At 68.0% G+C, this 110,395-nt stretch carries 109 protein-coding genes (1 of these 109 cut by a window edge); 57 read left to right on the top strand and 52 right to left on the bottom strand.

The window, feature by feature from the left end:
• The 3 genes from thiC to ACZ3HV_RS25955 form a co-directional block, all read left to right on the top strand.
• Positions 1–1,195, top strand: partial view of a phosphomethylpyrimidine synthase ThiC gene (gene thiC, locus ACZ3HV_RS25965; RefSeq protein WP_465687561.1) — the 3' portion only. The gene continues 353 nt to the left of window position 1, outside the view; only the last 1,195 of its 1,548 coding nucleotides appear in the window; the start codon falls outside the window, past its left edge; it ends in the stop codon at positions 1,193–1,195.
• 274 nt (positions 1,196–1,469) lie between these two features.
• A complete protein-coding gene (locus ACZ3HV_RS25960) occupies positions 1,470–2,027 on the top strand; it encodes a transposase (RefSeq protein ID WP_465687560.1) in 558 nt (185 codons plus the stop codon).
• Positions 2,024–2,578, top strand: a complete 555-nt coding sequence (locus ACZ3HV_RS25955) for a hypothetical protein (protein ID WP_465687559.1) — start codon at positions 2,024–2,026, stop codon at positions 2,576–2,578. The genes ACZ3HV_RS25960 and ACZ3HV_RS25955 overlap by 4 nt, the downstream gene beginning before the upstream one ends.
• Before the next feature lie 3 nt (positions 2,579–2,581).
• Here ACZ3HV_RS25955 and ACZ3HV_RS25950 read toward each other — a convergent pair whose 3' ends face one another.
• Together ACZ3HV_RS25950 and ACZ3HV_RS25945 are read right to left on the bottom strand one after the other, a co-directional pair.
• Positions 2,582–3,163 (bottom strand): RDD family protein, encoded by a 582-nt coding sequence (locus ACZ3HV_RS25950; protein ID WP_465687558.1) that lies wholly within the window; start codon positions 3,161–3,163, stop codon positions 2,582–2,584.
• A gap of 73 nt (positions 3,164–3,236) precedes the next feature.
• Positions 3,237–3,953 carry an RDD family protein gene (locus tag ACZ3HV_RS25945; RefSeq protein ID WP_465687557.1) on the bottom strand — a complete coding sequence of 239 codons (717 nt, stop codon included), beginning with the start codon at positions 3,951–3,953 and terminating at the stop codon, positions 3,237–3,239.
• 104 nt (positions 3,954–4,057) lie between these two features.
• Here ACZ3HV_RS25945 and ACZ3HV_RS25940 point away from each other — a divergent pair, with 104 nt between their 5' ends.
• Positions 4,058–4,498, top strand: coding sequence for a DUF2752 domain-containing protein (locus ACZ3HV_RS25940; protein ID WP_360381275.1), 441 nt, complete (start codon positions 4,058–4,060; stop codon positions 4,496–4,498).
• 53 nt (positions 4,499–4,551) lie between these two features.
• On the opposite strand, the gene ACZ3HV_RS25935 is transcribed toward ACZ3HV_RS25940, so the two are convergent.
• Positions 4,552–5,274 carry a hypothetical protein gene (locus ACZ3HV_RS25935; protein ID WP_465687556.1) on the bottom strand — a complete coding sequence of 241 codons (723 nt, stop codon included), beginning with the start codon at positions 5,272–5,274 and terminating at the stop codon, positions 4,552–4,554.
• A 103-nt stretch (positions 5,275–5,377) separates the two neighbouring features.
• Between ACZ3HV_RS25935 and ACZ3HV_RS25930 the strand changes: the two genes are divergently transcribed.
• Positions 5,378–5,953 carry a hypothetical protein gene (locus ACZ3HV_RS25930; protein WP_465687555.1) on the top strand — a complete coding sequence of 192 codons (576 nt, stop codon included), beginning with the start codon at positions 5,378–5,380 and terminating at the stop codon, positions 5,951–5,953.
• Between the two features lie 74 nt (positions 5,954–6,027).
• Here the strand turns inward: ACZ3HV_RS25930 and pstB are convergent, their stop codons facing one another.
• The 7 genes from pstB to ACZ3HV_RS25895 all read right to left on the bottom strand — a co-directional run bounded on the left by pstB (position 6,028) and on the right by ACZ3HV_RS25895 (position 14,197).
• On the bottom strand, positions 6,028–6,804 hold the full coding sequence (gene pstB / locus ACZ3HV_RS25925) for a phosphate ABC transporter ATP-binding protein PstB (protein ID WP_465687554.1): 777 nt from the start codon (positions 6,802–6,804) through the stop codon (positions 6,028–6,030).
• A 22-nt stretch (positions 6,805–6,826) separates the two neighbouring features.
• Positions 6,827–7,747, bottom strand: coding sequence for a phosphate ABC transporter permease PstA (gene pstA, locus ACZ3HV_RS25920; RefSeq protein WP_465687553.1), 921 nt, complete (start codon positions 7,745–7,747; stop codon positions 6,827–6,829).
• On the bottom strand, positions 7,744–8,808 hold the full coding sequence (gene pstC, locus ACZ3HV_RS25915) for a phosphate ABC transporter permease subunit PstC (RefSeq protein ID WP_465687853.1): 1,065 nt from the start codon (positions 8,806–8,808) through the stop codon (positions 7,744–7,746). Before pstC ends, pstA begins: the two co-directional genes overlap by 4 nt.
• Positions 8,809–9,135: 327 nt before the next feature.
• Complete coding sequence (gene pstS / locus ACZ3HV_RS25910; protein ID WP_465687552.1) at positions 9,136–10,272, bottom strand: phosphate ABC transporter substrate-binding protein PstS; 1,137 nt, start codon at positions 10,270–10,272, stop codon at positions 9,136–9,138.
• Positions 10,273–10,546: 274 nt separating this feature from the next.
• Entirely contained in the window at positions 10,547–11,020 is a 474-nt protein-coding gene (locus ACZ3HV_RS25905; protein ID WP_465687551.1) for a bifunctional nuclease family protein, read from the bottom strand.
• Between the two features lie 129 nt (positions 11,021–11,149).
• Positions 11,150–12,028: an NUDIX hydrolase gene (locus ACZ3HV_RS25900; RefSeq protein ID WP_465687550.1), complete on the bottom strand. Its 879-nt coding sequence runs from the start codon at positions 12,026–12,028 to the stop codon at positions 11,150–11,152.
• A 9-nt stretch (positions 12,029–12,037) separates the two neighbouring features.
• Positions 12,038–14,197 carry an RNA degradosome polyphosphate kinase gene (locus tag ACZ3HV_RS25895; RefSeq protein ID WP_465687549.1) on the bottom strand — a complete coding sequence of 720 codons (2,160 nt, stop codon included), beginning with the start codon at positions 14,195–14,197 and terminating at the stop codon, positions 12,038–12,040.
• Positions 14,198–14,303: 106 nt separating this feature from the next.
• On the opposite strand from ACZ3HV_RS25895, the gene ACZ3HV_RS25890 reads away from it, so the two are divergent.
• Positions 14,304–15,359: an alpha/beta hydrolase gene (locus ACZ3HV_RS25890; protein WP_465687548.1), complete on the top strand. Its 1,056-nt coding sequence runs from the start codon at positions 14,304–14,306 to the stop codon at positions 15,357–15,359.
• On the opposite strand, the gene ACZ3HV_RS25885 is transcribed toward ACZ3HV_RS25890, so the two are convergent.
• The 3 genes from ACZ3HV_RS25885 to mshD form a co-directional block, all read right to left on the bottom strand.
• Positions 15,356–15,862 carry a PKD domain-containing protein gene (locus tag ACZ3HV_RS25885; RefSeq protein WP_465687547.1) on the bottom strand — a complete coding sequence of 169 codons (507 nt, stop codon included), beginning with the start codon at positions 15,860–15,862 and terminating at the stop codon, positions 15,356–15,358. The two genes, ACZ3HV_RS25890 and ACZ3HV_RS25885, sit on opposite strands and share 4 nt — an antisense overlap.
• 401 nt (positions 15,863–16,263) lie before the next feature.
• Complete coding sequence (locus ACZ3HV_RS25880; protein WP_465687546.1) at positions 16,264–16,887, bottom strand: DUF6318 family protein; 624 nt, start codon at positions 16,885–16,887, stop codon at positions 16,264–16,266.
• A gap of 205 nt (positions 16,888–17,092) precedes the next feature.
• A complete protein-coding gene (gene mshD / locus ACZ3HV_RS25875) occupies positions 17,093–18,007 on the bottom strand; it encodes a mycothiol synthase (RefSeq protein ID WP_465687545.1) in 915 nt (304 codons plus the stop codon).
• A 138-nt stretch (positions 18,008–18,145) separates the two neighbouring features.
• Here mshD and ACZ3HV_RS25870 point away from each other — a divergent pair, with 138 nt between their 5' ends.
• Positions 18,146–19,924 carry a bifunctional metallophosphatase/5'-nucleotidase gene (locus ACZ3HV_RS25870; protein ID WP_465687544.1) on the top strand — a complete coding sequence of 593 codons (1,779 nt, stop codon included), beginning with the start codon at positions 18,146–18,148 and terminating at the stop codon, positions 19,922–19,924.
• A gap of 118 nt (positions 19,925–20,042) precedes the next feature.
• Positions 20,043–20,351, top strand: a complete 309-nt coding sequence (locus tag ACZ3HV_RS25865) for a hypothetical protein (RefSeq protein ID WP_465687543.1) — start codon at positions 20,043–20,045, stop codon at positions 20,349–20,351.
• A 7-nt stretch (positions 20,352–20,358) separates the two neighbouring features.
• On the opposite strand, the gene ACZ3HV_RS25860 is transcribed toward ACZ3HV_RS25865, so the two are convergent.
• On the bottom strand, positions 20,359–20,598 hold the full coding sequence (locus ACZ3HV_RS25860; protein WP_465687542.1) for a MoaD/ThiS family protein: 240 nt from the start codon (positions 20,596–20,598) through the stop codon (positions 20,359–20,361).
• A 163-nt stretch (positions 20,599–20,761) separates the two neighbouring features.
• On the opposite strand from ACZ3HV_RS25860, the gene ACZ3HV_RS25855 reads away from it, so the two are divergent.
• On the top strand, positions 20,762–21,472 hold the full coding sequence (locus ACZ3HV_RS25855; protein ID WP_465687541.1) for a winged helix-turn-helix domain-containing protein: 711 nt from the start codon (positions 20,762–20,764) through the stop codon (positions 21,470–21,472).
• Positions 21,473–21,572: 100 nt separating this feature from the next.
• Here the strand turns inward: ACZ3HV_RS25855 and arfB are convergent, their stop codons facing one another.
• Positions 21,573–22,007 carry an alternative ribosome rescue aminoacyl-tRNA hydrolase ArfB gene (gene arfB / locus ACZ3HV_RS25850; RefSeq protein ID WP_360367860.1) on the bottom strand — a complete coding sequence of 145 codons (435 nt, stop codon included), beginning with the start codon at positions 22,005–22,007 and terminating at the stop codon, positions 21,573–21,575.
• 64 nt (positions 22,008–22,071) lie between these two features.
• Here arfB and ACZ3HV_RS25845 point away from each other — a divergent pair, with 64 nt between their 5' ends.
• The 6 genes from ACZ3HV_RS25845 to ACZ3HV_RS25820 all read left to right on the top strand — a co-directional run bounded on the left by ACZ3HV_RS25845 (position 22,072) and on the right by ACZ3HV_RS25820 (position 26,850).
• The gene (locus tag ACZ3HV_RS25845) at positions 22,072–22,500 is read left to right on the top strand and encodes a TlpA family protein disulfide reductase (protein WP_465687540.1); all 429 of its coding nucleotides are present in this window, start codon (positions 22,072–22,074) and stop codon (positions 22,498–22,500) included.
• Between the two features lie 47 nt (positions 22,501–22,547).
• The gene (locus ACZ3HV_RS25840; protein ID WP_465687539.1) at positions 22,548–23,423 is read left to right on the top strand and encodes an RDD family protein; all 876 of its coding nucleotides are present in this window, start codon (positions 22,548–22,550) and stop codon (positions 23,421–23,423) included.
• Positions 23,424–23,696: 273 nt separating this feature from the next.
• Positions 23,697–24,161 (top strand): DUF4395 domain-containing protein, encoded by a 465-nt coding sequence (locus ACZ3HV_RS25835; protein ID WP_465687538.1) that lies wholly within the window; start codon positions 23,697–23,699, stop codon positions 24,159–24,161.
• A 12-nt stretch (positions 24,162–24,173) separates the two neighbouring features.
• Positions 24,174–25,022: a sulfurtransferase gene (locus tag ACZ3HV_RS25830; protein ID WP_465687537.1), complete on the top strand. Its 849-nt coding sequence runs from the start codon at positions 24,174–24,176 to the stop codon at positions 25,020–25,022.
• Between the two features lie 2 nt (positions 25,023–25,024).
• Positions 25,025–25,321: a DUF1416 domain-containing protein gene (locus tag ACZ3HV_RS25825; protein ID WP_130446290.1), complete on the top strand. Its 297-nt coding sequence runs from the start codon at positions 25,025–25,027 to the stop codon at positions 25,319–25,321.
• Between the two features lie 302 nt (positions 25,322–25,623).
• Positions 25,624–26,850: a choice-of-anchor P family protein gene (locus tag ACZ3HV_RS25820; RefSeq protein WP_465687536.1), complete on the top strand. Its 1,227-nt coding sequence runs from the start codon at positions 25,624–25,626 to the stop codon at positions 26,848–26,850.
• Positions 26,851–27,153: 303 nt separating this feature from the next.
• Here ACZ3HV_RS25820 and ACZ3HV_RS25815 read toward each other — a convergent pair whose 3' ends face one another.
• Positions 27,154–27,363, bottom strand: a complete 210-nt coding sequence (locus ACZ3HV_RS25815) for a hypothetical protein (RefSeq protein ID WP_465687535.1) — start codon at positions 27,361–27,363, stop codon at positions 27,154–27,156.
• On the opposite strand from ACZ3HV_RS25815, the gene ACZ3HV_RS25810 reads away from it, so the two are divergent.
• Positions 27,362–27,721, top strand: a complete 360-nt coding sequence (locus tag ACZ3HV_RS25810; protein WP_465687534.1) for a hypothetical protein — start codon at positions 27,362–27,364, stop codon at positions 27,719–27,721. The two genes, ACZ3HV_RS25815 and ACZ3HV_RS25810, sit on opposite strands and share 2 nt — an antisense overlap.
• Before the next feature lie 53 nt (positions 27,722–27,774).
• Here the strand turns inward: ACZ3HV_RS25810 and dtd are convergent, their stop codons facing one another.
• Entirely contained in the window at positions 27,775–28,200 is a 426-nt protein-coding gene (gene dtd / locus ACZ3HV_RS25805; RefSeq protein ID WP_465687533.1) for a D-aminoacyl-tRNA deacylase, read from the bottom strand.
• Between the two features lie 93 nt (positions 28,201–28,293).
• Here dtd and ACZ3HV_RS25800 point away from each other — a divergent pair, with 93 nt between their 5' ends.
• Positions 28,294–29,124 carry a beta-keto acid cleavage family enzyme gene (locus ACZ3HV_RS25800; RefSeq protein WP_465687532.1) on the top strand — a complete coding sequence of 277 codons (831 nt, stop codon included), beginning with the start codon at positions 28,294–28,296 and terminating at the stop codon, positions 29,122–29,124.
• On the opposite strand, the gene ACZ3HV_RS25795 is transcribed toward ACZ3HV_RS25800, so the two are convergent.
• Together ACZ3HV_RS25795 and ACZ3HV_RS25790 are read right to left on the bottom strand one after the other, a co-directional pair.
• Positions 29,061–29,519 carry a hypothetical protein gene (locus ACZ3HV_RS25795; RefSeq protein WP_465687531.1) on the bottom strand — a complete coding sequence of 153 codons (459 nt, stop codon included), beginning with the start codon at positions 29,517–29,519 and terminating at the stop codon, positions 29,061–29,063. The genes ACZ3HV_RS25800 and ACZ3HV_RS25795 overlap by 64 nt on opposite strands.
• Complete coding sequence (locus ACZ3HV_RS25790; RefSeq protein WP_465687530.1) at positions 29,516–30,676, bottom strand: molybdopterin-dependent oxidoreductase; 1,161 nt, start codon at positions 30,674–30,676, stop codon at positions 29,516–29,518. The genes ACZ3HV_RS25795 and ACZ3HV_RS25790 overlap by 4 nt, the downstream gene beginning before the upstream one ends.
• 260 nt (positions 30,677–30,936) lie before the next feature.
• Here ACZ3HV_RS25790 and ACZ3HV_RS25785 point away from each other — a divergent pair, with 260 nt between their 5' ends.
• Complete coding sequence (locus ACZ3HV_RS25785) at positions 30,937–31,494, top strand: hypothetical protein (RefSeq protein WP_465687529.1); 558 nt, start codon at positions 30,937–30,939, stop codon at positions 31,492–31,494.
• Entirely contained in the window at positions 31,494–33,215 is a 1,722-nt protein-coding gene (locus ACZ3HV_RS25780; protein ID WP_465687528.1) for a hypothetical protein, read from the top strand. Before ACZ3HV_RS25785 ends, ACZ3HV_RS25780 begins: the two co-directional genes overlap by 1 nt.
• 207 nt (positions 33,216–33,422) lie before the next feature.
• Here ACZ3HV_RS25780 and ACZ3HV_RS25775 read toward each other — a convergent pair whose 3' ends face one another.
• A complete protein-coding gene (locus tag ACZ3HV_RS25775; RefSeq protein WP_465687527.1) occupies positions 33,423–33,785 on the bottom strand; it encodes a DsrE family protein in 363 nt (120 codons plus the stop codon).
• A gap of 166 nt (positions 33,786–33,951) precedes the next feature.
• Here ACZ3HV_RS25775 and ACZ3HV_RS25770 point away from each other — a divergent pair, with 166 nt between their 5' ends.
• On the top strand, positions 33,952–34,446 hold the full coding sequence (locus tag ACZ3HV_RS25770; RefSeq protein ID WP_360367901.1) for a heme-binding beta-barrel domain-containing protein: 495 nt from the start codon (positions 33,952–33,954) through the stop codon (positions 34,444–34,446).
• Here ACZ3HV_RS25770 and ACZ3HV_RS25765 read toward each other — a convergent pair.
• A complete protein-coding gene (locus tag ACZ3HV_RS25765) occupies positions 34,443–35,120 on the bottom strand; it encodes a response regulator (RefSeq protein ID WP_465687526.1) in 678 nt (225 codons plus the stop codon). The genes ACZ3HV_RS25770 and ACZ3HV_RS25765 overlap by 4 nt on opposite strands.
• Complete coding sequence (locus tag ACZ3HV_RS25760; protein ID WP_465687525.1) at positions 35,113–36,369, bottom strand: sensor histidine kinase; 1,257 nt, start codon at positions 36,367–36,369, stop codon at positions 35,113–35,115. The genes ACZ3HV_RS25765 and ACZ3HV_RS25760 overlap by 8 nt, the downstream gene beginning before the upstream one ends.
• Before the next feature lie 108 nt (positions 36,370–36,477).
• Between ACZ3HV_RS25760 and ACZ3HV_RS25755 the strand changes: the two genes are divergently transcribed.
• Entirely contained in the window at positions 36,478–37,851 is a 1,374-nt protein-coding gene (locus ACZ3HV_RS25755) for a cation:dicarboxylate symporter family transporter (RefSeq protein WP_465687524.1), read from the top strand.
• A gap of 59 nt (positions 37,852–37,910) precedes the next feature.
• Here the strand turns inward: ACZ3HV_RS25755 and ACZ3HV_RS25750 are convergent, their stop codons facing one another.
• Positions 37,911–38,732, bottom strand: coding sequence for an LLM class flavin-dependent oxidoreductase (locus tag ACZ3HV_RS25750; RefSeq protein WP_465687523.1), 822 nt, complete (start codon positions 38,730–38,732; stop codon positions 37,911–37,913).
• 110 nt (positions 38,733–38,842) lie between these two features.
• Here ACZ3HV_RS25750 and ygfZ point away from each other — a divergent pair, with 110 nt between their 5' ends.
• Together ygfZ and ACZ3HV_RS25740 are read left to right on the top strand one after the other, a co-directional pair.
• Positions 38,843–39,835, top strand: coding sequence for a CAF17-like 4Fe-4S cluster assembly/insertion protein YgfZ (gene ygfZ, locus ACZ3HV_RS25745; protein WP_465687522.1), 993 nt, complete (start codon positions 38,843–38,845; stop codon positions 39,833–39,835).
• 46 nt (positions 39,836–39,881) lie between these two features.
• Positions 39,882–40,838, top strand: coding sequence for an asparaginase (locus tag ACZ3HV_RS25740; protein WP_465687521.1), 957 nt, complete (start codon positions 39,882–39,884; stop codon positions 40,836–40,838).
• Positions 40,839–40,859: 21 nt separating this feature from the next.
• Here ACZ3HV_RS25740 and ACZ3HV_RS25735 read toward each other — a convergent pair whose 3' ends face one another.
• Complete coding sequence (locus tag ACZ3HV_RS25735; RefSeq protein WP_465687520.1) at positions 40,860–41,495, bottom strand: TetR/AcrR family transcriptional regulator; 636 nt, start codon at positions 41,493–41,495, stop codon at positions 40,860–40,862.
• Between the two features lie 289 nt (positions 41,496–41,784).
• Between ACZ3HV_RS25735 and typA the strand changes: the two genes are divergently transcribed.
• Entirely contained in the window at positions 41,785–43,647 is a 1,863-nt protein-coding gene (gene typA, locus ACZ3HV_RS25730) for a translational GTPase TypA (protein ID WP_465687519.1), read from the top strand.
• A gap of 189 nt (positions 43,648–43,836) precedes the next feature.
• Positions 43,837–44,397, top strand: coding sequence for a L,D-transpeptidase (locus tag ACZ3HV_RS25725; protein ID WP_465687518.1), 561 nt, complete (start codon positions 43,837–43,839; stop codon positions 44,395–44,397).
• Here the strand turns inward: ACZ3HV_RS25725 and ACZ3HV_RS25720 are convergent.
• Positions 44,385–44,888, bottom strand: coding sequence for an O-acetyl-ADP-ribose deacetylase (locus ACZ3HV_RS25720; RefSeq protein ID WP_360367932.1), 504 nt, complete (start codon positions 44,886–44,888; stop codon positions 44,385–44,387). The two genes, ACZ3HV_RS25725 and ACZ3HV_RS25720, sit on opposite strands and share 13 nt — an antisense overlap.
• An 88-nt stretch (positions 44,889–44,976) precedes the next feature.
• Here ACZ3HV_RS25720 and ACZ3HV_RS25715 point away from each other — a divergent pair, with 88 nt between their 5' ends.
• Complete coding sequence (locus ACZ3HV_RS25715) at positions 44,977–45,777, top strand: L,D-transpeptidase family protein (protein WP_465687517.1); 801 nt, start codon at positions 44,977–44,979, stop codon at positions 45,775–45,777.
• Between the two features lie 2 nt (positions 45,778–45,779).
• Here ACZ3HV_RS25715 and ACZ3HV_RS25710 read toward each other — a convergent pair whose 3' ends face one another.
• The 3 genes from ACZ3HV_RS25710 to ACZ3HV_RS25700 all read right to left on the bottom strand — a co-directional run bounded on the left by ACZ3HV_RS25710 (position 45,780) and on the right by ACZ3HV_RS25700 (position 47,176).
• Positions 45,780–46,130, bottom strand: coding sequence for a DUF2516 family protein (locus ACZ3HV_RS25710; RefSeq protein WP_465687516.1), 351 nt, complete (start codon positions 46,128–46,130; stop codon positions 45,780–45,782).
• Positions 46,131–46,222: 92 nt separating this feature from the next.
• On the bottom strand, positions 46,223–46,744 hold the full coding sequence (locus ACZ3HV_RS25705) for a hypothetical protein (protein ID WP_465687515.1): 522 nt from the start codon (positions 46,742–46,744) through the stop codon (positions 46,223–46,225).
• Positions 46,745–46,777: 33 nt separating this feature from the next.
• Positions 46,778–47,176: a helix-turn-helix domain-containing protein gene (locus ACZ3HV_RS25700; RefSeq protein ID WP_465687514.1), complete on the bottom strand. Its 399-nt coding sequence runs from the start codon at positions 47,174–47,176 to the stop codon at positions 46,778–46,780.
• A gap of 159 nt (positions 47,177–47,335) precedes the next feature.
• Here ACZ3HV_RS25700 and ACZ3HV_RS25695 point away from each other — a divergent pair, with 159 nt between their 5' ends.
• Positions 47,336–50,584 carry a type I restriction-modification system subunit M gene (locus ACZ3HV_RS25695; protein ID WP_465687513.1) on the top strand — a complete coding sequence of 1,083 codons (3,249 nt, stop codon included), beginning with the start codon at positions 47,336–47,338 and terminating at the stop codon, positions 50,582–50,584.
• Here the strand turns inward: ACZ3HV_RS25695 and ACZ3HV_RS25690 are convergent.
• Together ACZ3HV_RS25690 and ACZ3HV_RS25685 are read right to left on the bottom strand one after the other, a co-directional pair.
• Positions 50,528–51,274, bottom strand: coding sequence for an SDR family oxidoreductase (locus tag ACZ3HV_RS25690; RefSeq protein WP_465687512.1), 747 nt, complete (start codon positions 51,272–51,274; stop codon positions 50,528–50,530). The two genes, ACZ3HV_RS25695 and ACZ3HV_RS25690, sit on opposite strands and share 57 nt — an antisense overlap.
• Entirely contained in the window at positions 51,271–51,780 is a 510-nt protein-coding gene (locus ACZ3HV_RS25685) for a hypothetical protein (protein WP_465687511.1), read from the bottom strand. The genes ACZ3HV_RS25690 and ACZ3HV_RS25685 overlap by 4 nt, the downstream gene beginning before the upstream one ends.
• Before the next feature lie 153 nt (positions 51,781–51,933).
• Here ACZ3HV_RS25685 and ACZ3HV_RS25680 point away from each other — a divergent pair, with 153 nt between their 5' ends.
• Genes ACZ3HV_RS25680 through ACZ3HV_RS25665 form a run of 4 tightly spaced genes read left to right on the top strand, consistent with a single transcriptional unit; the run spans position 51,934 to position 55,492 of the window.
• Positions 51,934–52,890 carry an amidohydrolase family protein gene (locus ACZ3HV_RS25680; RefSeq protein WP_465687510.1) on the top strand — a complete coding sequence of 319 codons (957 nt, stop codon included), beginning with the start codon at positions 51,934–51,936 and terminating at the stop codon, positions 52,888–52,890.
• A 56-nt stretch (positions 52,891–52,946) separates the two neighbouring features.
• Positions 52,947–54,239: a D-inositol-3-phosphate glycosyltransferase gene (gene mshA / locus ACZ3HV_RS25675; RefSeq protein ID WP_465687509.1), complete on the top strand. Its 1,293-nt coding sequence runs from the start codon at positions 52,947–52,949 to the stop codon at positions 54,237–54,239.
• 7 nt (positions 54,240–54,246) lie between these two features.
• Positions 54,247–54,735, top strand: coding sequence for a type III secretion system chaperone family protein (locus ACZ3HV_RS25670; protein ID WP_465687508.1), 489 nt, complete (start codon positions 54,247–54,249; stop codon positions 54,733–54,735).
• A 10-nt stretch (positions 54,736–54,745) separates the two neighbouring features.
• Entirely contained in the window at positions 54,746–55,492 is a 747-nt protein-coding gene (locus tag ACZ3HV_RS25665) for a phosphoglyceromutase (RefSeq protein WP_465687507.1), read from the top strand.
• Positions 55,493–55,682: 190 nt separating this feature from the next.
• On the opposite strand, the gene phoU is transcribed toward ACZ3HV_RS25665, so the two are convergent.
• On the bottom strand, positions 55,683–56,393 hold the full coding sequence (gene phoU / locus ACZ3HV_RS25660; RefSeq protein WP_465687506.1) for a phosphate signaling complex protein PhoU: 711 nt from the start codon (positions 56,391–56,393) through the stop codon (positions 55,683–55,685).
• Positions 56,394–56,600: 207 nt separating this feature from the next.
• On the opposite strand from phoU, the gene ACZ3HV_RS25655 reads away from it, so the two are divergent.
• The 3 genes from ACZ3HV_RS25655 to ACZ3HV_RS25645 all read left to right on the top strand — a co-directional run bounded on the left by ACZ3HV_RS25655 (position 56,601) and on the right by ACZ3HV_RS25645 (position 59,592).
• A complete protein-coding gene (locus tag ACZ3HV_RS25655) occupies positions 56,601–57,818 on the top strand; it encodes a sensor histidine kinase (RefSeq protein WP_465687505.1) in 1,218 nt (405 codons plus the stop codon).
• Positions 57,815–58,492, top strand: a complete 678-nt coding sequence (locus ACZ3HV_RS25650) for a response regulator transcription factor (protein ID WP_130383318.1) — start codon at positions 57,815–57,817, stop codon at positions 58,490–58,492. The genes ACZ3HV_RS25655 and ACZ3HV_RS25650 overlap by 4 nt, the downstream gene beginning before the upstream one ends.
• A gap of 83 nt (positions 58,493–58,575) precedes the next feature.
• Positions 58,576–59,592 (top strand): iron-siderophore ABC transporter substrate-binding protein, encoded by a 1,017-nt coding sequence (locus ACZ3HV_RS25645; protein WP_465687504.1) that lies wholly within the window; start codon positions 58,576–58,578, stop codon positions 59,590–59,592.
• A 10-nt stretch (positions 59,593–59,602) separates the two neighbouring features.
• Here the strand turns inward: ACZ3HV_RS25645 and ACZ3HV_RS25640 are convergent, their stop codons facing one another.
• On the bottom strand, positions 59,603–60,163 hold the full coding sequence (locus tag ACZ3HV_RS25640) for a hypothetical protein (protein ID WP_465687503.1): 561 nt from the start codon (positions 60,161–60,163) through the stop codon (positions 59,603–59,605).
• Positions 60,164–60,447: 284 nt separating this feature from the next.
• Between ACZ3HV_RS25640 and ACZ3HV_RS25635 the strand changes: the two genes are divergently transcribed.
• From ACZ3HV_RS25635 to ispF, 3 genes are read left to right on the top strand one after another with little or no spacing between them, the layout of a single operon-like run.
• Positions 60,448–60,933, top strand: a complete 486-nt coding sequence (locus tag ACZ3HV_RS25635) for a CarD family transcriptional regulator (protein ID WP_012918679.1) — start codon at positions 60,448–60,450, stop codon at positions 60,931–60,933.
• A 12-nt stretch (positions 60,934–60,945) separates the two neighbouring features.
• Entirely contained in the window at positions 60,946–61,641 is a 696-nt protein-coding gene (gene ispD / locus ACZ3HV_RS25630) for a 2-C-methyl-D-erythritol 4-phosphate cytidylyltransferase (RefSeq protein WP_465687502.1), read from the top strand.
• 56 nt (positions 61,642–61,697) lie between these two features.
• Positions 61,698–62,108, top strand: a complete 411-nt coding sequence (gene ispF / locus ACZ3HV_RS25625; protein WP_465687851.1) for a 2-C-methyl-D-erythritol 2,4-cyclodiphosphate synthase — start codon at positions 61,698–61,700, stop codon at positions 62,106–62,108.
• On the opposite strand, the gene ACZ3HV_RS25620 is transcribed toward ispF, so the two are convergent.
• Positions 62,098–63,063, bottom strand: a complete 966-nt coding sequence (locus tag ACZ3HV_RS25620; protein WP_465687501.1) for a nitrilase family protein — start codon at positions 63,061–63,063, stop codon at positions 62,098–62,100. The genes ispF and ACZ3HV_RS25620 overlap by 11 nt on opposite strands.
• A 70-nt stretch (positions 63,064–63,133) precedes the next feature.
• Here ACZ3HV_RS25620 and ACZ3HV_RS25615 point away from each other — a divergent pair, with 70 nt between their 5' ends.
• On the top strand, positions 63,134–64,000 hold the full coding sequence (locus ACZ3HV_RS25615; RefSeq protein ID WP_465687500.1) for a LysR family transcriptional regulator: 867 nt from the start codon (positions 63,134–63,136) through the stop codon (positions 63,998–64,000).
• On the opposite strand, the gene ACZ3HV_RS25610 is transcribed toward ACZ3HV_RS25615, so the two are convergent.
• From ACZ3HV_RS25610 to ACZ3HV_RS25595, 4 genes are all read right to left on the bottom strand, one after another.
• Entirely contained in the window at positions 63,997–65,358 is a 1,362-nt protein-coding gene (locus tag ACZ3HV_RS25610) for a M1 family metallopeptidase (protein ID WP_465687499.1), read from the bottom strand. The two genes, ACZ3HV_RS25615 and ACZ3HV_RS25610, sit on opposite strands and share 4 nt — an antisense overlap.
• The gene (locus ACZ3HV_RS25605; RefSeq protein WP_465687498.1) at positions 65,358–69,290 is read right to left on the bottom strand and encodes a Pls/PosA family non-ribosomal peptide synthetase; all 3,933 of its coding nucleotides are present in this window, start codon (positions 69,288–69,290) and stop codon (positions 65,358–65,360) included. Before ACZ3HV_RS25605 ends, ACZ3HV_RS25610 begins: the two co-directional genes overlap by 1 nt.
• A gap of 214 nt (positions 69,291–69,504) precedes the next feature.
• Positions 69,505–71,139 (bottom strand): DUF222 domain-containing protein, encoded by a 1,635-nt coding sequence (locus ACZ3HV_RS25600; RefSeq protein WP_465687497.1) that lies wholly within the window; start codon positions 71,137–71,139, stop codon positions 69,505–69,507.
• Positions 71,140–71,250: 111 nt separating this feature from the next.
• On the bottom strand, positions 71,251–71,847 hold the full coding sequence (locus ACZ3HV_RS25595) for a nucleoside/nucleotide kinase family protein (RefSeq protein WP_465687496.1): 597 nt from the start codon (positions 71,845–71,847) through the stop codon (positions 71,251–71,253).
• 190 nt (positions 71,848–72,037) lie between these two features.
• On the opposite strand from ACZ3HV_RS25595, the gene ACZ3HV_RS25590 reads away from it, so the two are divergent.
• The gene (locus tag ACZ3HV_RS25590) at positions 72,038–73,546 is read left to right on the top strand and encodes an FAD-dependent monooxygenase (RefSeq protein ID WP_465687849.1); all 1,509 of its coding nucleotides are present in this window, start codon (positions 72,038–72,040) and stop codon (positions 73,544–73,546) included.
• Here ACZ3HV_RS25590 and ACZ3HV_RS25585 read toward each other — a convergent pair.
• Positions 73,535–74,635, bottom strand: coding sequence for a neutral zinc metallopeptidase (locus tag ACZ3HV_RS25585; RefSeq protein ID WP_465687495.1), 1,101 nt, complete (start codon positions 74,633–74,635; stop codon positions 73,535–73,537). The two genes, ACZ3HV_RS25590 and ACZ3HV_RS25585, sit on opposite strands and share 12 nt — an antisense overlap.
• A 69-nt stretch (positions 74,636–74,704) precedes the next feature.
• Between ACZ3HV_RS25585 and ACZ3HV_RS25580 the strand changes: the two genes are divergently transcribed.
• Positions 74,705–76,390 (top strand): DUF2207 domain-containing protein, encoded by a 1,686-nt coding sequence (locus ACZ3HV_RS25580; protein WP_465687494.1) that lies wholly within the window; start codon positions 74,705–74,707, stop codon positions 76,388–76,390.
• 6 nt (positions 76,391–76,396) lie between these two features.
• Here ACZ3HV_RS25580 and ACZ3HV_RS25575 read toward each other — a convergent pair whose 3' ends face one another.
• Positions 76,397–78,037, bottom strand: coding sequence for a neutral zinc metallopeptidase (locus tag ACZ3HV_RS25575; RefSeq protein ID WP_465687493.1), 1,641 nt, complete (start codon positions 78,035–78,037; stop codon positions 76,397–76,399).
• Between the two features lie 315 nt (positions 78,038–78,352).
• On the opposite strand from ACZ3HV_RS25575, the gene ACZ3HV_RS25570 reads away from it, so the two are divergent.
• A complete protein-coding gene (locus ACZ3HV_RS25570) occupies positions 78,353–80,035 on the top strand; it encodes a DUF2207 domain-containing protein (protein WP_465687492.1) in 1,683 nt (560 codons plus the stop codon).
• A 6-nt stretch (positions 80,036–80,041) separates the two neighbouring features.
• Here ACZ3HV_RS25570 and ACZ3HV_RS25565 read toward each other — a convergent pair whose 3' ends face one another.
• From ACZ3HV_RS25565 to ACZ3HV_RS25550, 4 genes are all read right to left on the bottom strand, one after another.
• Positions 80,042–81,334: a peptidase C39 family protein gene (locus tag ACZ3HV_RS25565; protein ID WP_465687491.1), complete on the bottom strand. Its 1,293-nt coding sequence runs from the start codon at positions 81,332–81,334 to the stop codon at positions 80,042–80,044.
• A gap of 89 nt (positions 81,335–81,423) precedes the next feature.
• On the bottom strand, positions 81,424–81,984 hold the full coding sequence (locus ACZ3HV_RS25560; protein ID WP_465687490.1) for a GNAT family N-acetyltransferase: 561 nt from the start codon (positions 81,982–81,984) through the stop codon (positions 81,424–81,426).
• Between the two features lie 43 nt (positions 81,985–82,027).
• Positions 82,028–82,861: a lysozyme gene (locus tag ACZ3HV_RS25555; protein WP_465687489.1), complete on the bottom strand. Its 834-nt coding sequence runs from the start codon at positions 82,859–82,861 to the stop codon at positions 82,028–82,030.
• Positions 82,862–82,965: 104 nt separating this feature from the next.
• Positions 82,966–84,123, bottom strand: a complete 1,158-nt coding sequence (locus ACZ3HV_RS25550) for a neutral zinc metallopeptidase (protein WP_465687488.1) — start codon at positions 84,121–84,123, stop codon at positions 82,966–82,968.
• A 73-nt stretch (positions 84,124–84,196) separates the two neighbouring features.
• Between ACZ3HV_RS25550 and cysS the strand changes: the two genes are divergently transcribed.
• Both cysS and rlmB read left to right on the top strand, forming a co-directional pair.
• Complete coding sequence (cysS, locus tag ACZ3HV_RS25545) at positions 84,197–85,645, top strand: cysteine--tRNA ligase (RefSeq protein WP_465687487.1); 1,449 nt, start codon at positions 84,197–84,199, stop codon at positions 85,643–85,645.
• Position 85,646: 1 nt separating this feature from the next.
• Positions 85,647–86,606, top strand: coding sequence for a 23S rRNA (guanosine(2251)-2'-O)-methyltransferase RlmB (rlmB, locus tag ACZ3HV_RS25540; protein WP_465687486.1), 960 nt, complete (start codon positions 85,647–85,649; stop codon positions 86,604–86,606).
• A gap of 58 nt (positions 86,607–86,664) precedes the next feature.
• On the opposite strand, the gene ACZ3HV_RS25535 is transcribed toward rlmB, so the two are convergent.
• The 3 genes from ACZ3HV_RS25535 to ACZ3HV_RS25525 all read right to left on the bottom strand — a co-directional run bounded on the left by ACZ3HV_RS25535 (position 86,665) and on the right by ACZ3HV_RS25525 (position 89,223).
• Positions 86,665–87,549: a S1 family peptidase gene (locus ACZ3HV_RS25535; RefSeq protein ID WP_360368021.1), complete on the bottom strand. Its 885-nt coding sequence runs from the start codon at positions 87,547–87,549 to the stop codon at positions 86,665–86,667.
• A 126-nt stretch (positions 87,550–87,675) separates the two neighbouring features.
• Positions 87,676–88,554, bottom strand: a complete 879-nt coding sequence (locus ACZ3HV_RS25530; protein WP_465687485.1) for a S1 family peptidase — start codon at positions 88,552–88,554, stop codon at positions 87,676–87,678.
• An 84-nt stretch (positions 88,555–88,638) separates the two neighbouring features.
• A complete protein-coding gene (locus tag ACZ3HV_RS25525; protein ID WP_360368027.1) occupies positions 88,639–89,223 on the bottom strand; it encodes a TetR/AcrR family transcriptional regulator in 585 nt (194 codons plus the stop codon).
• A gap of 85 nt (positions 89,224–89,308) precedes the next feature.
• Here ACZ3HV_RS25525 and ACZ3HV_RS25520 point away from each other — a divergent pair, with 85 nt between their 5' ends.
• Together ACZ3HV_RS25520 and ACZ3HV_RS25515 are read left to right on the top strand one after the other, a co-directional pair.
• Positions 89,309–90,460: an acyl-CoA dehydrogenase family protein gene (locus tag ACZ3HV_RS25520; protein WP_465687484.1), complete on the top strand. Its 1,152-nt coding sequence runs from the start codon at positions 89,309–89,311 to the stop codon at positions 90,458–90,460.
• Complete coding sequence (locus tag ACZ3HV_RS25515; RefSeq protein ID WP_465687483.1) at positions 90,457–91,224, top strand: SDR family NAD(P)-dependent oxidoreductase; 768 nt, start codon at positions 90,457–90,459, stop codon at positions 91,222–91,224. The genes ACZ3HV_RS25520 and ACZ3HV_RS25515 overlap by 4 nt, the downstream gene beginning before the upstream one ends.
• 45 nt (positions 91,225–91,269) lie before the next feature.
• Here the strand turns inward: ACZ3HV_RS25515 and dgoD are convergent, their stop codons facing one another.
• The gene (dgoD, locus tag ACZ3HV_RS25510) at positions 91,270–92,415 is read right to left on the bottom strand and encodes a galactonate dehydratase (protein WP_465687482.1); all 1,146 of its coding nucleotides are present in this window, start codon (positions 92,413–92,415) and stop codon (positions 91,270–91,272) included.
• Positions 92,412–93,659: an ROK family protein gene (locus ACZ3HV_RS25505; protein ID WP_465687481.1), complete on the bottom strand. Its 1,248-nt coding sequence runs from the start codon at positions 93,657–93,659 to the stop codon at positions 92,412–92,414. Before ACZ3HV_RS25505 ends, dgoD begins: the two co-directional genes overlap by 4 nt.
• 143 nt (positions 93,660–93,802) lie before the next feature.
• Between ACZ3HV_RS25505 and ACZ3HV_RS25500 the strand changes: the two genes are divergently transcribed.
• The 7 genes from ACZ3HV_RS25500 (at position 93,803) to ACZ3HV_RS25470 (ending at position 99,404) form a co-directional block, all read left to right on the top strand.
• Complete coding sequence (locus tag ACZ3HV_RS25500) at positions 93,803–94,585, top strand: NAD-dependent epimerase/dehydratase family protein (RefSeq protein WP_465687480.1); 783 nt, start codon at positions 93,803–93,805, stop codon at positions 94,583–94,585.
• 10 nt (positions 94,586–94,595) lie between these two features.
• Positions 94,596–95,957, top strand: a complete 1,362-nt coding sequence (locus tag ACZ3HV_RS25495; RefSeq protein ID WP_465687479.1) for an ABC transporter substrate-binding protein — start codon at positions 94,596–94,598, stop codon at positions 95,955–95,957.
• Positions 95,954–96,937, top strand: coding sequence for a carbohydrate ABC transporter permease (locus ACZ3HV_RS25490; protein ID WP_465687478.1), 984 nt, complete (start codon positions 95,954–95,956; stop codon positions 96,935–96,937). Before ACZ3HV_RS25495 ends, ACZ3HV_RS25490 begins: the two co-directional genes overlap by 4 nt.
• Positions 96,934–97,755, top strand: coding sequence for a carbohydrate ABC transporter permease (locus ACZ3HV_RS25485; RefSeq protein WP_465687477.1), 822 nt, complete (start codon positions 96,934–96,936; stop codon positions 97,753–97,755). Before ACZ3HV_RS25490 ends, ACZ3HV_RS25485 begins: the two co-directional genes overlap by 4 nt.
• Positions 97,756–97,767: 12 nt before the next feature.
• A complete protein-coding gene (locus ACZ3HV_RS25480) occupies positions 97,768–98,631 on the top strand; it encodes a glycoside hydrolase family 16 protein (RefSeq protein WP_465687476.1) in 864 nt (287 codons plus the stop codon).
• A 99-nt stretch (positions 98,632–98,730) separates the two neighbouring features.
• Entirely contained in the window at positions 98,731–99,003 is a 273-nt protein-coding gene (locus ACZ3HV_RS25475) for a type II toxin-antitoxin system Phd/YefM family antitoxin (RefSeq protein WP_465687475.1), read from the top strand.
• Positions 99,003–99,404 (top strand): type II toxin-antitoxin system VapC family toxin, encoded by a 402-nt coding sequence (locus ACZ3HV_RS25470; protein ID WP_465687474.1) that lies wholly within the window; start codon positions 99,003–99,005, stop codon positions 99,402–99,404. The genes ACZ3HV_RS25475 and ACZ3HV_RS25470 overlap by 1 nt, the downstream gene beginning before the upstream one ends.
• Positions 99,405–99,407: 3 nt before the next feature.
• Here the strand turns inward: ACZ3HV_RS25470 and ACZ3HV_RS25465 are convergent, their stop codons facing one another.
• From ACZ3HV_RS25465 to ACZ3HV_RS25455, 3 genes are read right to left on the bottom strand one after another with little or no spacing between them, the layout of a single operon-like run.
• Positions 99,408–100,448 (bottom strand): hypothetical protein, encoded by a 1,041-nt coding sequence (locus tag ACZ3HV_RS25465; RefSeq protein ID WP_465687473.1) that lies wholly within the window; start codon positions 100,446–100,448, stop codon positions 99,408–99,410.
• 1 nt (position 100,449) lies between these two features.
• Positions 100,450–100,662, bottom strand: a complete 213-nt coding sequence (locus tag ACZ3HV_RS25460) for a sigma factor-like helix-turn-helix DNA-binding protein (protein WP_465687472.1) — start codon at positions 100,660–100,662, stop codon at positions 100,450–100,452.
• Between the two features lie 52 nt (positions 100,663–100,714).
• Entirely contained in the window at positions 100,715–101,941 is a 1,227-nt protein-coding gene (locus ACZ3HV_RS25455; protein WP_465687471.1) for a DUF4032 domain-containing protein, read from the bottom strand.
• A 109-nt stretch (positions 101,942–102,050) separates the two neighbouring features.
• Between ACZ3HV_RS25455 and ACZ3HV_RS25450 the strand changes: the two genes are divergently transcribed.
• The 5 genes from ACZ3HV_RS25450 to ACZ3HV_RS25430 all read left to right on the top strand — a co-directional run bounded on the left by ACZ3HV_RS25450 (position 102,051) and on the right by ACZ3HV_RS25430 (position 108,083).
• Positions 102,051–103,043 carry a LacI family DNA-binding transcriptional regulator gene (locus ACZ3HV_RS25450; protein ID WP_465687470.1) on the top strand — a complete coding sequence of 331 codons (993 nt, stop codon included), beginning with the start codon at positions 102,051–102,053 and terminating at the stop codon, positions 103,041–103,043.
• A gap of 173 nt (positions 103,044–103,216) precedes the next feature.
• Positions 103,217–104,587 carry an ABC transporter substrate-binding protein gene (locus tag ACZ3HV_RS25445; protein WP_465687469.1) on the top strand — a complete coding sequence of 457 codons (1,371 nt, stop codon included), beginning with the start codon at positions 103,217–103,219 and terminating at the stop codon, positions 104,585–104,587.
• A 287-nt stretch (positions 104,588–104,874) separates the two neighbouring features.
• A complete protein-coding gene (locus ACZ3HV_RS25440) occupies positions 104,875–105,660 on the top strand; it encodes a carbohydrate ABC transporter permease (protein ID WP_465687468.1) in 786 nt (261 codons plus the stop codon).
• The gene (locus tag ACZ3HV_RS25435; protein ID WP_465687467.1) at positions 105,657–106,526 is read left to right on the top strand and encodes a carbohydrate ABC transporter permease; all 870 of its coding nucleotides are present in this window, start codon (positions 105,657–105,659) and stop codon (positions 106,524–106,526) included. Before ACZ3HV_RS25440 ends, ACZ3HV_RS25435 begins: the two co-directional genes overlap by 4 nt.
• A gap of 9 nt (positions 106,527–106,535) precedes the next feature.
• Positions 106,536–108,083, top strand: coding sequence for a glycoside hydrolase family 13 protein (locus ACZ3HV_RS25430; RefSeq protein ID WP_465687466.1), 1,548 nt, complete (start codon positions 106,536–106,538; stop codon positions 108,081–108,083).
• Here the strand turns inward: ACZ3HV_RS25430 and ACZ3HV_RS25425 are convergent.
• Positions 108,076–110,259: a heavy metal translocating P-type ATPase gene (locus tag ACZ3HV_RS25425; protein WP_465687847.1), complete on the bottom strand. Its 2,184-nt coding sequence runs from the start codon at positions 110,257–110,259 to the stop codon at positions 108,076–108,078. The genes ACZ3HV_RS25430 and ACZ3HV_RS25425 overlap by 8 nt on opposite strands.
• Positions 110,260–110,395: the final 136 nt, after the last annotated feature.

The following is a 110,395-nucleotide window of genomic DNA, read 5'->3' as shown; positions in this document are numbered from 1 at the left end:
GGCGAACCGGCGGCACCCGGAGAGCGAGCCGATGATCATCGGCAAGAAGTTCCTGGTGAAGGTGAACGCGAACATCGGCAACTCGGCTGTCACCAGCTCGGTCGAGGAGGAGGTCGAGAAGCTCGTCTGGGCGACCCGGTGGGGTGCGGACACGGTGATGGACCTGTCCACCGGCAAGAACATCCACGAGACCCGGGAGTGGATCCTGCGGAACTCGCCGGTGCCGATCGGGACGGTGCCGCTGTACCAGGCGCTCGAGAAGGTGAACGGCGATCCGGCCGCGCTGTCGTGGGAGGTGTATCGCGACACGGTGATCGAGCAGTGCGAGCAGGGTGTCGACTACATGACCGTGCATGCCGGCGTACTGCTGCGGTACGTGCCGCTCACCGCGCAGCGGATCACCGGGATCGTGTCGCGGGGCGGTTCGATCATGGCCGCGTGGTGCCTGGCGCATCACCAGGAGTCCTTCCTGTACACGCATTTCGCCGAGCTGTGCGAGATCCTGCGGGAGTACGACGTGACGTTCTCACTGGGCGACGGGTTGCGGCCGGGATGTATCGCGGATGCCAATGACGCTGCCCAGTTCGCGGAACTGCGGACGTTGGGGGAGCTCACTCGCGTTGCGTGGGAACACGATGTGCAGGTGATGATCGAAGGCCCGGGACATGTACCGATGCACAAGATCGCCGAGAACGTGCGGCTCGAGGAGGAGCTCTGCTGCGAGGCGCCGTTCTACACTTTGGGGCCGTTGGCAACTGATGTGGCGCCGGCCTACGACCACATCACGTCGGCGATCGGTGCGGCCCAGATCGGCTGGCTGGGTACGGCGATGCTGTGTTACGTCACGCCCAAGGAACACCTCGGCCTGCCGGATCGTGACGACGTGAAGACCGGCGTGATCACGTACAAGATCGCCGCCCACGCGGCCGACCTGGCCAAGGGACATCCGGGCGCGCAGGACTGGGACGACACGTTGTCCAAGGCAAGGTTCGAGTTCCGCTGGGAGGACCAGTTCAACCTCTCACTGGACCCGGACACGGCGCGCTCGTTCCACGACGAGACCCTGCCCGCCGAGCCGGCCAAGACGGCTCACTTCTGCTCGATGTGCGGTCCGAAGTTCTGCTCGATGCGGATCACCGCGGACATCCGCGCGTACGCCGAGGATCACAAGCGCATGCTGCCGCTGGTCGACTGAACGCTGTCCGGCCCGGAGTACGCCGTACTCCGGGCCGGAAGTGTGCTGACTCCACGTGAGACCGGTGGGGTGAGTCGGGATGCCGAACAGGCCGAATCCAGCGGAGAATGGGGGAATCGGTGTCCTCCAGAGCGATCACTGGGAGTGATCGGGTGAACTGATTCAGGTTTTTTCCTTCACTCTACGTGAATAAGACTGTAGCCTTAAGACGTTCGGAAGGAGGTGCAGGGCGATGGTCTTCGTTCTCACGGTAGATCAGCGCGGTAGCCGAAGCATGAGCGATCTCGTACCCGAGCTACTGAACTCCCTGAACCGCCGGCCGCGACGGACAGGGTTGCTCCGCAAGTTCGAGCGGACCGCCGGCGACGAGGTGCAGGGCGTGCTCTCGGAGGCTCGCGCCACCGTCGACGTGATCGTCGAGCTGCTCCGCTCCGACATCTGGTACGTCGGACTCGGCGTCGGCGAGGTCGTCCAGCCACTGCCCCGGAGTACCAGGGCGGGCAGCGGTGACGCGTTCGTGTTCGCGCGGGAGGCGGTGACCCGGGCCAAGTCGAGCCCCCATCACGTCAACGTGGTCGGCTCCGACTCGCGAGCCGCGGAGCGGGTGGAGACAGTGCTCTGGCTGATGGCGTCAGTACTGCGGCGTCGTAGCGACCGTGGCTGGGCTGTGGCCGACTTACTGGGCGAAGGACTCACCAGGCGGGAGATCGGTGTGAAGCTGGGGATCAGTCAGTCGGCGGTGACGCAGCGGGCGCAGGCCGCCGGGTTCGCCGAGGAACAGCGTGGACGGGTGCTGGCGGCCGAGTTGCTCGACGCTGGGGCCGCTGCGTGACGGCACTGATCCTGTCGTTGACCGCAGCCGGCCTGATCCTCGCCGTACTGGCGTGGGTGCCGAAGGCAGGCTCTACCGTCGGAATCGTGCTCAGTGCGGCCATGCTGGCCTGTCTGGTCACGGTTGGCCTCCTACTGCTGGCAGGCCACGGCGTGGAGGGCTGGCGCGAGCGCTGGTGGAACGTCTTGCTCCTGTTGTCCGGTGGCCTCGCAGTCACCGGCGGCGGGCCCCTCACGACGTCTGTGCTGGCGCTGGTCGACCGGGGGAACACCAGAGCCCAGTCGACGCAGAAGGCCGGTGAGGTACTGCGTGGCGGCGCGCTGATCGGTTCGCTCGAGCGGACCGCCATCTTCGCCTCCCTGGTGACCGGGTGGCCGGAGGGCATCGCCGTCGTACTGGCGATCAAGGGGCTGGCCCGCTACCCCGAGCTGCGCAGCCCGGACCAGCCGGCCTCGGTCACGCCACAGGCGGTCGCCGAGCGCTTCATCATCGGCACGTTCACCAGTGTGCTGTGGTCCGTGACCTGCGCCGGGTTCCTCCTGTCCCACTGAAGGTCAGAGCCGGATGACGATGTCATTGACGACCTTGTCGTGCCAGGTCTGCTGCTTGTCGTCCCACAGCGGCCAGAGCACGTTGAGGATGCAGAGCTGGTTGAAGATCTGGGCGCAGACCTCACGGCCGAGGTTCGAGCCTAGGCCGATCAGCTGACCGCTCTGCGCGTGCACGACCCGCAGGCCGGTCAGCTTCTTCCCGAAGGACTGGCCGGTCCGGCCCTGCTGGATCAGCCGGTTCCAGACCCACACCACGAACCCGATGGCGAAGCCGGTAACCATCGCGATCCCACCGCCGGGCCCGAGCTCGTCCTGGTCGCCGTCGATGACCAGGGCCACGATCACGCCGACGATCGGGGGAATCGAGATGATCAGCGAGTCCAGGATCGAGGCGCCGACGCGGATCGGCCAGCCGGCCAGTTGTCCCGGTGGCGCGTAGCCATAGCCGTATCCGCCCTGCCCTTGGCCGGCCTGTCCGTACGGGTTGTAGCCCTGGGGCTGGAACTGCCCCGGCTGACCAGGCGGGTACTGCCCTGGCTGTCCCGGTGGGAACTGCGGCTGGCCGCCGTACGGAGGGGTGGTCACCTGCCGGTCCTTTCTACGGCCCGGACGCCGCGGCCTCACCAGGCCACGGCGTCCGGGAGATCGCGGTACGACGTCAGAGCTTGATGACGTAGGTGTTGTTGATCTTGTCCGCGAACGTCTGGCGCTTCTCGTCCCACAGCGGCCACAGCCAGCCGACGTAGCAAGCGAGGCTGTCGAGGATGTGGGTGATCTGGCGCAGGAAGGTCTTGCCCGCGCCGATCGGCTGGCCGGTGTCGGCGCCGACCAGCTTCAGGCCGAGGACCTGCTTGCCGACGGTCTGGCCGGTGCTGCCCTGGCGGATCACGATGTTCCAGATCGCCAGACCGATGCCGGCCAGGTAGAAGAGCAAGGCGAGGATGCCCAGCGCGGAGCTGTTGCCGCTGCCCAGCGCGCTGGCGATGCCGTACGGCACACCGACGATCAGGGCGTCGATGAGATAGCCGCCGACCCGGTTCGGCCACGCGGCCAGGTTGCCGGGGATCCCGCCGAAGCCGGCCGGCTGGCCGTAGCCCTGGGGGTAACCCGGCTGGCCGTACTGCTGGCCGTAGCCCGGCTGCTGACCGTACTGACTCGGCTGCTGAGGCTGACCGTACTGGCCTGGCTGGCCCGGCTGCTGGCCGTACCCGGGCTGCTGCCCGTAGGCAGGCTGCGGCTGGGCGCCATAGCCGGGCTGCTGCTGCCCGTACTGACCCGGCTGCTGGGGCTGCCCGTACTGGCCTGGCTGGCCGTACTGACCCGGCTGCTGAGGGTCCTGCGGGCCGTAACCCGGCGGTGGCGTCGGAGTGCTCACGACGGTCCTTTCTACTGATGACTGTTGAGGGGAACTTGCAGGCTAGTGGTCGGACGGCTCAGACCAGGCCACGGATCCCACGGGATGAGAGTTACCGTTGTCCGGTGAGCCTTTCGCTGAGCGTCGTACTCCGGCCGACCGGGCCGGTCCAGCCACTGGACCGGCGTGTGTGGGGCCTGACCGCTGTCGGAGTGGGTGGCTTCGGGCTGGCGGCCGTCTACCAGTTGTCCGGCGGGCACATCGGCATTCCGTGCATCCTGCACGCGACCACAGGGCTGAACTGCCCGCTGTGTGGATCGACCAGGATGGCGGCCGCGTTGCTCCGCGGCGATCTGGACGCCGCCTGGCACTTCAACCCGGTGGTGCTCGTCCTCGGCCCGCTCGTCGGTGTTGCCGTCGGCTACCAGTTGCTTGCCTGGTCGCTCGAATCGCTCCGGCTGGTCCGGCTGCCGCGACTGACGATGAGCCCGCGGACCGCGGACTGGCTGCTCAAGGGCGTGATCGCCCTGCTCGTCGTGTACGGCGTCGCCCGCAACCTGAACTGAATCGTCGCCGGGCCTGTTCCCGGGCACCGGCGACGATCACTGCGCGTGGTGGATCAGTAGTTGCCGAGCACTCCGGTGAGGTAGCCGAGCACGCTCAGCACCACGGAGACGATGCCGCCGATCCAGGCCACCTTGGCCAGGGTGTCCGACTTGCCCTGCTCGCGGAACTTGCCCTGGGCAATCAGACCGAGTGCGATCGAGGCGGGGCTGCAGCAGAACCAGCAGACGATGCCGATGATCGACAGCACCTGCGGTGTGTTGTTCTGCTGGGCCGCGCCGTACCCATAGCCGGGCTGGCCGTACTGACCATAGGCACCGGGCTGCTGCTGACCGTACTGTCCCGGCTGCTGGCCGTACTGCTGCCCATACTGGCCCGGCTGCTGTCCATAGCCGGGCTGCTCTCCGTACCCCGGCTGCTGCCCGTACCCCGGCTGCTGCTGGCCGTACTGACCGGGCTGGCCCGGGTATCCGCCCTGGCCCTGGTTGTACGGATCAGGCTGCTGCTGACCGTAGCCAGGCTGCTGGCCGTACTGGCCCGGCTGCCCGTACTGACCGGGCTGCTCCTGCCCGTACTGACCGGGCTGCTCCTGGCCGTACTGACCGGGCTGCTCCTGGCCGGGCTGCCCGTACTGCTCCTGACCCGGCTGGCCCCACTGCTGACCCGACTGGCCCGGCTGACCGTACTCACTCGGCGGCTGCTGCTCCGGGGTCTCGGGGGTGTCCTGCGGCCGGTTCGGGTCGTTCTGATCGTCGCCCGGAGGCGTCGGAGTGCTCACCGCGGTCCCTTCTGAGAACGTCGAGGAATCCTCGCAGGCTATCTTTTCCACAGGTTCGCGGTCACGCACCCTCGCCGGATGCCGAACGCTTAGGGTTAGGCGGGTGACCGAAACCCCTCACTCTCCGCATGATCCCCGCCCCGAGAGTCCGGAGCCGACCCGGAATCTCCCGGTGCAGTACGAGGTCGCACCGGCGCCCCAGCCCGGGCCTTACGTGCCGTCCTCGAGCCAGTTCGGGCCCACCCAGTTCACACCGCCGCCCGGGCCGTACCAGCCGCCTGTCGGCGGACCGCACCAGCAGCCGCAATCGCTGCCACTGCAGGCGTTACCGACCGGCCCGGTCCTCGTCACCGTCGGCGACATCTCGGTCGAGCAGTTCCGGATCGTGACCCCGGCCGGCGTGCTGCCGGCCCAGGGGACGAACTGGTCGGCGATGGACATGTCCCGGACCGAGGAGAAGATCCCCGCCTGGGCGATCATCCTGGCCATCGTCTTCGCGCTGGCCTGCCTGCTCGGTCTGCTGTTCCTGCTCTGCAAGGAGCGCAAGACGACCGGCTTCGTCCAGATCACCGTGCAGAACGGCAACCGCACCCACAACACCCACGTCGGGGTGAGCTCACCGCGCGATGTCGCCGATACGCTTGCCCGGGTCAACTTTGCCCGAACTCTCTGTGTCTGAAGGTTTTCCGTCTCCTGACACAACCGGCCGCCGTGACCAGTGGTCACGGCGGCCGGGGCGGTTCGTCGTACGGATCAGCCGAAGCGGCCGGTGATGTAGTCCTCGGTGGCCTTCTCGGTCGGGTTGGAGAAGATCTGCTTGGTCGGACCCATCTCGATCAGCCGGCCCGGCTTGCCGGTGGCGGCCAGGTTGAAGAAGGCGGTCTGGTCCGACACACGGGCCGCCTGCTGCATGTTGTGCGTGACGATGACGACGGTGAACCGGTCCTTCAGCTTCTCGATCAGGTCCTCGATCGCCAGCGTGGAGATTGGGTCCAGGGCCGAGCACGGCTCGTCCATCAGGATCACCTCGGGCTCGACCGCGATCGCCCGGGCGATGCAGAGCCGCTGCTGCTGACCACCGGACAGGCCCGCACCGGGCTTGTCCAGCCGGTCCTTGACCTCGGTCCACAGGTTCGCGCCCTGCAGCGACTGCTCGACCACCTCGGTGAGCTTCTTGCGGTCCTTCATGCCGTTCAGCCGCAGCCCGGCCGCGACGTTGTCGAAGATCGACATGGTCGGGAACGGGTTCGGCCGCTGGAACACCATGCCGACCACGCGGCGGACCGCCACCGGGTCGATCCCGGTCGCGTACAGGTCCTGCTGGTCCAGCATCACCTTGCCCTCGACCCGGGCGCCGGGGATCACCTCGTGCATCCGGTTCAGGGTGCGCAGGTAGGTGGACTTGCCGCAGCCGGACGGGCCGATGAACGCCGTGACCGAGCGGGGCTCGATCGTCATCGACACATCCTCGACCGCCTTGAAATCGCCGTAGTAGACGTTGAGGCCGCTGACCTCGATGCGCTTCGCCATATCGACTCAGTACCTCTCGTGACTATTTCGACTTGATCGTGCTGAACCGGGCGATCAGCCGGGCCAGCACGTTGAGGGCAAGAACGAGGAGGATCAGGGTGAGCGCCGCCGCCCAGACCCGGTCCGCGGCCGGCTGCAGCGCCAGCTCGGTCCGGTCCTGGTTGATCATCGTCGGCAGCGCGCCCATGAACCCGTTGAACGGGTTCAGGTTGATGTTCTTGGAGTAGCCGACCAGGATCAGCAGCGGCGCGGTCTCACCCATCACGCGGGCCAGGCCGAGCATCACGCCGGTGACGATGCCGCCGAACGCGGTCGGCACGACCACCTTCAGGATGGTCTTCCACTTCGGCACCCCGAGTGCGTACGACGCCTCCCGCAACTCGTCCGGAACGAGCTTGAGCATCTCCTCGGTCGAGCGCAGTACGACGGGCAGCATCAGCAGCACCAGCGACAACGAGACGGCGAACCCGACCCGGTTGAAGCCGAACACCGTGATCCAGACCGCGTAGATGAACAGCGCGGCGACGATCGACGGCACACCGGTGAGGATGTCGATCATGAAGCTGACCGCCCGGGCCGCCTTGGTGCCCTTGCCGTACTCGACCAGGTAGATGGCGCCGAGGATGGCGATCGGGACGGCGATGGCGGCGGTGATCAGCGCCATGATCAGTGTGCCCATGATCGCGTGGTACGCGCCGCCGCCCTCGCGGCGGACGGTGATCCCGCGCTGCGACTGGCTCCACCAGTCCGCGCTCAGCAGCAGGTGGTAGCCCTTGCTGATCACGGTGAAGAGGATCCACACCAGCGGGATCAGCGCGACGAGGAAGGCCAGCACGATCAGCACGGTGGCCAGCGTGTTCTTGAAGGCCCGGGCCCCCGACTTCCCGGTCAGATCCAGCGCCTGACCGTCGTACGCCGGTTTGTTGGCAGCCAGCGTGGTCATGAGGTGGCTCCTTCGGTCGCGGCCGGCGTGGCGGAACGGCGGCCGCGGCGCGGGCGCTTCCCGCCCGGGCCGCTGCGGGCGACGATGATCCGGGCCGCGGAGTTGACCAGGAAGGTCACCACGAACAGCACCAGGCCGGCCGCGATGTAGGCGCCGGTCTTCTCCGGCGAGTCGAACTCGGCGGCGTTGTTGGCGATCTTCGAGGCGAAGGTCTCGCCGCCTGCGAAGATCGACGAGTTCCAGGGGTCGTTGCCGTTCGGCACCGACAGGATGATGAGGACGGCGACCGTCTCACCGAGCGCCCGGCCCAGGCCGAGCATCGAGGCGCTGACCACACCGGACCGGCCGTAGGGCAGGACGGCCATCCGGATCATCTCCCACTTGGTCGCGCCGAGGGCGAGGGCGCCTTCGCGGTGGGTGATCGGGGTCTGCTGGAAGATCTCCCGGCTGATCGCGGTGACGACCGGCAGGATCATGATCGCCAGCACCACGGACGCGGTGAACACCACGCCGACGTTGTCGCCCGGCGGCTTCTCGAACACCGGGAGCCAGCCGAGCGCGGAGGCCAGGCCGTCGATCACCGGGCGCAGGATCGGCGCGAAGAACAGGATGCCCCACAGGCCGTAGATGATCGACGGCACCGCGGCGAGCAGGTCGACCGCGTACGCGACCGGCTGAGCCAGGCGCTTGGGCGAGTAGTAGGTGACGAACAGCGCGACCCCGATCGCGATCGGGACCGCGATCAGCATCGCGATGATCGAGCTGATCACGGTGGTGTAGAACATCGCGGCGATACCGAATCGGGGGTCGTCACCGCCGGGCTCCCAGATCCGGGAGAACAGGAAGCTGCTGTTGTTGTCGGCCAGCGAGGGAATCGCCAGCGCCAGCAGGAAGATGCCGACGAACGCGACGATCGCGACCACCAGACCGCCGGAGCCGCGGGCCAGGCCGGCGAACAGCCGGTCGCCGAGGTGACCGACCGGGCCGAGTTCGACCTTCTTGTCGGTGTCGGCCGGCCGTGCCGCGGTGCCGGTCGTCGACTCGACCCCGGCCTCGGTCATGGTCTCGGCCGCTCGGTGCTCGGCGGCCTCGTGCTCGGCGTGTTCCTCGGCCAGGCCCTCGAACCGCGGGGCCGGGTCGGAGGTCTCGTGGACGAGATCCTCGATCCGGGGTTCTTCCGTACCGGCCGGGGTCTCGGCCGTCGCCGGGTCGGCGGCCGCGCCGTCCGGCCGGTCGGGCGGTGCCGTGCCGTCTGGACTACTCATCGATGGTGCTCCAAGCGCCTGGGTCGTGGGGTCAAGGTGTGCCAGGTCCGACGAGGCGAAGCCCCGGCCGCCCTCCGATGACTCGGGGACCGGCCGGGGCTCGCATTCACTGCTGTTTCGTCGTCAGCTGATCGACTGGATGGCCGCGTCGACCTTGGTCCGGATCTCCTCCGGCAGCGGCGCGTAGTTCAGGTCGGTCAGCGAGGCCTGGCCGTCCTTGCTGACGAAGTAGCTCAGGAAGCTCTTCACCAGCGCGGTCTTCTCGGCCGGCAGACCCTTGCTGCAGGCGACCTCGTAGGTGACCAGGATGATCGGGTAGGCGCCCGCCTCCTTGGTCGCGTAGTCGAGCTTCAGCGACAGGTCGTTGCCGCCCGCGCTGGCCGGCTTCGCCGCGGCGAGCGCCTTGCCGGCGGACTCGGCGGTCAGCTCGACCGGGGTGCCCGAGCCGTTGTCGATCTGCGCGATGCCGAGCTTGTTGTCGACGGCGTACGACCACTCGACGTAGGTGATCGAGTTCTTGGTGCTCTTGACGCCCTCGGCGACACCCGCGGACTTCTCCTTGCCGGCGCCGGTGCCGGTCCACTTCTTGGCCGGCTTGCCGGTCCAGGCGCCACCGCCGGAGGCGGCCAGGTACTTGGCGAAGTTCTCGGTGGTGCCGGACTCGTCGGAGCGGAAGAACACCGAGATCGGGGCCGACGGCAGCGTGACGCCCGCGTTCAGCTTGGCGATCGCCGGGTCGTTCCAGGTCTTGATGGTGCCCTGGAAGATCTTGGCGGCGGTCGGGCCGTCCAGGACCAGCTTGTCCAGGCCGTCGACGTTGTAGGCGATCGCGACCGGGCCGATCACCATCGGCAGGTCGAGGGCGGCGTTGTTCTGGCAGCGCTTGGTGGCCTGGGCCATCTCGGTCTCGCCGCCGTCGGTGGCCTCGGTCTTGAGGGCCGAGTCGGAACCGGCGAAGTCGACCTGGGCCGCGTTGAACTGCTTGATGCCCGCACCGGAACCGGTCGGGTTGTAGTTCACCGTGACGTCGGCGCACTTCTCGTTGTACTTGCTGATGATTTCGTCGATGGCATTCTTCTGCGCCGAGGAACCCTCGGCGTTCAGGGTGCCCTGCGGGCAGTCGGCAGCCGCGGACGACGACGACCCGCCGGGGCTCGAGGAGCCCGACGGCTCCGGGTCACTGCCACAGGCGCTCAGAGCGAGCACGCCGAGGGATGCCACGGCGACGGAGCCGACGCGGAGCAGGCGATTGACGGACACGAGAGTGTTGCCCTTCTGCGGGAATCAGACTTCTGAACTTCCACCGACGGTAGGGAGACCAGGTGACCGACCGGTCCGTCACTGGTGAACGAGCGGTGAACGGTTCTAGTAGCCTGTGCGACGTCTGGCATGCCGATAGGCGGCTAACAGGTGAACTGAGTTAGGGGTCGTGACTCTGCGTCGACGCGAACGCCTGTTGGCTCAGGTTTCGGTAACGCTCAGCGCACTCTCAACGTGAACGACCGGCTTCGGTCGCTCGGATCTGTGTCCTGGTTCAGCTGGAGAAGTCCTCCGGGGCGACGCCGTCGAGGAACTGGCGAAAGCGTTCCAGCTCGGCCTGTTCTTCCTCGGGGGTGGCGACACCGGCTTCGCGGAGAACCTGTTCGGTGCAGCGGATCGGCGTACCGAGGCGGACCGCCAGCGCGACCGAATCGCTCGGCCGGGCCGAGACCCGGGCGCCGTTGGCGAGCACGAGCTCGGCGTAGAAGACGGCGTCCCGCAGTTCGACGATCTCGACGGCCTCGATGTGGACCCCGAACGCCTCGATCAGATCGCGCATCAGATCGTGCGTGAGCGGCCGCGAAGGACGCAGCCCCTGCTCTTCGTACGCGATCGCCGTCGCCTCGACCGAGCCGATCGAGATCGGCAAGTAGCGGTAGCCCTCGGTCTCGCGCAGCATCATCACCGGAGCCCGGTTGGGCGATTCCATCCGGATCCCGATCAGTGTCAGTTCTCGCATCATCGTCATGGTGCGCCCCGAACCTCTCCTCAGACCCGCGCCCGGTGGGACGCCGGGTTCCTCGGTAGGAAGATACCCGTCACACCTAGTGTCACCCCGACGCACCCACAGCTGTGCCTGGATCGTCACCGACCCGTGTCACGGAGCCCTGAAGCGCTCGTAGACCAGTCGGCCGTCGGCCAGCCGGTGTGCCACCAGGAAGGCTCCGGTGGAGAACTTGCCGACCTTCAGGCCGAGCTCCCGGGACAGTGCGGGCAGCACCGGCCGGTGCGAGCACACGACGGTCACCTTGCCCGTCTTCCAGGCCCGTTCGCCCAGACCACGCAGGCCGTCCGGATCCGCGTCGTACCCACGCTCGGAGATCTCCGGCCACAGATGGATCTGCCGATCGAGTAAGGCCGCGTACGGCGTGATCGTCGCCACACACCGCTCCGCATCACTGCTGATCAACCGGTTGGCACCGAGAGCCGCGAGTACGCCGGACAGTTGCTCGGCCACCGCCGTACCGGTGCTGTTGAGCGGGCGGCCTGTGTCCTTGCCGTCCCACTCCTTCCGCTTCACAGCCTCCGCGTGCCGCACCAGCACCAGCGTGGCGGTGACCGGCACCGCCGGCTCCAGGGCGTCCAGGATGTCCACGTCGCGCGGGTAACTGAGCTTGCTGCGGGCCTTGTCCACCGGCAACCAGGTGATCTCGTCCACCTCGTCGTTCGGCTGGAAGTCGCTGTCGTCGATCGGAGTGGCAGACCAGTAGTGCACGAGCTTCTGCACGGTCCCGCCGTTCTTGCGGACCGGATAGCGCTGCACACCGAGCGGTGGGCCGAGGATGACCTGCTGCCCGGTCTCTTCCTCGATCTCACGCCGTGCGGCGATCAGTACGTGCTCGTTTGCGTTCAGCTTGCCCTTCGGCAGGGACCAGTCGTCGTACCGCGGCCGGTGCACGAGCAGCACCTGCCTGGTACCGCGGCTCTCACGCCAGACGACAGCGCCCGCGGCGATGACGGTCGCCGGGTTGCTCATGAATTCAGCCTAGGTAATGGGATCGGCTGTCCTGCGGCGCCCACGCGTGGCGATGAGTCTTTCTTGCAGATCACGCAGCGGTTCGCCATCCGACCGGATGAGCCGGGGCCGCCAGGTGTCGTCGGCCTGCAGCCACCACGAGCCGGTGCCCTCGTCCATGGCCAAGTCGAACATCTCCCCGAGCTCGGTGACGTGGTCGGGTTCCTTCAGCTGCACCAGCACCTCGACCCGGCGGTCCAGGTTGCGGTGCATCAGGTCGGCCGATCCGATCCACACCTCCGGCTCAGCGCCGTTCTCGAACCAGAACACCCGGCTGTGCTCGAGGAACCGGCCGAGGATGCTGCGGACCTGGATGTTGTCGGACAGGCCCGGGATGCCGGGCCGGAGCGTGCAGATGCCGCGGATCCACAACTCCACGGGTACGCCGGCCTGTGACGCCCGGTAGAGCGCGTCACACAGCGCCTCGTCCACCAGGCTGTTCACCTTGATCCGGACCCGGGCCGGACGACCGGCCTGGTGGTGCTGAACCTCTCGATCGATCCGCTCGACGAGCCCTCGCCGTACCGACTGGGGTGCGACCAGGATCCGCCGGTAACCGGCGCTGCGTCCGAACCCGGACAGGTGGTTGAACAGATGCGCGATGTCCTCGGTGACCACTCTGTCGCTGGTCAGCAGTCCGAGGTCCTCGTACAGGCGGGCGGTCTTGGGGTGGTAGTTGCCGGTGCCGATGTGCGCGTAACGGCGCAGGCCGTCCGGCTCCTCACGGACGACCATCGACAGCTTGCAGTGCGTCTTGAGGCCGATCACGCCGTACACGACATGACAGCCCGCGTGCTCCAGCTGGCGGGCCCATTTGATGTTCGCCGTCTCGTCGAAGCGAGCCTGGATCTCGACCAGCACCAGTACCTGCTTGCCGGCCTCGGCGGCGTCGATCAGCGCGTCCACGATCGGTGAGTCACCGGAGGTGCGGTACAGCGTCTGCTTGATCGCCAGCACATGCGGATCCGCGGCTGCCTGCTCGATGAACCGCTGCACACTGGTCGAGAACGAGTCGTACGGGTGGTGGACCAGGACGTCGCGCTGCTTCAGCGCGTAGAACATGTCCGCCGGGTTGGCGGTCTCGACCTCCGCCAGGTGCGGGTGGGTCGAGGGCACGAACCCCGGGTACTTCAGCTCGGCGCGGTCCAGGCTCGCGATCGTGAACAGGCCACGCAGGTCCAGCGGGCCGGGCAGCTCGAACACCTCGGCCTCGGTGACGCCCAGCTCCGACAGCAGCAGTGCCTTCACCTGCGGGTCGATCGACTCCTCGACCTCGAGCCGGACCGGCGGGCCGAACCGGCGGCGCAGCAGCTCCTTCTCGAGCGCGGCCAGCAGGTTCTCGGCGTCGTCCTCCTCGACCTCGAGGTCCTCGTTCCGGGTCACCCGGAAGGTGTGGTGCTGGGTGACCTCCATCCCCGGGAACAGCTGGCCCAGGTGGGTCGCGATGACGTCCTCGAGCGGGACGAACCGGCCGTCGGCGACGCGGACGAACCGCGGCAGCAGCGGCGGCACCTTCACCCGGGCGAAGTGCTCGCCGCCGGTGTCGGGGTTGCGGACCACGACGGCCAGGTTCAGCGAGAGGCCGGAGATGTACGGGAACGGGTGCGACGGGTCGACCGCCAGCGGGGTCAGCACCGGAAACACGCGGTCCCGGAAGAACCGCGTCATGTCCTCGCGCTCGGAGTGCTCGAGCTCGTCCCAGCGCAGGATGTCGATGCCCTGCTCGGTCAGCGCCGGCTGGACCGCCTTCCGCCAGGTCTCCGCCTGCCGGTCCATCAGCTCACGGCTGCGGGCGAGGCTGCGGTCCAGAACCTCGCGCGGGAGCAGGCCGCTGGCCGCCCGCACCGCGACTCCGGCCGCGATCCGGCGCTTGAGACCGGCGATCCGGACCATGTAGAACTCGTCCAGGTTGCTGGCGAAGATGGCCAGGAACTTGGCCCGCTCAAGCAGCGGGATCCGGTCGTTCTCGGCCAGTTCGAGGACGCGCTGGTTGAACGCGAGCCAGCTCAGCTCGCGATCGGAGAAACGGTCGCCCGGAAGGTCGCCGGCCGCCGCGATGTCGTACGGCGGCTCGACGTCGTACTCCCGGTTGTGGGATGCCAGCAGGTCTCCAGCCACGTTGACCAGCATCCCATCCTTTGGTGAACAAGAGGTAGCCGTCCGCGAGTGCTGAATGTGATGTATTCGGTCGCCTCGACGCCAGGGCCGACGCTTGCAGTTGCTAGCGTCACTCCTTGTGAACCCACGACTGGACTCGGTGCTCCGAGGCGCGGTGGCTGCCGTACAGGCGAACGCCCTGACCCCGCTGTACGCCCTGCCCACCGCCGTCCGGCGCCGGTTGGCCGGTCAGCCGATCCAGATCGACGGCAACACGCTCGACCCCGAGCTGCAGCTGCTCGTGCGCGTCGAGAAGTTGTTGCCGAGAACAACCAAGTCCGACGCGGCCACGGCGCGTGCGCACCTGAAGACCCTGTGCGCGCTCGTCGCCGGCCCTCTGGTCGAACTACAGCGCGTGACCGAGCTGACCGTCCGTGGTGCCGACGGCCAGTTGGGGGCGCGGCTGTACGTCCCGCGCGACGCAGGCCGCGGCCTGCTGGTGTTCCTCCACGGCGGCGGTTGGGTGGTAGGCGACCTCGACACCCACGACGCGCTCTGCCGATCACTGGCCCGCGATGCGGGCATCCGGGTCCTGTCGGTCGACTACCGCCTGGCTCCCGAAGCGCCGGCGCCGACCGCGGCCGAGGACGCCATCGCCGCCTTCACCTGGGCCGTCGACCACGCCGAGGACCTCGGCGCCGACCCGTCATTGGTGGCCATCGGCGGCGACAGTGCCGGCGGCAACCTGGCCGCCGTCGTCGCCCAGCAATGCGTACGCCGCAACCTCCCGCAGCCCGCCCTCCAGGTCCTCCTCTATCCGGCCCTGGACCTGGTCAACCGCCGCCCCAGCCGAGACCTCTTCTCCGAGGGCATGATCCTCACCGAAGACGACATCATCTGGTACCGCGACCACTACACCCCCGACCCCAAGGTCCGCACCGACCCCGTGGTGTCGCCCCTCCTGGCCGAAGACCTCACCGGTCTCGCCCCCACCTACCTCACCACCGGCGGCTTCGACCCCCTCCGAGACGAAGGCGCCGAGTACGCCACCGCCCTCCGCGCAGCCGGCAACGACCTCACCTACGTCCCCCACCCCTCCCTAACCCACGGCTACGCCAACCTCCTGAACATCCCCGGCACCACCCGAGAAGCCCACACCCACCTAACCACCCACCTGAAGTCAGTGCTCTATTAGTTGGGCGGATCCACCAACACCGGAACAGCTTCCCGAACCTGCAGCGCCGTCGCGGGACCTGTGACAGGCACGGTGCCATCGATGTACTGCCAGCCGGTGTCGGCAACGTTGAAGCGGGCCGCGTAGTTGGTCGTCAGCGTGAGGTTGACGGTGCCACGCTTCAGGTACTTGTGGACGATCTCCTTCGCCGGGTACGGCTTGCCGGGAGTGCTGGTGGTCAACGCCGGAGTGCCGTCGCCGAAGCGCCAGGTGTAGCTGATCGGGGTCGCCTCGACGATCACCGGGAAACCCAGCAGGCTGATGGGCGTCCTCGACACCTCGCTCTCGTCGGTGTAGACGATGGTCTCCAGATTCACCAGCGTCCGCCCGTTAGGTTGCACCTTCACCGCCAACCCCGGGAACCCGACAAGCTTCGTCTCAGCCAGCACCTGCTCCCACGTCACATCCTGCGGCCGCGGCCGCACCACCTCAGGCGGCACCCGCCGCCGCGAAACCGTCTCCACCGGCACATCCGGCAAACACCGAGCTGGCCCCGGCACACTCCCGTCCGGCTGCATCCGCCCACACATCCCAATGTTCAGGCGGAACGGCCGTTGCGGATCCACCTGCGGATCCCGAATGTCGTTCGCGGCGGGCGGATTGCCCTTGCGAGGTCGGTGCGGCTGCTTGGGTGCTGGGGGCGGATCGAGTCGACGGCGTTGCTGCTGACGACGCACCTGCTCGGCTGTCAGTTTGACGCCGTGCTTGCCTGGCTTCCCGCCGACAACCGGCGGGCGAGGAGAGACGGTAGTCGCGGACGTGGCTTGATCAACGACGCCCGACCCGACGGCGTGGCTGCTTCCAGCGACAGTCGCGGTTGCGAGGATCGCCACCACGAGAGGCGGGAGGAACCAGCCCGCGCGCTTCATTCCTTGACTTCCATCTCGTACATCACCCAGTTGTTGCCCTGTGGCGACAGGGTGAACTCCATGACTGCCGAACTGGCAGGCCGTGCGACGGGCTTCGCCGACGGTGACGGCCGTTCCGTGTAGGCGCCGCTCCGGATCTCCGCAGAGCCACCGACCTTCCCTGAGCTCCCGCGCACTATCTCCCTGACCGAGATGAGTTTGTCGAGATAATCGCCGCTGAGGCCGCCATTCGAGGCGTTCGAGAACTTGACGAAATCGCTGATCGCCTTGCAGCCGATACAGCCCTTGTCGCTTTCGGCCATGAAGTACTGAGCATCGCCTGTTGCATACGCGTAGTTCTGCAGGGAGACGTAGTAGCCGATGAATGCTTCGGCCGCCGAAAGGGTGAGCCCAGACGCGTTAGGAGTCCGCGTCGGCGGTGCCGACGGCGTTGGGACTCCGGTGGGAATGCTGGTGGGGGTCGAGCTGGGTGGCGCGGTGCTTGAAGCGCCGGGCGAGGTGTTCGACGCCGTTGTATCGGGGCGGCCAGCCTCGGGGCTGCCTGGGGTGCAGGCGGTGAGTAGCGCGGTGGTGGTTAGGCAGGCCAGGAGTGCGAGGGTTGGCCTGTTGCGGACTGTCACCTGTGTCACCTCTCCGTAGTCGACTTGATCGTAGTCGGGAGTGGGAGCGGGTGGGGATGTCAGAAAGTGCAGTTGTGGATAAGTGCGGGCCAGGAGCCGTCCGGCTGGGGGGTTAGAGGCGCGGACGGCTCCTGGTTGATGGTGGGACGGGCGAGGGGTGGGGTTTATGACGGGAAGTGAGGGGGTGACTTCGCTGTGACGTCGTTCACAGGGGCTTGGGGGCGTACTGGATGTCCAGAGCGGCGGTGGTGAAGCCGAGGGAGTTGTAAAGGCGGCGGGCTGCGGTGTTGGTGCCGTCGACGTAGAGGACGACGGTGTCCAGGTCGCGGTCTTCCTGGAGGTGGTGGAGGCCCTGGAGGGTGAGCGCCTTGCCCAGGCCGCTGCCCTGATAGGTCGGGGATACGCCGACCACATAGACCTCGCCGATACCGTCCTCGACCTTCGTCCAGTGGAAGCCGGCCACTGCGTCAGTGCTCGAGTCCACCGCCAGGAAGAAACCGTTCGCGTCGAACCACGGCTGCTGCAGGCGCTCCGCCAGATCGGCCGCCGTCCAACTGCCCTGCTCGGGGTGATCTGCGAAAGCCTCACTGTTCACCTTGAGCCAAGCCGCATCGTCCCGTCCGGGCACAAACGTCCGTACGGCGATGCCCTCCGGCCACACCGCGTCAGGAAGAGAAGCCCTGGTACGCCGGAGGAAGTAGAGCTCCCGTGTGACCTCCAGACCGAGTCGGCTCGCCAACTCGTCGGAACCAGGCAGTCGTCCGTGCGCCCACACCTGGGTTCGTTTACCACCGTGATCGAGCAGCATGCGGAGTAGCGCCGTACCGGTGCCTTGGCGTCTGGCTGTGGGGGCGACGACCAGCTCGGCCGAGCCGTCTGGTGCGAGGGCGCCGTACCCAATGAGGTTTCGGGCGCTCTGCAGGCCGGTGACCTCGATCGTGCCCGGGTCGCCTTCGTACGCGAGTACGTGCAGGTCGCCGGGGTGCTCGCCGTCGAGGTGGAGCAGGGTGCGCTCGGAGAGCGGGTGGACGCCGTCGCTGTGTGCAGCTGAGCGGGCGAGTTCCGTGACGGCGGCGGCGGTGGCCGAGGGCAACGGTGAGGGTACGGCTTCGAGAGTCACCTGAATACCGTAAAAGGTCTGGCTCAGTTCATGCTCAAGTCCTTGGATGGGTCGCGTCACGTCGGGTAATTTTCGCGGCACCGCGGATCTTTTCGCGGGGACCGCACCAGCGGTGATCGCCACTACAACGGAGTAGACATGGCCCTGACAGGACGAGACAAGAAGCGGTTGGGGGGACGGCGGGCCCTCGGCCTGATCGCCGCCGGCACGGCCGCGGTACTCGCCATGGCCACGGGGGGAACCGTGACCCAGGCGGCGCCGGCGAAGCCCAAGCCGACGCACACCCAGATCCAGCTGCTCGCCCTCAACGACTTCCACGGCAACCTGGAGCCGGCGACAGGATCGGGCGGCAACATCAACGGCATTCCGGCCGGTGGCGCGGCCTACCTCGCGACCCACCTGAAGGACTTGCGCGCCGCCGCGGCGGCGAAAGGGCAGGACTCCGTCACGGTCGCCGCGGGTGACCTGATCGGCGCCTCGCCGCTGCTGTCGGCCGCATTCCACGACGAGCCGACGATCGAGGCGCTGAGCGGGATGGGCCTGGAGGCCGCGTCGGTCGGCAACCACGAGTTCGACGAGGGCTGGCACGAGCTGCTCCGGATGCAGACCGGTGGCTGTCTGCCCGACGGCGACGGGCAGAACAACCAGAACTCCTGCCCCGACACGAAACACCCGTTCAAGGGCGCGAAGTTCAAGTACCTGTCGGCGAACGTGTTCTTCGAGAACACGCAGAAGACGCTGTTCGCGCCGTACACGATCAAGTCCTTCGACGACGGCCGCAAGGTCGCGTTCATCGGCATGACGCTGGAGAACACGCCGAACATCGTCACCAAGTCCGGCGTCGCGGGCCTGACGTTCAAGGACGAGATCGAGACGGCGAACGCGCTGGTTCCGGTGCTGAAGAACAAGGGCGTGAAGTCGATCGTCGTGCTGCTGCACGAGGGCGGCTTCCCAGCCGACCCGAGGGCCTACAACAGCTGCCCGGGCATCTCCGGTCCGATCGTCGACATCAACGCCGGGCTGGACCCGGAGATCGATGCGATCATCTCCGGCCACACCCACCAGGCGTACAACTGTTCGCTGCCGGACAAGGCGGGTAAGCCGAGGCTCGTCACCAGCGCGTCGTCGTTCGGCCGGCTGGTGACCGAGGTCCGGCTGAGCATCGACAACGCGACCGGTGACGTCGACCGGGTGAACACGCTGGCCAACAACCAGATCGTCACCCAGGACGTGCCGCAGGACCGCAAGACCGCCGAGCTGATCGCCAAGTACAAGACGCTCGTCGACCCGATCGCGAACAAGGTGATCGGCCACCTGACCACACCGTCGGTCGTGCGTACGCCGGACGACTCGCTCGAATCGCCGTTGGGCAACCTGATCGCGGACGCCCAGCTCGCCGATGCGTCGGTCGTCACCGGCGGGAAGACGCCGGTGGTGGCGTTCATGAACCCGGGCGGTATCCGCGCCGACCTGGCGTCGACCGCCGGTGAGGTCACCTTCGGGCAGGCGTTCACCGTGCAGCCGTTCAACAACTTCCTGGTGTCGATGGACATGACGGGAACGCAGATCAAGGCGTTGCTGGAGCAGCAGTTCTCCGGCGTGAACGGGCCGGAGGCCGCGAAGTTCAAGGTGCTCCAGGTCGCAGGCATCACCTACACGTGGAACCCGGCCGCGGCGGCGGGCTCGAAGGTTGTCGCGGGGTCGATCAGGATCGCCGGGCAGCCGTTGGTGGACGCCACGTCGTACCGCATCGTCACGAACAACTTCCTCTCCGACGGTGGCGACGGCTTCCCCGCCTTCACCACGGCGACGGACAAGTTCTTCGGCGGCCTCGACATCGACGCCTTCGCCAACTACCTGACCGCCCACGACCCCTACACCCCGGTCGCCACGGACCGCATCTCCATCGGCTCCTGACCAAGTGCCGGTACGCCGCCCCCCGGCGGCGTACCGGCCACCCGGGAGAGGCGTGGCTTTTACGATCCCGTGACCTTGCTGCTACCTTGCGTACTCGGTTCTTTTCGGAAGGTGACCGATGTCGCACGTTGCTCCGACTTCGCATCGCCGTGCGGCCCGGGCGTCGCATCGCGGGCATCGCAGTGAGGATGGGCCGATCCAGGTGACCACCTGGCTCGGGTTGACGTTCGCGTTCGTGGTCGGCCTGGTGCTGACCAGCCGGGCGCATGTCGGCGTTCACGCGGCCGGGGTCACGCTCCTGGTGATGCTGGTGCCGCTCACGGTGGCCGTGTTCGGGTCCGCGTTCCGGCGCGGGCTCGGCTCGGGGAAGGCAGCGCTCACGACCGCCGTGGCGCTCGCCCTGGTCTTGCTGAAGTTCTTCCTCTGACCTGGCTCTAGCCGCCGGCGAAGGGCGGGAGCGCGTCGACCTGGGCGCCGGACTTCAGCGGCGTGGCGGGGTCCGCGCGTTCGCCGTCGAGCAGGAACGTGCAGATCGACAGGACCCGGGCCAGCTCGGGCCGGCCGGCTGACACGGTGCTGACGAGATCGCGGATCGACGCGGCCTCGGCGGTCGCGGTGGACTCGCCGGCGGCGGACCGCGCGGCGGCAAAGTACCTGATGGTGACTTCCGGCATGTGGTCGGACGCCTCACTTATCGGTTAAGTCTTCCGCTATTATGTCAGCTTGCTGTTGCTATCCAGTGTGTCTCGGGCCCCCGGCAATGACGCCGTCGGGGCCTGACGTGCACAAGGACAGGATCGCTGACAAGGGATCCGCTGATCAGCACGAGGAGACAGCGTGAGCACGTTGCTTCTGCTGACGAACGCGCTGCAGGCCTCCACAGAGGTCCTGCCCTCGCTCGCCCTGCTGCCGCACCAGATCCGGATCCTGCCCTCCGAGGTCGCCGCGCTGGTCGACGCTCCGGATGCGGACGCGGTCCTGCTCGACGCTCGCCGCGATCTGGTCGCCGTGCGCGGGGTGTCCCGGCTGATCCGTACGACGGGGATCGACGTACCGCTCATCCTGGTCGTCACCGAGGGCGGTCTGACCGCGGTGAACGCCGACTGGGGTGCGGACGACGTACTGCTCGACACCGCCGGTCCGGCGGAGATCGAGGCACGGCTGCGACTCGTCATCGGCCGGCTCGCCGCGGTGCGGAACGAGGAGCCTGACTCCTCGCTGATCCGCAGCGGCGACGTGGTGATCGACGAGGCGTCGTACACGGCGAAGCTGAATGGGCGGGCGCTCGACCTGACCTACAAGGAGTTCGAGCTCTTCAAGTTCCTCGCACAGCATCCGGGGCGCGTGTTCACCCGGGAGCAGTTGCTGCAGGAAGTGTGGGGGTACGACTACTTCGGCGGCACGCGGACGGTGGACGTGCATGTACGGCGGTTGCGCGCGAAGCTCGGCCCGGAGCACGAGTCCCTGATCGGGACCGTGCGGAACGTCGGCTACCGCTTCGTCATCCCGCCGACCACCACCCGCGAGACCGCGGACGCGACGGCCTGACCACCGACCAGCGTCGGCAGTTCGGTGGCCTTCGGCAACTTCCAGACGTACGCCGAGAGCCAGCCTGCAAGCGGCCAAGATAACGATCGGCGGGGCCGTCTCAGTCGCTTGGACGGCCACGTAGGCGCTTGGTCTCGCCGCGGCGTTTCTTGCTGTCGAGCCGCCGCCGGACCGAGCCTTTGCTCGGCTTGGTCGGCCGACGTGGCCGGGGCGGTGCCGCGATCGCCTCCCGCATCAGCGCGGCCAGCCGACCCCGGGCTGCCTCCCGGTTGCGCCACTGCGACTTGTACTCCGACGCCGCGATGGTCACCACGCCGTCGATCAGCCGGGACTGCAGCCGCTCGAGCGCCCGGGACTTCAGTACGTCGCTCAACGCCGTCGTACCCGCTACGTCGAAGCTCAGCTCCACCCGGCTGTCCGTGGTGTTGACGGACTGCCCGCCGGGTCCGCTGGACCGCGAGAATCGCCACGCCAGCTCGGCTTCGGGGATCACCACCCCCGCCCGGACCATCACTCCGCTCTCCACGGACCCCATTGTCCAGTCCGAGGAGTGAAACGCACGGTTGAAATGCAAACACCCCGCCGTACGGTGGATTGTTGTGAGCTTAGGTATCTGGGTCCTGGCCGGCGCTGTGGTCGCCGGAGTGGTGCTCAGTGCGCTCAAGACGTGGGCCGACGGGCGGTTCCGGGGGAAGGTCGAAGACGTGGAGCGGGTGTCGGCGGACGAGGTCGGGGGAGAGCTCGGGGAGCGGGCCACCTTGCTGCAGTTCTCGTCGGCGTTCTGTGCGCCATGCCGGGTCACTCGGCGGACGCTGGCCGAGGTCGAGCGCATGGTCGACGGAGTGCGGCACGTCGAGCTCGACGCGGAGTCGCATCTGGAGCTGGTCCGGCGACTCGACATCCTGCGGACTCCGACGACGCTGGTGCTCGACAGCACCGGTGCGGTCGTCAAACGCGCCAGTGGTGCGCCGCGCAAGCCAGATGTGATCGCCGCGCTCGCCACCGCGATCGACCGGCAGCCCAACTAACCCATACCGGATGGCGAATGCCCTCCGGTGTAGGGAATGCTGTGGCGGTGAGCTACCCAGCCGGTTGGTACGACGACCCCCAGGACCCGACCCAGCAGCGCTACTGGGACGGCGAGGTCTGGACGGATCAGCGCCGTCCCCAGCAAGGCCCTCCGCCGTACCAGAGCCAGTTCGGACAGACGGGCCAGCCGCAGTACGGCCAGCCCGTCCAGCACGGTCAGGTGTACGGCGGCGCCCAGCCAGGACCCGCGCAGTACGGTCAGCCGGCGCCGGCGCAGTACGGACAGCAGCAGGCGCCCTACCAGCAGCAAGGTCAGGGCTACCCGCAGCATGGCCAGGGCTACCCGCAGCAGCAGGGCTATGGCTACCCAGGGAAGCGGGTCGCTACGACGCCGGACGGGCAGCCGCTGTCGGGCTGGTGGCGCCGGGTGTTCGCCCGCATCATCGACTCGATCATCGTCGGCCTCATCGGTCTGCCGCTGACCGGCTACTTCTACTACCAGTACTCCCTGGTGATCTGGAAGTACCTCCAAGACACCCTGGACGCCGCGGAGGCCGGCACCCCGACGACCAGCACCGCGCTGCCGCCGGAGGCGTACAAGTGGATGATCCCGGCGGTCCTGATCGGGATGCTGGTCGCCTTCGTCTACGAGTACCTGTTCCTGACCAAGAAGGGCGCCACGCCCGGGAAGATGGCGCTCGGCATCGCGGTCCGGCTGCGGGACGTGCCCGGCCTCCCGCCGGGCTCCGCGGTGGCCAAGCGGTACGGCTTCGAGATGGCGCTCAGCCTGCTCGCCGCGATCCCGGTGGTCGGCACGCTGTTCAGCTTTCTTGCTCTGATCAACTACCTCTGGCCGCTCTGGGACGACAAGAAGCAGGCGTTGCACGACAAGGTCGCCAAGACGAACGTGGTCCGCACCTGATCTGTCCGCAGTTTGATCAGTTGTCTCAGCAATTGGGACCACAGCTGGTAGTCCGGCCCGGTTTCCGTACTCTCGATGCGTGGCTTACACGACATGGCTGACCAAGCGCAGGGCAGTGGACAACTGCCGGATGCGCTCGTCGCTGTGTCGTCGCCGCTGACCAGGCGGCGTCCCGAGCGCTGCGAAACCGGTCGCTGAGCACGGTTTCGCGTACGTCGCCTCCCGCATTCCCGGGCGGGTCCGGCTCGAACTCCTCCTCCTCCGGGAGTCGGCATGTCCGAACAGACGGCCACGAAAAGCATCCAGGTTGATCCGCGGGGACTCCGGTTCGCGGCCGGTGTGACCACGGTCGTCCTGGCGTTGACGCTCGTACTGAACAACCCCTGGCCGCTCGCGGTCCAAGCCGTGGTGTTCGCGATCTCGGTCGCGTTCGGGGTCCAGGCGTCGCCGTACGGGCAACTGTTCAAGCGGCTGATCCGCCCCCGGCTCGGTCCGCCCAAGGAGCTGGAGGACGCGGCCCCGCCGCGATTCGCCCAGCTGATCGGCCTCGTCTTCGCGGTCGCCGGTCTGATCGGGTATCTGACCGGCGCGACCGTACTGGGCGTGGTCGCCACCGGATTCGCCCTGGTGGCGGCATTCGTGAACGCCGCCGTCGGGCTCTGCCTCGGGTGCGAGGCCTATCTGCTGATTCACCGCATTCGTACGCCATCCCGTGACACCAGCACCGCTACCAACTGAGAGGCAGCACACATGAGCAGGGAATCCGCGCTCGTCTCGGCCGACTGGGTCGAGGAGCACAAGACCGACCCCGGGGTCGTCCTCATCGAGGTCGACGAAGACGTCTCGGCGTACGACGGCGGCCACATCGCCGGCGCGATCAAGATCGATTGGCAGGACGATATGCAGGACCCGGTCCGTCGCGACTTCGTCAGCCAGGAGCAATTCGAGGCGCTGCTGTCCGACCGCGGTGTGAAGAACGACGACACGGTCGTGCTGTACGGCGGCAACAACAACTGGTTCGCGGCGTACGCGTACTGGTACTTCAAGCTCTACGGCCACGGTGACGTCCGCCTGCTCGACGGCGGCCGCAAGCGCTGGGAGCTGGACAGCCGTGAGCTGACCGACGAGGTGGTCAAGCGCGAAGCCACCGAGTACTCCGCGCAGCCGCAGAACCTGGAGATCCGCGCCTTCCGCGACGAGGTCGGCGAAGCCATCGGCGTGAAGAACCTGGTCGACGTGCGCAGCCCCGACGAGTACGCCGGCCGGCTGCTCGCCCCGGCCCACCTCCCGCAGGAGCAGGCGCAGCGCGCGGGTCACATCCCGACCGCGGCCAGCATCCCGTGGAGCAAGGCAGCCAACGACGACGGTACGTTCCGCGCCGACGACGAGCTGAAGACGCTGTACGCCGACGCCGGCGTGGACTTCGGCAAGGACACCATCGCGTACTGCCGGATCGGCGAGCGCTCGGCGCACACCTGGTTCGTGCTGCACGAGATCCTCGGCCAGCCGAACGTGAAGAACTACGACGGTTCCTGGACCGAGTGGGGTTCGCTGGTCGGCGTACCCGTTGCCCTCGGCGACGAGCCCGGGGAGGCCTGACCATGTGCGGAGCCACGAAGGGCGGCCTCGACCTCAAGGGTGTCGACGTCGACAAGGAAGCCGTGATCCAGGGCCAGGTGTTGCGCGGTGACGAGCCGGTCGGCGGCGCGTACGTACGGCTGCTGGACTCCACCGGTGAGTTCACCGCCGAGGTGCCGACCTCGGCGACCGGGCACTTCCGGTTCTTCGCTGCGCCGGGCAGCTGGACGCTGCGCACGCTGGCGCCGAAGGCCGACCCGGTCGACCGTCAGGTCGTCGCCCAGTACGGCGAAGTCGCGGAAGTGGCCGTCACCGTCTGAGTTGTCGATCGTTACTGATGGTGCCACCTCCACCTGCAGGTGGCGCACCCTGAAGTGAGCACCGAAGGGCCCGGACCTTGCGCGTCCGGGCCCTTCGGCATGTCCTGGATCGCTTGCACCGGAAGGGATCCCGGGCATCGCGCCCGAGTTACGGGTCGGCGCCGGAATCTCGCGGGACGAGCGGCCGTGTAACGGTTTGGTCTCGGAGCGCATTCTGCTCGTTACCTACCGCAACCGCCTGAGTTGTGTCTGTGTCCTGACCCGCGACTCGGGTCACGTCATCACTCAGGGAGGAGGGGTCAATGCGACCCCGCATCGGATACAAGAAGCTCGCGGCCGTCGGAGTTGCGGCGGTTGTCGGCGTGGCTTCTACGATCGCGCTGACGTCGGGTTCTGCGTCCGCCTCGCCGGTTTTCGGATACAGCGGCTACTCGTACGGGACCGACGTTGAATCCGGGCTGGCGAACAGCGGCCCGCAGGTGATCAGCAAGTTCGGTTGCACCACCGACCCGAACAAGGCCGACAAGAACGACATCGCCACGGCCAACGTGAACAACCAGGCGATCGCCCGCAGCGTGCGGACCGACACCCACGCGTTCGACGACAAGAGCGGTACGGGCGTCACCAGCAACGCGACCGCCGTCGACATCAAGGTCGGCAGCCTGCTCACGCTGACCGGTGTGAAGACCACCACCACGGCGAAGTACTCCAAGGGCCAGCTGTCCTACACCGGTAGCACCACCTTCGCCGGCGTGAAGATCGGCGCCATCGCGGTGCCGTCGCTGCTGAACCCGAAGCCGAACACCAAGGTCGCCGTTCCGGGCCTCGGCTACATCGTGCTGAACCGTGTCGGCGGCGTGAAGACCAGCTCCGGCATCTACTCGTACGCGCAGGCCGTCGTGATCCACGCGAACGTGAAGAACCAGTACGTCCCCGAGGGCGTCGACGTCGCGGTGCTGAAGACCCGCGCGGAGATCTCCAAGCCGGCCACCGCTCTGGTGATCGGTGACGCGTACGGCACCAAGGCCAACGCCGACAAGCTGGTCGTCTCCAGCCCGACGTCGCTTCAGACCACCTGCCAGGGGACTGAGGGCAAGACGGTCAAGGTCGCGGTCGGCGAGCTGAACATCCCGAAGGTCGCCTACGTCGGTGGCGTCTACACCACCAAGAACGGCGCCATCGGGGCGGACAAGTCCTACATCAACTTCACCTCGCACGTCGCGGGCGTGAAGGTGGCCAACCTGTCCATCGGCGCCATCGAGTCCTCGGCGTCGGCGTGGAAGACCAAGGACAACAAGACCGGCGTGAGCTCGTCCTCGAGCATCGCGTCGATCCGCGTCGGCAACAAGGTCTACCCGGTCAAGACCGGTGAGAACCAGACCCTGGACATCCCGGGCGTCGCCCGGCTGACCTTCAACCAGGTCGTGCGGCAGAAGCGCTACATCTCGGTGAACGCCCTGGTGATCGACGTCTACAGCCTGAACACCAAGGTCATCGTCGGCCACTCGGCCGCCGGCGTCGTCAGCTGACACCGCCCCTCTGAGTCGAACCTCACCGACCCAGAACAAGAACACCCCGGCCCCCGGATCCCTCTGGATCCGGGGGCCGGCTTGCTTCTGTGTGCGCCAATCTCCCGGTATGACGTTACTGGCGAAAATCAAAGGCTTGATCGCTGCCTCGGCGTAACGAATCCTTCGCGGTGACGATTCACCGTGCAGGGGATAACTCAATGTCCGGGGGGACGGAATCATGGCGCTCAGCCATCGCTGGAATGTCGCTGTTGCAGTCTCGACAGTTGTCGGAGCGGTTATCGCAGTCGTCGCGTTCGCCGTTCAGTTGGGTGGTGCGGACGCCCAGTCGGCGCAGTCGCCACCGCCTACATCACTGACCTTGGCCTCAGAGACTCCGCTGGAGACGCCGACGGAGACGTCGTTGGAGACACCGACCGAGACACCGACCGAGTCGCCGAGCGACTCGCCACAGACGCCGTCCGATCCGCCGACGGAGACGCCGCCCGACCTGCCGACGCCGACTCCGTCCATGACGCCGACCGTACTGGCGATCGACCAGGTCGCCGTCACCTTCGCCGAGAGTAGTCAGGGGATCGGGCCGGGAATGTACAAGGTGTCCGGGTCCGGCAGGGTGACGCTGAAGTTCTGGTGGACCACCTACAGCAACCTGGGCAAACTCACCGGTCGGAGCTGCACGGTCGTCGCTCAGGTTCGTAACACCAAGACCAAGGCCATTGTCTGGGACGAGCGAACCAACAGTTGCACCTTCGAAGGCTATTACTGGGAAGGTTTCCCGGCCGGCAGTTATCAGATGACCGTCAAGGTCACCGCGGCGTCCGGGGTGACAGGAGTTGGGCGATCCAACTTCGCGGTCACCGCGGTCGGCTGACCACGCTCGGGGTCTGCGGTACTCGGTGGGCTTGCCGCGTGGGATGGAACCCGTCAGGCGTCCAGGATCAGGGTTACTGGGCCGTCGTTGACGAGGGCTACGTCCATGTGGGCTCCGAAGCGGCCTCTTTCTACTTTGGCGCCTAGGGATTCGAGGGTGGTGCAGAAGGAGTTGTAGAGGGGTTCGGAGAGAGGGGCGGGGGCGGCGGCGTTCCAGGAGGGGCGGCGGCCTTTGCGGGTGTCGGCGTACAGGGTGAACTGGCTGATCGCGAGGATCGGGGCCTGCTCGTCGGCGGCCGAGCGTTCGTCGTGAAGGATGCGGAGGGTCCAGATCTTCGCGGCCAGCGCGGCGGCCTTCTCCGGGGTGTCGTCGTGGGTGACGCCGAGGAGGACCACCAGTCCGGGCCCGTCGATCGCGCCGACCACCTCGCCCTCGACGGTGACCGATGCCTGACTGACTCGCTGTACGACGGCTCTCATAGTCACATCCTGCCTGGCCGGAGATCGTCCGGTGATCGGACCCCTGAGCAGGCAAATATCTCGTTGGTGACCCGGATCTGGCAGGATTCGTCCATGGCGTCGACTCTGATCACAGTTGCTCCCACCGGTGCCGAGACCGCGAAGGCGGACTGCCCGGCGCTGCCGACCACGCTCGACGAGCTGGTCGAGACCGCGAAGCGGTGCGAGGCGGCCGGGGCCGCGATGATCCACATCCACATCCGCGACGGCGAGCACAAGCCGACGCTGGACCTCGGCCGCCTGACCGACACGGTCGCCGCGATCCGGGCGAATACGGCGCTGATCGTCCAGCTGTCCACCGGCGGCGCCGTCACCGATCCGTACGACCACCGCCTCCGCGTCCTCGACGCCGTACCCGACTCCTGCTCGCTCACCCTGGGCACGGTCAACTTCGGCGACGACGTGTTCATGAACCCGTGGCCGTTCGTGACCGAGCTCTACCAGCTGACGCAGGAGCGTGAGGTGGTGCCGGAGTTCGAGCTGTTCGACCTCGGCCAGGTGGCGGCGCTGCACCGGTTGCTGGACAAGTTCGGCCTCCCGTACGGCGGACGCGTGCACTGCGACCTGGTCATGGGCGTCCCCGGCGGCATGCCCGGTACGACGGACGCCCTGGTGGCCGCGGTCAACGCGCTCCCCGCTGCGGTGACCTCGTGGTCCGCGACCGGGATCGGGCGTACGTCGCTCACCGTCGCGCTGGCCGCGTTGTCGAAGGGCGGAAATCTCCGGGTCGGGATGGAGGACACGCTGACCCTGGCGAAGGGGCAGCCGGTCACCCACAACGCCGAGCTGGTCGAGCGAGCCGCCACGCTCGCGACGCTGGCTCAGCGCCCGCCGATATCGCCGGACGAGGCCCGCGACCTGCTGAACGTCAAGCGGGACCGCTGAACCAGGAACACCACCGCGCCGGCCACAACGATCGTTGCCTCCAGCAATAACCAGTCGCGGAGGTAGTCCCGCGGGAGCACGGTCGGGTTGGCGCCTTTACCCTGCCGCAGGAGCAGCGGGATCGCGATCAGCGTGGTGAGACCGACGTACAGCAAGGTGGTTCGCAAGGCGCCGACGGTGCGGTGCCTGTCGGGGCCGATCGACCACCGGGTCACCAGCCAACCGATGGCGACCGTCGTGGGGACCAGGAAGAAGTCGTCGACGAGGACCGCACCTCCGAGCCAGATCGGCAGCCGAATCAGCGCCGGCGGCTCGACAGCGCCGACCAGCAGCCAGAGGCCCCACAGCCCGAAGCCCACCCCCGCCGCACCGAGCGCGACCCTGACAGCCTTCATGCGATGACCTCCAGGCGGTGGACCCATTTGGTCTGGAGGACGCCGGGGCGGTTGGGGGCGATGATGCGGGCCGGGAAGCCGTGGTCGAGGGCGAGCTCGGCACCGTTGAGGCGGAGGGCAAGAAGCGTCAGAGGATCGTCGGCGAACTCCGGCGGTAGCTCGCTGGTCGCGTAGAAGCCGCCCTTCTCCATCGAGACGACGCGGACCCGGGAGCCGGGCGGAGCCCCACACAGGCTCAGCAGGTCGCGGATCCGGATGCCCTCCCAGTGAGCACCCTGACTCCAGCCCTCGACGCAGGCGATCGGGAGGTCGGAGGGGTTCTGCTCGAGGTTCCGGAGTTCGTCGAGGGTATACGACAGTTTCCGTGGGCCTGTGATCGTGAAGCGCCAGTTGGCATCGATCCCGGTGACACCCGCGTCCTTCGCCGTACGGTTGACCGGCAGGCCTTGCGGACCGACGTTCGGCTTCCGCGGCGCGAGTACGGCGACCGGGCCGAAGGCGGGCACCGACTGGCCGACCGAGGTGATCCCGACGAGAGCGCCGGCGCCGGCGACCGTGCGAAACAAGCCGCGCCGGGTCAAGCCAGTGATTGCGGGAGGCAACGAATCTGCGACCGGCCGGCGGTCGGCCGGCGTACGGCGCCAGTGGGCGAGGATCAGCGGGAGCTTGACGGCAAGGTGGACGAGCAGTGCGCCGACGATGATCCAGGCGAGCGCGTAGTGGGTCTGCTTGAACGGGAACGGCCACGGATACCACTGCAGGGTGTTCAGGAAACCGGTGAACAGCTCGAGCGCCAGGGCGGAGACGAGGACCAGGATCGAACCGCGTTCCAGGATGGTGGTGAGGGCCTTGCGGCTCGGCGGCCAGGGAAGCTTGGCGAACAGCTTCGGGTAGACGGTCCACAACTTTGCCAGCAGCAACGGAACGGCGACGGTACCGCTGAGGATGTGCAGACCTTGGGTGACACGGTAGAGCGAGGCCGGCCGGCTGGGGATGGTCAGCCACCCGGGTGTGTCCTGCTGGAGATGGCTGAACAGGCCGGTCAGGAAGCAAATCGCCACCGCGAGGCCGAGCCACCGGCCGATCACCGTCGCCACGCGCGGATGGTGCAGCGGGGACGGAAAGGACTTCTCGGTCGGTGGGGCCGCGAGCTTCATGTTTCCACTACAACCCACTTTGGTCCGTGCGCACGGCGTCCATCGGTTACTGCTCGCGAACGACGTACGTAAGAACAGGAGGTGGTGGCCCAGAACGGGCCGGCTGGCGGGGAGATCAGGCGGGGGGAGCCCGGCGGAGGTCGACCACCTCCTGTTCTTAGGTACGCGAGGGATCCGTTGTCCACAGGCGTGCGTCATTCGGGAGGTGGTGGCACCGGCTGAGGATTAGGCTGGGCCGACCTGAGGAGAGGAGCGCGCGGGTGAAGACGCAGCAGCGGTCGTCGAGCGACGACCAGCGTGCCATGGCGGATCTGGCCGAGGTCTCCGACTGGAGATCGGTCTGGGGACCGCCGGGCACCGGTGTGGACGCGATCCGCGCGCTGGTCTCCCGCGTCACCGCCGCCACCGGCTGGCGACCATGGGCCCCCGGCAACATCGACCCCGACCGCTATACCTGGGGACTCGTCACCCCGCGGGAGACCGTGATGCTCGTGCTGCCGGACGCCGTGCTGCCGGAGAGCCCGCGCAGTGGGTGGTCGGCGTACGAGATCGGGTCGGCGGAGGTTGCTGATGCCGAGGAAGGGCTGGACGACCACTGGCCCGGGCAGCTCGAGCTGGCTCGTGAGCACTGGGGTGCGCCGGTCTTCGTCGGGCCGGGGTCGGATCTGCGGATTCCGCCGGAGTGGCGGGGCCGACGTCGTCACCTGGCGGTCTGGCTGCGGCCGGGCGCCGAGCTTCACCTGTACGCGACCCAGCCCGGGCCAGAGGACAACGCGGCCGGCTTCGGGTACTCCGTCTATGCGAGCGAGGTGGCGTGATGGCAGAAGCCGAAGACCTGATGCGGGACATGGTCGATGAGCTCCGCAAGACATGGCGGCGGATGCAACGGCTGATGCGTGGGGTGAGCAACCTGGCGCGCCGTTGGCAGCAGCAGCGAGCGGGCGTCGAGCGGATCCGTGACCAGGGGCGCTTCGACCCGAACTACGACCGTCGCATGCGGGACACGTATCCGGATCCCGCCGATCGGTTCGGTGAAGTCGACCGGCAGATCGCACAGAACGCGCAGTTGCGGCAGGACAACGAGCGACTGCAGGCCGAAGTGAACGCTGAGCAGCAGCGTGTGCAGGACCTGCAAGCCCAACGGGAACGCGATGACATCGCGCGGGATCCCGAGGGCGACGGCATTCCGGTGCAAGACGACGTCGACGGCGACGGCCGGCTCGACCGGAACCAGCAGGACCAGCAGGACCAGCAGGTCCAGGACGACCAGCAGGTCCAGGACGACCAGCAGGTCCAGGACGACCAGCAGGTCCAGGAGGACCAGCAGGTCCAAGAGGTCGAGGACGACGATCGCGCGGCCGAGGTGGCGGACGAGCAGCGCGAGGACCGCGAGACCGCGGAGCGCAACGAGCGCGACCGCCGCGAGCGAGACGGGCGCGACGCACCCGCCCCCGGCGAGGTCGGCGCAGCGGCAGCCGCAGTCGGCGCGGCCGGCGTAGCAGCCGAGGAGGCCGAGCAGCAGGAGGCCGCCGAGCAGGAAGCCGGGGATCAGGTCGAGCGGGGCGACGTTGAGCAGGAAGCCGGGGATCAGGTCGAGCGGGGCGACGTTGAGCAGGAAGCCGGAGACCAGGTCGAGCAGGGCGTGTCTGGGCAGGAGGCCGGGGACGAGGTCGGGCAGGATCGCGCTGAGCAGGATGTCGAGCTCGGTAACGACGGTGTGATCAGACCGGCCGGCATGGAAAGCGACCAAGGCCAAGAGCAGGGTTCGCTGGAAGCTGAGCAGGGTTACGAGCGTGGTGACGACGGTGTGATTCGTGCCGCTGGTGAGGAGCCGGGGCAGGGGCAGGAGGAGGGGTCGCCCGAGGCTGAGCAGGGCCAGGGGTCGCCGGAGGTCGATCAGGAGTACGAGATCAGTGAAGGCGGTGTGATTCAGGCAGCCGGGCAGGAGCCTGAGCTGGCGCAGCAGGATCGGCAGCCGGGGCTCGATGAACAGCCAGGGCTGGATCAGCAGCCGGGGCAGGGGCAAGAGGCTGAGCAGGGGCAGCGGGCTGGGCAGGAGCAGGCGGATGCGGGGCCGCAGCCGGGGTTGCAGACGGCCGGGGATCGCCGGGACGCCAACCAGGTCGCCCAGCAGAACGGCCAGAACGGCGAGCAGGTCGGCCAGAACGGCCAGAATGGCGAGCAGGTTGGCCAGGCCGCACAGCAGGGTGTTGACGAGAGTGCGCAGCCCGGGCAGAGCGCACCGCAGCCGGTGGAGGAGCCGCTACTCGACGAGCAACGGCAAGCTCGGCAGCAGCAGCACTCGAACGGCCAGGAGCAGACGACCGACACGTCCGACCCAGCGTCCGTGGAGGACTTGAAGGCCCAGCACGAGCGCGTCTCCGCCGGTCACGCGGCGGCGTCAGGCGCAACCAGGCCGCCAGGCGAAGCAGCCCTCGCCGGCGGCCGTGGCGGCCAAACCGCCGGCCGTCAGCACAGCCAAGACATGAACCGTGGCGGCGGCAGCAACCGCACAGACGGCCCCGGCTACGAGCGCTGACGCCGAAGGGAAAGTTAGGCGGCGCCGCATGGCGCCGGCCCCGCACGGAACTTACCGCTGCTGCCCGGCCTGCGCGCACGGGAGCCAGCTCACCTGGCATCCACCAGTGCCGGTCAGCTGGCTTCCGCCGGCGCCGCCCCATCTCGGCGCTGCTTCAGCTGGCGTCCGCTGGCAGCCCAGCGGTATTTGCTTCTGGTACGTGGGCGGCTAGTAGACGATTGCTTGGGTGTTGTCGGTGAGGATTTCTTCGGTGAAGGCGGGGGCGCCGGCTATGCGGGTGCCGGGGCGGAGGTCGGCTTCGGTGAGGTCGCGGCGTTTGGCGCATTGGGTGCAGACGGTGAGCTGACCGCCTTCGAGGACGGACGTGAGCAGGTCCGCGAGCGGCGCCGCGTGGGGGAGTTCGAAGGCCTCCGCCCGGCCCGGTACGGCGAACCAGACGGCCTCACCCGTCAGCCACAGCGAGACCGTCGCGCCGGCCGCGACTGCGGTGGCGGCGACGGTGAAGGCCTGGTTGGCGCGCTCGGGTTCATCGGCGCCTGCGGTCAGCTTGATCACCAGCGTGCGGGACATCACGCCACGGTAGCCGAAGGTCCACACCGCCATCCTCTAGACTGACCACCGTGCTCCACGTCGTCTTCACCTCCCTGCTGGTTCTGGTCTGTGTATTCATGGGCTGGTTCTCGGCGTTCGTCGTCTACCGGCTGTACCGCGGCCGCAACGCGAGCTGAGTGATCCGATGGCGTTCGAGATCCCGCAGGACCTGCACCCCGACCTGATGCCGCTGGCTTGGCTGCTCGGTCGCTGGGAGGGCCGCGGGCACGGTGACTACCCGACGATCGAGAAGTTCGAGTTCGGGCAGCAGATCGACTTCAGCCACAACGGCAAGCCCTACCTGCACTACGTCAGCCAGACCTACGTGGTCGGCGAGGACGGCACGAAGGAGCGCCCGCTGGCCGTCGAGACCGGCTTCTGGCGCCCGCGGCCGGACAACAAGGTCGAGGTCATCCTGGCGCACCCGACCGGCTTCGCGGAGATCTGGTACGGCGACATCGACGGCGCGAAGATCGAGCTGCAAACGGATGTCGTAGCCCGCACCGTGTCAGCGAAGGAAGTCACCGCCGGCCACCGCCTCTACGGCCTGGTCAAGGGCGAACTCCTCTGGGCCTACGACATGGCCGCGGAGGGCCAGCCCCTCCAGCCCCACCTCTGGGCAACCCTCATCCGCTCCTAACTCTCCGCGACCCAGGAGTACTCGACCTTCGGTCGGCCGCTCCGCCCGTCGTACCGCTGGGTTCGCAGTGCCTGCCCCTGATCGGCCAGGTGCTCCAGATACCTCCGAGCCGTGATCCGCGAGGTGCCCAAAGACGTCGCGACCTCCTCGGCGGTCCAGCCCTCGCGGTTGCCGAGTAGTTGGACGACGCGGTCCAGGACGGATCCGGTGAGGCCTTTCGGCACCGACGAGACGGTTGCTGGATGCAACAACCTGTCGACTTCGTCCTGGTCCGCGACCATGTCACCCACTGAGGCCGCCCGGCGTTGCCGTGCGTACGCCGTCAACCGGTCCCGCAATGTCTCGAAGGCGAACGGTTTCAAGACGTACTGCACCACGCCGATCCGCGCCGCCGCCTGCACCGCCGCGACCTCTCGCGCCGACGTCACCGCGACCACGTCAGTTTGGTTGCCCAAGGCCCGCATCCGCCGTACCACGTCGAGCCCGTGCCCGTCCGGCAGATGCATGTCCAGCAGCACCAGGTCCACATCGCCCCGAGCAAGCACCTGCAACGCACGAGCCGCCGTACCCGCGACACCGTGACACGTGAACCCCGGCAGCCGTTCGACGTACGTACGATGCGCCTCGGCCGCCACCGGATCGTCCTCGACGACGAGCACGCGCAGATCAGGCACTGGCGCCCACCGCCCGCGGCAGCCGAACCCGGACGGTCAACGCCGGTACGTCGTCCAGCTCGGAATCCGGGTCGACCATCAACGTGCCCTGCCACCTCTCAACCGTGCTCCGCACCAGCACGAGCCCCAGACCATGCCCCGGCTCGGCCTTCGTGGTCCAGCCTCGGTCGAACATGTGCGCCAGCTCGACCGCACCCAGCTCGGCGCCGGTGTTCGTCACGATCAGGTCGATCGCGTCCGGCGTAGTACTCGCGCGCAGCTCAACCCGGCGCGGTGCCGGACCGCCACGCGCAGCCTCGATCGCGTTGTCCAGCAGGTTCCCCACCACCGTGACGACATCCTGCGCGGGGAGTCGCGTGTTCAACTCCTCCTGACCGAGCTCCAACGTCAGTACGACGCCACGCTCCTGAGCCTGCGACAGCTTCGCGAGCAGCAACGACGCCAGCACCGGATCGCCGACCGTGCCGACCACCCGATCCGTCATCGCCTGCGCGAACTGCAGCTCGGACACCGCGAACTCGCGGGCGCGTTCCGGCTTGCCGATCTCGATCAGGCTGACGACGGTGTGCAAGCGGTTCGACGCCTCGTGGTTCTGCGCCTGCAGGGATTCGGCCAGACTCCGTACGGCGTCCAGTTCGCCGAGCAGCCGCTGCAGTTGGGTGTGGTCCCGCAGCGTCACGATCCGCCCCGACCGGGCCGGCTGCTGGTTCACGACCAGCACACCCTGCGCTCCGAGGTGCAGCTCGTCGTACGCCGTACGCCCGGCGCGCAGCAACTCCGCCAGAGTCGACCCGAGGTGGAGCTCGTCGATCGGAGTCCCGGGGTCCACCGCACGGATGCCGAGCAACTGCAGGGCCTCGTCGTTCGCAAGCTGGACGCGACCGTAGGCGTCCAGCAGGATCAGGCCTTCGCGGGCCGCGTGCAGCACGCCTTCGTAGAAGTCGAGCATCCGGGCCAGCGACTGGGTACCCATGCCTCGGGTGGCGCGTCGTACCCGCCAGCTGACGAGCGCGTTGCCCGCGATCGCGACGCCGAGCATCAGGCTGGCGATGCCAAGCATCGAGCGCGTGTCGAGGCGGATCAGCTCCCACCAGCCGGGCGGGGCGACCCCGGCAGCCGCGGCGTCACGTTCGGCCTGGGCGCGGGATCGGCTGACCAGGGTGGTGCAGACCATCAGGATCAGCACCGAGACCGTGATCGACTGCAGCCAGAGCACCTGGCGACGCAGTTCCCACGGTCGGTCCCTCATGCCGGACAGTCTGCACTGAGAACGATATGAACGAAATGCGCGCTTCCCCTGTGCGTCACGTCACAGTTACTCAAACACCCCGCCTGGCCGATACAGGGAGTCCCACCAATGTCGAGCCCGACCGAACCCCGACCCACTCCGGTGCGCAACGACCGGACCCATTTCCTCTACATCGCCGTCATCGTCGCCGTCCTGCTCGGCATCGGTGTCGGGTTCCTGTTCCCGGACTTCGCCGTCGAGCTGAAACCGCTCGGTACCGCGTTCGTCAACCTGATCAAGATGCTGATCAGCCCGATCATCTTCTGCACGCTGGTGCTCGGCATCGGCTCGGTCCGCCAAGCCGCCAGCGTCGGCAAGGTCGGCGGTCTCGCGCTCGTCTACTTCCTGGTGATGTCGACGGTCGCACTCGGCATCGGCCTGGTGGTCGGCAACCTGGTCCAGCCCGGTTCCGGTCTGAACCTGACCGACAAGCTCCGCGAGACCGGCCAGAAGCAGGCTGCCGGGGCGCATGAGGGTACGACGGACTTCCTCCTCGGCATCATCCCGAAGTCAATGCTGTCCGCGCTGACCGAGGGCGAAGTGCTGCAGACCGTGTTCGTCGCGCTGCTGATCGGCTTCGCCCTGCAGGCGATGGGCTCGAAGGGCCAGCCGATCCTCGTCGCCATCGGGCACATCCAGCGGCTGGTGTTCAAGGTGCTGTCGATGATCATGTGGGCCGCCCCGATCGGCGCGTTCGGCGCGATCGCTGCCGTCGTCGGCGCCACCGGCACGGACGCGCTGGTCAGCCTCGGCAAGATCATGCTCGCCTTCTACGCCACCTGCCTGCTGTTCGTGATCCTCGTGCTCGGCACGCTGCTCCGGGTGGTCACCGGGATCTCGATCTTCCAGTTGCTGCGCTATCTCGGCCGCGAGTTCCTGCTGATCGTGTCCACCTCGTCGTCGGAGACCGCCCTGCCCCGACTGATCGGAAAGATGGAGCATCTCGGCGTCGACAAGTCCGTGGTCGGCATCACCGTCCCGACCGGCTACTCGTTCAACCTGGACGGCACGGCGATCTACCTGACCATGGCGTCGCTGTTCATCGCCGAGGCGATGGACCAGCCGTTCTCGATCGGTCAGCAGATCTCCCTGCTGCTGTTCATGATCGTCGCCTCGAAGGGCGCTGCCGGAGTCACCGGCGCCGGTCTGGCCACGCTGGCCGGCGGTCTGCAGTCGCACCGCCCGGACCTGGTCGACGGCGTCGGCCTGATCGTCGGTATCGACCGGTTCATGTCCGAGGCCCGCGCGCTGACGAACTTCGCCGGCAACGCGGTCGCCACCGTCCTGGTCGGCCACTGGGTCGGTGAGTTCGACAAGTCGCAGGCACAGCAGGTGTTCGCGGGTGAGGATCCGTTCGACGAGGCCGCCTTCGCCGCGGGCGACACCCACGCCGGCGACGTACCCCTCACCGCCACCGCCGAGGAAGCACCGGTCAACCGCTAGCCATTCCCACCCCTCCCAGCACTGCCCGCCGGGCCACAGACCGGCGGGCAGTGTCACGTCTACTTCCCGGCCAGCAGTTCGACGACGGGTGCCAGATCCTCGAGGTACGTCGAGTTCACGCTGATGTACGACGTACCGAAGTCGTCCCGCCGCCGCTGGAGCTCATCCGCCATCTGTTGCGGCGTACCGCGCAGCATCATCAGCGAGTCGCTCGCCTCCAGCTCCGCGGGCTCGACCCCGGCGGCCCGCTTGGTCCACGGCGGCAGCTCCCGGGTCCCGGCCGCGAACAGGTTCATCGCGAGCTCGATCTCGTCCGCCCGCGGTCCGGCCAGCTCACGCAGGTCCTGGACCAGCTGAGCCACCTCGGCGCGCGGCGTCATCGCGTCCTTGGCCAGCGAGACGATGTCGGCCCGGGCCGCGGCCAGTGCGAGCGCCCGCGGTCCCCCGGCCGCCAGCATGATCGGCGTACGGCGATCGCCGTCGAGCTTCTCGAGGTGGTCCAGGGTCTCGCGGACCTGGTCACGCCGCTCCTTGGCCGTGCCGAACCGCAGCCCGATCTCGGCCACCTGCTGCTCGACCGCCGGCCGCCCGGTCCCGAGACCGAACTCGAACCGTCCGTCGGTCAGCAAGGTGAGCGTGTGCGCCTCCCAGGCGGTCGCCCGCGGAGTGCGGAGCGGAGCCGCCGCCACGAACGTGCCGACCCGGATGTCCGCGACCGCGGCGGCCATCGCCAGCGAGGGGAACGGCGACGGCAACTGCAGCCCGTCGGGCATCAGTACGGTCGAATATCCGAGGTCCGCAGCCTGGCGGACGGTCTTGATCCAGTCGGTGCCGCTCGCCGGGCTACCCACCACGCCGAACCGGAATCGCTTGTCGCTCATCGCCTGCTCCCTTCATCGCGTCGTCCATGCCAGGCTCCCCGGACAAGAGGTCTGTCCACATCCCACCCCGGGAGGCGTTCGCCGTACGCCACTCGACGTACTCTGGTGACATGTCACGAAACCGCAGCCCACTGCTGGACCTGCCCGGGGCGGTCGAGGCCGACGGACTCGACGCCGGCGTCGCGGCCCACTACGGCTCGGATCTGCGCGAGCAGCGGGCCCTCGTCGCCGGCCAGGCGTTCGTCGACCTGTCGCACCGCGACGTCGTCACGATCACCGGTCCGGACCGCCTGACCTGGCTGCACGCGATCACCACGCAGTACTTCGAAGGCCTCAAGCCCGGTACGTCGACCACCGCGCTACTGCTGTCGCCGACCGGCCACATCGAGCACGTGATGTACGGCGTAGACGACGGCGACACGTTCTGGCTGCACACCGAGCCGGGTGCGGCCGCGGCGCTGATCGAGTGGCTGCAGAAGATGGTCTTCATGTCCCGCGTCGAGATCGCGGACGTGACGGATGACTACGCCATCATTTGGAAGCCCGGAGCTCCTGAGGGCGAGCACCTGACCCGCAGCGGCGAGGACTCGCTGGGCGGTCACGAGGTGTTCCTGCCGCGCGGCGAGCTGGCCGGGCTGGAGGGTCCGGCGGCCGGGATCTGGGCGTACGAGGCGCTCCGGATCGAGGCGGGCGCCCCGCGGTTCGGTCTGGACACCGACGAGCGCGCGATCCCGAACGAGGTGGGCTGGCTCGGCGTCGGCGTACACCTGAACAAGGGCTGCTACCGCGGCCAGGAGACGGTCGCACGGGTGCACAACCTCGGCCGTCCGCCGCGGCGGCTGGTGCGGTTGCACCTGGACGGTTCGGTCGACCACCTGCCGGCGCATGGGTACGCCGTGCGCGCGGGAGAGAAGCAGGTCGGGTTCGTCGGATCGGCTGCGCGGCATCACGAGCTCGGACCGATCGCGCTCGCGCTGGTCAAGCGGAACGTCGACGCGGACGCCGTACTCGAGATCGTGGCCGAGGATCAGCCCACGGTGACGGCGACGCAGGAGATCCTGGTCGACCCCGAGGCAGGCCTGCACGTCCGCTCCCGGCTCTGAACCGATTCATTCGCAATACCGCATTTTGCACCTGTACAGTTCAGCCGTGACCGAACCTGTGATCCTGGCCGACGTCGTCCGCAGCGACTTCGTGGAGGGCCATCACCGCGGCTCCGTCGTGGTGACCAACCCCGACGGCACTGTCTTCTGGGTGGCCGGCATCGTCGACCAGCCGATGTTCCCGCGCTCGTCGAACAAGCCCATGCAGGCCCTCGGCATGCTCCGCAACGGCTTGCCCCTGGACGGCAACCTGCTTGCGCTCGCGGGCGCGTCGCACTCGGGTGAGCAGATCCATCTCGACGGAGTCCGCGAGATCCTCGCGCTGGCGGGCAAGGACGAGTCGGTTCTGCGGACGCCGGCGCAGTACCCGCTGGACGACGCGGCCCGGGATGCCTGGGTACGCGCGGGGCACGGTCCGGAATCGATCACGATGAACTGCTCCGGCAAGCACGCCGCGATGATCCTCACCTGCCACCTCAACGGCTGGCCGATCGACGACTACCGGTTGCCGGATCACCCACTGCAGAAGGAGATCCGGACCGCGATCGAGGACTCGGCCGGCGAGAAGGCCTCCTACATCGCCGTCGACGGCTGCGGTGCCCCGATCTTCGCGCTCACCCTGGCCGGCCTCGCTCGCTCGTTCGGCCTGTTCGCGGCCGCGGCCCCGGGGACCCTCGAGGCACGCGTGAAGGACGCGTTCCGCGCGTACCCCGAGTACGCCAGCGGGAGTACGCGCGACGAGGCCGAGTTGATGCGCGCGGTCGACGGCCTGTTCTGCAAGGCCGGCGCCGAAGGTGTGTACGCCGTCGGCCTGGCCGACGGCCGGGGGATCGCGTTGAAGCTCGAGGACGGGCAGCCGCGCGGCCGCAAGGTCGTGATGGCCGCTGTCCTGCAGCGCCTCGGCATTACCAACGACACCATCGAGCGGCACCTCCGCTTCCCCCTCCTCGGCGGCGGCGTCGAGGTCGGCGCCGTACAACCGCATCCCTCGACGTTCAGCTGACCAACGGGCCGTACGCCGTGCTCACTTGGCGCGGAGGCGGTCGACCGGCGGGGAGGGGACGGGGAGCGGGATCGTCGGGGTGGGCAGGTTGTAGGTGGTGTAGAGGCGGTGGCGGATAGCTTCCAGGGGGAAGGTCTGCTGGTAGATCGCCAGTTTGACGGTCACACCTTCTAAGGTTGCTCTTAGCAACATTTCTTCGACGGCGGGGTCGGGGGCGCCGCGGGCGGTGAAGACGGCGCGGATGACGTCTTCGACCTGGGCCAGGCGGGCGGACTTCGCGGACTCGACGCGGGCGAAGACGTCGTGGGTGGACGGTTGCATCATCAGGCTGATCGCCAGGCGCTGGATGGGGAGCGTGGTGGCGGCTGCCATCAGGGCGCCGTCGATGATGCCGGCCAGGCGTTCGTCCGGAGTGCCTTGGATGGTGAGGATCGCGGCGATGCCGTCCAGCCAGCGGTCCAGCAGCTCGGCCGCCAGCTGTTCCTTGGTGGCGAAGTAGTACGAGACCAGGCCACGGGATACGCCCGCGGACTCAGTGATCTCGGAGATGGACGCGGCCTCGAAACCCTTGGCGGCGAAGACTTCCAGCGCGGCGGCCAGGATGCGTTCCCTGGAGCGCTCTCGCATCTCCTGGTTGACGGTGGCCGAGCGCGGCACGATCCCTTCCCTGGCTCCCTTGGTCATGGCCCCGAAGCGCCGGACAACCCCCCATTCTCGTGCCCGGCGCTTCCGGGCTGACCCCCCGTGTTTCAGGCCCCTCCCCAGGCGCCGTCTATAGACTGGACGTCCAGTCAACAAATGTCAAAGGCTTCGCCGGTTTCGTGGACACGAGCCGTCACCGGTAGGATGAAGGAGCTGCGCCCTGCGTCGAGTGGCCTTCTCGAGCGACACAACACGCCGTAGCCACCGCCTGACACCCAGTCCCAATCGCTTGGAGCGCTTCCCCATGCCTGTCCGTAACGACCTGCGCAATGTCGCGATCGTGGCCCACGTCGACCACGGGAAGACCACTCTGGTCGACGCGATGCTGTGGCAGTCCGGCGCGTTCGGCGCGCATCAGCACGTGGACGAGCGGGCGATGGACTCCGGCGACCTGGAACGTGAGAAGGGCATCACGATCCTGGCCAAGAACACCGCCGTCCGGCACAAGATGGCCAACGGCGAGCAGATGACGATCAACATCATCGACACCCCCGGCCACGCCGACTTCGGCGGTGAGGTCGAGCGCGGCCTGTCGATGGTGGACGCGATCGTGCTGCTGGTGGACGCCTCCGAGGGCCCGCTGCCGCAGACCCGGTTCGTGCTGCGCAAGGCGCTCGCGCGGCAGATGCCCGTCATCCTGGTGGTCAACAAGGTGGACCGTCCGGACGCGCGGATCGCCGAGGTCGTCGACGAGACCTACGAACTGTTCCTCGACCTGCTGGACCACGACGCCGACCAGTCCGCCCTGGACTTCCCGGTCGTGTACGCCTCGGCCCGGGCCGGCCGCGCCTCGCTGAACCAGCCCGAGGACGGCGGGATGCCGGACTCCGACGACCTCGAGCCGCTGTTCGAGACGATCCTGAACAACGTGCCCGCCCCGGAGTACACCGAGGGCGCGCCGCTGCAGGCGCACGTCACCAACCTGGACGCCTCGCCGTTCCTCGGCCGGCTCGCGCTGGTCCGGGTGCACGAAGGCACGCTGAAGAAGGGCGCCCAGGTCGCCTGGTGCCGCCACGACGGCACGATCCAGAAGGTCAAGATCACCGAACTGCTGGTCACCGAGGCGCTCGAGCGCGTCCCCGGCGACTCGGCCGGACCGGGCGACATCGTCGCGATCGCGGGCATTCCCGAGATCATGATCGGCGACACCCTGACCGATCCGGACAACCCCAAGCCGCTGCCGCTGATCACCGTGGACGAGCCGGCCATCTCGATGACGATCGGTACCAACACCTCGCCGCTGGCCGGCCGGACCAAGGGCACCAAGGTCACCGCCCGCCTGGTCAAGGACCGCCTCGACCGCGAACTGGTCGGCAACGTGTCGCTGAAGGTGCTGCCGACCGAGCGTCCGGACGCCTGGGAGGTGCAGGGCCGTGGTGAGCTGGCGCTGGCCATCCTGGTCGAGCAGATGCGTCGCGAGGGCTACGAGCTGACCGTCGGCAAGCCGCAGGTGGTCACCCGCGAGATCGACGGCAAGCGGCACGAGCCGGTCGAGCGCCTGACGATCGACTGCCCCGAGGAGTACCTCGGCACCGTCACCCAGCTGCTCGCGGTCCGCAAGGGCCGGATGGAGCAGATGACGAACCACGGCACCGGCTGGGTCCGGATGGAGTTCCTGGTGCCGGCCCGCGGCCTGATCGGCTTCCGGACCGAGTTCCTCACCGACACCCGCGGTACGGGGATCGCCCACCACGTTTTCGAGGGTTACGAGCCGTGGTTCGGTGAGCTCCGCACGCGCCCGTCCGGCTCGCTGGTCTCGGACCGCACCGGCGCGGCGACGTCGTACGCGATGATCAACCTGCAGGAGCGCGGCACCATGTTCGTGGAGCCGGCCACCGAGGTGTACGAGGGCATGATCGTCGGCGAGAACTCGCGCGCCGACGACATGGACGTCAACATCACCAAGGAAAAGAAGATGACCAACGTCCGCTCGAACGCGGACGAGTTCGAGAAGCTGGTGCCGGCCCGCAAGTTGTCGCTCGAGCAGTCGCTGGAGTTCTGCCGCGAGGACGAGTGCGTGGAGGTCACCCCGGACGCGATCCGGATGCGCAAGGTCGCCCTCACCCAGGTCGAGCGCTCGAAGCTGGGTCGCAAGAGCAAGAGCTGAACGCAGCCTGGGTGTTTGGGCACGAACTGGACACGGTCGGCGGAACGGCGCGAGCCGAATCACAGCGGTGTGATACACCATTGCTCGGCCGGTCGCGGGGGAAGAAAATTCCGGATCGTTACCAACCAGACGCCAGCTGCTGACGTCTGTCTTGTGCAAGCAACTCTGCTGGGGGAAGGACAAGGAAACATGGGCATTCTGCGTAAGCTCGGCGCCACTCTGACGGCCGCCGCGTTCGTGGGCGTCGGCGCACTTTCCGCCACCACGACGGCCGATGCCGTCACGGTGGCACCGAAGGTTGCGCCCCTGGTCGTGGTCGCGCCGCAGAAGGCGGCCACGGCGGCGAAGTCCAGTGCGGTGGTGGGCAAGTACCGGCTGGACAAGCGTTGCCTGACGAAGGGCCGGGTCCTCTGCATCAACAAGAAGACCCGCAAGCTGGTGTACGTCGTGAACGGCAAGGCGATCCAGGTCGCCGACGCCCGCTTCGGTGCCAGCAAGACACCGACGCGCAACGGCACGTTCAAGGTCTACCGCAAGTCGAAGAACCACGTGTCGTCGCTGTACAAGTCCGCGATGCCGTACGCGATGTTCTTCAGCGGCGGCCAGGCGGTGCACTACTCCTCGGACTTCAGGGCCCGTGGCTACAACGGCGCCTCGCACGGCTGCGTGAACATCCGGGACAAGAAGAAGATCGCCTGGATCTTCGCCCGCATCAAGGTCGGCGACAAGGTCGTCGTCTACAGCGGCTGATCCAGCACCTGACTGAAAGCCCGATAGAGCCTGGGGTCCACCAGGCAGAAGATCGAGCGCTCGACGGAGGTCGTCGTACGGAGAACTGTCCGTACGGCGACCTCCGCTGCTGATCGGGCCGGCCAGCCGTAGATACCGGCCGAAACCGCAGGCAGGGTCAGGGTTTTGACGCCGAGCTCGTCCGCGATCCGCAGAGCATTGCGGTAACACGACTCGAGCAGGGCCGGATCCCGTTGGCCGGCGTTGTAGTTGGGCCCGACCACGTGGATCACGTACGACGCGGGAAGCGCGCCCGCTGTGGTCCAGACCGCCGTACCGGTCGGGGTGCCGTTCGGATAGCGATCGATCAGCTCCGCGAGGATCTCCGGACCGCCGGCGCGATGGATCGCGCCGTCCACGCCACCACCGCCGCGAAGCGCGTGATGCGCTGCGTTGACGATCGCATCGGCCGGGACCGTGGTGATGTCCGCGGTGCTGAGAACGATCTCCATGCGAAGTTCCTCGGGTACGCTGAGCCAACCAAAAGACCGGTGAGGACGTCCCACAAGTGTAGGGACGGGTCGATCAGAGGGGTGTCCGATGCGCGGGCTGATCATTCGCAAGATGCTGACCGGACTGGTCGCAGGCGCCGGAATTGCTGCGCTCCTCAGTTCCGGAACGAGCGCGACGGCGGCGCCGACGGACTCCTCGGACCTGAAGACCGTGCCGTTCGAGGTCACTGGTGAGCTGCCGATCTACCCGAAGGCGCTGTGGAAGAACGGCTCCAGCGGTACGAACGTACGCAAGGTCGAGGCTCGCCTGGTTCAGCTGAAGCTGCTGGAGAAGCGCTACCTGGACAACGACTACGGGACGATGACCCGCTCCGCGGTGAAGAAGTTCCAGCAGTCCAAGGGGATTCCGCAGCTCGGGTACATCGACCAGAACACCTTGGACAAGCTTGCCGCGGTCACCCATGTGCCGACCCAGACCGAGCTGTACCCGCCGGCGCCGGTGGTGAACGGCAAGAAGCTCGACGCGCGCTGCGCAACGGGTGTGGTGCTGTGCATCGACAAGAGCACCCGCAAGCTGCGGTACGTCGTCGACGGTGTCGTGAAGATGCAGCTGGACGTGCGGTTCGGCGCGGTGAAGACGGCGACCCGCGAGGGCAGCTTCACGGTCGGCTGGAAGAGCCGGAACCACGTCTCCAAGCTGTACGACTCGGCGATGCCGTTCGCGATGTTCTTCAGCGGCGGCCAGGCGGTGCACTACTCGTCCGACTTCGCGGCCCGCGGCTACAACGGCGCCTCGCACGGCTGCGTGAACGTGCGGGACCTGGGCAAGATCAAGATCCTGTTCGGCCAGGTCAAGGTCGGCGACAAGGTGATCGTCTACCGCTCGTAGTGTCAGAGCGGACGCGGACCCCGGCGGCGGCGGATGCCCCAGCCGCCTCGGCCGCGGCCGGCGGCGGCGCGGAGCGCCGGGCGGGCGTCGACCAGGTAGACGGCGGCCGCGACGATGCCGATCAGACCGAAGAAGCTCAGCCAGCCCTGGAAAAGCTGACTCAGCGTGAACACGACGAGGATCAGCACCCAGCCGGGCTTGGTCAGCTTGTCCGCGGCGACGAACACCGCCCGGGGCCGGAAGGCCGCGTCGACCAGCGCCACCAGCTTGAGTCCGAGCAGCACCCACCAGATGATCTCGAGCGGACCTGCGAACCCGGGAAAGAGGTTCGGGAACGTGGCGAGTGGAACCATGCCTATGAGCCTAACCGACAGACCGGGCGGCCTCATCTGCTGAGAGCCGCCCGGCCATCGGATTCACCCAGAACTTGGGCTGTTCGTGACCGTCAGTCGCCGACCTTGTCGGCGGCGGCGGTCGCGGCCTTGGCGGCCGTCTTCGCGGTCTTGCGAGCGCTGGTCGTGGTCGCCTTGACGTTGCGTGTCGCGGTGTCGGCGGTCTTCTTGGCGGTGGTGCGGGTCGCCTTGGCCTTGCTCACGGTGGTCTTCGCGCTGGCGACCAGGTCCTCGGTGGCCTTCTGGTGGCGGATCCGCTCGACCAGGTCCTTGCCGCGGCCGGCCAGGTCCTCGTAGGTCTCCTCGGCCTGGCCGAGGACGGTGGTGAAGCCGGCCTGCGCGGTCTTCGGCAGCTCGCGCAGCTTGGCCGGAGTGGTCTTCGCGTCGGCGACGATCGCCTCCAAACGCTTGGCGAACTCGGTCTGGGCCTTGGTCAGCTCGGCCTGCAGGGTCTGCTGGTCCAGCTTGGCGAACCGGGCGGTGACGTCCTCGCTGACCGCGCGGAACTTCTCGACCGCGAGGTCGCCGGCGCCGGCGATCGCGTAGAACGGGGTAACAGGCGTACGGGTAGCCATCAGGCTTCTCCTCGGATTTTCAGCAGGAAGTGATTACTTGGTGGTGTGCTCGTCAGGGGATGTGTTCTCACGGACGAACGACGCGTAGACGTCCAGCAGGACGCGCTTCTGCCGCTCGTTCAGTGCGGGGTCGAGCAGGACGGCGTCGACCACGCCCGTGGGCCGCGAGCCCTCCGAGCTGTCGTCCGGATCGAGGATGCCGGCCCGTACGTACAGGGTCTCCGCGGAGATCCGCAACGCCTTCGCGAGCTGCTGCAGCACCTCGGCCGACGGTTTCCGCAGGCCTCGCTCGATCTGGCTCAGATACGGGTTCGACACCCCGGCCAGGTCCGACAGCTGCCGCAACGACAACTGCGCATGCCGCCGCTGTTCGGCGAGGTACTCCCCGAGGGAGCCCACCGCCCCAGCTGCACGATCACTCAACCTGGCCATGCGTCCAGTGTGCTAGCAGGTGCTTGCAATTGCAAGCACCCTCACAGTGAGCCCGCTCACCCCCAGCCGGTGATCCCGGCCGGGGCGCCACGCGACCGGGAACGGCGATGCGTCGGCCGATGAGATGATCCCCGAGGTGATCGGACCTGGGGAGGCTTCATGAACGACTCGTCTCAGCACCTGGCTGGACTGGCCTGGTCTGTAGCAGACCTCTTGCGTGGTGATTTCAAGCGATATGAGTGCAGCCGGATCATCCTGATGTTCACCGTCCTACGTCGTCTGGACTGCATGCTGGACTCGGCGAATGACGACTTTGCGCTGCCCGGTCAGGCGTTCTACAACACCAGCCGACTGACCCTGCCCGCCATCAAACACTCGTCGGAAGAGTCGTTCGACCTGCTGCGTCGCTACGTGGCCGGGTTCTCGCCGAACGTCCAGGAGCTGATGGAGCGCTTCGATTTCGACGACCATGTGAAGCGTCTGGAGCAGGCGCGCGTACTGCCTGCTTTGGTCGACAAGTTCGCCTCCCTCGATCTGGGGTCTAGCGTTACCAACGCCGAAATGAGCGATGTCTTCGACGAGCTGGTCCGGCGCTTCACGGAAGCCTCAGACGAGACAGCAGGCGTGCACTTCACACCAACAGACGTCGTCAAGTTGATCGCCTCGTTACTGGTGGCTCCGGATGCGGAGAGGCTCGCGGCTTCCGGTGGCCAGCTGTCGGTCCTCGATCCGGTCTGTGGGACCGGGGGGCTGCTGAACGAGGTCGACGAGCGCATCAAGGGGCTCAACCCCAACGCCAGGGTCAATCTCCACGGACAGGAGCTCAACGCGGAGACCTGGGCCATCTGCCGCTCCAACTTGATGCTTGGCGGAAAGCAGACGGCCGACCTCGCGTTCGGGAATACGCTGACGGACGACGGGTACCCAGAGGCCCGGTTCGACTACCTGGTCGGCAACCCACCTTCAGGTGTCGATTGGAAGAGAAACGCGGACGTGATCCGCGAGGAGCACGGCTACCTCGGCTTCGCCGGGCGGTTCGGCGCGGGCCTGCCCCGGATCAACGACGGCTCGTTCCTGTTCTTGCAGCACATGCTGTCGAAGATGAAGTCCGCCGATGAATCTGACCTTGGCGGCAGTCGCGTCGCGATCATGTTCAACGGCTCGCCCATGTCCGTCGGTGCTGCGGGATCAGGCGAGTCGAACATTCGGCAATGGATCATCAAGAACGACTGGCTGGAGACCATCGTCGCGCTACCTGACCAGCTGCTGCACAACACCAGCATCGACACCTACCTATGGATTCTGACCAATCGCAAGGTCGCTGCGCACCAGGGCAAAGTCGTCCTCTTGAATGCACGGGAGTACTGGGAGCGGGTGCGGAGCCCAGTTGGCTCCAAGCGGAAGTACTTTGGCCCGGACCAGATCAGCGAGCTGGTGAGTCTGTACGGCGCGTCGCTGGCGGTTGGTCGCGACGCACGCCATCCCCTTCACAAGCGCGTTCGCGTCTTCCGGAACGAGGAGCTCGCGTACCACCAGATCACGATCGAGCAACCGCTTCGTCTTCGCTACGAGCTCTCGTTGGACAGTTTGACTCGACTGGGCGAGTCTCGTCCCTTTCAGGCAGTTGGAAATCCAGCGGGCCTGCTCGCTGCATTTCGCGCCTTGACCGGTATGAGCTGGGACACGAGTGCGGACACGCTGTCCGCGCTGCGAGAGGCGGCCCGAGCCGCCGGTCAGACCTGGCCCGAGAGCACCGCCTTCGAGAGATCGGTTCGAAAGGCCGCCGGCGTACGTGACAGCGCGGGTGAGATTCAGATGAAGGGAGGCAAGGCCGAGCCCGACCCGGTGCTGCGCGAGAGCGTGCCTCTGCCGTTGGCCGATGACCCGCAGGACTACCTCAGACGCGAGATCCACCCAGAGACCCCAGACGCCTGGATCGATGACAATAAGACGAAGCTGGGGTACGAGATCCGATCCGCGCATTTCTTCGTCGCTCGCCTGAACGGCCGGTTCGACCAGCTCCGGCAGTTCGCCCGCGTCGAGCCTCAACGGACGAATCCATCGCCAGCAGCCGAGGATTCGATCGACGGCCCTCCCTTACTCGGTGCGCAGGACCTGCACCTCGTCGATTCCGCGGCGGACCTTCCGTCCGGCCGATCGATCAATCTGCCCGTCAGCGTGTGCGGGGCAGGTGATCTGGTCGGCCGCCAGGGAAGCTGGCGTCTGCTGCCAGAAGGCTTCGGTGAAGCAGTCACCACGCTCTTCGTCCTCCATCCGTTGCGTGGTAGCGGGCGAGGGCTTTGTGAGTGGTTGAATTCGCGCGAGGTCACTCAACGAATCCTCAGCACTCGCGATCTGCGGGACCTGCTCGTCCCGGCCGATGTCGTCGACGACGAGGAGGTCGATGATCTTCTCGAGGTCGTGCATGAGGGCCGGCGCGCTATGAGAGCGGCGACATCCGGCTTTCTGCCCAACACCTTCGCCAGCGCCGAGACCACAGTCCCGGGACTTCGGACCGAAGTGCGGTCCGCGGCGTACGAAGCGCGATTGATCGGCGACCTGATGGGCGCGCTCGAGGATCCTGTCTGGCGCGCGGAATGGAGCTACCCGTATCACATCGCGGCTTTGGCGCGTCGCTACCGGATCGCGACGCATCCGGCCGAGCGCAAGGACGGCCTGCTCAAGCTTGGTGAAGGCATCGCGCGAACGTTGGGCATTCTCGTGCTCGGCGAGATGCTGGCGGCCGGCAGATTCAGCAACAGCCTGCGTAAGCAGTTCCGCTCCGGGGCCACCTTCGGCACCTGGACGACGCTGGTCAACAGGTTCGCAGAGGAGACCGGCACGCCTCGTGTGCGGGAACTGACCAGCCTTCGCGAGGACGACGACCCGCGCGCTCTGTTGGAGAGCGTCAGAGAGTTCAGGAACGACTCGCAGCACGCGCACGGTGTTCGGGCAAGCCACGAGCTCGTCGCCGATGTCGAGAAGCTCGAACCGCGCGTGGTCTCAGCCGTCAACTCGGTCAACTGGCTGGCCGGGACGCCCTGGGACTGGGTGGAAAGATGCGAATTCATCGACGAGTCGTCCTACAAGCTTGTCGGACTGCGGCTGCGCGGAAGCCATCCGAACTGGGAGCCGTTCGAACGAGTGAGCACAACCCCCTTGAAACCTAACCGCGTCTATGTCGCGGGCACCCGGTCCGGTGCGCCTGCTGATCTGTGGCCGTTCGCTGCCGTCTTCGTGTGTCCGGAATGCCGGACGCGCGAGCTCTTCCTGCTCAATCAGGTGCGGGATGACGTGTTGACGCTTCGGAGTCTGGAGGAGCACTCCGTCGAGATCATCGAACGACGGGGGTCAGGTGACGCGGTGGACTTTGTGTTGGGCGGCTTGGGCTCGGGGGCGGACGGTTAGGCGGTCGATGTTGACGTGGGGCGGGCGGGTGGCGATCCAGGCGACGATGTCGGCGATGTCGTCGGCGGTGAGGGGTTCGGCGACGCCGGCGTACACGGCTTCGGCTTTGGCCTGGTCGCCGTCGAAGCGGGTCAGCGCGAAGCCTTCGCTGCGGACCATGCCGGGTGCGATCTCGCAGACCCGGACCGGCTGGTCGAAGAGTTCGAGCCGCAGGGTGTCGACGATCGCCTTGGCGGCGTGCTTCGCGGCGACATACCCGCCGCCGCCCTCGTACGCGACCTGACCTGCGGTCGAGCCCATCACGATGATCGTGCCGCGGCCGGCGATGAGGGCCGGGAGCAACGATTTGGTGACGGCAGCGACGCCGATCACGTTGACCTCGTACATCCGCCGCCAGGCATCCAGGTCCGCCTCGGCCACCGGCTCGAACCCGAACGCGCCGCCGGCGTTGTTCACCAGCAGCGCCAGCTCGTCACCGACCGCCGCGGTCAGCGCCGCGACATCGTCGGCCGACGTCACGTCGCACTGCACCGCCCGGCCGTCGATCTCCTTGGCCAGCGCCTCGATCCGATCCAGCCGCCGCGCGGCGCAGATCACCTCGAAACCCTCCCGGGCCAGATACCGCGCCGACGCGGCACCGATCCCACTACTCGCTCCGGTCACCACGGCAAGAGGACGGTCGGAAGTCATAGGCCAAGTCTCTCAAACTGCTTCGCGTCGGAGGTCGTGTGTCTCACACCCGGCCGCAGCCGGGCCGCGGCGACCACGACGGCCAGTGCGACACAGCTGATCGCCGCGAAGCCTGCCGCCAGGCTCAGCGTCCGCCCGTCCGGGTGGATCAGCGCCTGACCACGGAACGCCTGAACAGTCACAGTGATCATCAGCCCGGTATAGGCGAACGCCGCCACCCCGACCAGCCGGGCACGGACCCGCTCCGGACGCAGCCAGCCCACCCGGCGGGCGAGGAGATTGAGGACCAGCACCGTGATCAGCAGAGCGTGAACGGCGTGCAGTCCGACGAAGTGCGGGATCCGCAGGTCACCGCCGACGGTGCTCCAGTTCGTCAACGGCATCCCCGGACCACCGGGCTCCACGCCGATGCCGTGACTCCCGCCCAGCGTGACCGGGTGGCCGTAGGCGTCGACCACGTGCTCCTGCTCGGAGTTCGACCCGACCAGGTAGAAGGCGAGCGCCATCCCGGCCGTCGCCAGACCGAGCCCGATCCGGACTTCACTTCTTCGAAGACGGTACGCATGTCAATCATCGTTTCGGCGCGCGCGCCGTACCGCAGTGGGCCGAGTCCGCCAACCGGGGTGGTGGTAGACCCACCCTGAGAGAGACTGCCGATCATGGTCAGGGTGGCGCTGCGGGCAGGTCGCATCTTCGATGGCGAACGGCTTCTCGATCACGGCGTCGTGCTCGTCGAGGGCGGTCTGATCACCGGGACAGCGAGGGAAGCCCCCGCCGACTGGCCGGTGCGCGACGTACCAGGCGGCACCGTCCTACCTGGCCTGATCGACGCCCACGTGCACCTCACCGCCGACGCCGGCCCGGGTGCCCTCGACCGGCTGCGTGAAGTCACCGAAGACCTCGTGTTCGGCACGATCGAGCAGTCGTTGCGGATCCACCTTGCCGCCGGTGTCACCACGGTTCGCGACCTCGGCGACGTGAACGACGCCGTCCTGAACTGGCGCCACCGCGAAGTCCCCGGCTTGCCAACCGTCGTCTCAGCCGGCGCACCACTCACCAGCGTGGGCGGGCACTGCTGGTGGCTGGGCGGTGAGGCCGAAGGCCCGGAGCAGCTCCGCGCTGCTGTGCGGCGACGGGCCGAGAAAGGCGCCGACGTCATCAAGATCATGGCCAGCGGCGGACCCATGACACCTGGCTCCGACACGATGAACCCCCAGTTCACCGCCCCGGAGTTGGCAGCTGCCGTGGAAGAAGCGCACGCCCTCGGCCTCCCGATCACCGCCCACGCCCATGCGCTCGCCGCCGTACGCCAGGCCTTGGACGCCGGCGTCGACGGGATCGAACACTGCACCTGCCTGACGCCCGACGGTGTGGCCATCGACGACGAACTGCTCGCCCGACTCGCCGCCGCCGGGATCGCCGTCTGCGGAACACTCGGATCCGACGCGTCGGTCGTCGTACCACCGGAGATCCTCGAGGCGGCCGACGTACTCGGCCTCGGTCACCGCAAAGGCCGCATCCGTCCCGGCGCCGACGCGGACCTCCTGCTCGTCAACGGCGACCCAACAGACGACATCACCACCCTCGCCCATCCGGTCGCGGTCTATCAGGCCTGACTCGGATAGGGAGAAGTCCCGATTCCCGGTCCGATCGCCGGAGTTACGCTGACCAGGTGACCGAACCGTCCGCTGACCGTCCGCTGCGGCGGGTCGCGATGATCAGCCTGCACACCTCGCCGCTGGACCAGCCGGGCACCGGGGACGCCGGCGGCATGAACGTCTATGTGGTGGAGCTGTCCAAGCGCCTCGCCGACCTGGGGATCGAGGTCGACGTGTTCACCCGCGCGACCGCGTCGGCGCTCCCCGCGAGGGTCGAGCTGATGCCCGGCGTGATGGTCCGCAACGTCGCGGCCGGGCCGTACGAAGGCCTGACCAAGAACGAATTGCCCGCCCAGCTGTGCACGTTCGCCCGAGCGGTCCTCCGGGCCGAGGCGATCCACGAGCCCGGCTGGTACGACGTGATCCACTCGCACTACTGGTTGTCCGGGCAGGTCGGACTGCTCGCCCGTGACCGGTGGGCGGTCCCGCTGGTCCACACCATGCACACGATGGCCAAGGTGAAGAACGCCAGCCTGGCCGAGGACGACGTACCCGAGCCGCCCGCCCGCCTCATCGGCGAGGAGCAGGTCGTCGAGGCCGCGGATCGTCTGCTGGCCAACACCGAGGACGAAGCGCTGGAGCTCATCAACCTGTACGGCGCTCAGCCCGCAAAGGTCGGCGTGGTCAACCCCGGCGTGGATCTGGACGTGTTCAGCCCCGGTGACCAGGCCGCGACCCGGCGGGAACTCGGGTTACCCGCGGATGCCGTCGTACTCGCGTTCGTCGGGCGGATCCAGCCGTTGAAGGCGCCCGATCTGCTGATCCGGGCGGCCGCGCGGATGCTCGAGCGGGACCCGTCGCTGCGGGAGCGATTGGTCGTCGCGATCATCGGAGGTCCGTCGGGCAACGGGATGGAGCATCCGGAATCGCATGCGGAGCTCGCCCGGACGCTCGGGGTCGACGACGTGACCCGGTTCGTGAAGCCCATGGAGCGCGCCGGGCTGGCGCAGTGGTACCGATCCGCTTCCGTCGTGTGCGTCCCGTCGTACTCGGAGTCCTTCGGCCTGGTCGCCCTGGAGGCGCAGGCCTGCGGTACGCCGGTGGTCGCGGCGGCCGTCGGCGGTCTGAGTACGGCGGTCGTCGACGGGCAGACCGGGTTGCTCGTGCGCGGGCACCGGGTGGACGACTTCGCCGACGCGCTGGGCCGGATTGCGACGGATCCGCAGACTCGCGAGAGCATGAGCCGGGCGGCGGTCAAGCACGCGCTCGGGTTCGGCTGGGAGCTGACCGCCCGCAGGACGCTGGCGGCGTACCGGACCGCCGCGGAAACGATGGCGGCGGAGATCGCCGCGGAGGTGGCTGGGTGAGAGTGCTGTGAGAGTTTCCGCGGCGGACGTGATCCGCCAGGTCCTGACCGAGAACGGGCTCGACTTCACCGAGGCCGAGCCCGGCGTCTTCAGCGCGGACCTGCCGGGGGAGCGGAAGCTGAAGACGACGGTGTCGCTGACGGTCGGGGCGCAGGCGGTTCAGGTGCACGCGTTCGTGGCCCGGCACCCGGACGAGAACCACGAGGCGGTCTATCGCTGGCTGCTGGAGCGGAACCTGAAGATGTACGGCGTCGCGTTCGCGGTCGACCACCTGGGCGACATCCACCTGGACGGGCGGGTCCCGCTGCACGCGATCACGCCGACCGAGGTGGATCGGCTGCTCGGCGCGGTGCTGGAGTACGCCGACTCGTCGTTCAACACGATCCTCGAGCTCGGGTTCGCGTCGTCGATCCGCAAGGAGTACGACTGGCGCGTCTCCCGGGGTGAATCCACCCGAAACCTGGACGCTTTCAAGGGCTGGCTGGAGCCCAAGTAGGCTGGCAGCCATGACCTATCGCCTGATCCTGCTCCGCCACGGCACGAGCGACTGGAACGCCAAGAATCTGTTCACCGGCTGGGTCGACGTCGACCTGAACGCGGGCGGTGTCGAAGAAGCCCAGCGCGGCGGTGAGCTGCTCCGCGACCGCGACCTGCTGCCCGACGTGCTGCACACCTCGGTGCTGCGCCGGGCGATCCGCACCGCGAACATCGCGCTCGAGGTGGCCGACCGCCAGTGGATCGACGTACGCCGCTCCTGGCGGTTGAACGAGCGGCACTACGGCGGCCTGCAGGGCAAGGACAAGAAGCAGACCCTGGAGGAGCTCGGCGAGGAGCAGTTCATGCTGTTCCGCCGTTCGTACGACACCCCGCCGCCGGCGATCGAGCGCGGCTCGGAGTACGACCAGTTCGGCGATCCGCGGTACGCCGGGCTCCCGTCGGAGCTGCTGCCCGCGACCGAGTGCCTCAAGGACGTCGTCGAGCGGATGCTGCCGTACTGGTACGACGCGATCGTGCCGGACCTGCGGGCCCGGAAGACCGTCCTGGTCACCGCCCACGGCAACTCGCTCCGCGCCCTGGTCAAGCACCTCGACAACCTGGACGAGGCGACGATCGTCGGCCTCAACATCCCCACCGGCATCCCGCTGTACTACGAGCTCGACGAGGACTTCCACCCGGTCACCCCCGGTGGCGAATACCTCGACCCGGCCGCCGCCAAGGAAGCCATCGAAGCTGTCAAGAACCAGGGCCGCTGACCCCGCGTCGACGCACGCGTCAACGACACGCCTTCGGCGCGGCCGCCACTTGCCGGCTTCGCCGGGGCGCGGTCCGTGGTCACGAGCCCATGCACCCGGCGGACGAGCATGTCGCCATCGGCAACACGAGGTGGGCACACACGAAAAGGCGCCCCCGGCAAGTATCTGCCGGGGGCGCCTGATTTCCGGGTCAGCTGTTGCCGTTGGGGTTCGGGGTGGAGGCGCCGGCGCCGGAGCCGGCGGCGGTGCCGCCGACGGCGACCGGGAGCTCACCGGTCACCAGGTAGACGACCCGGCGGGCCATCGAGACCGCGTGGTCGGAGATGCGCTCGTAGTACCGCCCGAGCAGGGCGATGTCGACCGCGACCTCGACGCCGTGCGGCCAGTGGTCGTCCATCATCAGCCGGAACTGGTTGGTGCGCAGCTTGTCCATCTGGTCGTCGGTGGCCTCGAGCTTGCCGGCCGCCTCGACGTCGCGGGTCTTGATCACGTCACCGGCGGCGTCGACCATCTTGCCCGCGACCGTGCCCATCTCCTCGATCACGTCGTGCAGCTCGGCCGGGATCGCCGGGGACGGGTAGCGCATCCGGGCGATCTTCGAGACGTGCGCGGCCAGGTCGCCCATCCGCTCCAGGTCGGCGACCATCCGCAGCGCCGCGACCAGCATCCGCAACTCGTTGGCGACCGGCGACTGCCGCGCCATCAACTCGAAGACCTTCTCCTCGACGCCTTCACCGGCGGCGTCCAGCTGGATGTCGGCGGCGATGACGTCCTCGGCCTTGCGGATGTCGGCTTCCAGCAAGGCGGCGGTGGAGCGGCGTACGGCGGTGGACACCGTCCGCGTCATGCGTTCCAGCTCGGCGAGGATGTCGTCGAGCTGCTCGTGGTAAGTGTCACGCATCGTGTTCGTTTCCGATCTTTGGTGTCCTGTGCCACGGCGGGCGGAGCGGCAAGCACCTGCTTGGTACCCGCCCACCGGTGACCGTATGCCGTCGAGGTTGCCGGACGGCGACGAGTGGTGAACGCCTGATGAACAGTTGTGTCGTGTCCCGGTCATCCGGTGATCATTCGGTCTTTCCCTGCTGGTTGCCCGCGTAGCATCGTTGCCGTGGACCCCACGCTGGCTGCGGTGCTGGGCGGCGTCATCGGCGCGGCCCTGGCTCTGCTTTCACTCGGCGCGATGATGCTGTCCGAGCGGTCCCAGCGCAAGATCCCGGAGTCCCCGGAGCCGATCGTGCCGGCCGGCGTCGCCACCGTCCTGTCGGTACTGCGGTCGTCCGCGGTGGTGATGGGGCCGGAGGACCAGGTGCTCCAGGCTAGCGCGCCGGCGCATGTGCTCGGCATCGTCCGGGGCGAGCGGCTGGTGGTCGACGACATCCTGACCATGGTCCGCGCGGTCCGGCGCGACGGTGAGATCCGCCAGCAGGAGCTCGAGATCGTCCGCGGACGGCTCGGAGCGACGCAGTTCGTGAGCGCCCGGGTCGCGCCGCTGGGCAGCCAGCTGGTGCTGGTCCTGGTCGAGGACCGGACCCGCGAGCGCCGGCTGGACGCGATCCGGCGGGACTTCACCGTCAACGTCAGCCACGAGCTGAAGACCCCGGTCGGCGCGCTGATCCTGCTCGCCGACGCGGTCTCGGAGGCCGCCGACGATCCCGAGGCGGTGCAGCGGTTCTCGGACCGGATGCGGGTCGAGGCGTCCCGGCTGAGCCGGCTGGTCAAGGAGATCATCGAGCTGTCCCGGCTGCAGGGTGACGACCCGCTGGAGAACCCCGGCCCGGTCGACATCAACGCGGTCATCGAGTCCGCGGTGGACCGCTGCCGGGTGGACGCCGAGGATCGCGACATCAAGATCGTGGTCAAGACCGAGCCGGCGCTGGAGGTGATGGGCAGCGTCGACCAGCTGTCCATCGCGATCGGCAACCTGGTCGAGAACGCGGTCAACTACAGCCCCGACGGCACGCGGGTCGCGGTCGCCGCGCACCCGATCGGGGACCTGGTCGAGGTCACCGTCAGCGACCAGGGTGTGGGGATCCCGAGCAGCGACCTGGAGCGCATCTTCGAGCGCTTCTACCGGGTCGACCGGGCCCGCAGCCGCGAAACCGGTGGCACCGGCCTCGGCCTCTCGATCGTCAAGCACATCGCCTCCATCCACGGCGGCGACGTACGGGTCTGGAGTGTCGAGGGCCAGGGTTCCACCTTCACCGTGAGACTCCCGCTGCGGCTCGAACCCGCTCCGGGTCAGACCGACTCCCCCAGCCAGGAGGAGCCGGCCGTTCCCCTGACGCCTACCCCGTCAGGTCAGATCGCAAAGGAGACAGCTTCGTGACCCGAGTGCTGGTCGTCGAAGACGAAGAGAGCTACAGCGACGCGTTGTCGTACGTGCTGCGCAAGGAAGGGTTCGAGGTCGCCGTCGCGGAGACCGGACCGGATGCGCTGGACGAGTACGACCGGGCCGGTGCGGACATCGTCCTGCTCGACCTGATGCTGCCGGGTCTGTCCGGCACTGAGGTCTGCCGGGCCCTGCGCAGCCGGGGCAATGTCCCGGTGATCATCGTCAGCGCCAAGGACACCGAGGTCGACAAGGTCGTCGGCCTCGAGCTCGGCGCGGACGACTACGTCACCAAGCCGTACAGCCCGCGCGAGCTGCTGGCCCGGGTTCGCGCCGTGCTGCGCCGCGGCCAGGATGTCGAGCTGCTGCCCGACACCCTCGAGGCCGGGCCGGTCCGGATGGACGTGGAGCGGCACGTGGTGACCGTGTCCGGGACCGAGATCCGGCTCCCGCTGAAGGAGTTCGAGCTGCTCGAGATGCTGCTGCGCAACACCGGCCGGGTGCTCACCCGCGGGCAGCTGATCGACCGGATCTGGGGCGCCGACTACGTGGGCGACACCAAGACCCTCGACGTGCACGTCAAGCGGCTGCGCTCCAAGCTGGAGAAGGACCCGTCGAACCCGGCGCACCTGGTCACGGTGCGGGGACTCGGGTACAAGTTCGAGTCCTGACTCACATCCCCGCAGGTCGCCAGGGCCTGTGGGGTTAGCTTAGGCTCTCCTTAGTTGAGGCAATCTGTCTAAGGAGAGTCACCATGTCCTGGTCCCGTACCCGCGTGATCAGCGCGGCGGCCACCGCCGTACTGGTCGCGACCACGCTGGCCGCGTGCGGCAGCGACGGCGACGACAAGGCCGCCGCATCGGGTGGTACGGCGTCCGCCGGGTTCCCGGTCACGTTGAAGAACACCTTCGGCGAGACCACCATCACCAAGAAGCCGGAGCGGATCGTCACGCTCGGCTGGAACGCCCAGGACGTGGTCTACGCCCTCGGTGAGACGCCGGTCGGGATGCCGAAGGTCACCTACGGCCCGACCGCCGCCGGCGTCACCGCGTGGGACACGGACAAGTTCGACCCGGCGAAGACGACGTTGCTGGACACCGGTGACAAGTACCCGTTCGAGAAGATCGCGGCGCTCGAGCCGGACGTCATCCTCGCTCCGTACGAGGGGTTCGACGAGGCGACGTACAAGACTCTGAGTGGGATCGCGCCGACGGTCGCGTACCCGGGTGCGCCGTGGCAGACCACCTGGCAGGACCAGACCCTGCTGGTTGGTGAGGCGCTCGGCAAGAAGGCCGACGCCGAGAAGCTGATCACCGGGATCGGGGACAAGCTCAAGCAGGTCGCGGCCGACCACCCCGAGTTCAAGGACAAGACGATCACGGTCGGCTCGTTCGGCCCGGACAACTACGTCTACATGCCGGGCGACCCGCGGGTGCAGATCCTGAACGAGATGGGCTTCAAGAACGCGCCGGGTGTCGAGGCGCTGGAGAAGACGAACACCAAGAAGGAGTTCGCGCTCACCATCAGCAAGGAGAAGATCGCCGACGTCGACGCCGACGTGCTGGTCGCGTACGTCGACGGCATCGGGACGCAGAAGTTCCTGGCCGACCCGGTCTACTCGTCGCTCGGCGCGGTCAAGCGCGGCGGCGCGTACGCGATGCAGGACCCGCAGGTGATCTCCGGGATGAGCGCCGTTGGCGTGCTCAGCGTCCCGTGGGTCCTGGACAAGATCCTCCCGGGTCTGTCCAAGGCGGCTCAGGCCAAGGGCTGAGCCTGGGGCACTACTCCCCGGCCGGCGCCGGGGAGTAGTGGTCGTCGGGCAGCACCGGGATGTAGGTGGTGATCGGCGCGGCCTTGCCGAAGGTGATGGTCACGTTGACCACCTGGCCCGGCTTGCCGCCGGTGACCGTGATCGGGTCGCCGGGCTGCTCGCCAGTCTCCGTCTCGGTCTGCGCGCTGGCGTCCGGCGGCAGCAGGGTCGCCGTACCGGCCTTCAGGTCCAGGGGCGTCTTGAGCTCGCTGAACGTGACCACGCCCGGCTGGTCGCTGCCGGCCTGGCCGTCCTGCGTCCCGGCCGGGGCCTGGCTGATCTTGACCAAGGTGTCGTCCTCGGCCCCGTCGTTGACGATGACCGTGTGCAGTTCGCCCTTGCCGTCCGCGTCGGCCAGCACCAGCATGTTCCGGACCTTGACCGAGCCGGAGTCCGCGTTCGTGCCCTCGGCGGCCTGGTACGGCTGCAGCGTGGGGGCGTCGAAGCTCGCGGAGCACGCCGACAGCGCGATACTGAGAGTGGCGGCAGCTCCCGCCAGCGCGGTACGCCGGGCGAACCGCGAGGACAACATGATCGGCACTGGAATCCCTCTCCTACAAGCTCTCCAAGGCCGTCAGGCAGCAGCCTCCGGCGCACCAAAGCGTAGCGTTCGCGGGTCCGGGAACCGACGGCGGGATGCCTGTGCCGGGGACCGGAAGTGCCGCCGCAGTGGTGTCGTAGGCAACGGTTCGCGCCCGCGCGAGGCACGGCTGAGAGCGTTTGTCAAGGCGAGAAGTGGCCTCTGACCAGCGCAAACGCCCCGACCGGACCACCGACCGCGTGGTAGGATAGGACTCGGAAAGGGGCACGTGACATATGACTTTCACAGTCGGCGAGACGGTTGTTTACCCCAACCATGGTGCGGCCGTCATCGAGGACATCGAGACCCGTCAGATCAAAGGTGAGGACAAGACCTATCTGGTCTTGAGGATCGTCGCTCAGAACGACCTGGTCGTCCGGGTCCCCGCGTGCAACCTTGATCTCGTCGGCGTGCGTGACGTCGTGGATCAGGCTGGCCTGGAGCGCGTCTTCGACGTGCTGCGAGCTCCGCACACGGAGGAGCCGACCAACTGGTCGCGACGTTACAAGGCGAACCTGGAGAAGCTGCACTCCGGTGACGTGATGAAGGTGGCGGAGGTCGTTCGCGACCTGTGGCGCCGAGAGCGTGACCGTGGTCTGTCCGCCGGTGAGAAGCGGATGCTGGCAAAGGCTCGCCAGATCCTGGTCTCCGAGCTGGCCCTGGCCGAACACACCAACGAGGACAAGGCGGAAGCCATCCTCGACGAGGTTCTCGCTTCTTAGCCGAGCGCCTGCATGAGTAGCGCGGTCGTGATCCCCGCGGCCGGGCTGGGCTTGCGGCTGGGTGGTGAGACACCAAAGGCATTTCGAGAGGTCGGTGGCGACTCGCTGCTGGTCCACGCGGTGCGTGGGCTGAAGGCAGCGACCGCTGCCGACCTCGTCTGTTTTGTCATCGCCGTCCCCCCGGGCACCGAGGAAGCAGTCACCAAGGAGCTCGAGCCGTACGTCGGTGAGGCCCAATTGCACGTGGTCCCTGGCGGCGCTGAGCGGCCCGATTCGGTGCGCGCGGCGCTGGAGGTGGTCCCGGTCGACGGGATCGACTGCATTCTCGTGCACGACGCGGCACGGGCGTTCGTCCCGGCCGACGTGATCGAGCGGGTCGTCGCGGCGGTGCGCGGCGGCGCCCAGGCCGTCGTGCCCGTGGTGCCGGTGACGGACACGATCAAGCGGGTCGCGCCGACGGGAGAGGTCCTCGACACGCCGGATCGGTCGACGTTGGTCGCCGTACAGACTCCGCAGGGCTTCGAGCCCGGTGTACTGCGTCGGGCACATGCCGTCGACGTAGTGGGTGCGACCGATGATGCGATGCTGTGTGAGCGGCTCGGGATCACCGTCATGACGGTGGAGGGGTCGCCGGACGCGTTCAAGGTGACGCGGCCGCAGGACCTGCTGCTGGCGGAGGCTCTGCTCGCGGAGAGGCGGCTGAGGTGAAGATCCCCCGGGTCGGGAACGGCGTTGACGTCCACCCGCTGGAGGAAGGCCGCCCGATGTGGCTGGCCGGCCTGCACTGGCCGGACGAGACCTCCGGGCTTTCGGGTCACTCCGACGGCGACGCGGCCGCGCACGCGATCTGCACTGCATTACTGACCGCGGCTCGACTGGGTGACCTGGGTTCGAACTTCGGCACCGCTGAGCCCGAATGGGCCGGCGCCGCCGGCGTAGTACTGCTGGCAGAGGCGGCCCGGCGGGTGCGGGCCGCGGGATTCGAGATCGGCAACGTCTCGGTTCAGATCATCTGCAACCGGCCGAGAATCGGTGCCCGCCGCGAGGAGGCGGAGAAGGCGCTTAGCGCGGCCTGCGACGCCGAGGTGTCGGTCAGCGCGGCGACCACCGACGGCCTGGGCTTCACCGGCCGTGGCGAGGGCATCGCGGCGATCGCCACCGCGCTCATCTATTGACCGGGTCCGTCGAGAAGCGTGCTGCTCTCGGATCCAGTTCGTCACCCCTGACCTGGGTCAGTAGGCCGTAGAGCTCGGGCCGCCGCCCACGCATCCACCGTCGTCCAGTTGCCAGTGGCACCAGATCGAGATCCAGATCAGCGACGACAACAGCCTCGTCGGGGACCGGAGTCTCGGCGACGATCCGGCCGTACGGATCCAGAATCATCGCGTTCCCGGTCCGGATCTCGTCGTCGTCCTGGCCGACCCCGTTGCTGAACAGCAAGAACAGCCCGTTGTCGTGCGCCCGGGCCGGCAGCCACCGCATCAGCCAGCCCCGCCCGTCCGGCCCGTCGAAGGCGGCCCGGACAGCCTCCGGATCCTGCCGTCGCCGATCCCAGATCTCCTGCGGGATCGGCCTCATCCCGTGCGGGCTGCGCGAGCTCGTCCCGCCGGTCTGGTGCGGCGCGATCAGGACGGTTGCTCCCAGCAACGCGGTGATCCGGACGTTCTCGACCAGGTTGTTGTCCCAGCAGATCAGCACCCCGGCCCGGAATCCCCAGGGTGTGTCGAACACCGTGTACGACGACCCGCTGGCGATCGCCTCGTGCTCGAAGGCATGGAGTTTGCGGTGGACATGGACCACGCCGGTCGGCAGACAGACGGCGTACGAGTTGAAGAGTTTGCCGTCGGCATCTTCCAGGAAGCCGACCCCGAGCCCGGCGCCGATCTCCTTGGCCAGGGCGAGGACCCGGTTGACCAGCGGTCCATCGGCCGACTCGGCCAGCTCCCGCAGTCGTTCGACGGGATGGCGGCGCAGATGCCAGTAGCCGAGCAGACACAGTTCCGGGAACACGACCAGGTGGGCGCCGTCCGCGACCGCCTGCCGGGCCAGCCGTTCGACGGTGGCGAGATTGGTCGCGGGCTGGTCGGGCGTCGGCTCGAACTGCACCACAGCGGCGCGGAAGGCTGTCATGGCACCATCGAAACGCCCGGCGACGTATGACGTCCAATAGCTGTTCGGTGCGATTCCATATCCTAGGGTTATGGATCTCCGTTTGCTCCGAGCGTTCGTCACGGTCGCCAGACTGCGGAACTTCGGGGCCGCGGCCGAGGAGCTGTCGACCAGTCAGCCGGCGTTGACCAAGCAGATCCAGGTGCTGGAGCGTCGGGTCGGTTCGGTGCTGTTCAGCCGGGGCCGTCATGGCGCCCGACTGACCCCGGCGGGTGCGCTTCTGCTTCCTGACGCTCTGGAGTTGCTGGACCGTTCCGAGGCGTTCGATCGGCGCGCGGCCCAGGTCGCGTCGGGGGCCGAGGGCTCGCTGGCGATCGGGTTCGGGTTGTCCGGGATCGAGCTCGCGCCTCGGGCGGTGGCACTGTTCCGCAGCCGCTGGCCCGGCGTCACGATTTCGCTCGAGGACCTGCCGTCGGTGGTCCAGTGTGAGCGGCTGCTGGCCGGCAGCCTCCAGATCGGGTTCGTCCGACTTCCGGTCCCGGCCGGTGTCGAACACCTTCGGTTACGACGAGATCGCCTCACCCTCGCCGTACCGGCCACGGCGGGCGTCCCGCGCGACCTCGTCAGCTGGCTCGACGCCCGCCCGCTCGTCCGCCTCACGCCCGCCCGTGGACCCGGTCTGAACGCCCAGATCAACACCCTGTACGCCGAGCTCGGTTGCCACCCGCAAGTACTTCAGGAAGCCGGTGACCTGCAGACCGTCCTGGCCCTCACCGCGGCCGGCGCCGGCCCATCCGTAGTACCCGAATCAGCCGAACGCATCGCGCCACCGGAACTCCGCCTGATCCCGCTCCCCGGCCGAGCCGCCTCCTGGTGGACCGGCGCCGCCTGGTCAACCAGAACCCCACTCACCGAACGCTTCGTCAAAGCCGCGGCCGAGGTAGCCCGCGCGACCTAAGACCGCTTTCGGGGGAGGGGCGGTAGTTCGTAGGAGTCGAGCCAGGCGGCGAACAGGTGCCGGAGGGCTTCCTCGTCAGGGCTGAAATTGGTGGCCAGCGCGATGAAGTCGGCCGTGGTGACCGAGCCGTGGCGGTAGTTCCTCGTCCACGCACGGAGCAGGTTGAAGAAGGCCTCGTCGCCCAGGTGCTTGCGCAGGGCGTGCAAGGTGATCGCACCGCGCTTGTACAGGCGGTCGTCGAACATCAGCTCCGGACCGGGGTCCGACAGCATCAGGTCCTGCGGGAGATTCTTCAACCGGGTGTGCGCCTTGGACACCTGCTGGTCGGCGGTGAGGCCGCGCGATTCCTCCGACCACAACCACTCGGCGTAGCAGGCGAATCCTTCGTTCAGCCAGATGTGTTGCCAGCTCGCCGGCGTCAGGCTGTTGCCGAACCACTGGTGCGCCAACTCGTGCGCGACCAACCGCTCCGACGTACGCCGGCCGTCCACATGGTTGCTGCCGAACACCGAGATGGCCTGCGCCTCGAGCGGAATCTCCAGGTCGTCGTCGGTCACCACGACCGTGTAGCTCCCGAACGGATACGGCCCGAACTGCCGGCAGAACAGCTTCATCATGTCCTGCTGCCGCCCGAAGTCCACCTTGAAATCGCGGATCTGCGCGGCCGGCAACACGCCCCGGGTGGTCACCGGTGACGTGGCCAACTCGACCGCGTCGTACCGGCCGATCTGCACGGTCGCCAGGTACGTCGCCATCGGCGCGGCCTGATCGAAGACCCACGTGGTCCGGCTGGCCTTCACCCGGCGCGACACCAGCCGCCCGTTCGCGACCACCTGGTACGGCGAGTCGGTGGTGATCGTCATCCGGTAGTGCGCCTTGTCGCCGGGGTGGTCGTTGCACGGGAACCAGGTCGCCGCGCCACTCGGCTGGCTGGCGACGATCACGCCCTCGGTGAGTTCCTCCCAGCCGAGTTCGCCCCACGGACTGTCCTCGGGCTTCGGGTTGCCGCCGTACTGGACCTCGACGGTGAACTCGGCGCCGTCCATGATCGGCGCGGCGGGCGTCACGTGCAGCTTGCCGGAGCGGTGAACGTAGCGCTGCGGCCGTCGGCCGTTCACGGACACCTTCGACACCCGGAGTCCGGCCAGGTCGAAGCTCAGCCGGGACAGCGCCTGGGTGGCGAACGCGGTGATCGTCGCCTTGCCGCTCAGGCGGTTGCTGTTGACCCGGTAGTCCAGGTCCAGCTCGTACGACTCCACCTCGTAGCCGCCATTGCCATGCGTGGGCACGTACCGGTCGTCGGCGCTCGTCGTACCCGGCTGCCCGTCGCTCTGTCGTCCTCTGAAGGGGGCAACCATCAGCCCTGCCAGGGAGCGATCGGGTTCCCGGCCCAGCGCGTCCCGGCAGGCACACCTTCACCACGCATCACGAGAGACACCGGGCCGATGGTAGCCCCTGCCCCGACACTCGCGGCGGGCAGGACGATGCCGTGCGGCCCGAGGGTTGCTCCGGATCCGAAGGTGACTGTGCTCATGGAGAGAACTCGATCATGAAAAAGGTGCGTCTGCAGCACGCAACCGCGATTCACCGTGGCGCCGTCGCCCAGGGTGATCAGATCGGCCTCCGGTAACCAGTACGTCTCGCACCAGACGCCCTTGCCGATCTTGGCCCCGAGGGACCGCAGCCACAGGTTGAGCACCGGCGTACCGGCGGCGGCGTTCGCGAACCACGGCGCCGAGACCAGCTCGACGAAGCTGTCGACGACCTCGTTGCGCCAGACGAAGGAACTCCACAATGGGTACTCGACCGCTCGTGTCCTACCCACGATGATCCACTTCGCGACCGTCGCCATGCCGGCCGCGACCGCGCCTGCGGTCAGGATCACCGCGCCGGACAGCAGCAACGTCCACCACGGCCCGATCCAGATGTCGAGCGCCTGCAGCGCGAACAGCACACCCAGCGCGATCAGGACCGTGCACATCATCGGGACGAAGCGGCACAGCTCGACCAGCGCCCGAGCGACCTTGAGCTTGAACGGCGGGTTGAAGGTCCGGCTCTGGTCACCCTCGATCGCCTGCCGCCGGAGCTTCACCGGTGGGGAACCGAGCCACGACGTACCCGCCTTGGACTTCTTCGGCGCGGCGCTCAGCACCGCGACCAGGCCGTTCTTCGGGACGGACCGGCCGGGAGCGGTCATCCCCGAGTTGCCGAGGAACGCCCGCTTACCGACCTTCGCGCCGGCCACGTGCAGCCAGCCGCCACCCAGTTCGTACGACGCGATCATCGTGTCGTCGGCCAGGAACGCGCCCTCACCGACCGTGGTCATCTTCGGCAGCAGCAGGACCGTCGACGCCTCGACGTCACGGCCGATCTTCGCGCCGAGCGCCCGCAGCCACCAGGGCGTGAGCAGGCTCGCGTACAGCGGGAACAGCAGGGTCCGCGCCGAGTCGAGCAGCCGCTCGGTTGCCCACACCTGCCACCCGATCCGGCTGCGGACCGGGTAGTGGCCCGGCTTGATCCCGAGGCCCAGTAACCGGACACCCACCAGCGTCAGCACGGCGAGCGTCACGAAACCTACGAGCGTCATCAGCGGAATCGCCGCGAGCGCTTGGAGTGCAGCCGCTTGGAGGGTCTCGGTGCCCTTGATCGCGTAGCCGAGGACGACGAGTGCCGCGGCGGCCGCTGCCACCGGGATCAACGACATGACTGCGGACTGAACGCCGTACGCAAGGACCCACCAGGGAGCGCGAGCCGGCCTGTGGTCGGGCCACGGGTGCCTTGCCCGTCCGATCCGGCTGGCGGGCGAGCCGGACCAGCGTTCGTTCGCGGGGACCTTGCCGGAGACGGCCGAGCCGGCCATGATCTCGGCGTTCCGGCCGATCTCGGTGCCGGGGAGCAGTGTGCTCCGGGAACCGACCACGGCCTCGGCGTGGACTGTCACCGGACCTACGTGCAGTTCGTCGCCGTCGATCCAGTAGCCGGCCAGGTCGACCTCGGGCTCGATCGACGCGCCGCGGCCCATCGTCAGCATGCCCGTGACTGGCGGCAGCGTGTGCAGGTCGACGCCGCGGCCGACCTTCGCGCCGAGCGCGCGGGCGTAGTAGGCGATCCAGGGAGCGCCGGCCAGGTTGGCCGCGCCGGCGGCGTCCGACAGGTTCTCGGCGGCCCACAGCCGGACGTGCACGTTGCCGCCGCGCGGATAGACGCCGGGTTTGAGGCCGCGGAGCAGGATGCGCGCGCCGACGACGGCGATCCCCATCCGCCCGGCCGGGGTGATCAGGAGCAGCCAGCCGGCCAGGATCCACCACCACGAGACCGTCCGGGCCCAGGGCAGCGGGCCGGCGAGCTCGGCGAGCAGGTTGTTCAGCGTGAACAGGTAGACCAGCCAGCGAACGCCGACGACCGTCTGCAGGATGAGAGTGAGCGCGGTCTGCAGGAGCTGCGTGCTCTTCGGCGTCGGCCGGATCTCGCGGATCTCGACCGGCTCGTACGCCACTGGCTGTGATTCGTCGAGCCGGTCCGCGAGCGCGCCGAGGCGCGGGTACTCGTAGATGTCGCCGACGGTCACATCCGGGTACCGCTCGCGCAGCGCCGACACCAGCTGCGCAGCGGCCAGACTGCCGCCGCCATGCAAGAAGAAGTCGTTGTCCGGCCCGGTGACCTTCGCGCCGAGCACCTTCGTCCACCGCTCGGACAGCCAGCCGGCCGTCCCGCTGAGCTCGGCCGCCGGGCCGTCGGTATCCATCCCGGGCAGCGGCCACGGCAGTGCGTTGCGGTCGACCTTGCCGGACGTCCTGGTCGGCAGCGTGTCCACGACGGCCAGCAGCGGTACGAGCGCCGCCGGGAGTTCTTCTCGTAGTCGTTGGGTCGCCTTGGCCTGATCGAACGCCGCCGGGTCTTCGGGTACGACGTACCCGACCAGCAACTGGTTACCGGCCCCACTGGTCCGGACCGCGGCTGCGGCGCCGGAGATCTGCGGCAGCGCCTGGAGCGCCGCGTCGACCTCGCCCAGCTCGATCCGTCGGCCGCCGAGCTTGACCTGTTCGTCGGCGCGGCCCTGGAAGAGCAGGCCAAGAGGGTCGCTCCGGACCAGGTCGCCGCTGCGGTACGCGCGGTCCCAGCCGAGGCTCGGCATCGGCGCGAACTTCTCCGCGTCCTTGACCGGGTCAAGGTATCGGGCCAAGCCGACACCGCCGATGATCAGCTCGCCGATCTCGCCCGGCTCGACTTCGTTGCCCTCGGCACCTACAACGGCGAGATCCCAGCCATCCAAGGGCAGTCCGATCCGGACCGGACCCTCGCCCGTCAGTTGGGCGCCGCAGGCGACGACCGTGGCCTCGGTCGGTCCGTACGTGTTCCACACCTCACGACCGTCGATCGCGAGTCGTTCGGCCAGCTCAGGCGGACAGGCTTCACCGCCGAAGATCAGCAGCCGGACCTGGTCGAGCGCGTCGGCCGGCCAGAGCGCCGCCAGGGTCGGCACGGTCGAGACGATAGTGATGCCTTGGGCAACCAACCACGGCCCGAGGTCCATCCCGGTCCGCACCAGCGACCGCGGCGCCGGCACCAGACACGCGCCGTGCCGCCAGGCGAGCCACATCTCCTCACACGACGCATCGAACGCGACCGACAGACCGGCGAGCACCCGGTCATCCGGCCCGATCGGCTCCTTCTGCAGAAACAGCCGCGCCTCGGCATCCACGAACGCCGCCGCCGATCGGTGGGTGACCGCGACACCCTTCGGTACGCCGGTCGAGCCCGAGGTGAAGATGATCCAGGCGTCGTCGGTGGGCTCGGGGCCGGCCTGGTCTCTTCGTGCGTCCGTCGTACCGGAGGCGTCCATCCGGGCGCTGTAGGGGTAGTCGTAGTAGCCGTCGGCGTTGTCGTTGGCGAGGACTGGCGCGGGCTGCGGGCGGGTGACCGTGAGCTCGAGGTCGTCGCCGACCGTAGCCGCGACATCGGCTTCACCGAACACGAGCTCGGCTCGCTCATCGGGGTCATCCGCGTCCACCGGTACGTACGCCGCTCCGGCTTGCAGTGTGCCGAGGATGGCGACATACAGATCGTTGTGGCCGGACGAGATCCGCACGCCGACGCGGTCGCCGGGGCCGATGCCCGCGGCGGTGAGGCGGGCGGCGAACTTGGTGGTCTGGCTCAGCAGTTCGCGATAACTCAGGCTGACACTGCCGTCGTCGAGCGCCGGCTCGTCGGCGTACTGCGCCGCCGTTTCCTGCAACACGTCCACCAGCGTCCGCGCGGGTGGCGCCATCTCCCCGCGTCGCAACGTCACGGCCGGATAATACGCCGCCGGAGTGAACCCAAGCCAAGGCGCGCACTCCCACGCGGCGGGTCGTTCATTTCTGCGTGGCTCACTCGCGACGCTCCCACCACGCGGCATGTCTGCTCGTGCCCGCGCGCCGGAGTCCGGTAATCAACCGATTGCTGTAGGTCTGAAGGTTGGGTCGCGTTGCCGTTCTACCGGCTCGCCACCGAATCGTCGCGGTCTAGTCGTCGGTGCCGGACTTCGGTGCTCTCCGGGTGCCGTTGGGGTCGACGTGGAAGGTGAATCCGTGGGGCGTGGTCCATTCCAGGGTCTTGGGGTCGAGGCGCTGGACTGACCAGCCGCGGCCGTGGGTTTTGACCCTGTGGCTGAAGCGGGCTAAGGGTGCGAGGTTCTGGGTGTTGGTTTGGCCTGGTGGGCCGAGGGGGTCGTAAGGCTGGAGGTGGTCCAGGTCGGTGGTCCCGCTGGTTTCGCGGGTGCCAAATGGAAAGACCTCCACCGGATGTGTCAGCTTCACGCGTTCACGGATGCGGTCGGGGATCTCGTACGCGTTGACGCTCACGGCGTCGTTGAGGTCGATGACCGGTTTCACGATGTACGGAGCGTGGCCGACCAGTTCGGTCAGCTGCGACGCGAGCAGTGGACCGAGGCCCTCGACACGGAGTACACCGGTCCCGGTGGCGAGGACGTGTTCGGTCAGGTGCACGTAGATCTCCGTCTTGCCGGGCAGCGTACGTCCACCCGATGGGCTGCTGTGGGCGGCGAGCTTGATCTGTGCGAGGCGTACGTCGAGAGCGCGCAGGGCGGCTGCATCGACGGGCTCGACGGGCTCGGGTACGCGGTGGTGCCTTGGCCAGTTTGGGTCGACCTGCCCACTCGATGGGGTGTCGAGTGGATCGGGTAGATCGCTGTGGCTGGGATGGGGCGCGTCTCGGTCGGCCTCGTCATACGGTTCGGGCTCCACATACTCAGCCGTGAGGTCGGCTTCGTCGTGCGGGGTCAGCCCGTTGTGCCCATCCGCGAGGTTGACCGCGTCGTGCTCGTCCGAGGAGGCGGCGTCGGTGTTGGTTGGGGGTGGCTGGTGGGTGCGGGCTTGGTGGAGGAGTTCTTCGGTGTAGGCGGGGTCGGCGATGATGCCGATGGCTTCGGCGCGGCGGGTGTCGAGGGTGCCGGGGTGGCCGAGGAGCTTGAGGGCCTCGGCGATGCTGGCGACGGTGGCGTCGAATCGGATCACCGAGCCGCTCGCGGCGCGGATGTAGATGGCTTTGGTGCCGTGCTCGTCGGAGTTCCCGACGAAGACGCCGCGTTCGTTCGCCTTCTCTTCGGCTTCGGCGCGGGCCAAGGCAGCGTCGGCGTACATCTTGGCGGCCTTGACGATCTTGTCCAGGCGGTAGGGCGTGATCGAGTCGACGATTCTGGCGACGCGTTGATCGACGTACTGTGCAGCTTCCTCAGAGAGTTTCACGCAGGCTGCGGCGATCTGCCGGGCCTTCCAGGGCGTCGCCTCGCCGTTCAGTACGCGGGCCCAGGTGAACGGGAAGCGGTGTCGCAGCGCCAGCGCCTGTCCGATGTAATCGGCGGCCACGCGGGCCGAGATGCCGAGCATGACCCCGAACTCGACTGGGGCGAACTCCACGATCTCGGGACAGCCCTCACCGCCCAGGACCACGGTTCGTTCGCGGCCGTCGCAGGATCGCCGGCCGGGTCGGGATGGGCAGGTGTCGGGATGATGCCGGTCGGCGAAGATCTGGGCGTGTACGAGCAATCGGGCCTCGACGCGATTGACCTCGGCGCGGTGCCCGGCGGCCGACTCCAGCAGGTCGGCCGTCGACAGCGCAATGAGATCTTCGTCGAACATGCGTTCTAGTCTAGGCATCGGACCCGTGGGGTGCAACTGCACGAAGGTGGAAAATCCCTTATCCACAAGGGGAAACGTCACATCGCCGCGGCTCCTCAAACCTGATAGGCATCAGCGTCGAACCCACTCGGCGATGGCTGACGCGGTGGTCGCTGGGGTGGCGTCGTCGGTTTGTAGGACAGTGGGGATCTGCGTGCGGAGGTACGCGGCGAAGGAGAGCTGCCGGTCGGTGTTCTGGTCTCGCCAGGAAGGTCTGCTCTTGAGACGCCTCACGCGGGCGGCATCGGTGCAGTCCAGGAGGGCGAAGTGGACGTCAGTGATCCAGCGCCGAGCGGGGAGGTCTTCAAGTTGCTCAGGCATGAACGTGGACAGGAGTACCGTCGCGCGTCCGCCCTGCGCGACTCCGTGGGCGACGCTCAGCCAGGCGTCGCGGAAGGCGACCCAGTTGATCGGTTCGGGGGCGCAGACTACGCCGATGGGGTCGATGAGCCAGTCGACGTCGAAGACGGCGTACTCCGGCAGTTCCGCAGCCAGGAACGGGAAGATCGACGTCTTGCCGGCGCCCGATGCGCCGGTCACGACGTACAGCGGCAGTCGTCTGGCCGGCTCGCTGTAGTGGCCGGCTGGACAGACCGCGCGGTCACCGTCGGGTAGCAGCGTCACGGGCGGGTCGCAGAGCTGGCAGTAGTGCATGGTCCAGCGTTTCACCGCGTACGCCGACGAGCCAACGGTTATCGGACGTTTGCGATGGGCAACAAAAAACGGCGAGGAGTGGAACTCCCTGCCGTGCCTAATTTATAGCGTACTGGGGGACTTGCCGCAAGGCCCGGGGGATGGCGGAGAATCACTCGCCGTGGCCGGAAAACACGACGACTTCGGGGATTGTGACGTGCGAGTGATGGATGCCGACGTGATCATCGTGGGCGCTGGGCCGACCGGGCTGATGCTTGCCGGTGAGCTGCGGCTGGGCGGCGTACGAGCGGTGGTCCTGGAGCGCCGGCCGGAGTTCCGGGAGACTCCGAAGGCCAGTGGTCTCGGTGGGCAGATCCTGGACCTGCTGCACTATCGGGGCCAGCTGGAGAAGGTCACCGCGGCCTGCAGCGGCCCGATCCCGGCTCCCCGCTTCCCGTTCGGCGGTGTGCATGTGGACCTCAGCCGCCTGCCGGATCCGCCACTACACGCGCTGCCGCTCGCACAAGCGCAGCTCGAGCGGTTGCTCGACGAGCGTGCCCGCGAGCTCGGGGCCGACGTACGACGGGGTCATGAAGTGATCGCGGTGGAGCAGGACGACGCCACGGTGACCGCGGATGTGCGCGGTCCGGACGGGCCGTACCGGGTGACCGCCCATTACGTCGTGGGTTGCGACGGTCCGCGCAGCCGGATCCGTGACCTGGCCGGGATCGCGTTTGCCGGTACGTCCTATCCGGAGGTCAACCGGCTTGGGATGGTCACCTTGCCGGATGAGGTGACTGTGCTCGACAACGGGGACCTGGAGGTTGCTGGGCTGGGCCGGATTCCGGCGGGGTTCACCCGGACGGAACGAGGTGTGTTCGCGTTCGGGGCGATGGCCAAGGGGGAGTTGTCGGTCTTCACCACCGAGGACGATCTGACCGACTACGACGACGACGTACCGATGACTCTGGAGGAGTTCCAGGGCAGCATCCGTCGCGTGCTCGGGGTGGATCTGCCTTTGGGAGAGCCGCGTCGGCTGTCGCGCTTCACCTTTCACGCCCGGCAGGCTGAGCAGTACGGCAAGGGGCGGATCTTCCTGGCCGGCGATGCGGCCCATCTGTTCCCCGCCACGGGCGTTGCGATCAACGCCGGTACGCTCGACGCCGTCAACCTGGCGTGGAAACTGGCAGCGGCGGTCAACGGCTGGGCGCCGGCAGGTCTGCTGGACACCTATCACGCCGAGCGCCATCTGGCTGGCGCACGCACACTCCGGCATACCCAGGCGCAGGTGGCGCTGAGGCGCGGGCTCGACCCGGCCGCCGATGCGCTGCGGGAGGTCTTCGAGGAGCTGCTCACGGACGAGCAGCCGGCGCGTCGGATCGGAGCCATGATCGCGGGCACCGACATCAGGTACCCGGTGGCGGGCGCGGATCCTTTGCTCGGCACGTTCGTACCCGATCTCACGTTGCTGACCGAGCAGGGGACCACCAGTGTCGCGGAGCTCATGAGCACCGCACGGCCCGTCTTCCTTGACCTTGCGGATCGCGCGGATCTTCGGGAGATCGCTCAACCGTGGCAGGGCCGCGTCGACATCCACACTGCCAAGACCGAAGACCGGCCCGCTGACGCACTGCTGATCCGTCCGGATGCTTGCATCGTCTGGACTGCAAGCACCGACGGGCCAACGCTTCAAGAAGCTCTGACTACCTGGTTCGGTCAGCCGCTACTTCACTAGGTCTGCTGATACTGCGAAGGTGTTGCAGGCTTTGTTGGCGCCGATGTTGAAGCCGTTCTGGATCCAGAAGCCCTGGCTGGTTGCCAGGCCGTGCGTACGCTCGTCCTCGGGGGTGTCTGCCGATTCGCCGAAGCTGTTGCTGGACTGCTCTTTGAACTCGTCCAGCCGGTTCGTCAGCGGATAGGACTTCTCGACTGCCTTGCTGAACACGCCGCCGAAGCATGAGGCCTGCAGTTCGTTGCGGCGCGAGCTCTCCAGTTGCTGATCCGGATGGTCCTGCAGGTAGACCGCACGGGCGTAGAAGAGACCAGTGACGCCTTGGACGTGGTGGCCGTACTCGTGCGCGATTGTCATCAGGTACGCCAGGTCATGCTGCGGTCCGAAGGCGCGGTTCATCTGCTTGACGTCGGTGTACATCACCTGGTTGCCATAGCAATAAAACGCGAGTACGCGGCCGGACAGCGGCTCGAATCTGCCGCACGGCGTTGTCACCGGCTTGTCGAACACGACCAGACCCGGGTCCGGCTTGTCCTGGCCGAGTTCCTTGAAGATCGGCCGCCATGCGTCGTTCAGGCAGGTGAAAAGCTTCTGGTAGTAGACCTTTTGAGCCGCCAGGCTGCCGGTGCCCAGGTTCGCGGCCGTGCAGTTCTGCTCCGGCAGCGGACCGGTGCGGTAGATGTCGGCGTTGAGCAGATAGTCCTCCGCCGTACCCTTCTGCGGGTTGCTGGTGGGTGTCGGCACGATCGACGGACCGGTGACCCCGGGCCGGGCGGTGTTGTCGTCGCTCGTGCCCAGCAGCGAGCCGAGCACGGCCACGGACACTGCGAGGAAGATCAGTAGTACGAACGCCAACACGATGACCCGGACCGCACTGCCCCGGCGCTTCGGTGGCTGGAACCCGTTGAACTGGCCCGGACCGCCGTAGTACGGCTGCTGGCCCCACTGGCCTGGGTACTGCTGCTGCGGGTACGGCGCTCGCTGGGGCGGACCATATTGCCCAGAAGGTGGCCATGGCGCGGACTGCGGCGGTGGCAGTACACCCGGAGGCGGGCCGGGCGGATGACCGCCGTAGCCGTACGGGCTGCTCACAGGTACGGCCTCCTGCCGCTGGGTTCCATGGGTTCGCTGCACGAACCGGCACGAGACTACTCTCGACCCATGTCACTGAAGCGCCGCCTCCTGCCGGCCGCCCTGCTGATGTCCTTGTCCGCCCCGATTGTTGCCTTGAGCACGTTGCCGGCCCAGGCCGCCGACGACCAGGTCACGGCGTACTCCGCCCAGGCGACCCTCACCAAGGACGGCCGGCTGCAGGTCAAGGAGACGGTCGACCTGACCGCCGGCGGTACGACGTTCAGCCGGACGCTGGCCACCCGGGTTCGGGCCGACGCCGAGCGGGACCGCACGTATGGTCTGAGCGACGTGTCGGCCACAGTGAACGGCCAACCGGCACAGGGATTGAAGAACGAGAGCACCGACGACGGCCGCAAGCTCACTGTGAATGTGTCGGGCCAGTCGAAGATCGTCTACAGCTACACGGTCGACAACGTGGTGGCCGACTCCACCGAGGGTCTCGAGGTGAGCTGGCCGGTCGTGCAGGGCTTCGGTACGTCGATCCCGAAAGCCGAACTGACTGTCAACGTCCCGTTCGCCACCTGGGTCACGTGTTTCGCCGGCAGGATCGGCTCGAGCATGCCGTGTACGTCGTCGCAGCTGGCCGAGTCCGCCGCGTTGCAGATCGAGCAGAACGGCGTACCGGCTGGTGGTCGGGTGACCGTCCTGACCGGACTGAGTGACCAGGCGACTGTTCAGCCGAATGCGCAGTTCCAGACCCGCTGGACGCTTGGCCGTGCGTTCACCGCGGACTCCAGCACGATCGGCCTGGCAGTGATCGTGTTCGGCATCGGACTGCTCGGTGCGGTAGCGCTGTGGTTCTTCCGCGGCCGTGACGCCGCCAAGGTGGGCGACGGTGCGCCGGAGCGTCCGGTGCTCGACGGTGCCGACGGACCGCAGTTCGCCGCACCGGATGGGATCCGGCCAGGCCAGGTCGGCACGGTGGTGGACGAGACGGCCGACGTGGTCGACATCACTGCAACGCTGCTGGACCTTGCCGTGCGCAACTACCTGACCATCGTCGAGCTGCCGCGGGAGTCGCACTTCGGCAGGTTGGACTGGGAGCTGCGCCGGCTGCACCAGGGTGGCCCCGAGCTGCTGCCGTACGAGAAGGCTCTGCTGGATGCGGTCTTCGCCGACGGCGAGGCGGTGGTCGTGTCCAACCTCGGCCCGTCGCTGCGGCCGCGGCTCAACCTGGTCCGCGAGCAACTGTACGCCGATGTGGTCACGCAAGGCTGGTTTGCGACCCGTCCGGACGCCGTCCGGAACCGCTGGACCACTGCGGGCGTGGTGCTGCTCGGGGCGGGCGTTGTACTGACCATCGTGCTCGCGATCGTCAGCAAGTACGGCCTGGTCGGTTTCGCGGTGATGGCGGCCGGTCTGGTGCTCGCACTGGTCGGACAGGTCGCACCGGCACGCACCGCGCGCGGAGCCGCCGTACTGGGCCGAGTGGCCGGCCTGCAGCGGTACCTGGTGGACGAGACGTCGGCGAACCTGCCGCAGAGCCACCGTCTCGAGTTCGCGTCCCGCTGCCTTCCGTACGCCGCTGTCCTCGGGCTGACCGAGAAATGGGCACTGGAGATCGCCGCGACCGATGACGACCCCGACCCCGACGCCGGCATCGGCTGGTACTCCGGTCCGGAGAACTGGCACCTGTCCGACATCGGCGAGTCGCTCAGCAACTTCGTCACCGCGTTCGGCGGCACGCTGACGACAGCGCGCCGCCTCTTCTGACGAGAGTCAGGACACGCGGATGTCCGCGGCGGTGAAGGTGTTGCAGGAATTGGGCTGCTTGCTGTTGAACCCGGCGATCGACCACTGGTAGTTGCTCACCCGGTTGCCGTGGTCGTGGACGCGCGGACGGGCGTAGTCGTCGCCGGTATGGCTGATCAGGAACTTCCAGTTGGCCAGCAGCGGGTCACGCATCGGCGTGAACACCGCGTTCGCGCCCAGGTACACGGCGCCCAGGCAGGTCGCCTGCAGTTCCCGGCGACGGCTCTCCTGCAGCTTCTGGTTCGGCGTCATCGACTTCGCCCGAGTCACCGAGGAGACGAGAATGCCGCTCAGGTACTGCACGTGGTGGCCGTACTCATGGGCGAACGTGTTGAGCATGATCGCGCGGGTGTACATCGGGTTGGACCGGTAGTACGCGTTGTCCACCGCGTACGGCAGGTAGATGGTCTCGTTCGCAGCGCAGTACGCCGCTCGTGCGCTGCGCTGGATGCCGCACGGGGAGGCCAGCTTGCCCATGTACACGACCGCCTTCGGTGCGCGGAACGGCAGACCGGCCTTCTGCATCGCCAGCAGCCAGGTTCGGTTGAGGCACGGCAGCAGGCGGGTGTAGTACGCCCTGGCCGCGGTGACGGTGACCGGCGCGAACGCCGGCTCCACGCACTTCGAGGCCGAGACCGGCCCGACGGTGTAGAGCTTGTTGGCCTTGACGACGTCGTCGGCTGTCGGGGCAGGTGGCTTGGTCGCAGTCGGCGACGGTGACTCCGACGGCGTGGCGGAGGTGGTCTCCGACGTCGGCGCCGATGGGGAGTCCTTCGCCTGCGGGTCGTCGTTGCCGGTGTTCCGGACGAGCAGTGTGATGCCGGAGCCGACAACCAGTACGGCGAGCACGACCAGACCGATCAGGAGACCGCGGGAGGTCTTCTTCGGCTTCCGGCGCCGTCCGCCCCCGCCGGGTGGCTGCGGGATCGGGATCGGTGGGTACTGCCAGTTCGGTGCCTGCTGCACCCGCTGACCCATCGGACCGAGCTGACCGCCGCCCGACGCATGCCGGGGTCCGCGCTGCTGCTGTGGCGGAAGGGCGTTGCTCCACGGCGAGGCCGGCTGCTGGGGGCCGGGCTGGTTCGGAGAGCCCCACAGGTACGAGTCCTCGGAGCGCGGCCCGCCCTGCTGAGGCGGCGGACCGGATTGCGACGGAGCCGACTGCCAAGCACTGGACTGCGACTGCCAGGTACCGGACTGCGGCGGCCGGCCCTGCTGTGATGGACGCGGCTGGGCTGGACCGGGCTGGCGCGGACCGGACTGCGGTGGACCGGACTGTTGGGCACCGGACTGCGGTGGGCCGGACTGCTGCTGCGGACGGGCCTGCGGCGGTGGGGTCGGGCGGGACTGTTCCGGGTTGGTTTGCCACGTGGACGGCTGGTCGGGGTTCTCCGGCCGGCGGTTGGCCCAGCCTTCACCGAACCAGTTGTTCGGCGGGCGCTCGCCCGTGGCCGGGTCCTGGAACTCGCGCTTGGCCTCGGCCTCCCCGACCCACCATTGGGCCGGCTGGCCCTGCCGGCCCTCGCCAGGACCATGCTGCGGCGGGACCGCCGGCTGCTCCCCGTCAGCCGGTTCGCTCCCCGGGGGCGGTGGGTTCCTGTCCGACATCGATACTCCTCACGACCTTGCTGGGTGTAGCCGTCAACGTGGTGCATCCGGCGCTGTTCGGGGTGCCGAAGCCGCGCCAGGTCGATTCTTCCCCCCGGACAACTGCGCAGTCCCCGGACATACTTTGCGCGATCAGGGACCCACCAGGCTAGCCACCCCGGCCAGTCGGTTCGCAGTAGACCAGTATCCGGGCCCAGACGGACCCCGTTGGTTGCCTGACACACCGAAGACGCCGATCCCACTGGTTACCTGACACTCGCCAGGGGCTATCGTGCCCGTGTCAACCTGACCCTCTCTTTACGGTGTGATTGGGCAATGCGTTCACGACTCCTCGGGCTGTCCCTGTGTGCCCTCGGCCTGCTCGGCCTGACTGCTGTCCCGGCCGCCGCGGCCGGCGCAGGTGCTGCTGCCGACCCGGTGGTCACCAACTTCGACAGCCAGATCCGGGTCGAGCGCGACGGCCTGCTCAAGGTCTCCGAGACCTGGAAGCTGAGCAACGTGACCGGGACCTTCACCCGGTTCATCGTCACCCGCGACCACCAGCCCGACGACGTGGACCACGTGCAGGAGATCTCGGACCTGCAGGTCAAGTCCGGCGGCCAGGACAAGCAGTCCGAGGTGAAGACCGACGGCGACGTCACCTCGGTGGCGGTCGCGGACGTCAGCGGCAACACTGAACTGAACTTCACCTACACGGTGAAGGGCGCGGTCGCGAAGACGCTGAACGGCACCGAGGTCCGGTTCGCCCCGCTGACCGGCATCAACCTGACCGTCCAGCAGGCGAACATCATCTTCAGCACCCCTGAGGTCTCGCACGTCTCCTGCTTCGCCGGAGCGATCGACAGCAACACCCCGTGCACGCTGGCGCAGATCGGTGAGACGTCCGGTCCGACGTTCCAGCAGCAGGGGCTGCCGCCGGGCAACACGGTCCGGATGACGATCGGTTTCCCCGAGGGCGAGATCGCCGCGAACTCGATCGTCGAGTACCGCAAGACGTTCAAGCGCGCGTTCTCCGCCGACACCGCCCAGCTGCTCACCGCGCTGGCGATCCTGCTGCTCGGTGTGATCGCGCTGCTCGTGCTCTACCGGGTCCGCGGCCGGGACCGGGTCGACCCGCGGCGCGTCGTACCGGCGTCGCTGTTCAGTCTCGGCACCGACACCCGGATCGACTTCACGCCGCCGTCGGACCTGCGGCCCGGCGAGGTCGGCACGCTGATCGACGAGCGGATCGACCCTGTCGATGTCACCGCGACGATCATCGACCTGGCCGTCCGCGGGCACCTCACGATCATCGAGCTCGAGCACCAGACCGAGTACGCACGGCCGGACTGGGAGCTGCGCCGGGTCGCGAACGCGCCCTCGGAGGAGCTGCACCGGTACGAGAACGTCCTGATCCGCGCGATCTTCGGTGACTCGGACTCGGTGCTGGTCTCCGAGCTCGGCCGCCAGGTGCGGGCGAACCTCGCCCAGGTCCAGGACGCCCTGTACGACGGAGTGGTCAAGCGCGGCTGGTTCAACGAGCGCCCGGACCGCACTCGCTCGCTGTGGGCGACGATCGGCATCGGCGCCACCGTGCTGGGCGTTGTCCTCACCGTTGTCCTCGCGCTGCTGTCGACCTGGGGTCTGGTCGGAGTCGCGGTCACCCTGGTCGGCATCGGCCTGATTGTGGTCGGGCGCTACATGCCGGCCAAGGCTCCGGCCGCCGGCCGCGTCCTCGGTCAGGTCGCCGCGATCCGCGGTGAGCTGCTCGAGATGGACGTCAGCGAGCTGCCGATCGACCAGCACGCCGAGCTCTGCTCACGCGCTCTCCCGTACGCCGTTGTGCTGGGCGGATCGGAGCGCTGGATCGACGCACTGGTCGCGACCGACTCCACGCCGGACCAGGAGGACGAGGGCTTCACGTGGTACCGCGGACCGCGTGGCTGGCACCTGCAGTACCTGCCGGACTCGCTCCGCAACCTCACCACCAACCTCACGGGTGCACTCTTCGCCCGCTGAGGCTGCTTACCAGTTGTGCTGCGGATCCGAAGGCGCAGGCAACGGCATGCCTTCCGGGTGGATGACGTACACGAGTCCACCGGAATGTGGCACCCACGCGTTCTCGAAGGCGGCCCGGTCGTACGTCGTCCGCACCTGGCCGTTGCTCGGGATCAGGTGTGACGCCGGATCGTTCACGACGACGTTCCCGGCCTGGTCGAAGCCGACGATCACCATCAGGTGCCCGTTGGTCCCGTAGCCGGCGCCGGGCAGGTCGCCCTTCTTGAACGACAGCGACGCCACGAGCGGGATCCCCGCCTTGATGAACTGCTCCGCCTCGGTCAGTGATCGCAGCCGGGTGATGAACCCGTCCACTCCGCGGGAGCCGGCGTACGCCGTGTTGAACGGCCAGTTCCCGGCGCCGTCGTAGGAGTAGTCGAAGACCGATCGGGCCGAGTGGTCGACCTGCGGGTCGGCGTCGGACGGATCGACCCACGCGGTCTCGGCAGGGGTCGGGCCGGCGCCGTAGTAGTCGAGCACCATCGCGGTCGAGGTTGCCGAGCACCACGCCTCGCCACCGCCGTCCCACTGTGGATAGTGGCCGAGATGCGTCTCCTGCGAGTACGTCGGTACGTCCAGGACGACACCCTCCGCACCGCCAAGGGGGCTTGCGGCAACTTTCTTGTCATCGGGCAGCCGGGACGCCATCGCACCGACGGACCGGACCGCCGGCGACTGCGTCGTACCACTCAACCGGTACAAGGTGACCTTGAGCTGCCAGCGATCCAGCCAGGCTCCGCTCGCGGCCACGAAGGTGTCGACGGCAACGGATCCGTTCGCGTCGCCCTGGCTCGGGACCGACGTGCGGTGGATGTCGCCGGCAGCGGTGTCGTCACCGCCGGACCAGCGGCCGAGCACGTACCACTTGGTGGCGGTGCCGGCATTCGTCGTACCGGCCATGGAGACCTCGACCCAGGTGCCGGGCGGCGTGGTCGCGTTCCAGGAGGCGACGAGCTCGGTCAGCCCGAACCCGGTGCTGACGTGCGGCGAGACCCAGCTGGTCTGCTCGTAGCTCTTGGCGGTGCCGTCCCCGAACGGATCGACGTACGACGTGGTGCCGGTCGACGTACCGAACGTGAGGGCGCCGTCGGTGACGGTGGTGCCGGACAGGGCACCGGTGAGGAAGTCGCTGGTCGACGTCCACGTGCGGTAGGCGATCTGACGCGGTGGGGCTGCTTTGACGGCCTCGGTCGGCAGGGAGCCGGCGCTCAGCACGACCACACCGAGAATCAGGGCGGTGACGGAACGGGCGGTGGTCATGAAATCGACGGTAGACCCGCCGACCGCGGCTGTCGCGGTGAACGCGTGCCGCGCTTGTGGTCTAGAGGGTCAAATAGTTACGAGCCCATCTAAGACTGACGCAGCTTCCACTCGTCGGCGAGCATGGCGAAGACCAACTCGTCGGTCCACTCGCCCTTGAGGAACTCGTTCTTCACGAAGTGCGCCTCCTGGCGCAGGCCGAGGCGCTTGAGCAGGTTCGCGGAGCTGGTGTTGCGGCCGTCCAGCCGGCCGATGATCCGGTGCATGCCGAGCTGTTCGAATCCGAGCCGGAGCAGCTCGACCGAGGCCTCCGCGGCGAACCCGCGGCCGTGGAACTCCGGATGGAACACGAACCCGACCTCCCCGGTCCGGTGCTCGACACTGTTCATGAACAGGGTGACCTCGCCGACGTGCCGGCCGGTCTCCCGCTGGATCGCGGCGACGGTGAGCGCCTGACCGTCGGTGTCCATCGGTACGTCGGCCAGCCGGCCGGCGAGGGATTCCCGCACCTGCTCGGGCGTCTTCGGGTCGTACAGCAAGAACCTGGTGACATCCACACTGGATTGCAGCTCGAGCAGGTCGTCGTAGTCGGAGTCGAGGTAGCGGCGAAGGGTCAGGCGGTCGGTCTCGATCGGCAGCGAAAAGCTCACCGATCGAGACTACGAGACCGCCGCAACCCAATAAACCGCAGCCTCACCCGTTGGCGAGGGCAACCAATCGGGACTGGTCGCCGTTGAACCGATCCTGGTCGATCGGGCTCGAGCTGTACTGCCAGATCGTGTAGAAGGGCCAGCCGCCCGGCAGGGTCCCCGGCGCCGAGGCGTAGCGGGCCACCCAGAGCGGGTTGGTGGCGTTGAACGCGGTGCTGTTACCGGTGCACCGGCTCCACCAGTCGAGGTTGGTGTAGATCACCGCGTCCCTGGTGGTGCGGGCCTTGTAGGTGTTGAGGAAGTCGCGGATCCAGTTGACCATCGCGGCCTGGCTGAGTCCGTAGCAGGTCGCGCCGTACGGGTTGTACTCGATGTCGAGCGAACCCGGCAGGGTCTTGCCGTCGCGGGACCAGCCTCCGCCGTGGTCGACGAAGTAGTTCGCCTGGTTGGCGCCGCTGGAGTCGTTCGGCGTGGCGAAGTGGTACGCGCCGCGGATCATCCCGACGTTGTACGAACCGTTGTACTGCTGGGCGAAGTACGGGTTCGTGTAGTAGTTGCCTTCGCTCGCCTTCGTGTAGGCGAACCGCTTGCCGGCACTCCACTGCGCGGCCCAGTTGACGTTGCCTTGGTGACTGGAGACGTCGATGCCTTCGACGGACGCGGTGGGTGCCATGACGGCCGGCGCGGCGGCTGCCGTCGTGGTGTTCGTCAGCCACCCCATGTAGGCGTCGCCGGCCTTGTCGATGCCGTGCTGACGGGCCTGGGGTGTGGGCTGATGTGATGCGGGTGAATCGGCGGAACTGGCTTGGGCGGAGCCGATCGAGGCCAGAAGCAGGCCAAGAGTGACGGCGGCACCCGTGAAAAGGGCGGACTTCACGGTGGACCTCCACGGAGCGATGAGGGGCGGACAGAGCGCTCGGCGGAGGTTTTACCCGGCTTTGGTAAGAATCAACCACTCAATCTGAGTCGAATGGTGAGTATTTACCGTACGAATTTCGGGGACGCCGTGTAGGTGTTGCAGGAGCCCGGGTTCCGGGTGACGAAACCGGCGTTCGCCCAGCGCGGGATGATCGCCCGGCTGCCGTGGTCCCGCTGCGTCATGTACTCGTCGCCCTGGTGGGAGTGCAGGTAGTCCAGCTGCGACTTCAGCAGCCCGGTCATCCCGTAGCTGCTCTTGTTCGCACCCATGAACACGTTGCCGAAACAGGTCGCCTGGATCTCCAGCCGGCGGCTCATCTCCAGCGACTTGTCACCGCTGAACTCGTACCGCAGGTTGTACGTCGCCTCGAGGATGCCGGTCATGTTCTGGATGTGGTGCCCGAACTCGTGGGCGACCGTGTCCGTCATCTCGGCCCGCAACCAGGCCATCGCCTGCGTCCGGTTGTTGTAGCTCAGGTACATCTGGTACCAACGCAGGTCACTGTTCGTGTCCATATAGATGGTCCGGTTCGTCGAGCAGTAGAAGGAGCTCGGCGAGTTGCCGCCACACGGGGACGTGGCCGTCCCGGAGAAAGCGACCAGGTGCGGTGGGACGAACCGCGCACCGGCCAGCGTGACCTGCTTCGGCCAGGCGCGGACCAGGCAGGCCAGGACCGAGTTGTAGTACTTGCGCGCGTTCGTGGCGCTGTTGGCACGGGCGCCCGACTCCCGGCAGTTCACCGTCTTCTGTACGCCGGTCTTGTAGAACCGGTTCTTCGCGACGATGACGGTGTCCGACGGAGGCGGCGGCGTGGTCTTCGTCGGCTGCGGCTGGGTCGTCCGGGTGGTGGCGGGCGCGGTCGGTTCCTCGGTGGTGGGACTGGACGTCGGCTCCTCGGTCGCTGAGTACGTCGGCTCCGGTTGCGTGTAGTCGTCGTCGCCGTTGTGCTTCAGGATCGAGCTGAGCACCCCGAACCCGACGACGGCGAGGCCGATCACCACGATCGGCACGATCACCCAGGCGGCTTTGCCCTTCTTCTTGGGCGGCGGCGGGAACCCGTTCGATCCCCAGCCGAAACCCGGGCCTTGAGGTGGACCTTGCGGCGGGGCCCAGTACTGCGGACCGCCCGGTGGGGGACCGTACTGCGGGGGCCTGTACTGCGGGGGTGGCGGCCCCTGGTACTGCCCTGCTGGCGGTCCGTACGGCCCTTGGTTCGACAAGGAAGTCCTCCTGGTGAGCGTCGCTGCGGATATTTTGTCAAGAGGGGGTGTCAGTTCCCGTTACCCTTGACCGGTGACACTTCGCTTGTACGACACCGCGACAGCAGCAGTGAGGGATTTCGTGCCGGTCCACCCGGGCCAGGTCGGGATCTACCACTGTGGGCTGACGGTGCAGGGTGCCCCGCATGTCGGGCACATCTACAAGGAGGTCGTCTTCGACGTCCTGCGGCGCTGGTTCGAGCGCTCGGGCTACCGGGTCACCGTGATCGCGAACGTGACCGACATCGACGACAAGATCCTGGCCAAGTCGGCCGACCGGGACGTCCCGTGGTGGGCGCACGCCTACGAGTTCGAGCGCGAGCTGCACTGGGCGTACGACGTGCTCGGCTGCCGCCCGCCGACGTACGAGCCGCGCGCCACCGGCCACATCCCCGAGATGCTGGAGATGATCGGCGAGCTGATCGAGCGCGGGCACGCGTACGTCGCTCCGGACGGTTCCGGCGACGTCTACTTCGACGTCAAGTCCTGGCCGGCGTACGGCGCTCTGTCGCACCAGAAGATCGAGGACATGGAGGCCGCCGAGGACGCGGACCCACGCGGCAAGCGGGACCCGCGTGACTTCGCGCTGTGGAAGGGCTACACCGAGGACACGCCGCGGACGGCCTCCTGGCCGACGCCTTGGGGCCGCGGTCGCCCGGGCTGGCACCTTGAGTGCTCAGCTATGGCGGGCAAGTACCTGGGTGACGAGTTCGACATCCACGGCGGCGGGCTGGACCTGCGCTTCCCGCACCACGAGAACGAGTTGGCCCAGTCGACCGCGGTCGGGCAGAAGTTCGCCCGGTTCTGGATGCACAGCGCGCTGGTCACCGCGGCCGGCGAGAAGATGTCCAAGTCCATGGGCAACGGCGCGATCGTGCGCAACGTGGTCCAGCGGGTGCGGCCGATCGAGCTGCGGTACTACCTGGTCCAGTCGCACTACCGGTCCGTGGTGGAGTTCTCGTTCGGTGCGCTGGATGAGGCCTCGACGAGCTTCCAGCGGATCGAGGGCTTCGTGGCCCGGGCCCACGAGGTGACGGGCGGAGTCGAGCCGTCGGTGGAGTTGCCGGCGGACTTCGTGGCCGCGATGGACGACGACCTCGGGACACCGGCGGCGGTCGCCGTACTGCACAACACTGTGCGGGACGGGAACAAGCTGGTCGCCGACGGCGATTCGGCCGCGCTGCGGGAGGCACTGGCCTCCGTGCGCGGGATGCTCGGCGTGCTCGGTCTGGACCCGCTGGCAGAGCCGTGGGCATCGCGCTCAGCGGCCGGTGACGAGCTCACCGAGGTCGTCGACGGGCTGGTGAAGGCGCTGCTCGAGCAGCGGCAGGCCGCCCGGGAACGCAAGGACTACGCCGCGTCGGACGCGATCCGCGACCGGCTGAAGGCGCTCGGCGTCGTCGTCGAGGACACCCCCCAGGGGCCGCGCTGGTCGATCGCGGCCCGGGATTCTGCACCGACAACCACCGACGAAGGAAGCTGACGTGCCGGGAAGTAGCCAGCGCAAGGGTGCCATCCGCAAGAAGCCGCGGGGGAACCCGACCGCCGGATCCGGTGGCCGGGTCCGCCGCGGTCTGGAGGGCAAGGGCCCGACGCCGAAGGCGGTGGACCGGACCAAGCACCCCGCGCACAAGCGGGCGAAGGCTCAGGAGCGGGCCAAGGAGCGCGAGCGCAACCGCCCGGCGCGCAAGTCCGCCGACTCGGGTACCGAGTGGGTGTACGGGCGCAACCCGGTGGTCGAGGCCCTGCGGGCCGGGGTCCCGGTGGCCGCGCTGCATGTTGCCGAGGGCACCGAACGGGACGCCAGGCTGCGGGAGGCCACGCTGCTCGCGGTCGAGCACGGCATCTCGGTGCTCGAGGTGCCGCGGACCGAGCTCGACCGGGTCACCGCCGGTGGCGCCCACCAGGGTGTCGCGGTGCAGATCCCGCCGTACGAGTACGCGCATCCCGACGACCTGCTGTCCCGGGCATACGACGCGGGACAGGTGCCGCTGATCGTGGCGCTCGACGGCGTGACCGATCCTCGCAACCTGGGGGCGATCACGCGGTCCGCGGCGGCGTTCGGTGCGCACGGCGTACTCGTGCCGGAGCGTCGCGCGGCGTCCATGTCGGCGTCGGCGTGGAAGACGTCGGCCGGCGCGGCGGCCCGGATTCCGGTCGCGCGGGCGACCAACCTCAACCGCGCGCTCAAGTCCTACAAGGACGCCGGCCTGCTCGTCATCGGTCTGGACATGGACGGCGAGGTGGACCTCCCCGACCTGGAAGCCGCCACGGAGCCGGTCGTCCTCGTCGTCGGCTCAGAAGGCAAGGGTCTGGCCCGCTTGGTCCGCGAGAACTGCGACCTGATCGTCTCGATCCCGATGACCAGCGCCACCGAGTCCCTCAACGCGGGCATCGCCACCGGCGTAGCCCTCTACGAAATCTCCCGCCGCCGCGCGGGCTGAGCACAACGAGGACGGCGCCCCGGACCAGGTGGTCCGGGGCGCCGTTGTGTGTTGGGTGTCAGTAGACGCTGACGCCGTAGCGGGAAAGGGCTTCGGTGACGGGCTGGAAGTAGGTGGTGCCACCGGAAGAGCAGTTGCCGGAGCCGCCGGAGGTGAGGCCGAGGGCCACACTGCCTGCGAACAGGGCACCGCCGGAGTCGCCACCCTCGGCGCAGACGTTGGTGCGGATCAGGCCGGAGACCTGGCCCTCGGCGTAGTTCACCGTCGCGTTGACGCCGGTGACGCTGCCGCTGTGCACACCGGTGGTGCTACCGCTGCGCTTGACCGCCTGGCCGACGCTGGCGTTGCCGGCGGACGTGATGTCCTGCGAGGAACCGTTGTACAGATCCACCGTGCCGGGGTGGTTCGTGTACGACGTGCTGTACTTCACGATCGCGTAGTCGTTCCCCGGGAAGCTCGACCCGTAGGTCGTCCCGAGCAGCGTGGTCTTGCTCGAGTTCGAGTACCAGCTGGACGCGATGTTGCCGCAGTGACCCGCGGTCAGGAAGTAGTACGTGCTGCCACTGCGGACGTTGAAGCCGAGCGAGCAGCGGTACTGCCCGCCGTAGATGGCGTCTCCGCCGGCGATGTACTTGGTCAGCTTGCCGGAGATCTTCTCCAGCGTGACCCGGCTACCGAACTGCTTGGTCACACCGGACAGCGCCGACAACTTCGAGCCGGTGACCGTGTCGTCATACGACACGATGATCCGGCCGTCCGGGTTCGTCTGCCAGGCGGTGCCGGGGATGGCCGCGTCCTTGTTCAAGGTCGCGGTGATGGCGGATGCCGACAGCGTCGACGGGGTGATCGGCGCGGCCGAGGCCTGGGTGGCCAGCAGTCCGGCGGCAGCGAGCCCGGCGGCGGCCAGGATCGCAGCGGTACGGCGAATAGGCGAAAATGTCACGGTTTCAGCCTCCTCACGATGAGGACGCGCTCGGGGCGGGTGCGTCCTTGACTTCAACCGTGACCACCCTTACCCACTCTCTCCCTGAGTATTCAGGCAAACTCGGAGAGTAGGGGAAACCTGCACTCAGTAGACGGAGACCCCGTACGCCTTGAGGGCCTCGACGACCGGCTGGAAGTAGGTGACGCCGCCCGACTTGCAGTCGCCGGAGCCGCCCGAGGTCAGTCCGAAGGCCCATTGCCGGTAGAACAGCGGCCCGCCCGAGTCGCCCGGCTCCGCGCACACGCTGGTACGGATCAGGCCGGCCACCCGGCCGTCGCCGTAGTTCACCGTCGCGTTCAGCCCGGTGACCCGGCCGCTGTGCAGGCCGCTGGTGGAGCCGCTGCGGTACACGTACTGCCCGACGCCCGGGTTCATCGCCGTGGTGATGTCCTGCGAGTGCCCGTTGTAGAGGTACACGCTGCCGCCCGGCGGCTTGATACCGGTGCGGTAGACGACCAGCGAGTAGTCGTTCCAGGGGTAGCTGGGTTGATGCACCGTGCCGGTGAAGACGGTGTGCTGGGCGTCCTGGTACCACTGGGTGGCCTCGACGCCACAGTGTCCGGCGGTGAGGAAGTAGTACTTCCCGCGCCGCTGGACGTTGAAGCCCACTGTGCACCTGACGTCACCGCCGTACGTCGCCATGCCGCCGCTGATGTACTTGGTCAGCTTGCCGGGCAGCTTCTCGACGGTGATGCCCTCGCCGAGCCGCTTGGTCACGTTGGTCAGCGCGGTCAGCTTGCTGCCGGTGACGGTGGAGTCGTAGGACACCAGGACCGTGCCGTCCGGCTTGGTCATCCAGGCGGTGCCCGGGGTGTTCACCTGTTCGTTCAGGGCGGAGGTGATCGCCTGCGCGGACAGCCGCGGTGGCTTCACCGGATCGGCCTTGGCCGGTACGGCGGCGGCCAGCGTCAGCGCCGCGGCGGCGAAGACGGCCGCGGAGCGTCGGAATGTGGAGGATTTCATGGCCATCAGCCTTCCGGGGCGTGCGGTTCTGATGAGCTTCAGGACTTGAATGTCTAGTTGAGGAAGTCTAAGCGTCCGCCGAGGTCAGTCCAGGCGGAGTGAGTGCAGGACGAAGGACGCGAGTTCGCGGTAGGCCTCGGCGTCGTTCAGGCCGGTCCGGCGGGCGATGTCACCGCGCTGGATCGCCTGCATGGTGTGCGCGATCATCTCGGCCGCGAACGCGATGTCGACCTGCCGGAACATCTTGTTGTTGATGCCGTCCTCGATCAGCGTCCGGACCCGGTCGGCCGCGATCCGGGTGTTCCGCTCGTACACCGACCGGGCCGGCGCGAACGTGGCCACGTCGTCGAGGAAGGTCCGGCTGGCCGGCCGGAGCGCGTCCGCGACCGCGTTCAGGTACGCCGCGATCCGCCGGTCGTGCCGGGTCTGCCGGGCGACGGCCGATTCGACCTGGGCGGTGGCATTCTTGAAGTAGTGCTTCACCACCTCGACGGCGAGCTGTTCCTTGCTCGGCGCGAGTGCGTACAGGGTCGTCTTGCTGCAGCGCAGCTCGGCGGCCAGGTCGTCCAGGGTGAACCGGCTGAAGCCTTGTTCGAGGAACAGGACCAAGAGCCGGTCGAGCAGCTCGGACTGCCTGCGGGTACGGCGCCCCGGCACGACTGTTGTCATATCGAGACAGCATAGAACGATACTGGCGTATGGTCCTCAGTATCATCCGTAGTATCATTTCGTCAGCCGTTGAGAGGGGTACCTGATGGCTGTCGATCGTCTCCTGCCGACCGAAGAATCCATTGAGCTGCTCGCCCTGGTGCGTGACCTGTGCGAACACGAGCTCGCGCCGCACGCCGCCCGGGCCGAGGAGAGCGAGACGTTCCCGCGGGACGCGTTCCGCACGCTGGGCAAGGCCGGCCTGCTCGGCCTGCCCTACCCTGAGCAGTACGGCGGCGCCGAGCAGCCGTACGAGGTGTACCTGCAGATGCTCGAGGAGATCGCCGCCGCCTGGATGTCGGTGGGCGTCGGGGTCTCGGTGCACACGATGACCAGCTACGGACTGGCCACCTTCGGCGCCGAGGAGCAGCGCGCCCGGTTGCTGCCCGGCATGATCGGCGGCGAGCTGCTCGGTGCGTACGCGCTGTCCGAGCCGCAAGCCGGTTCCGACATCAGCGGGATGACCACGCGAGCGGTCCGCGACGGCGACGAGTACGTCCTGCGCGGGACCAAGGCGTGGATCAGCCACGGCTCACACGCCGACTTCTACACGACCTTCGCGCGTACCTCGGACGACCCGAAGCACGGCATCTCCGCCTTCCACGTCCCGGCGTCGGCCGAGGGGCTCAGCTTCGGCGCGCCCGAGCGGAAGATGGGCCTGACCGGATCGACCACCACGCTGGTCAACTACGACGACGTCCGGATCCCGGCGGCGAACCTGATCGGTGCGGAGGGTCAGGGCATGCGGATCGCGCTGTCCGCGCTGGATTCCGGCCGGCTCGGGATCGCCGCGTGCGCGACCGGACTGGCCCAGGCCGCACTCGAGGTCGCCGCGTCGTACGCGAAGGGGCGGCAGCAGTTCGGGCAGCCGATCGCGGACTTCCAGGGGGTGCAGTTCCTGCTCGCCGACATGGCCGCCGCGGTCGAGTCGGCCCGGTCGACGTACCTGCAGGCCGCGCGCCGGCGTGACCTCGGCCGGCCGTTCACCCAGCAGGCGGCGATCGCCAAGCTGATCTGTACCGACGCCGCGATGAAGGTCACCACGGACGCGGTCCAGGTGCTCGGTGGGTACGGTTACACCCGCGAGTTCCCGGCCGAGCGGTACATGCGCGAGGCCAAGGTGACCCAGATCTTCGAAGGAACCAACCAGATCCAGCGGCTCGTCATCAGCCGCGACCTACTCAGGAGCGTTTCATGAAGTTTGGCCCGTCCGACGTCGCTCTGGTCACCGGTGGTGGATCGGGGCTCGGAGAGGCGACGGTACGCCGGCTCGCCGCCCACGGACTGGGGGTCGTGATCGTCGACCTGCCGTCCTCGGCGGGCAAGGCGGTCGCGGACGAGCTGGGCGACCGGGTCGTGTTCGCCCCGGCCGACGTCACCGACGAAACCGCGGTCGCGGCCGCGCTGGATGCGGCCGCGGCCCTCGGGACGCTGCGGGTGGTGGTCACGTGCGCCGGCATCGCGACCCCGGGCCGGGTCGTCGGCCGCAAGGGTCCGTTGCCGCTGGCAACGTTCCGGCAGGTGATCGAGGTCAACCTGATCGGCACCTTCAACGTGCTCCGGCTGGCCGCCGAGCGGATGATCGCGTCCGAGCCCGGCGACGACGGGGACCGCGGTGTGGTGGTGATGACAGCGTCGATCGCGGCGTACGACGGTCAGGTCGGGCAGGCGGCGTACGCGGCCAGCAAGGGCGGCATCGTCGGCCTCACCCTGACCGCGGCCCGAGACCTTGCGGACAAGGGCATCCGCGTGGTCACCATCGCTCCGGGCACGATGGAGACCCCGATGCTGGCCGGCCTTCCCGAGGAGACCCGCGCCGTGCTGGAGCAGCAGGTCCCGCACCCGTCCCGCCTGGGTCGCCCCGCTGAGTACGCCGCCTTGGTGCGCCACATCCTGGACAACCAACTCCTCAACGGCGAGGTCATCCGCCTCGACGGCGCCCTCCGCATGCCACCTAGGTAAGCCGCAACCACCGCACGCTGCTCGGTGATTGGGTGAGTTGCGCCGTCACCATTCGGCGAAGGAGCCGTCGTCGTGCCGCAGTACCGGTGATCGCCAGGTGTGACCTTCGGCGGCAGCGGCGCGTACGACGTCCTCGTTGACCACGATGCCCAGACCGGGACCGGTGGGTCGCTCGATGTGGCCGTCGACGAACGAGAAGACCTGCGGGTCGACCAGGTAGTCGAGCAGCGCGTTGCCGCCGCCGTACTCGATACCGAGGCTCTGCTCCTGGATGAGGAAGTTCGGTATGGCCAGGTCGATCTGCAGGCTGGCCGCCAGCGTGATCGGGCCCAGCGGGCAGTGTGGTGCGACGGATACGTCGTACGCCTCGGCCATGGCGGCGATCCGCCGGACCTCGGAGATGCCGCCCGCGTGGGAGATGTCCGGTTGGGCGACCGCGATGCCGGTGGTCAGCACGTCGCGGAAGTCCCAGCGGGAGTAGAGCCGTTCACCCGTCGCGATCGGGATGCTGGTCGACTCGGTGATCCGGCGCAGGTCCCGGGCGAACTCGGGCAGCACCGGCTCCTCGACGAACATCGGCAGCAGCGGCTCGAGCAACGGCAGGATCTGGCGGGTGGCCGCAGTACTGAACCGGCCGTGGAAATCGAGCGCGATGTCGACACCGTCGCCGAGCGCCTCGCGCAACGCCTCGACCCGGCTCACCGCGGCACGGAGCTGAGCGGCCGTCGGGATCGGCGGGAGAGCCTCGGAGAGGTTGAGCTTGACGGCCGTGAAGCCCTTGGCCACCTTGGCCTGTGCCTCGTCGACGAGTCGGGCGTTGTCGCTGCCGTGGACCCAGGTGTAGATGCGCACCCGATCGCGGACCGGACCGCCGAGCAGCTCGTGCACGGGAGTCTCGTGGTAGCGGCCCTTGATGTCCCACAGGGCTTGGTCGATGCCGGCCAACGCGCTCGACAGCACCGGACCGCCACGGTAGAAACCACCCTTGGCCATGGTCTGCCAGTGATCCTCGATCCGGAGCGGATCAGAACCGACGAGGTACTCCATCAACGCCGCGACCGCGCCCTGGACCGCCTCCGCCCGCCCCTCGACGATCGGCTCACCCCAGCCGCAGATCCCTTCGTCGGTATCGATCCGCAGGAACTGCCACCGCGGCGCCACCAGGAACGTCTCGTATCCGACGATCTTCACATTGCCTCGTTTGCTCGGAGGTCCGTGCTGGTCAACAGGGAGGTGACCAGCTGGTCGGTTTGGCGCAGTACCAGGGCGGCGGCGCCGGACGCGCCCGCGCGGGCGCCGAGGTCGAGCTCCGCGGCGACCACCTCGACGTCACGGGTGAGGGCCATCGCGGTCCGGCGCAGGGTGGCGCGGATCGGCTCCAGCACCAGGTCGCCGGCACGGGCGAGCTCACCGCCGACGATGATCCGCTCGGGGTTGAGCAGGTTGCAGATGTTCGCCAGCACCCGCCCGGTCAGCTCCCCGGCCTCGCGCAACACCCGCACGGTGTCCGGCTGACCGTCCGCGGCGGCTGCGAGCAGGTCGTCGAGGCCGGCGTCCATGCCGAGCACCGGCGCAAGAGCAGCGAGTACGGCGGGCAGCGACGCGTACTGCACCAGGCAGCCACGATTCCCGCACGGGCAGACCGCGCCGGTCGAGTCCGCCGACAGGTGGCCGATCTCGCCGCCGCCACCACGCGCGCCCCCGTGATGAAGGTTGCCGTCGACAAGCAATCCGGAGCCGATGCCGGTGGACAGCCCGAGATACAGCACGTCACGCGCAGCCCGGCCCGCGCCCCAGGTGAACTCGGCGACCGCCTCCAGGCGGGTGTTGTTGTCCACCAGCACCGGTACGGCGAGATGCCGGCGGAACTCGGCCGCGACATTCACCCCGGCCCACGCCTGGCCCGGCAACGACGGACCGACCACGCCGGTCTGCAGGTCGATCGGCCCGGGGACCCCGATGGCGACGCCGACCAGGCTGTCCCGGTCGAGTCCGGCGCGGCCGAGCAAGTCGTCGAGCAGGGTGAGTCCGGCGGTGAGCCGCTCCTGCCATGGGGTGTCGCGAGCGGCGGTAGCGCCTTCGCTGGCGAGCGTCCGTCCGGACAGGTCGGTGAGGTGACACCACGCCCGTTCGAGGGTGAAGTCCAGCCCGGCGGCTGTGCCGGAAGCCGGGTTGGCCCGCAGGAAGCCGCGGGCCCGGCCGTCGACCTCGGAAGCGTCGATGCCGGCCTGCGCCACCTGGTCGCCGACGACCTCGATCACGACGCCGCCGGTGATCAGGTCGGCCACGATCGTGGACACGGTCGTCCGGGACACGCCGCAGATGCGCGCCAGCTCGGCCCGGTGCAACGCCCCGTGCTCCATCAGGGCGGACAGCATCCGTTCGGAGTTGGTGCGCCGCAGCGCTCGCAGTGATCCGGTCTCCTTCGCAGCCACGGGACGAGTATCGATGGAGCGCCGTCTCGTCGTCAACAAAACGGACATTGTGTGTTCACACTCTTGACACAGACCGGTAAGTGCTCGAACAATTTCGCCACAGTTCGGGCATCCGTCCCGGGCCCGGCGACCTGGATGACGACATGGACGCTGTGCGGAACGACCGTGCGCCGCTGCTGGTGGTCACCGGCGGGCTGGGGCGCGTCGCCACGGTGCTGGTGCCGTGGCTGCGGAAGCACTACCGGCTTCGGTTGGTCGATCGGGCCACGCCGACCGCGCCGACCGACGAGGTGGTCCAAGCCGACATCGGTGATCCCGAGACGGCGTACCGGGTGTTCGCGGGAGCGGACGCGGCCCTGCACCTGGCGGCGAACAGCAGTCCTTGGCAGACCTGGGACAGCGTGTACGCCGCCAACGTGCGGACGACCCAGACCGTGCTCGAGTCCGCCGCGGCCCACGCCGTACCGAAGCTGGTGCTGGCTAGTTCGCTGCACGCATTGGGGGAGTACAACCGGCCGGCGCACTGGCCGGTCGATCCACGGCTCGACCCGCGCCCGTGCTGTCCGTACGGGCTCGGCAAGGTCGTGCTGGAGGCGCTCGGCCGGACGCATGCGGAACGCACCGGCGCGTCCGTCACCTGTCTGCGGCTCGGCCTGACCGGTTGGGCGCCGACCGAACGGCGCTACCTCGGGCAGTGGCTGTCCGACGACGACGCCGGCCGCTTGGTGCTCGCTGCCTTGCAGACCGGCGAGCGGTACGGCGTGCATTTCGGCGTCTCCGCGAACACTCGAAACCACTGGGACATCACCTCGGCGCGGCACGAGCTCCGCTACCGCCCCGAGGACGACAGCGAAGCGCTGGCAGACCGGGCCGGGCCTTCCTCCGGCCCGGTCTGCCGGCTCTTCGATCCAGAAACTTCAGATTGAGAGGTTGGCCATGACCACTACGAACCCAGGGCTCTCCCGCCGCCGGTTCCTGGCGCTGAGCGGCGCGGCCGCAGGCGGTGCGCTCGCAGTCGGTTGCTCGCCGGCGTCCTCCACCAACACCCCGGCCGCCGTCGCCTCAGGCTCGGCCGCCAAGGGGACGGTGACCGTCATGTCCCAGTCGGGCGAGTTCGGCCCGAAGGAGGCGAAGGCGGCCGGGCAGGCGCTCGGCATCACCGTGAAGACGGTCGAGTACGACCTGACCAAGCTGACCGCCATGCTGGCCAGCGGCAACCCGCCGGACGTCGTTCGCGGCATGGGTGCGACGGACACGGCGTACCTCGCGGCGCGGCAGGTCGCCGAGGACCTCGATCCGTACTTCGCGAAGAGCACGCTGATCAAGGCCGACGACATCGACCCGGTGAACGACCTGTGGCGGTTCGACGGCCAGAAGCAGGGCTCGGGCCCGCGGTACGGGTTCGCGAAGGACTACTCCCAGGACGCCATGCTCTGGTACAACTCGGCGCTGTTCGACGCCGCGAAGGTGCCGCATCCGACCTCGGCCGAGCCGTTGTCGTTCGACGAACTGCTCGACCTCGGCAAGCGGCTGACGAAGCGGCAAGGAGCGAAGGTCAGTGCGTACGGCCTGAACGCGAACGGCTTGAGCGTGTTCATCACGCTCTGCGGGATGACTGCTTCGGCCGGTGGGAAGGTGCTCGCCGACGACCTCGCCTCGGTCGACCTGACCAGTCCGGAAGCGCTGCGCGCGATCACCTGGTACCTCGACTACGCCAAGGCCGGCATCGGCCCGACCGTGCTCAACCCCGACCCGAACGGGTGGGATGGCCCGACGTTCCAGGCGGGCCGGATGGCGGTCGCGACCGACGGCTACTGGTTCGGTGGCCTGTTCGGTACCGATGCGAAGAACGCCAAACTCGCCCACCTGCTGCCGGCGCCGCAGTTCGGCACCGGGGCGCGGATCAGTCCGTGTTACGGCGCCACCGGTCTGTGGATGCCGAAGGCCGGCAAGAACAAGGACGCCGCCTGGGCGGTGATGGAGTGGTTCCTGGCCGGCGACCCCGCCAAGGCGCGAGCGACGGGCGGCTGGGGCATCCCGCCGTTGAAGTCGCTGCAGAAGCTGATGCCGCAGACCCAGCCCTTCCAGAAGGAGGCGTACCAGGTCCAGATGGCCGAGCAGAAGTACTTCTCGGTCATGACCTTCACGCCGTACGTGCGACTGGACGCGATCGACGGCGTGATCGGCCGGGAGTTGCCCAAGGCAATCAAGGGAACCCTGTCGCCGGCCCAGTTCGCCGACAGCCTGAACACCCAGATCAACGCGCAGCTCGCCGATGGAAAGAAGCGGTTGCGGTGAGCTCGGCACTGACCGAGGTACGTCGGCCCGTCCCGGAGCCCCCGGTTGAACGCCGCGCGGACCGCCGGAAGAAGCCGCCGAGTCTGCGGAAGGCACGGACGTTCTACCTGTTCGTCGCGCCGTGGATCATCGGGTTCGTCGCGCTGACCGTGTTCCCGCTGGGGTATGCGTTCTGGCTCAGCCTGACCGACTCCGACGGGCTGTCGCCGAGGACCCACTTCGTCGGCTTCCAGAACTACGTGGACATCTTCCACGACCCGCTGACGCTGAGCTCACTCGGCAAGACCGGACTGTTCGCACTGGTCACGGTGCCGCTGTCCATCTTCGCCGGGCTCTTGCTCGCAGTGATTCTGAACCAGCCACTCAAGGGTCGCGGGCTGTTCCGGGCACTGATCTACCTGCCGGCCGTGGTCCCGCCTGTCGGGGCGGCGTTGACCTTCCGGCTGATCTTCGACCGGGACGCCGGCGCGGCGAACGGCGTACTGAGTGGGCTCGGGGCGAATCCGATCACCTGGCTGGTGGATCCGAACGTGCGCTATGTGCTGTACGCGCTGGTGTTGTGGGGTTGTGGCGGGTCGATGATCATCTCGCTGGCCGGGCTGCAGGACATTCCGCGTGAGCTGCTCGAGGCGGCCCAGGTGGACGGGGCGTCGTACTGGCAGTCCTTCACCCGGATCACCGTGCCGTTGCTGTCGCCGGTGATCCTGTTCCAGGTGATCACCGGGGTGATCGGGTCGCTGCAGTCGTTCGCGCCGTTGCTGCTGTCGTCCGGGTCGCTGAGCGGGGCCGGCACGGTTCCACAGGGCAACTATCTCTACATGATCCACGTCTTCGCGCAGTACTTCAGTGCCTCTCGCTTCGGGTACGCCTCGGCGATGCTATGGCTGCTGTTCGCGGTGATCCTGCTCGTCACGCTGGTGATCATCAAGGTCAGCGCCCGGACCGTCTTCTACACCGTCGAGCCGGAGGGCAAGCGATGACCAGGACGAACCGCTGGGCGCTGTACATCGTGCTGCTCGCCGTCGTCCTGGTGATGCTGAGCCCGATCCTGTGGCTGGTGTCGACTTCGCTGAAGTCGCCGGCTGAGATGGCGTCGTTCCCACCTACCTGGTGGCCGTCCACGCCGCGGTTCGCGAACTTCACCGACGCGATCAGCCAGGTGAACTTCCTCGGCGCGACCCAGAACTCGCTCACGATCGCGTTCATCACCACCACGCTGACGACGCTGAGCTCGGCCTGGGTCGGGTTCGGGTTCGCCCGGCTGACCGCGCCCGGGAAGAAGCAGTTGTTCGTCGTTCTGCTGGCCACGATGATGCTGCCGGGGATCGTCACGCTCGTTCCGACGTACCTGATCTTCGCGAAGCTGCACATGGTCAACACCTACTGGCCGTGGGTGGCTTGGGGGCTCGGCGGCAGTGCGTTCCTGATCTTCCTGTTCCGGCAGTTCTTCGCCGGCATCCCGCGGGAGATGGAGGAGGCGGCGATCATCGACGGGTGCGGGTACGTCGGGATCTTCTGGCGGATCTTCCTGCCGCAGTCCTGGCCGGTGATCGCGGCCAGCGTGATCTTGTCCTTCACCGGTGCCTGGGGCGATTTCGTCGGCCCGGCCATGTTCCTCAGCCAGGACAGCACCACCCTGGCCGTCGCGATGGCCACCGGCTACGTCAACGACAAGGGCCTCCCGATGAACAACCTGGTCGCCGCCGGAGCCGTCATGTACGTCCTCCCGGTCCTGGTCCTCTTCATGTTCATGCAACGCCGTTTCGTCAGCGGCTTCTCCACATCCGGAATCAAGTGATGGAGGGTTGATATGACCGCACGATCTCGCGCCGTGGCAGTGGGCATCGCCGGACTGATGCTCGCGGCCGCGTGCCTCACGAGCACAGTTACGGCGCAAGCAGAACAGAGCACAACTCCGGCTGCGCAGGCTGTTGGCGCCACCTGCAAACAGCCCAGTACTCCTCGCGGGCTGCGGCTCACCTGGCACGACGAGTTCGGCGGTACGACGCTGGACCGGCGTCGGTGGAGCACGGTGATGGACTTCCCTGGGCGGGCCGGCGGGCACTACCACAACACGTCGTACGGGAGTTACGCCGTCGACGAGAACGTCGTCCTGTCGCGTGGACGGCTGCACCTCGTGGCCGACAACAAGCCTGTTGCCGGCACGGATCCGGCCGGGACGTACCAGTACACCGAGGGGTTCATCTCCTCGCACGACAAGTTCTTTCAGACCTACGGCTACTGGGAGATCTGCGCTCGCTTCCCTGCAGGTAAAGGTTTGTGGCCCGCCTTCTGGCTCATTCCCCAGGACCGCAGCTGGCCGCCGGAGATCGACGTCGCCGAGTGGTTCGGCAGCATCGAAGGCATGCACAGCGGCCTCGCGTCCGGCACCTGGCCCGACGTCCGCTGGGACAGCCACTGGTCCTACGGCCTCACGCCTACGACCGGCTGGCACACGTACGGCGTGCTGTGGTCACCCGGCCGCATCACGTTCACCGTCGACGGCAAACCAACCTCCACCATCACCGGCTCCCAAGTCCCCGACAAACCCATGTACGTCGTCCTCAACAGCGGCACCTGGGCCAACCCCGACCGCGGCGGCCCACCCGACGCCACCACCAAGTTCCCCAACACCTTCGACATCGACTACCTCCGCGTCTACCGGCCGAAATAGGCCTGTGGACAAAGGCATTGCCGGCTCGGAACACCCGTATCTTCCCTGGCGACAGACCGAGGAAGGCGGTGTCAGACAAAAATGTACTATGCTGAGGCTATGGCTGAAGTTCCGATCCGGATGCTGAACCAGGAGACGGCCCGGGTGCTGGCCCGGGTCAAGCAGGGCGAGGAGATCGAGATCACCGAGCGCGGCATTGTCGTCGCGCGGCTGATCCCGGCAGAGCCGTCGCCGGTGGCGCGGCTACTCGCCAGCGGCAGCTTCCGGCCGCCGCTGTACACGAACCCCATACCGCGTCCGAAGGGCGAGCTGCGCACCGACAACGAGGCCGGTGAGCTGCTCGAGCAGATGCGGGACGAGGAGCGGTACTGATGATCTACCTGGATACAGCGGCTCTGGTGAAGCTCGTCCGGCGCGAGGTGGCGTCGGACGAGCTCGCGGATTGGCTCGCCGAGCAGGAGGATCGCCTGCTCGTCTCATCGGCGTTGGCAGAGGTCGAGCTGCCTCGCGCGCTTCGGCGGAGCGAGCCGGCGCTGCTCACCAGTGCTCCAGTCGTCTTGTCACGGATCGGCGTCTGCGACGTCGACGTGGCGGTTCGCACCACCGCAGCGGGGTACCAGGATCCATCGATCCGCGCGCTCGACGCGATTCACCTTGCTACGGCGGACGTGGTCATCGGCAATGACTTGAGCGCCTTCGTAACCTACGACCGGCGTCTGCTTGTCGCGGCCGCCGCGATCGGCTTGCCTGTTGCGAGTCCTGGGATGGCCTGATGGTCAGCGCGGAGAGGGGGTGAGGGGGCGGGCTGGGTCGAAGAGGTCGCTGGGTTGGCTGGGTTTGTGGACGCCTTGCTGGAGCAGGCCGAGGGTGGTGGCGTCGGCGCGGCGCTGGGTGGTGCCGTCGTCGGTGGAGAAGGTGTGGTCTTCGACGCAGTCGTCGGCGATGAGCCAGACCCGGTAGGACTTGCCGCGGCCGTGCAGGGTGACGACGAACGTGCGCTGGTCGGTGTCGCCGCACCCCTCGGCGCGGGCTGATTGTGGGCCGTCCGGCGAGCTGTTGACTCGCTGCGCGAACGCGGTTGCAGGTCCGGCGGCGAGCTGCGATCCAGAGATCAGCGAGCCATGCCAGTACTCACAGATGTTGGCCGAGGTGATCGGATCCTTCGCATTCAGACCCGTGCCGTGCGGTCCGAGGTCCGTCGGCGCGCAGCCGTAGTAGTCGGTGCCGGTGATCGGGCGCGCCGAATCGAGGATGCGGCGGCGGAGTGCGTCGTCCTTGGTCAGCGCACTGATCTTCGTGCCGGCGACGAGGCGCGTCTCCTCGGTCCAGCCCGCGTCGTACAGCTTGATCCCGGGTGCCTGAACGTCGTTGAACCACAGGTACGGCAGCCGGCGATCCAGCGGGAGTACGGCGTCCTCACACGTGTGGCCGTACTTTCCGAGCCATTCGTTGAACCGTCCGATCACCGGCGGGCTCGACGTGGAGAACGTCGTACAAGGAGCCGCGCCGGAGATGTACTGCGTCCAGGACGAGGGGACCTGCACTTGCGCGGTCTTGTACGACTCCCAGCGCCAGCCGGGATCGGGTGTGCCGGGGCGGGCGACCTGCGGGTCGGTCCGGAGGTCGGTGGTGAGCGAGTGGGTCGCGGTGATCGCGGTCGCGACCGCGGCGCAGGCGAGGACGACGGCTCCGATCGCGCGGCCGGTACGGCGCCGGCGGAGGCGGTGGTGGAGGGTGGACAGCAGGTGTTCGTCCGATGGTGCGTCTGCCGCGTGCTTCACCAGGCTCGCCGCGATCAGGTCCTCGGTGGTGTCCATGTCAGGTGGCCTCCTCGGCCGTGGTCAGCGTGGTGCGCAGGGTGGCCAGCGCCCGGTGGATCTGCGAGCGGACGGTGGCGGGCGAGCAGTCGAGGATCTCGGCGATCTCGGCGTCGGGCAGGTCCTCGTAGTGGTCACGCGTGAGCAGATAGGCGAACCGCAACAACGCGGCACCCCGTTGCGCGACCCAGTCGTCGAAGTCGGGCGTCTCCATCCGGCACCTCCCACCCTTATCCACGCTGGTGGGCCGCCGGACGTTGCAGACGTCAGTCGGCCTCGGGGATGGCGGGGGTCGGGAGGGCGAGCTTCTCGTCGGGCTTGGCTCTCAGGACGTCCTCGACGTAGGAGCGCGCGGCCTCCATGGTGTCGATCTCGTGGCCGGCTTGTTCGGAGAGGAACCAGCGGTGCTCCAGCACCTCGTGGAACACCTCGGCCGGCTCGAGCTTGCGCTTCAGGTCACGCGGGACCGTGCGGACGACGGGTTCGAAGACCTCGGTCAGCCACTGGTGGGCGACGATCTCCTCGTCCTCGTTCTGCTGGTCGGTGGCGGCGGCGAACGAGTCCAGGTCGTTCAGCAGCCGGCGGGCCTGGTTCTCCTCGACGTCGAGACCGGTGAGCCGGAGCAGCCGGCGGGAGTGGTGACCGGCATCCACGACCTTCGGCTGGATCCGGACCTGGCTGCCGTCCCAGTCGGTGATGATGTCGATCTCGGCGACGTCGAAGCCGAGCTCGTTCAGCCGCCGGATCCGCGAGTCCAGCCGGTGCATCTCGTCGGTGGCGAACTCCTCCGGCGCGGTCAGCTCCTTCCAGAGCGCCTCGTACCGCGCGGTGATCGACTCGACGGTCTCCAGTGGATCGATGTCGGCGTCGAGGAGACCACCTTCCTGCAGGTCGGACAGTTCCCCGAACAGGTTGATCTCGGCGGTGTAGAGGTCGTGCGCGCGCTGCCCGTCGGAGATGTCCTGGTGCAGCTCGCCGGTCTCGGCATCCACCAGGTACGCCGCGAACGCGCCGGCGTCCCGGCGGAACAAGGTGTTCGACAGCGAGCAGTCGCCCCAGAAGAACCCGAGCAGATGCAGTCGCACGATCAGGGCGACCAGGGCGTCGATCAGCCGGTTGACCGTGTCCGGCCGGAGCGTGCTGGAGAACAGTGCGCGGTACGGCAGCGAGAACTGCAGGTGCCGGGTGATCAGGATCGAGTCGATCGGCTCGCCGTTGCGATCCAGCCGGTCGGTGATCACGCCGACCGGCTCGACCGAGGGCGACTCCAGCCGCTCGAGGTCGCGCAGTAGCCGGTACTCGTGCATGGCGAGATGCTCGAGCACCTCCTTGATCGCGTACACGGTGCCGTTGACCCGGACGAACCGGACCACGTGCCGCGAGATACCGCGCGGCAGCGCGACCAGCTGGTCCTCGGGCCAGTCCTCCAGCGGCACATCCCACGGAAGCGACAGCAGACCGGTGTCCGGGCGGGTGGCGACGAATCGGGGCACGAGCCCCAGTCTGTCAGCAAGCTGACCTCGCAGGCAGTGGATCCGGTCCGCGAAACGTCGGACGCAAATGCTTGCAAATTCTTGCGTGAACAGGCGTAGAGTTTGCGTCATGACGCGACGACTTGCTGAGGTGGCCAAGAAGGTCGGGGTCAGTGAGGCCACGGTCAGCCGGGTGCTGAACGGCAAGCCCGGGGTGTCCGAAGCGACCCGCGAGGCGGTGCTCACCGCGCTCGACGTTCTCGGGTACGAGCGTCCCACGCAGCTGCGCGGTGATCGTGCCAGGCTCGTCGGGCTGGTGCTGCCGGAGTTGCAGAACCCGATCTTCCCCGCGTTCGCCGAGGTCGTCGGCGGCGCGCTGGCGCAGCAAGGTTTCACGTCCTTGCTCTGCACCCGGACGGTCGGCGGGGTGTCCGAGGCCGACTACGTCGACCTGCTCCTGCAGCAGCAGGTCTCCGGGGTGGTGTTCGCCGGCGGGTTCTACGCGCAGGCCGATGCGCCACACCAGCACTACGAGCTGATCAAGGAGCGGAAGCTGCCGACCGTGCTGGTCAACGCGGCCGTCGACCACCTCGGCTTCCCACAGGTGTCGTCGGACGATGTCGTCGCCGCCGAGATGGCGATCGGGCACCTGCGCGCGCTCGGTCACCGCCGGATCGGGATGGTGCTCGGGCCGCGCGACCACATCCCGTCGCGGCGGAAGCTGGACGCGTTCCTCGCCTCGGAGGAGGCGGATCCGGAGCTGGTCGAGCACACGATGTTCTCGCTCGAGGGCGGGCACGCGGCCGCGACCCGGCTGGTCAACAACGGCGTCACCGGCATCGTCTGCGCCAGCGACATCCTCGCCCTCGGCGCCATCCGCGCGGTCCGCCGGGCCGGCCTGACCGTCCCCGACGAGGTCTCGGTGATCGGGTACGACGACTCCGCGATGATGAACTGCACCGACCCGCCCCTCACGACCGTCCGCCAGCCCATCGATGCCATGGGCCGGGCCGCCGTGGACATGCTGGTCGCCCTCATCGAGCGCGCCGCCGTCCCCGCCGACGAACTCCTCTTCGAACCCGAACTGGTGGTCCGGGCCTCCACCGCGCGCGCCCGCATCTGATCCACTCCACCCGCAGCCGCTGACCGCTCGTCGGTCGGCGGCTGCTGTCGTCTGCCGTGCGTACGGGCAACCTTCCCAGGTGAAGTCACGATTTTGCAATCTCAAATCCAACTATTGCGTTGGACTGTCGAGTTGCCTACGGTGTGCGCAAGATCGAGGGAGAGGGTGGATCGATGAGGACAACGCGCCGCGGGCTCAGCCTGGTTTTGGCGGTAGGACTCGGGCTGGTGGCCGCGTCCTGCGGATCGGGGGAGGAGAAGAAACCGGCCGCCGAGGGCTCAGCGGACGGGCCGGTGACGATCACGGTCGGCTGCCAGCCGCCGAAGAGCAACCCGAAGGAACGCACGGCCTGGGACGCGGATGTGGCGGCTTTCCAGAAGCTGCACCCGAACATCACCATCCAGAGCAAGGACGCGTTCCCCTGCATCAACCCGGACACCTTCCAGGCGAAGCTGGCCGGCGGGACCCAGGAGGACGTCTTCTACGTCTACTACACCGACGTCCAGAAGATCATCAAAGCCAAGCAGGCCGCGGACATCAGCCAGTACGTCGGCAGTGTGAAGGCGGTCAAGGACCTGCGCCCGGACGTGATGGGCGTGTTCAAGGACGGCGACAAGAGCTACGGCCTGCCGCGGAACAACTACAACATGGGCCTGGTCTACAACCGCAAGCTGTTCACGCAGGCCGGCCTGAACCCGGACAGCCCGCCGAAGACCTGGTCCGAGGTGCAGGAGGCGGCGAAGAAGATCGCCGGACTCGGTGCGGGGTACGTCGGCTACGGCGAGTACTCGGCCGGGAACACCGGCGGCTGGCACTTCGCCGCGTCGCTGTATGCCCGTGGCGGCTCGATGGTCAGCGATGACGGCAAGACCGCCGCGTTCAACAGCGACGAGGGCAAGGCAGTCCTGGAGAACCTGAAGAAGATGCGCTGGGACGACAACTCGATGGGCACCAAGCAGCTCCTCCAGTGGGAGGACCTGATGCGGATGATGGGTTCCGGCAAGCTCGGCATGATGATCGGTGCGCCGGATGTCGTGCAGTCGGTGAACAACGACTTCCAGGGCAAGTTCGAGGACTACGGCGTCACCGCCGTACCGGAGTCCGACGGGAAGGCGTCGCTGAGTGGTGGCGACGGCTACATGGTCAACCCGAAGGCGACGCCGGAGAAGATCAAGGCCGGTCTGTTGTGGCTGGAGTTCCATGAGCTGACGCCGGGCCAGGGGCAGTTCAACTACGAACGGTCCAAGGAGCAGGGCCGGCCGGTCGGGCTGCCGATCCCGGACCTGTACGGCGACTCCGCGCCGGGCAAGGAGATCGTTGCCCTGCGCAAGCAGTATGCGACGGTCCCGGTCGACCACTTCACGCCGTACGTCGAGGCGCAGTCGAGCATCACCAACAAGCTCGAACCACCGAAGGCGCAGGAACTGTACGCCGTCCTCGACGTGGCGATGTCCGCAGTCCTCACCCGCAAGGACGCCGACATCAACAAGCTGCTCTCTGACGCGGAAAGCAAGGCGAACAAGATCCTCGCAAAGAACACGTGATGGCTGACGACACCAGGATGCACACCCGCCGTCCCCGCTCCGCGGGGACGGCGGGTGGTGGGGGAGCGGCGGGTGACACCCGGCTCCGGCCGACCGGTCGCCGGTCCGGCTCCCGGCTCCGGCCCGGGAACCGCCGCCCCGCGGCGGACCGGCGCGGCTCGGCCGCCGACCCGTCTCTCACCCCCGATCACGCCGGCGCTGTGCGGCGGGCGGTGGGGCGGAACCTCACGGCGTACGGGTTTTTGTGTGGGGCGCTGATTTGTTTTGCTTTGTTTTCCTGGTATCCGATGGTTCGTGAGGTGGTGCTGAGTTTTCAGCAGAACAACTTCGTGGATCCGGGGAAGTGGGTCGGGTTCGACAACTTCCGGACGGTGATCGAGGATCCGGCGTTCCGGTCGGCGTGGTTGAACACCGCGGTGTTCAGTGGGCTCGCGCTGGTGATCGGGTATGCGGTCCCGTTCGTGCTGGCCGTCGTACTCAACGAGCTCAGGCACGCGAAGGCGTACCTGCGGTTCGTCGTCTATCTGCCGGTGATGCTGCCGCCCGCGGTCGCCGTGCTGCTGTTCAAGTGGTTCTACGACCCCGGCGCGGGCCTGTTCAACCAGGTGCTCGACGTCTTCCACCTTCCGCCGCTGAGCTGGCTGGACTCCACGAGTACGGCGCTCGTCAGTCTCGTACTCGTGTCCACCTGGATGAACCTCGGCACCGGCACGCTGATCTACCTCGCCGCGCTGCAGAGCATCCCCGGTGATCTTTACGAGTCGGCCGAGCTCGACGGTGCCGGCCTGTTCCGTCGCGTCTGGCACGTGACGGTCCCACAGACCAAGCTGATCCTGCTGGTGATGCTCCTCCTGCAGGTCGTCGCGACCATGCAGGTGTTCATCGAGCCGTACCTGCTGACCGGCGGCGGCCCGGAGAACGCGACCGTCACGGTCGCCTACCTGATGTACCAGTACGCCTTCAACTTCGGCGACTTCGGCGGCGGCAGCGCGCTGGGCCTGATGCTGATGATCGTGCTGCTGGTGTTCTCCACGATCTACCTGCGCGTGTCGCGTGAGGAGGACGCCCGATGAGGACCCTGGTCTCACCCCTCGCGCTCCGGACACCGCACGGCCGGGTCATCTATTGGGCGGTCCTGGCCGTCGTGGTCATCGGATTCACCGGAGCCTTCGTGTTCCCGCTGTACTGGATGGTGACCGGCGCGCTGAAGTCACCCGACGAGCTGGCGCAGATCCCGCCCAGCTTCTTCCCGAAGGACTACGACTTCGGTGTCTACAAGGAAGCCTGGGACCAACTACAACTCGGTATCTTCCTGAAGAACACGGCCCTGTACGCCGGTGGCGCGTGGCTGTTCACCCTCGCCGTCGACGTCACCGCGGCGTACGCGTTGTCCAAGCTCCGGCCGTTCTTCGGCAAGCTGATCCTCGGCGCGATGCTGGCGACTCTGATGATTCCGCCGATGGTTCTGCTGCTGCCGACGTACCTGGTCGCGAAGGATCTGCCGATCTTTCACTTCGACCTGCTGAACACCCCGTGGGCGATCTGGTTGCCGGCGGCAGCGAACGGGTTCTTCGTCTTCCTGCTCAAGAGGTTCTTCGACTCGATCCCGCGGGAACTGCTGGAGGCCGCGGAGATCGACGGGGCCTCGCCCGGCAGGATCCTCTGGTCGATAGTGCTGCCGGTGTCGCGGCCGATCCTCGGCGTGGTGTCGATCCTGTCCGTGGTGACGGTGTGGAAGGACTTCGTCTGGCCGCTGCTGGTGCTGCCGGAGACGGACAAGATGTCGATCAGTGTCGGCATCGCCTCGCTGTCCGCGCAGATGCCGCAGAACGTGCTGATCGCATCGCTGGTGATCGCCAGCCTGCCCACCATCCTCGTGTTCTTCGTGTTCCAGCGGAGCATCATGGCCGGGCTCACCGCTGGAAGCCTGAAAGGTTAAGGAGATTTGATGGCCGACGAATGGTGGCGTGGAGCCGCGATCTACCAGGTGTACCTGCGGAGCTTCGCCGACGGCGACGGCGACGGGATCGGCGACCTGGCCGGTCTCCGCCAGAAGCTGCCGTACCTGGCCGAGCTCGGCGTGGACGCGATCTGGCTGAACCCGTGGTACCCGTCCCCGATGGCCGACGGCGGGTACGACGTCGCCGACTACCGCGCGATCGACCCGGCGTTCGGCACCCTGGCCGAGGCCGAGGCGTACATCGCGGAGGCGCACGCGCTGAACATCCGCACGATCATCGACATCGTCCCGAACCACGGGTCCGACCAGCAGGACTGGTTCGTCCAGGCGTTGCGGGCCGGCCCGGGCTCACCCGAACGCGAGCGGTTCCTGTTCCGGCCAGGCCGTGGTGACCGGCCGCCGAACGACTGGCAGTCGATCTTCAACGGTCCCGCCTGGACACAGGTCGCGGACGGTGAGTGGTACCTGCACCTGTTCGCACCCGAGCAGCCGGACTTCAACTGGCGCAACCCCGAGGTGGTCGAGGAGTTCCACGCGATCCTGCGGTTCTGGCTGGACCGTGGCGTCGACGGGATCCGGATCGACAGTGCCGCCGTACTGTTCAAGGACCTGGACAGCGTCGAGGAGTCGTACACCGACCACGACGAGGTGCACGAGGTGTACCGCGGCTGGCGGCGGATCACCGGCGAGTACGCCGACCGGTTCCTGGTCGGCGAGATGTGGATGCCGGACCAGGAACGGTTCGCCCTGTACTTGCGGCCGGACGAGATGCAGACCGCATTCAACTTCGACTTCCTGTCCCGCCCGTGGGAGGCCGACGAGCTGAAGGCCTCCATCGACCTGACGCTGTCGACCCACGTCCCGATCGGTGCGCCGGCGACCTGGGTGCTGTCGAACCACGACGTCACCCGCCCGGTGACGAAGTACGGCCGGGCGGACACGTCGTTCTCGCATCAAGACCGGAAGCATGGGATGCGTACCGACCTCGTCCTCGGCGAACGGCGTGCGCGCGCGGCTGCGCTGCTCGCGATGGCGCTACCCGGCGGCCTGTACGTGTACCAGGGCGAGGAGCTCGGGCTGCCGGAAGTCGAAGATCTCCCCGACGAGCTGCTGCAGGACCCGATCTTCACGCGGTCCGGCGGCACCGACCGCGGACGTGATGGTTGCCGAGTCCCCCTACCGTGGTCCGGCAAGGAGCCACCTTTCGGCTTCAACACAGGCACGGGTACGCCGTGGCTCCCGCAACCCGCCGACTGGAAGAACCTGACCGTCGAGTCCCAGCAGCACGACCAGAACTCGATGCTCACGCTCTACCGCACCGGACTCCACCTGCGCCGCAGCTACCTTGGTGACGGAATGCTCACCTGGCTCGACACACAGCCCGGAGTACTCGCGTTCAGCCGCGAGAGCCTGATCTCGGTGACGAACCTGACCTCCGAGCCGATCGATCTCCCACCGCATCAGGAACTGCTGCTGGCCAGCGTCCCGTTGGAGGACGGGAGGCTGGCCGGCGACAGTACGGCGTGGATCAGGTAAGTGGCCGGAAGCGGCGTAGGCGGAGGCTGTTGGACACTACGAAAACGGAGCTGAAGGCCATCGCTGCGCCGGCGAGCATCGGGTTGAGGAGCCCGGCCGCGGCCAGCGGTAGGGCGGCCACGTTGTAGGCGAAGGCCCAGAACAGGTTGCCCTTGATGGTCCGCAGTGTCCGGCGGGACAGGCGAATGGCGTCGGCCGTGACCCGGAGGTCGCCGCGAACCAGGGTGAGGTCGCTGGCCTCGATCGCCACGTCGGTGCCGGTGCCCATGCTCAGGCCGAGGTCGGCCTGGGCCAGGGCAGCCGCGTCGTTGACGCCGTCGCCGACCATGGCGACCACGCGACCCTCGTCCTGCAGCTTCTTCACCGCGTCGACCTTGCCGGCCGGCAGGACCTCGGCGATCACCTCGTCGATGCCCACCTCGCCGGCCACCTTCAACGCCACCGCCTCGTTGTCACCCGTCAGCAGGACCGGTCGCAGACCCAGCGACTTCAACTGAGCGATCGCCTGCGACGACGTCGGCTTGACGGTGTCCGCGACGACCAGCACGGCCCGCGCCATCCCGTCCCAGCCGACGGCGACCGCCGTACTGCCCTCGGCTTCCGCGTGCTCCTTGGCGTGCGCGAGGTCCTCCGGCAGGTACTGGCTCCACTCCTCCAGCAGCCGCGTGCGGCCGACCAGTACGGCGTGCCCGTCGACGATGCCCTGCACACCGAGGCCTTCGACGTTCCCGAAGTCTTCGACCTCGGGCAGCTTGCCGACCTCGGCCGTGGCGCCGCGAGCGATCGCCTGCGCGATCGGGTGCTCACTGGAGTGCTCCAGCGCCCCGGCCAACCGCAGCACGTCGGCCCGCTCCTGCCCGGGAGCCAGCAGTACGTCGACCAGCTCCATCCGGCCCGTGGTCACGGTGCCCGTCTTGTCCAGTACGACGGTGTCGACCCGGCGCGTGGACTCGAGCACCTCCGGCCCCTTGATCAGGATGCCCAGCTGCGCACCCCGCCCGGTGCCGACCATCAGCGCGGTCGGCGTGGCCAGCCCGAGCGCACACGGGCAGGCGATGATCAGTACGGCGACCGCCGCGGTGAACGCCACCTCGACCGGTGAACCGTTGCCGAGCCAGAAGCCCAGCGTGGCCAGCCCCAGGCCGATCACGATCGGCACGAAGAACCCGGACACCTTGTCTGCCAGCCGCTGCACCTCGGCCTTGCCGTTCTGCGCGTCCTCGACCAGCCGGGCCATCTGCGCCAACTGGGTGTCGGCGCCGACCCGGGTTGCGCGAACGACGAGGCGCCCGCCGGCGTTGACGGTCGCGCCGACGACCGCGTCGCCTGGTCCGACCTCGACCGGTACGGACTCGCCGGTCAGCATCGAGGCGTCGACCGCGCTGCTGCCCGTCACGATCACCCCGTCGGTCGCGATCTTCTCGCCCGGGCGGACCACGAACTCGTCACCCACGACCAGTTGGTCCGCCGGGATCCGGGTCTCCGACCCATTCCGCAGTACGGCGACATCCTTCGCGCCCAGCTCCAGCAGGGCGCGCAACGCGGCCCCTGACCGGCGCTTGGCGCGGGCTTCGAAGTAGCGCCCGGCCAGGATGAACGTGGTCACGGCGGTCGCGACCTCGAGGTAGATCTCCTCCGCGCCGGTGCCGCGGGATGGAATGAGGGTGAACGGCATCTTCATGCCGGGCTCACCCGCGCCGCCGAGGAACAACGCGTACAGCGACCACAGGAACGAGCTCACCACGCCCAGCGAGATCAGGGTGTCCATCGTCGTGGCGGCGTGCCGCAGGTTCGTCCAGGCGGCCTTGTGGAACGGCCAGGCCGCCCACGTCACCACCGGGAAGGCGAGCGTCAGCGACGCCCACTGCCAGAAGTCGAACTGCAGTGCCGGGATCATCCCGAACGCGACCACCGGCACGGTCAGCACGATGCTCGCGATGAGGCGGTCCCGCAGCGGCTTCAGCTCGTCAGGCTCGTCATCCGAACGCTCGACGGCGGGCGCCGGCAGGGTCGCCGTGTAGCCGGTCTTCTCGACGGTGGCGACCAGGTCGTCGGTGCTGATCCCGTCCGCGTACGTCACCTTCGCCTTCTCGGTGGCGTAGTTGACGGTCGCCGTGACGCCGTCCATCCGGTTCAGCTTCTTCTCCACCCGAGCCGCGCACGAGGCGCACGTCATCCCCCCGATGACGAGCTCAACGGACTGCCCGGTCTGAGTGTTGGTCACTAGGGCACCATCCTTGCTGTGGGCACCGATACGGTGCCTGCTGTTGGGACTCGGCGGCAGCCGGGGTGACGGTCTGAGTTGGTCGCTC

It is taken from the genome of Kribbella sp. NPDC020701 (assembly GCF_055562215.1).
Note: the sequence above shows the minus strand (reverse complement) of the source record. Positions and strands in the feature narration are given on the sequence as shown.

What these genes read in the sequence shown, in the direction of transcription:
- typA (WP_465687519.1), top strand. Translation starts at nt 41,785, where the DNA reads ATGCCTGTCCGTAACGACCTGCGCAATGTCGCGATCGTGGCCCACGTC.
- ACZ3HV_RS25600 (WP_465687497.1), bottom strand. Translation starts at nt 71,139, where the DNA reads ATGTTCGACGAAGATCTCATTGCGCTGTCGACGGCCGACCTGCTGGAG.
- ACZ3HV_RS25640 (WP_465687503.1), bottom strand. Translation starts at nt 60,163, where the DNA reads ATGTTGTCCTCGCGGTTCGCCCGGCGTACCGCGCTGGCGGGAGCTGCC.
- ACZ3HV_RS25440 (WP_465687468.1), top strand. Translation starts at nt 104,875, where the DNA reads ATGGTTCGTGAGGTGGTGCTGAGTTTTCAGCAGAACAACTTCGTGGAT.
- ACZ3HV_RS25900 (WP_465687550.1), bottom strand. Translation starts at nt 12,028, where the DNA reads ATGAGCAACCCGGCGACCGTCATCGCCGCGGGCGCTGTCGTCTGGCGT.
- pstC (WP_465687853.1), bottom strand. Translation starts at nt 8,808, where the DNA reads ATGACCGAGGCCGGGGTCGAGTCGACGACCGGCACCGCGGCACGGCCG.
- ACZ3HV_RS25425 (WP_465687847.1), bottom strand. Translation starts at nt 110,259, where the DNA reads ATGACGTGCGCCTCGTGCGCGGCTCGGGTGGAGAAGAAGCTGAACCGG.
- ACZ3HV_RS25795 (WP_465687531.1), bottom strand. Translation starts at nt 29,519, where the DNA reads ATGAAGGCTGTCAGGGTCGCGCTCGGTGCGGCGGGGGTGGGCTTCGGG.
- ACZ3HV_RS25565 (WP_465687491.1), bottom strand. Translation starts at nt 81,334, where the DNA reads ATGACCACCGCCCGTTCCGTCACCGCCCTGATTCTCGGTGTGGTCGTG.
- ACZ3HV_RS25810 (WP_465687534.1), top strand. Translation starts at nt 27,362, where the DNA reads ATGACGCCGACCGTACTGGCGATCGACCAGGTCGCCGTCACCTTCGCC.
- arfB (WP_360367860.1), bottom strand. Translation starts at nt 22,007, where the DNA reads ATGGGGTCCGTGGAGAGCGGAGTGATGGTCCGGGCGGGGGTGGTGATC.
- ACZ3HV_RS25690 (WP_465687512.1), bottom strand. Translation starts at nt 51,274, where the DNA reads ATGACTTCCGACCGTCCTCTTGCCGTGGTGACCGGAGCGAGTAGTGGG.
- ACZ3HV_RS25905 (WP_465687551.1), bottom strand. Translation starts at nt 11,020, where the DNA reads ATGACGATGATGCGAGAACTGACACTGATCGGGATCCGGATGGAATCG.
- ACZ3HV_RS25800 (WP_465687532.1), top strand. Translation starts at nt 28,294, where the DNA reads ATGGCGTCGACTCTGATCACAGTTGCTCCCACCGGTGCCGAGACCGCG.
- ACZ3HV_RS25520 (WP_465687484.1), top strand. Translation starts at nt 89,309, where the DNA reads ATGGCTGTCGATCGTCTCCTGCCGACCGAAGAATCCATTGAGCTGCTC.
- ACZ3HV_RS25570 (WP_465687492.1), top strand. Translation starts at nt 78,353, where the DNA reads ATGCGTTCACGACTCCTCGGGCTGTCCCTGTGTGCCCTCGGCCTGCTC.
- ACZ3HV_RS25430 (WP_465687466.1), top strand. Translation starts at nt 106,536, where the DNA reads ATGGCCGACGAATGGTGGCGTGGAGCCGCGATCTACCAGGTGTACCTG.
- ACZ3HV_RS25515 (WP_465687483.1), top strand. Translation starts at nt 90,457, where the DNA reads ATGAAGTTTGGCCCGTCCGACGTCGCTCTGGTCACCGGTGGTGGATCG.
- ACZ3HV_RS25615 (WP_465687500.1), top strand. Translation starts at nt 63,134, where the DNA reads ATGGATCTCCGTTTGCTCCGAGCGTTCGTCACGGTCGCCAGACTGCGG.
- ygfZ (WP_465687522.1), top strand. Translation starts at nt 38,843, where the DNA reads ATGTCACGAAACCGCAGCCCACTGCTGGACCTGCCCGGGGCGGTCGAG.
- ACZ3HV_RS25680 (WP_465687510.1), top strand. Translation starts at nt 51,934, where the DNA reads ATGGTCAGGGTGGCGCTGCGGGCAGGTCGCATCTTCGATGGCGAACGG.
- ACZ3HV_RS25460 (WP_465687472.1), bottom strand. Translation starts at nt 100,662, where the DNA reads ATGGAGACGCCCGACTTCGACGACTGGGTCGCGCAACGGGGTGCCGCG.
- ispD (WP_465687502.1), top strand. Translation starts at nt 60,946, where the DNA reads ATGAGTAGCGCGGTCGTGATCCCCGCGGCCGGGCTGGGCTTGCGGCTG.
- ACZ3HV_RS25705 (WP_465687515.1), bottom strand. Translation starts at nt 46,744, where the DNA reads ATGGCTACCCGTACGCCTGTTACCCCGTTCTACGCGATCGCCGGCGCC.
- pstA (WP_465687553.1), bottom strand. Translation starts at nt 7,747, where the DNA reads ATGACCACGCTGGCTGCCAACAAACCGGCGTACGACGGTCAGGCGCTG.
- dtd (WP_465687533.1), bottom strand. Translation starts at nt 28,200, where the DNA reads ATGAGAGCCGTCGTACAGCGAGTCAGTCAGGCATCGGTCACCGTCGAG.
- ACZ3HV_RS25665 (WP_465687507.1), top strand. Translation starts at nt 54,746, where the DNA reads ATGACCTATCGCCTGATCCTGCTCCGCCACGGCACGAGCGACTGGAAC.
- ACZ3HV_RS25960 (WP_465687560.1), top strand. Translation starts at nt 1,470, where the DNA reads ATGAGCGATCTCGTACCCGAGCTACTGAACTCCCTGAACCGCCGGCCG.
- ACZ3HV_RS25495 (WP_465687479.1), top strand. Translation starts at nt 94,596, where the DNA reads ATGACCACTACGAACCCAGGGCTCTCCCGCCGCCGGTTCCTGGCGCTG.
- ACZ3HV_RS25445 (WP_465687469.1), top strand. Translation starts at nt 103,217, where the DNA reads ATGAGGACAACGCGCCGCGGGCTCAGCCTGGTTTTGGCGGTAGGACTC.
- ACZ3HV_RS25590 (WP_465687849.1), top strand. Translation starts at nt 72,038, where the DNA reads ATGGATGCCGACGTGATCATCGTGGGCGCTGGGCCGACCGGGCTGATG.
- ACZ3HV_RS25710 (WP_465687516.1), bottom strand. Translation starts at nt 46,130, where the DNA reads ATGGTTCCACTCGCCACGTTCCCGAACCTCTTTCCCGGGTTCGCAGGT.
- ACZ3HV_RS25820 (WP_465687536.1), top strand. Translation starts at nt 25,624, where the DNA reads ATGCGACCCCGCATCGGATACAAGAAGCTCGCGGCCGTCGGAGTTGCG.
- ACZ3HV_RS25830 (WP_465687537.1), top strand. Translation starts at nt 24,174, where the DNA reads ATGAGCAGGGAATCCGCGCTCGTCTCGGCCGACTGGGTCGAGGAGCAC.
- ACZ3HV_RS25580 (WP_465687494.1), top strand. Translation starts at nt 74,705, where the DNA reads ATGTCACTGAAGCGCCGCCTCCTGCCGGCCGCCCTGCTGATGTCCTTG.
- ACZ3HV_RS25860 (WP_465687542.1), bottom strand. Translation starts at nt 20,598, where the DNA reads ATGCCGGAAGTCACCATCAGGTACTTTGCCGCCGCGCGGTCCGCCGCC.
- ACZ3HV_RS25435 (WP_465687467.1), top strand. Translation starts at nt 105,657, where the DNA reads ATGAGGACCCTGGTCTCACCCCTCGCGCTCCGGACACCGCACGGCCGG.
- ACZ3HV_RS25500 (WP_465687480.1), top strand. Translation starts at nt 93,803, where the DNA reads ATGGACGCTGTGCGGAACGACCGTGCGCCGCTGCTGGTGGTCACCGGC.
- ACZ3HV_RS25770 (WP_360367901.1), top strand. Translation starts at nt 33,952, where the DNA reads ATGGCGTTCGAGATCCCGCAGGACCTGCACCCCGACCTGATGCCGCTG.
- ACZ3HV_RS25780 (WP_465687528.1), top strand. Translation starts at nt 31,494, where the DNA reads ATGGCAGAAGCCGAAGACCTGATGCGGGACATGGTCGATGAGCTCCGC.
- ACZ3HV_RS25815 (WP_465687535.1), bottom strand. Translation starts at nt 27,363, where the DNA reads ATGGACGGAGTCGGCGTCGGCAGGTCGGGCGGCGTCTCCGTCGGCGGA.
- ACZ3HV_RS25530 (WP_465687485.1), bottom strand. Translation starts at nt 88,554, where the DNA reads ATGAAATCCTCCACATTCCGACGCTCCGCGGCCGTCTTCGCCGCCGCG.
- ACZ3HV_RS25480 (WP_465687476.1), top strand. Translation starts at nt 97,768, where the DNA reads ATGACCGCACGATCTCGCGCCGTGGCAGTGGGCATCGCCGGACTGATG.
- ACZ3HV_RS25750 (WP_465687523.1), bottom strand. Translation starts at nt 38,732, where the DNA reads ATGAGCGACAAGCGATTCCGGTTCGGCGTGGTGGGTAGCCCGGCGAGC.
- ACZ3HV_RS25485 (WP_465687477.1), top strand. Translation starts at nt 96,934, where the DNA reads ATGACCAGGACGAACCGCTGGGCGCTGTACATCGTGCTGCTCGCCGTC.
- ACZ3HV_RS25635 (WP_012918679.1), top strand. Translation starts at nt 60,448, where the DNA reads ATGACTTTCACAGTCGGCGAGACGGTTGTTTACCCCAACCATGGTGCG.
- ACZ3HV_RS25870 (WP_465687544.1), top strand. Translation starts at nt 18,146, where the DNA reads ATGGCCCTGACAGGACGAGACAAGAAGCGGTTGGGGGGACGGCGGGCC.
- ACZ3HV_RS25725 (WP_465687518.1), top strand. Translation starts at nt 43,837, where the DNA reads ATGGGCATTCTGCGTAAGCTCGGCGCCACTCTGACGGCCGCCGCGTTC.
- ACZ3HV_RS25450 (WP_465687470.1), top strand. Translation starts at nt 102,051, where the DNA reads ATGACGCGACGACTTGCTGAGGTGGCCAAGAAGGTCGGGGTCAGTGAG.
- ACZ3HV_RS25760 (WP_465687525.1), bottom strand. Translation starts at nt 36,369, where the DNA reads ATGAGGGACCGACCGTGGGAACTGCGTCGCCAGGTGCTCTGGCTGCAG.
- ACZ3HV_RS25715 (WP_465687517.1), top strand. Translation starts at nt 44,977, where the DNA reads ATGCGCGGGCTGATCATTCGCAAGATGCTGACCGGACTGGTCGCAGGC.
- ACZ3HV_RS25695 (WP_465687513.1), top strand. Translation starts at nt 47,336, where the DNA reads ATGAACGACTCGTCTCAGCACCTGGCTGGACTGGCCTGGTCTGTAGCA.
- pstB (WP_465687554.1), bottom strand. Translation starts at nt 6,804, where the DNA reads ATGGCGAAGCGCATCGAGGTCAGCGGCCTCAACGTCTACTACGGCGAT.
- ACZ3HV_RS25475 (WP_465687475.1), top strand. Translation starts at nt 98,731, where the DNA reads ATGGCTGAAGTTCCGATCCGGATGCTGAACCAGGAGACGGCCCGGGTG.
- phoU (WP_465687506.1), bottom strand. Translation starts at nt 56,393, where the DNA reads ATGCGTGACACTTACCACGAGCAGCTCGACGACATCCTCGCCGAGCTG.
- ACZ3HV_RS25755 (WP_465687524.1), top strand. Translation starts at nt 36,478, where the DNA reads ATGTCGAGCCCGACCGAACCCCGACCCACTCCGGTGCGCAACGACCGG.
- ACZ3HV_RS25720 (WP_360367932.1), bottom strand. Translation starts at nt 44,888, where the DNA reads ATGGAGATCGTTCTCAGCACCGCGGACATCACCACGGTCCCGGCCGAT.
- ACZ3HV_RS25865 (WP_465687543.1), top strand. Translation starts at nt 20,043, where the DNA reads ATGTCGCACGTTGCTCCGACTTCGCATCGCCGTGCGGCCCGGGCGTCG.
- ACZ3HV_RS25835 (WP_465687538.1), top strand. Translation starts at nt 23,697, where the DNA reads ATGTCCGAACAGACGGCCACGAAAAGCATCCAGGTTGATCCGCGGGGA.
- ACZ3HV_RS25525 (WP_360368027.1), bottom strand. Translation starts at nt 89,223, where the DNA reads ATGACAACAGTCGTGCCGGGGCGCCGTACCCGCAGGCAGTCCGAGCTG.
- ACZ3HV_RS25470 (WP_465687474.1), top strand. Translation starts at nt 99,003, where the DNA reads ATGATCTACCTGGATACAGCGGCTCTGGTGAAGCTCGTCCGGCGCGAG.
- ispF (WP_465687851.1), top strand. Translation starts at nt 61,698, where the DNA reads ATGTGGCTGGCCGGCCTGCACTGGCCGGACGAGACCTCCGGGCTTTCG.
- ACZ3HV_RS25610 (WP_465687499.1), bottom strand. Translation starts at nt 65,358, where the DNA reads ATGGTTGCCCCCTTCAGAGGACGACAGAGCGACGGGCAGCCGGGTACG.
- ACZ3HV_RS25700 (WP_465687514.1), bottom strand. Translation starts at nt 47,176, where the DNA reads ATGGCCAGGTTGAGTGATCGTGCAGCTGGGGCGGTGGGCTCCCTCGGG.
- ACZ3HV_RS25825 (WP_130446290.1), top strand. Translation starts at nt 25,025, where the DNA reads ATGTGCGGAGCCACGAAGGGCGGCCTCGACCTCAAGGGTGTCGACGTC.
- ACZ3HV_RS25685 (WP_465687511.1), bottom strand. Translation starts at nt 51,780, where the DNA reads ATGGCGCTCGCCTTCTACCTGGTCGGGTCGAACTCCGAGCAGGAGCAC.
- ACZ3HV_RS25775 (WP_465687527.1), bottom strand. Translation starts at nt 33,785, where the DNA reads ATGTCCCGCACGCTGGTGATCAAGCTGACCGCAGGCGCCGATGAACCC.
- ACZ3HV_RS25645 (WP_465687504.1), top strand. Translation starts at nt 58,576, where the DNA reads ATGTCCTGGTCCCGTACCCGCGTGATCAGCGCGGCGGCCACCGCCGTA.
- ACZ3HV_RS25465 (WP_465687473.1), bottom strand. Translation starts at nt 100,448, where the DNA reads ATGGACACCACCGAGGACCTGATCGCGGCGAGCCTGGTGAAGCACGCG.
- ACZ3HV_RS25620 (WP_465687501.1), bottom strand. Translation starts at nt 63,063, where the DNA reads ATGACAGCCTTCCGCGCCGCTGTGGTGCAGTTCGAGCCGACGCCCGAC.
- ACZ3HV_RS25790 (WP_465687530.1), bottom strand. Translation starts at nt 30,676, where the DNA reads ATGAAGCTCGCGGCCCCACCGACCGAGAAGTCCTTTCCGTCCCCGCTG.
- ACZ3HV_RS25895 (WP_465687549.1), bottom strand. Translation starts at nt 14,197, where the DNA reads ATGCTGGTCAACGTGGCTGGAGACCTGCTGGCATCCCACAACCGGGAG.
- ACZ3HV_RS25575 (WP_465687493.1), bottom strand. Translation starts at nt 78,037, where the DNA reads ATGTCGGACAGGAACCCACCGCCCCCGGGGAGCGAACCGGCTGACGGG.